Genomic DNA, 114,992 nt, shown 5'->3' with positions numbered 1-114,992 from the left:
ATTGGTCTTGAAAGTGTTGGATAGGATTCCCAAGCTCTCAACATAAAAAATTGTCCGGGATAAACTTTTACGTCTAAATCTGTCCTAAGTATAAAATAATCTTTACAAACTTCTATATTTTCTATAATCTTTGCCATATCATTCTCCATATTTGGTAACTGTATCGCAATACTCGCACTTGTATTCTTTTTTTGCCCTGTCATAGAGGTAAAATTTGTGACCAGGTATTTCTCTTTCGCTATTTGTTATGCATCTTGGATTTTTACAAATCAATACATCTTCCACAAGATCTGGCAATTCCATGCGTATTTTTTTTACTCTCTCGCCATCTTCAATAAAATTTACAGTTGTGTGAGGGGCAATGAGTCCCAAAACTGTAAAATCTAGATCATAGTCTGTTTCAATTTTTATTAAATCTTTTTTTCCCATTGAAGTTGAGTAAATATTTTGCATAAGCACAACGGCATCTGTGACTTTATCTAATTCTAGAGCCCTATAAAGCACATGAGCCTTTCCACTTTCTATGTGATCTAGTACAATTCCCTTTTTTATTTTTGAAACATTTATCATTTGTTAGCCTCCAAAAGTTTCATGATTAACGCCATTCTACCATACATGCCAAATTTTGTTTGCTCAAAGTAAACTGCCCTAGGGTCTTTATCCACTTCTGGTGCAATTTCATTTACTCTTGGTAGTGGGTGTAAAATTATCATATCTTCTTTTGCATTTTTTAATTTTTCTTCAGTTAAGATGTAGTAATCCTTTAATCTTTCGTATTCATCTGAAGACACAAATCTTTCTTTTTGAACTCTGGACATATAGAGGACATCCACTTTGTCAATTACACTTGCAAGGTCTCTTGTTTCAGAATAATTCTTTTCGTCAATAAAACTTTTAAAAGGATCTGGCATTTTTAATTCTTCTGGTGAAATAAATATAAATTTCACATTTTCATAACGATTTAAAGCTCTAACTAGTGAGTGAATTGTCCTTCCAAATTTTAAATCTCCACAAAGTCCCACAGTTAAGTTATCAAAGGATTTTTTATAATGTCTTATAGTTATTAAATCTGCAAGAGTTTGTGTTGGGTGAAAGTGTCCCCCATCTCCTGCATTTATAATTGGCATTGTCTTAACTACCTTTGATGCCATTAGTGCTGCTCCTTCTTTTGGATGACGCATGGCACAAATATCTGCATAATTTTCTATAACTCTTATGGTATCAAGTAAAGTTTCTCCCTTTGTAGATGAACTTACCCCTGCATCAGAAAAACCAATTACACGTCCTCCAAGTCTTAGCATTGCAGTTTCAAAAGATAGTCTTGTTCTCGTTGAAGGTTCAAAAAAAAGACTAGCTAATAACTTATTGTCGCAAACATGAGAATAACTAACGGGATTTGCAATAATGTCATCAACTAGTCTAAAAATTTCTTCGTATTCTTCAGTTGTAAAATCTAGTGGCTCTATTAAATGTTTCATCTTTACCTCCATCTAATATTTTATCTTTTCTATATTACTTCAAATTTTTATAATTGTAAAGTATAATAGAAAAAATATGTTATACTTTATCTAATAAAATTAAAGGAGTAGCTATGATTTATTTAATACTAGGACATTCAGGCTCTGGCAAGTCCACTATAAGAGATGCACTTACTAGCCACGGCCTCGAAAAAATAATCACTTATACAACTAGAAAGCCAAGGGCATCTGAAATTAATGGCATTGATTATAATTTTATTGATCAAGAAAATTTTAAAAAAATGGACGATGACAATCTTTTTATTGGAACAACTTGCTATGTTGGAAATTATTACTCAACTTTAAAAGAAGATCTAGAAAAAAATAATAATAAGGACAAGGACTGCATAATTGTCGTTGACAAGGAAGGCGTCCTTGCAATAAAAAAAGAATTTAAAAATACAATTTCCATCTATCTAAAGTGCTCCAAAGATACTTTAAGAGATAGGATGAAAAAAAGAAAAGACAATGAAAATGATATCGAAAAAAGGCTAAAAGTCTTAGAAGATTTGGACTCCTATTCTGACTACATCATTGATTCTGACAGGGATATAGACTCTGTCTTTGAAGATGTGATGAGTCTTATAAAAAATATTAAAGAAGGAAAATGATTTTCTTTTTCCTTGACAATTTAATTTCTAGTGTTATCATAAATTTATAAGTTAATAAAACTCTTCAGGGCGAGGTGCAATTCCTCACCGGCGGTAAAAGTCCGCGAGCGAAAGCTGAATTGGTGTAATTCCAATACCGACAGTATAGTCTGGATGAAAGAAGATAATTTTGAATTTTTTGAGCCCTGCATGGGCTCTTTTTTTATAGGTGATTTAATGTATATAGAAGATTTTAACGATGTCTTTTACATGGAACGTGCCCTTGAACTGGCAAAAGAAGGAATTGGAAAAACAAAAACCAATCCCCTAGTTGGCTGTGTAATTGTAAAAGATGAAAAAATAATTGGAGAGGGTGCTCACCTAAAATTTGGTGACAATCATGCTGAAGTAAATGCAATTTTAGATGCAAAAAATAAGGGAGAAGATATAAAAGGTGCTACACTTTATGTGAACTTGGAGCCTTGCTCTCATACTGGCAAAACTCCTCCCTGTGCCAATAGAATCGTTGAAGAAGGCATAAAAAGAGTTGTTATTGGAACTCTCGATCCCTTCCCTAAAGTTTCTGGCAGAGGTGTGAAGATCTTAGAAGACGCAGGAATTTCTGTAACAGAAGGTCTTTTAGAAGAAGAATGTTTAAATCTAAATGAAAGATTTTTTACTTACTTAAAAAATAATAGACCCTTTGTAGTTCTAAAAGCTGGCATGTCCCTTGATGGTAAAATTGCAACAGAAAGTGGCGAATCAAAATGGATTACATCAGAATTTTCAAGAGCTCAATCTCACGAACTAAGAGGACAACTTGATGCAATAATGGTGGGAATTGGAACAGTTTTATCTGATGATCCAAGTCTTAATGTTCGCCATGGAAAATATAGAAATAATCCCATTAGGATAATAACAGATTCAAAACTTAGAATCCCCCTTGATGCCAAAGTATTAAGAGACGATTTAGATTCTATTGCTATTCTTGCAACTACAAAAAATTGCGACAAAGAAAAATTAGAAAAGCTAAAAGAAATGAAAAATGTTGAAGTTTTAATATGTGAGGAAAAAGAAAATAAGGTTGATTTAATAGATCTTATGGAAAAGTTAAAAGACTACGACATATCTTCTATCCTTCTTGAAGGCGGAAGAACTTTAAATGCAGAAATGTTAAAAAATAATTTAGTTGATAAGTTTTATTTTTTCATTGCTCCAATCCTACTTGGATCCAAGGGACTTTCTGCCATAGGAGATCTTGAAATAAAGGATTTAAAAGATTCAATAAAAATAAAAGATATGACCTGCGAAAAACTATTTGATGACATAATAGTCACTGGAAGGTGTGATTAAAATTTTCACTGGAATAATAGAAGAAATTGGAAATTTAATAGACATAAAAAAAGATAGTGACCTCTATTGTCTAAAAGTTTCATGCAAAAAAGTTTTGGAAGAGACAAAAATTGGCGACTCAATTGCGACAAATGGAGTTTGCTTAACTGTTACAGAACTTGGAGAAGATTTTTATAAGGCAGATGTAATGGTGGAAACTATTAATTCTACCACTTTTAAAAATTTAAAAAGAGGAGAAAAATTAAATCTCGAAAGAGCTTTAAGCCCCCTAAAAAGACTTGATGGTCACATAGTTCAAGGCCATGTTGATGGACTTGGCGAAATTATGTCAATCCTAAATCACGGTAATGAGATTGTCTACAGGATAAAATTTGATTCTGATAATTTCAAATACATTGCTCCTAAGGGCTCCATTGCCCTTGATGGCATTAGTCTTACTGTTTCAAAACTTGGAAGAAATTATTTTGAAGTTTCAATAATTCCAACTACTATAAGAGATACAAATCTTATCAATAAAAAAGTTGGCGATGAGATAAATATTGAAACAGATATTATTGGTCGTTATGTCTACAATTTTATAAACACAAAAGAAGAAAGTAAAATAAGCAAAAGTTTTTTGTTAGAAAATGGTTTTTAAAATATAGGAGAAAAAAATGAAAGTAAATTCAATTGAAGAAGTTGTTGATGCTCTTAAAAAGGGCGAAATTGTCATAGTAACTGATGAGCCTGACAGAGAAAATGAAGGCGATATGATTCAAGCTGCAGAATTTGCCACAGGAGAAAGTTTAAATACTATGGCTTCTCTTGCAAAGGGACTTATTTGTATGCCAATGTCAAAGGAATATGCAGAGAAATTAAAATTAAACCAAATGGTAGCAGATAACACTGATAACCACGAAACTGCCTTCACAGTTTCTGTTGACCACATCGAAACTACAACTGGTATTTCAGCTTGGGAAAGAGCTTTAACAGCAAATAAGCTTACAGAAGATGATGCAAAGCCAGAAGATTTTAGAAGACCAGGTCACATGTTTCCCCTTGTGGCAAAAAAAGATGGAATATTTGTAAGACGTGGACACACTGAAGCAACTGTTGATCTTTTAAAAATTGCTGGTCTAAAAGAAGTTGGATTATGTTGTGAAATTATGCAAGATGATGGTCACATGATGCGTGGTGAAGATCTTTTTAAACTTGCAAAAAAATTGGACATGAAAATCACAACAACAGAAGAGCTTTTGCTTTACAGAAAAAGACACGAAAAGATTATAGAAAAAGTTGCAGAAGCAAAACTTCCTACAAAGTTCGGCGATTTTAGGGCTCATGCTTATATTGATAAGGTTACTGGTGAACATCACATTGCCCTTGTAAAAGGAGATATTGGGGATGGAATGGATGTATTAACAAGAGTTCACTCTGAATGTTTGACTGGTGATTGTTTTGGTTCATCAAGATGCGATTGTGGAAATCAACTTCACCTTGCCATGAGTCAAATTGACAAGGAAGGAAGAGGAATTTTATTATACATGCGTCAAGAAGGTCGTGGAATTGGTCTTGTGAATAAAATCAAAGCCTATGCTCTACAAGATCAAGGGATGGATACAGTGGAAGCAAATCTAGCTTTGGGTTTCCCTGAAGATGCTAGAGATTATTCAACTGGAGCACAAATCTTGCAAGACCTTGGAGTTAAAGAATTAAGACTTCTTACTAATAATCCTGACAAAGTTTATTCTCTTCAAGAATTTGGAATGATAATAAAAGAAAGAGTTCCAATAGAAATTCACTCAACTAAACATGACGAATTTTATTTGAGAACTAAAGCTGAAAAGATGAACCACATCTTATCTGAATTTACTAAGTAAAATAAAAAATAATATATATTTGGAGGAAATATGAAAATTTACAGTGCAAATTTACAATCTCAAGGAAAAAAATATGCAATAGTTTTAGCTAGATTTAATGAATTTATAGTTTCAAAACTATTAGATGGATGTCTAGATGGACTAAAAAGACACGGGGTAAAAGACGATGAAATCGAAGTAATTTGGGTTCCAGGATCTTTTGAAATTCCCCTAGCTGCAAAATCTCTTGCATTGACAAAAAAATATGACGCAGTAATTGCTCTTGGAGCAGTTATAAGAGGAGCAACAAGTCACTATGAACTTGTATCAGCAGAAGTTGCCAAGGGAATAGCTTCATCTTCACTTGAAACTGGAGTGCCAATTATTTTTGGTGTTATTACAACAGAAAACATAGAACAAGCTATTGAAAGAGCAGGAACAAAAGCTGGCAATAAGGGCTTTGATGCCGCAACAGCTGCTATTGAAATGGCAAATCTTCTAGGTGAAATTCGTGGATAAAAATCCTATAAGAGATGAATTTAAAAATGTCAAAAGCATAATTTTTGATTTTGACGGAACTCTCCACAACACCATAAAAATTTACTACCCAGCTTTTTCTGAGGGAGTAAAAATTTTAAGAGAAAATGGTTTTGCAAAAGACTTTGAATTATCTGAAGAAAATGTATCAAAATTTTTAGGTGAAAAACCAAACTTTGCCTACGACCTTTTGGCAAAAGACGCTGATGAAAAATTAAAAAAAGATGTAATGACTCATGTTGGAAAAAAGATGGATGAAAACATTGCAAGTGGCATTGGAAAACTTTATAAAGGCACAGTAAAAGTTTTAGAAGAACTTTATCAAAACTATGATTTGTATATACTCTCCAACTGCCGTGAATCCTATCTTGAAAATGCTCTTGATGTCTACAAGATAAAAAAATATTTTAAAAATTATTATGCAGCAGAAACTTTTGATTACATTCCTAAAGACGATATCATAAAAAGAGAAAGAAAAAATCTAAGAGAAGAAATCATATTTATTGGCGACAGACACCACGACATACTTGCTGCCAAAAATAATGACTTAAAAAGCATTTTCTGCTCCTATGGATTTGGAGATGAAAGTGAAGGAAAGGACGCAAATTACAAGATTTCTTCCATAGAAGAACTTTTAGAAATCTTATAAAATAATTTATTAAAAATAACTTAAAAATATTAGTAAAATTATATTTAATATCTACAAAAATAATTTATCAAAAACCCTAACAAAAAAGGAGGACTTCACCGTCCTCCAAATTTTTTTATCCTAATTTATATTTAAAACTTATTTTATATTTTATTTAAAAGATTTTGCCTTTTCCCTTGATGCCTTCCAAAGTTCATTTGCCTTTTTGTTCCAATTCATTGCATAAGGAGTTGTCTTTTCTTGCAAATCTTCTGCACTTTCTGCTTCGATCATGTCAGTGTTTTTTGCTCCAGAGTCATTTACTATCTTAGTAAGTCGTCCTGGATTTTCAAGCATTGGACATGGTTTTAAAAGATTCTTGTTAAAAGGTTGATTGTCATGGAAGCCCATAAATAGCGGACTCATTAGACATTCTTTAATAGTTTTTTCCCTAATATTTGAGTCAGAATAGTGGATAAATACACAAGGTTCCATATCTCCAAGAGAGTTTATGTGGAAATAATTCTTTCCACCAGCTATACAACCATTTATAAATTCTCCATCATTTTGAAAATCTATTGTGAAAATATTTTGAGGATATGCAGCTGATCTTATTTCTCTAACTTTATGATATACATATTCCCTTTGATCTGGGTCAAGAAGAAGACTTGTGTCTGCTCCCTTTCCAACTGGCATGTAGTGGAAATACCAAGCAAGTTTACATCCATGATCCACAAGCATCTTTATAAAATCATCATCAGTTACATATTTATAGTTCTTGCTTGTGTAGCAAATGGAAGCACCATAAAGAAGTTTATTTTCCTTCATAAGGTCCATTGCCTTCATAACCTTTTGGAAAACTCCCTCTCCTCTTCTAAAGTCCGTTGATTCTTCTGTACCTTCTATACTTAGGGCGAAGGAAATATTTCCAGCTTCTTTTACTTCTTTACAAAATTCTTCATCAATTAAAGTTCCATTTGTAAAAACGTGGAAAGCAGAATCATTAAATTCCTTTGCAAGTTTTATAACATCATCTTTTCTAACAAGAGGTTCCCCACCTGTTAAAATAAAGAAATAAGTTCCTAGTTCATCTCCTTGTCTTACTATGCTTGCCATTTCATCATAAGTTAAATTATTTTTGTGACCATATTCAGCAGCCCAGCATCCAGTGCATTTTAAGTTGCAGGCAGAAGTTGGGTCAAATAAAATAGTCCAAGGAATATTGCAGTTGTACTCTTTTTGCAATCTATTTCTCATTGCATTTCCAGTATAAGCAGCATTATAGCCAATATTTTTTACAGACGTCTTGACAATATTTTCGTCAATTTCATTTACTATATCACTCCCAAAGGAAACCCACTTGGAATTTTCATCCTTTAATTCATTTCTAACTCTTTCAAGAGCAACCTTAGCACTGTTTTCATCACTAGATTTAGGCATTAAGAATTGATCAAAAACATTAACTACCTCAAGCATTCCCTTTTGAGGGTCTTTTTTTATTCTCTTGTAGGCTAAGTTGAGAGCTCCAGAAAAAAGTTTTTCTTTATTCTTTTCTACAAATGTTTTTTCTTTAGAAGTATCATTTTCCTTACTTAAAACATCTTCTTTATATTTAGTATTCATCAATTAACCTCCCATATACATAAGTAAAATATTTTCTGAACAACGTTCAATTTAATTCTATTTTACTATAAATAATGAGATTTTTAAAGCTTTTACGACAAATTCTTTGAAGAAATTAATTATTTCTTTGAATTATTCATATTTTTTAATATTCTAAAGTGATTTTATTAAAAAATTATAATAAAATAGTTAACTTTTCCCTTTTCTACAAAATTTTTATCACATTTAGATTCAAAATAATGTGGATAATTTGCAAAAAGATATAAAGATGATTGTAAATAATTATTATAAATTTATTACATTTAAAAATCCCTAGCAAAACTACTAGGGAAATAATCTAAAATTTTTTATTAAATTATTTTAAAATAATGTTTATTCCCAAGATTAATTGAAGAAAATACATAAATATAACAACTTTATCAAACTTTCTTGGAATTGCAATAATCCAAATAGTCATGAAGAAATACTCATACTGTTTACATGACCTATCTAAAATAAAATATCTTATAAGAATCTAAAAAGAATCAATTATTCCAAGGTCGATAGATTTTTTCATAAGCTCTTGATAGTTATTAATATTAAGCTTTTGATAAATTCGATTTAACATGACTGCAAGGGACCTCTCAGAAATAAAAAGCTCCTTAGCAACATCCCCTCTTTTTAATCCTGAGCAATAAAGTTTTATAATTTCTATTTCTTTTTCTGTCAAGCTTTCCACAATTTTTCTTTCTTTAAAAAATTTTTTATCATGAAGATAAACTTCTTTTAATTTAGTTTTAAGTTTATCCATATCTTCTTCTTTTGAAATAAAGGCATAAGCACCAATGTTTTTTGCTCTTTCGGCATAAAAAAGTAGATCATAACCAGACAAAATTACTATTTTTATAAACTCATCTTCTTTTAAAATCCTTTCTGCTAAATCCAGTCCATTTAAATTAACTTCGAAACCATTTAAATTAATATCAATAATTAAAATGTCATAATTTCTCAAAAATTTAATATCCCCTATTTTTTGTAAATCTTTTAATAAATCAATTTGAAAAAAATCGTCTTTCTCTAAAAAATCCTTTAAGGATATTGCCATCATTTTATGATCTTCTATTAATAAAATTTTCATTCACAATCTCCTCTTGAATTGGCAAGTTAATAATAAATTCAACATAAGCCTCATCTTTTATTTCTTTTTCAAAATTGTTTTTAATTACAAGTTTTCCACCATAAATATTTAAGCTCTCTTCTATAAATTTAATTCCAGATCGATTTATCTTCTTAAAATCTCTATCCAGGTAGTCATCAAAATTTCTAATTGTCAATAGTATATTTTTATCTTTTATTTCTAAGCTCAACTCCGAAAAATAGCCCTTAGAATGCTTGTAAAAATTAGTAACTATTTCGTGAATAAACTTATAAATTATCTTGTCATAAGGATCTGGCATGAAAATATTTTGGTCGCAATAAAATTCAATATGTTTATCACTTGCATACATATTTTTTAAAGAGTTTATAAGTTCACTATAAATCTCATATTGATTAATCCCATCTATAAAAATTGGATCTATCAAACTTATTTTGAGTCTAATTTTTTTAATCAAGTTATGGTGAATTTCTAGTGATTTCTTAATATTTTTTGTGTCCTCTTCTAAAAATTTTTTTGATAAAATAATGTCTTGTAAAATATCATCGTGCAAAAATCTCAGGTTTCTTTTTTCAAAATTTTCCGAAAAATCTTTAGCCATTTTGTTATTATATAAAAACTTTTCATAAGAAGACTTATTATTTTCAATTTTTCTTATCTTTATTATCATTTCAATATTTATCATATTTAAGAAAAAAATTAGGGCAAAAAGTATTGCTAAGCTATAATTTTTTATAAAATTCTCAAAAATTATAGTAGAGCTTACAATGAATATAAAATATAAGGGATTAGAATAAAAATTCAAAATTACTTTTTTTAAATTACTTTCCATAGAAATTATAAAAATTAAAATTGAAAGTTCAGCCACAAACAAGATTATAAATTCTCTAAGATAAATGTAATCAAAAACTGGTATGAAATAAGTTATCACGAAAAACATCAAATAAATAAAACTTATAAGAAATACATTTAATAACAATTTACGGCTATATTTTTTTATTTGCCTTCTATATGTAAAAACAATAATAATAGGAAATAAAGCTATTGAAATTCTTAAAAATTTTAATATATTTATGTGAAGTAGATTATTAAAATAATTTAAAATAAAAGAAAATAGGAAGATACTACAAACAAGATAGTTTATATATCTCCATTTAATCTCTTTTACACAATCTAGAAATATATATAAATTAGAAAAAATCAAAAGATAAGTAAATCCTAGGCTAACTTCATAAGTATATTTAAAATTTATTTTGTATTTGTAAAAGAAGATATAATCAAGCAAAATCCATAATGAAAATAAAACTACTAAAGAGCTGTGGTCGAAGATAATTTTTTTGTTATCAGCTAATAAAAAAGTTAAAAGAGAAATATTATTTAAAAAGCTTAGGGAGAATAAAAAATACATTCCACTAAAATCTCTAAGCTTATAAATTTTTGCAGAATAAAATAATATGTAAAGCCCTATAAAAACATAGGCTATTAAAATACTTGCCCTCAAAAATTTTTTGTCCCTAGTCATATTCCCCTCCTTCAAATTTTTCTTTACAAGCTTATTATACATTAAAAATTAAAAGGTCCTAAATTAATAGAACCTTTTAAAAGTCAATTATTTTAAAAAAGTATATCCATCTTTTTCTATTACACCTGAATATTCACCATAATAAATATTTTTGTCCATTTTAACTGAGTCTGGATTGAATTTTAAATCTCCCCTGTATTTTACCAAACCCTTGTTAGTCTTATAAGTAATATATTCAGGAAAGCTGTAGGCATCATATCTTCTCTTTACACTTGTAATTTCCATTTCACTTTTAAAGCCGTTAAATAAAAACAATATACCCATCATAATAAATATTACAAAAATTATTGTTTTTTTATTTTTAGTAAACCAACGCATAGCTTGCATACCCAACATCATATAATGTTCCTTCATAAATTGCACGATATGTATTATCGCTTTCTTTTTGAATAGAATTCCTATCGATTTTTAAATTACCTCTAAATTTTTTTCCTGCTCTAAAATCTGTATATAAAATAAAAGAAGGGAAATTTCTATCATATCTATATTTAACTATCTGCACAAAAATTGTATCATCGTCGAACCCTAATTTTTCATCATTTGCAGATACTGTAGAAATAAAACTTAAAAATAATACAAAAAAACTTAAGAAAATAACAAATTATTTTTTCATAATTTACCCCTTTTAAAATAACTCATTAATCTTAATTTTTATACTTTCATCTATTGGCTATTTTTTGTTAATCTTATTTAAAAGTAAATCCTTCTGGTTTTATTGTGCCACTATATTCTGCATAATATTTTTCAGAATTCGGATCTTTTTTTATTTTATTTTCATTTAATTTTAACTCAATTTTAAATTCCATCAAACCTTTTTTTTCTTTATATATAATCTTTTTTGGAAAGTTCATTGAATAGCTTGCCTCAATTTTTACAAATTCTTTTTCTTCTTTAGAATCAAAAAATAAAAGTAAAAAAATACTTAAAAAAATCAAAATTGATAATAAAATATTTTTTATTTTTTTTCCATTATTAGTATGATACATATTATTAAGACCTATATACTAAGTATACTTTTAATAATTTCCGCAGTAATATCTTTTACATTACCATATTTATCAATATTTACTACAGTAGGAACAGTGGAAATGTTATATTTTTTAATTATTTTATTTTTGTTTTTTAAATCACTATTAGTATTATACATTAAAATTTTCTCTTCTCTTTTTTTATTATATACTTTTATTTTTTCTGTAAGATTTTTACAAGCAGGGCAATCATCTCTGTAAAAATATATTTTTCCTACATAGCTTTTGTTTAATCTTATAAGCTTAAGTGAATTTATCGTACCATATTCGTATTCTATAATCTCTTTTTTTGCTTGATTAAATATAGATAAGTTTAGAAAAAATAGAAATACAAATAATAAACAAAGTATCAATTTTAATTTTTTATAATTATACTTTAAAAATAAATATAAGAGAATAATAGAAGGAAATATTAATAAATTTAATCTATAAAATAATTTTAAATTATAAATTGAATAATCCCTCAAATAACCATTTAAATAGATATTATAAGCAATTAATATTATTAGTATTCCATAAGCATATGATAAAAATATTTTACTCTTATTAATTCTATTCATATTAACCTCGATATAATGTCAATGTTAAGGATTGCAACCTGCTAATATAGTTTGACTCATAGAAACATTTGGTCTCCATGGTTCTAAATTCCACGGTCTTTTGTCCGCAGCATACATATTATGACACTTAAATTGTTTATACATACCTCTTTCGTTACTCCAATTCGGACTAGAACGATGCATATATACAACTTCCGTCCAAGCATCTTCTAAAGTTGAATCTAAATAAAATGTTTTTCTTGGATATAGTGACAATGAAACTCCTTCAGTCCTATGTTGCCAATATCCATCGCTAAAATAGTTATAGTAATTTCCTGCAACAACTTGACTTATTCCCACTGTAATTTTTACTGGATATATAACTTCCCCTTCATTAATAAAACTATGTTGTATCCTTTTTCCAATTTTCCTAGTTACTATTTTTAATTTTTGTCCATTTGAATCTATGGCACTCAGATTAGTAATAAGCCCAACATTTCTATTATCTGATTTAATAATATAGGAACCATCATTATTTAATTTACCATCCTCCTTTACACTTTCAGGAAAAATAATTTTGCATTCTGACTTAAAATCCATATCATATTCTAGGGATTTTTCTTCATCACTATTTAAATTCTTTTCTATAGTTAATTCATTACTAAAAGAATCATCATTTGACAAGATTGTTGAATTATCTAATAAATGACCATCTATATTCTTTATAATAAAATCAGAAAATTCTACTTTATTTACATAGCTAAAATTTTTGTGATAACATTCCCTAAAAGTATCCTCACTTTTTTCTGTCTCAGCAAAAGTTGGTATAATAAACCCAGTTGAAATAGCAATTAAAGTTAAACATAAAATAATCTTTTTCACAATTTACCTCCTAATTCTCAAAAAAATAACTAAAACCTTCTCTATTTTGTATACAAAATAATTTATATTAAATCATAAATTTATCAGCCATTTATATTTAAATCTTTTGTTAAAAATTATGTGATTTTTTAAATCTAAAATAAATTATTAATGAAGCTATTTGAATGAAAATTTATAGTTTCTTTAATTATATTATAACTGCTTATAAATTATTGTCAGTTAACTTTTGTGCAAACTTTATTTAAAAGTAAAAGATTCTGGTCTTATTGTACCGCTGTATTCTGCGTAATACTTATCTGAATTTGGATCTTTTTTTATACTATTTTCCTTTAATTTTAAATCTATTTTATATTCTATTAAAGCTTTTTTCTCCTTATATGTAATTTTTTCTGGGAAAATTCTTCCATATCCACTTTTGATTTTTGTGATAGGCTCTTCTTTTGGAATTCCAAAAATTAAAAATAATATTAAAGTGGATAAAATTAAAATTGAAATAATGAAATATTTTATTTTTATATTTTTCATCTCATCACCTTATAAAAAAAGAGAAGGCTCTCGCCTTCCCCTAATTTTTCTCAAATAATTAATATTTGTAGAATCCTTCGCCAGTTTTTCTTCCAAGTAGACCTGCTCTAACCATTTTCTTTAGAAGTGGGTGTGGTCTGTACTTAGGATCTCCAAATTCTGTGTAAAGAACTTCCATAATTGCAAGTACAACATCAAGTCCTACTAAATCTCCTAGTGCTAGAGGTCCCATTGGGTGGTTTGCACCAAGTTGCATTGCTGTGTCAATATCTTCAACAGATGCAATGCCTTCTGCGTAAATTCCAATTGCTTCGTTAATCATAGGAATTAAAATTCTATTTACAACGAAACCAGGAGCTTCGTCAACTTCTACTGGAGTTTTTCCAATTTCTTTAGAAAGTTCGATTATCATATCCTTAACTTTTGGATCTGTTTTCTTTCCAGAAATTACTTCAACAAGTTTCATTGCTGGAACTGGGTTGAAGAAGTGCATACCAATTACTTTTTCAGGTCTTTTTGTAGCTGCACCAATGTCAGTTATTGAAAGAGATGAAGTGTTTGATGCGAGAACAGTTTTTGCATCGCATTTTTCACATAATTCTGTAAATATAGCTTTTTTAATTTTTGGATTTTCAGTTGCTGCTTCAATGATAAGGTCGCAATCAACTACATCTTCGATGTCGCTTGAGTATTTTAGGTTGCCAAGAGCCTTATCCATTTCTTCTTTTGTCATTCTTTCTTTAGAAACATTTTTTTCATAACCTTTTTCGATTTTTTTCTTAGCATTTTCTAATGCTTCTGGTGCAATGTCTCTAACAATTACTTCGTGATGAGTTGCAAGTACTTGAGCAATACCTGCTCCCATAGTACCTGATCCAATTACTGCTATTTTCATAATTATCTCCCTTTTATTCCCCTTTAAATTCAGTTTTTCTCTTATTTAAAAATGCACTCATACCTTCTTTTTGGTCATTAGTTGCAAAACATAGGCCAAAGTGAGTTTTTTCAATTTGCATAGCTGTATCAATATCAGTTTGTGATCCATTGATAATAGATTGCTTAGCATATTCAACAGCTTTAGGAGCGTGTGATGCAATTTTATTTGCCATTTCAACAGCCTTGTCTAGTAATTCTTCTGGTTCGTAAACATGATTTACTAGTCCAATTTGGTAAGCCTTGTCAGCACCAATCATTTCTGTTGTGTAAATAAGTTCTTTTGCATAACCTGGACCAACTAATCTTGATAGTCTTTGAGTTCCACCAAATCCTGGTGTGATTCCTAAACCAACTTCTGGTTGACCAAATTTTGCTTTATTTGATGCAAGTCTAATATCACAAGCGATAGAGATTTCACATCCACCACCTAGGGCAAATCCATTTACAGCTGCAATTACTGGAACTCTACATTTTTCAATTTCCATGAATGTATCCATTCCAAGTTTTGCAAAGTCATAGGCTTCACTTGCTGTGAAGTTTGCCATTTCTGCAATATCGGCACCTGCAACAAAGGATTTTCCTGCTCCTGTTATTATGATGCATCTTACTTCATCACACACATTTGAAAAGAAGTGGTGAAGTTCTTTTAACATAGCAGAGTTAAGAGCATTTAAGCTCTTTTCTCTACTAAGTGTTATAAGAATTACTCCATTAGCTTTTTCTTCTATTTTTAGAAATTTGTAATCCATTCTAGATTAGTCCCTTCCTACGATAAGAGCAGTTCCCATTCCTCCACCTATACAAAGTGTAGCAAGACCTTTCTTAGAATCTCTCTTTTGCATTTCAAATAATAAAGTAGTTAAGATTCTAGCTCCACTTGCTCCAATAGGGTGACCAATAGCAATTGCTCCACCATTTACGTTAACTTTTTCTATGTCAAATCCCATTTCTTTATTAACTGCACATGCTTGAGCTGCGAAAGCTTCGTTAGCTTCAATTAGGTCAAGATCTTCTGCTTTAAGTCCTGCAAGTTTAAGAGCCTTAGTAGAAGAAGGAATAGGTCCAGTACCCATAATCTTAGGATCAACACCAGCTGTTGCATAAGAAATAATATATGCAAGAGGTTCTACTCCAAGTTCTTTAGCTTTTGATTCTTTCATTAGTACAAGCATAGCTGCACCGTCGTTAATTCCAGATGCGTTACCTGCTGTTACTGTACCACCATCTTTTTTGAAAGCTGGTCTAAGTTTAGCAAGACTTTCTGGAGTTACGCCTTCTCTAATGTGTTCGTCAGTGTCAACTACAGTTACATTACCTTTTCTGTCTTTAACTTCTACAGGTACGATTTCGTCTTTAAATCTTCCTTCATCTCTAGCTTTTTGAGCGTTGTTTTGAGATCTAGCTGCAAGTTCATCTTGCATTTCTCTTGTAATTCCGTATTTTTCAGCTACGTTTTCAGCTGTGATACCCATGTGGTAGTCGTTGAAAGCATCCCAAAGACCGTCTTTAATCATTGTGTCAACAACTTTTTTGTCTCCCATTCTTGCTCCCCATCTTTCGTTAGTAAGAGCGTATGGTGCCATTGACATTGATTCAGTACCACCAGCAAGTACGATTTCAGCATCTCCTGCTTTAATAACTTGAGCTGCTAAACTTACTGCACGAAGACCTGATCCACATACAGCGTTAATAGTAACAGCTGGAGTTTTTATATCAATTCCTGCTCCAAGAACAACTTGTCTTGCAACGTTTTGTCCTTGAGCTGCTTGAAGAACATTACCAATATAAGCTTCATCAACCATATCTTCTTTTACATTTGCTCTTTTTAAAGCTTCTTTTACTGCTACTACTCCAAGTTCTACAGCTGGAACAGTTTTAAATTGACCACCAAAATCACCTACAGCTGTTCTGGCAGCTGATGCTATAACAATTCTATCTTCCATTTTTTCCTCCTTAATAGTAACTTGTGGAATAAACCACTAGTTTAAAACAATTTCTCCCTTTGATTTGTACAAGTTGTTTGAGTCAAAATATTATTTTTAAATATTTTCAACTTTTGCTTAAAAGACTTGCTAATTTACTTTTACCCAAGTTAACGAGATTTAATATCCTAAAATTAAATCATTTCTTCAAGTACATCCACAATTTTTTCGGCTGCATGACCATCCCCATAAGGATTTACAGCCTTTGCCATTTCATCATATAGGTCCTTATTATCTAATAAGCTAACTATACTTTCATAAACATCTTGTGAATCAGTACCCACAAGTTTTGCTGTATTGGCCTCCACTCCCTCCATTCTTTCTGTTTCATTTCTAAGAACAAGAACAGGTTTGCCAAGAGCAGGTGCTTCTTCCTGAACTCCTCCTGAGTCTGTAACGACAAATTTTACCCTTGCCATTAGATTTGAAAAAGGAAGGTAAGAAAGAGGCTCAATTAAATGAACTCTGTCTAAATCAGCGAAATACTTTTCAGCAGCTTCCCTTACTATAGGATTTAAATGTCTTGGAAAGACAACTTCGAGATTTTCCCTTTCCATAACTACTTGTCTTATGGCACTGAAAATATCTTCCATTGGCTTGCCCCAATTTTCTCTCCTATGTGCAGTAAGTAACACTACATCTCTATTATAATCTAAATTGTTCAAAATTTCATCGTCAAATACAAAATCTTCTTTAACTGAATACTTCAGTGCATCAATTACAGTATTTCCAGTAATGAAAATATTTTTTTCATCATAACCTTCTTCTAATAGATTTTTTTTATTTGACTTAGTTGGTGCGAAATGGTAGTTGGAAATTACACCAGTGAGCTTTCTATTTGCCTCTTCTGGATAAGGCGAATACAAATTACCTGATCTAAGTCCCGCTTCTACATGTCCAATTTTTATTTTTTTATAAAAAGCAGCTAAGGCTGCAGCAAATACTGTTGTTGTATCTCCTTGAACAAGTAGTATGTCTGGTTTTAATTCATCTAAAATTTCTTCAAGACCAAGAAGAGTCTTTGTAGTTACATCTGTAAGGGATTGTCCCTTTTTAAAAATATTTAAATCGTAGTCTGGTTTTATATCAAAAATTTCTAGCACTTGGTCCAACATTTCTCTATGTTGACCTGTGACACAAGTATAGCACTGAAATTTATCTCTTTTTTGAACTTCTTTTATAATAGGTGCCATTTTTATGCCTTCAGGTCTTGTACCAAATACAAATAATACCTTCAATTTATTCCTCCTTATTTTTTAACATACCTGCTGCCACTCCTGTTGCCAATATAAGAACTATTACTCCAATAGAGATTACTAGGGCAATAGATGAGTGGAATTTTGAAATTAAATTTGCAAGTAAGCCAAATATTGCAGATATAGAGTAAAGAATTACAACTGTCTGCCTTTGATTTAAGCCCATTTTTAATAATCTGTGATGAAGATGACCCTTGTCTGCTTCCACCATAGATTTTCCTGATAATTTTCTTCTTACCATAGCAAAGGCTGTGTCAAATACTGGGACTCCTAAAATTAAAACTGGCACAAATATCATAAGTATGGCAGCTTGTTTTAAGAAGCCAGATATACTTATATATGAAAGCATAAAACCTAAGTAAAGTGCTCCAGTATCTCCCATAAAGATTTTTGCTGGATTAAAGTTAAAGGGTAAAAATCCTAGACAAGCTCCAGCTACTAAAGCACACACAAGACTGACGTCATATCTTCCCATATTATAAGTTATAAAAAACATTGAAATTGCACATATCATAGAAACTCCTGATGCCAATCCATCAAGACCATCAATTAAATTTATTGTATTAGTTATACCGCACACCCAAAATATAGTTACTGGTATAGATAGCATGTTTAAAATAAGTAGGGCATCATTTGAGTCAAAAGGATTTGTTACAAATTCAATTTTCATTCCAGCAATTATTAAAATCACTGCTGCTAAAATTTGAAAAATAAATTTTAGTTTTGGACTTAAACCCTTTTTGTCATCATAAAGTCCAGATATGGCAATGATAAGAGAAGCAATAAGAGTCATTATAAGTCCCTTATTAATGGGTAAAAAGAAAAGCATAAGTATAGACACAGATATTACCATGGCAATACCACCACCCACTGGTATAGGCTTTTTGTGGACACGCCTGTTGTCCTTTGGCACATCTAAAAAACCCTTCTTTTTAGCAAACTTTATAGTAAAGGGCATTTGCAAAAATGTAATCACAAAAGCTGCCAAAAAGGGTACTAAATATTTATACATATTAACCTCTTACTTCGTTCCAAATAATCTGTCTCCTGCATCACCTAGTCCAGGTACAATATATTTGTCATCATTTAATTTTTCATCAAGAGCTGCAAGATAAATTTCTACATCTGGGTGAGCTTCCTCAACTGCCTTAACTCCTTCTGGTGCTGCTAAAAGATTTATTGATTTAATGTTAGTTGCACCGTTTCTCTTTAATTCATCTATAGCTTCAATAAGTGATCCACCAGTTGCAAGCATTGGATCTACTATTATCATTTGTCTTGATGCTACGTCTTTTGGTAATTTTGAATAATAAGTAACTGGCTTATGAGTTTCTGGATCACGATACATACCTATATGTCCAACTCTAGCTGCTGGAACAATCGTAAGTAAACCTTCTACCATGCCAAGACCTGCTCTTAAAATTGGTACAATTCCTATTTTCTTTCCAGAAATTACTCTTCCAGTAGTTTTTCCAATAGGTGTTTCTATTTCAATTTCTTCAGTTTCCAAATCTCTTGTAACTTCATAACCCATTAATGTTGCAATTTCAGTGACAATTTGTCTAAATTCCATGGAGCTAGTTTCTTTTCTTCTTAATATTGTCATCTTGTGATCAATTAGGGGATGTTTTATTATAGTTAGTCCCATATTAGTCCTCCTCGATTTTATTTACTCTATTAATATGTCTTCCACCTTCAAATTCTTCATCTAAGAAGGCTTCTACTATTTCTATTGCCATATCATGACCTATAAGTCTTGCACCCATTGCCAAAACATTTGCATCATTGTGGCGTCTTGCAAGTCTTGCAGAATAAGGTTCAGAGCAAAGAGCTGCTCTTATTCCTTTAACTTTATTAGCAGAAATAGAAATTCCTATTCCAGAACCGCAAATAACAATTCCAAAATCTAAATCATCATCTATTACTGCATGACCAACTGCGTGACCAAAGTCAGGATAATCTACTCTAGAATCATCAAAGGGTCCCATATCCTTTACTTCTATATTTTTTTCTTCTAAGTATTCTATTAAATCTTTTTTTAAATAAAAACCTGCGTGGTCAGATCCTATTGCTATTTTCATATTTCCTCCTAAATTCTCATGACGACTTTGCCACCGCAAGCCTTCAAGAGTCTGTTCATAATACTAAGACCCATTCCTCTTAGTTCAAAACCTTCTGCAAAGATTATGTCCACATCTTCTTCATCACATCTTCTAAGAGCGTCAAATAAATTTGTTGCAACTTCTTCAAGATGTTCTCTTGATCCAAGATTAATAAGTAATTTGATGTCTTTATCCTTATATTCATCAAAAGTTTCTTCAGTTGCAAGAACTGCAATTTTTTTGCCCTTATTTTCATCAATATTTTTCTTGATTTCATTTACAAGTTTATCAAGGCTTCCTCCAAAACAAATTGCATCTGCCTTGGGAGCATAGTGTCTATATTTTTGTCCCGGGGACTTAGGCACTTTTTCACTTTTTGAATCAATTGTTGCTGTATCAATAGTTATATTTTCATCAACTTCTTTAAGATCTTCAAGAGTTATCTTGCCTGGTCTTAAAATCATTGGTGGATCTACCGTAACATCTAAAACTGTGGATTCAATTCCAACTACAGAGTGACCACCATCTACTATTATATCAACTCTTCCATCAAGGTCTTCTATTACATGTTCAACCTTTGTTGGAGAAGGTCTGCCAGATAAATTTGCTGAAGGTGCTGCCACGGGAAAGTCTACAGCTTTTAAAATATCGTGGGCAATTTTATTGTTTGGCTCTCTTATAGCAACTGTGTCAAGTCCACCTGTAGCTTCATCTGGTATTATGTCTGATCTCTTGAAAATAATTGTAAGTGGTCCTGGCCAAAACTTTTCAATACATTTTTTTGCAACTTCAGGAATTTCTGCAACTAAATTATCAAGTTGAGAATTTTCTGCAATGTGAAGAATTAAGGGATTGTCACTAGGTCTTCCCTTGGCTTCATATATTTTTTTACAAGTCCTCTTATTTAATCCATTGCCACCAAGTCCATAAACTGTTTCTGTGGGTAGGACAACAAGACCTCCATCCTTTAAAGTTTCGCTTATTTTTTTAAGATAGATCTTATCTTTTACATTACCTTTAAATTTAATTATGTCTGTTTTCAAAAAAAACACCTCTATCCTTAATATTATACCAAGAAGAGAGGCGTTTTTTAATAGCTAATCCTTATTTAATTATTTGTGGGGTATAATTTTACCGCTTTTTACACTTTCTTTAAATTCTTTACATATTTTTTCATATGCTTCGTCATTTTCTAAAATTTCTATTCCAACTTCAACAATTGCCGCAATAGTCTTCTTCATTTGATTAAAGGCATAGTCCGTCATAGTCGCATCCCTAAATTCCACTGTATGAGATGGAGTTCCTTCTTCTGCTATTTTAAAGTAACCATGAAGAGTTGGCACTTCATGAGAAATATCCCCTGCATCAGTTGAACCAGAATTTAATTCTATATCCTTAATCTCTTCATCAAAATATTTTTCCATTTTTTCTTTTAAAACTTCGTTGAAGGCTATATTTCTAACAGTATTGTCATTTCCCTTTTCATATTCAGAAATTTTTACTTGGCATCCTGTTGCAAGAGCGGCTCCCTTTGCACAGTTTTCGATTTTTTCTAAAATTTCCAAAAGGTATTTCTTTTCAGGACTTCTTGCATAAAATCTTGAATCAGTGTAATCAGGAATTACATTTGCAGCTTTTCCGCCATCTTTTATTATCCCATGAATTCTTGATCCATCTTTTGTTTCTTGTCTTAGGGCATTTATGGCAGAAAATAAAATTATTTGAGCATCAAGTGCATTTATACCTTCATGAGGTGAATCTGATGCGTGAGCTGTTTTTCCAAAAAATTCAAATCTTCTAGTTGCAAGGGCAAGAGAATTTGGAGTTAAAGCATTTTTATCCCCTGGATGCATTTCAATAGCAACATCTACATCTTGGAGTTCCTTTGATCTTGCAAGTTCAATCTTTGTTCCACCAACTTCTTCTGCAGCAGTTCCAAAGACAATTACTTTTCCACCTATTTCATCAATCATTTTTGATAAAACAATCCCAGCACCACTTGCAGTGGCACCTAATACATTGTGTCCACAGCCGTGTCCAATTCCTGGAAGAGCATCATATTCTGCAAGATAAGAAATAGTCCTTCCTTCTTTTTTTGAATCATAAACTGCCTTAAAAGAAGTTTCACACCCAAGATAAGGACACTCTATTTCAAATCCATATTTTTTTAATAAGTCTATGTGAGCTTTTGAGGATTTATATTCTTCAAAGCCAATTTCTGGATTGTCATAAATAAATTTTCTAAGTTCATCCAAATCCTCTGAAATTTCTTCAACAATTTTTAAAATATTTTCCATAATTCACCTACTTATTTATCCTGTAGTATTCATATCTCCTATAATCATCATAATAAGCCTTAGTATCACCCTTGGCATCATTTCTTGGATAAGTGTTTACTCCATCAAAGATAAAATTTCTCGAAATAATTGGAATCCTTTTTCTCACTTCCGAATTGTATATAAAGAAATTATCCACTTTATTGTAGTTTAACATATCCAATACCATAGATGAAAGATAGTTAGCAGAAACAGCATTTCCATCTCTCACTTCAACATTGTCCCTATTCATAAGTGCCCTGCCCTTTTCATTTGCAAGAATCACATAAGGCGTTGAATAAAACTCTATTTCCTTTTCAAGATTTTCGTGAGAAAGCTTAATTCCAATTTCATCAAAGGCAGAAGGATCACTTCCTAGTCCTGGCAAATGGTCACCATAAAATACCATAATAGTTGGCTCGTCAATTTCATTCATCATCTTGTAGACTGCGCCCAACATATTGTCCATATCCTTAACTCCCAAGAAATAAGAACCAAAATTATTTGCAGCTTCTTCTGATAAATTTACGCTACATTCATAGGGAAGATTTTCTCCATATTTATCATAAAAATATGGTCCGTGATTTTGAATATCAACAGCATAAGAAAAAACTGGATCATCAGAATTTTTTATTGCTTCCAAAAATCTATTTATATAAATTTCTGTAAATTGTTCTTCTGACAAATAATCACCCTTGTTAATTGGATTTTCAATATCTTCTAAAAAGAAATTATCGTCAAGTCCAAGTTTTGGATAAACATTTTGTCTTCCATAAAACCAAGCATAACCAGGGTGAAAAGCCATAGTTTTATAGCCAATTGATTTTAGAAGATTTGGCATTGAACCAACATCTCTTTTTATGGCATTAAAGGCAAAACTTTCATCTGGAGCACAGTTAATTGTAAGAGTTCCTGTCAAGACATCAAATTCAGTATCTCCAGTTCCTCCACCAAAAGAAGGAGTCACAATTCTTCCATGCATAATAGAATTTTTTTGAAGCATTTTTAAATTTTTGTTGGGGTCATTTTCTGGCACAAATGTAAAGTGTGGATCTTGAGATAGATCTGTAAAAGCCTCTCCCATTATCCAAATTATATTTGGTCTTTCCATATTTTTTATAGCTTCAATATTTTCACTTTGATCCAAAACATCTCTTTCTTTTATTTCCTTTTCACTGTAGCCTTCTGGTGCCTTCACAAAAGACTTTTCTAAGTAAAATAAAAAAGTGTAATTAAATCCCTTAGAGTTAAATTGGTCAATTAAATTAAAAGAATTTCCCTTTAGGGGAAGTTTGTAGTAAAGAGAATCTTTTGTGTATACAAAATTAAATAAAAGAAGAGATGATAAAATAACTGTTACAATAGCTATTAACCTGTCCTTTATCCTTAATTTTTCACTTTTAAAAACTAGGGCAAGTAAAATTAAAAATATAAGCCCTATTATACAAACTACAAGGCCATACACATCTGGTGCAAAAGAATTTTTTGACATATTTACTGCCTCAAGAACAAGCCTTAAATCTGAAATCCTAAGAGGTGCATTCCTATAAATCACCTTTGTCCTATTAACTGTGAAAATCACAAGATAAAAAATCGAATTAATGATAAGACTGACACTTCTTCTTCCAAAAATACCTTGAAGCAAAATTCCCAATAAAAAAATTGGTATAAAATTTAAAAGTATAACTAAAGGACTCCTTATAATTTTATCTAGAATTGCAGCATCTCCTGGAGCAAGTAATAACATAGCAAAAGTTATTAAAAGACCATAAAGAGCGTGAATTACTATATCTGAAAAATCAAAAGATCTTACTTCCTTATATTCATCTTTATTAAACATAAAATCACCTTCTAATTTTCAATTATATAATATTCTGTAAATTTTAGGGAGTTTTTGTAAATTTTTGGTAAATATTTTTTTAAGTATTTGTTTTAATTTATCTAAGACTAATCATTTTTAAAATTTCATTTTTCAGCCAATTTATCTTTATATCATCTTATTTTTAATTTATTTTTTAAGATGCTTTTCAAAGATATTTATTTATTATATGTAAAAATTTTTTCAATTCAATTAGATTAAACATAAAACATTTTTTAATTAGATTTCTTAACAAGTTTTAAATTAAAAGTCCAACAAAAAAAGACTGCCTAAGCAGCCTTAATTTCTCTTTTCAGAGTGAAGATTGGTATAATTTTATTATTAATCTTAGGAGTTATGGGGTTCCCAAAATCAAAAGTATTTTTGTTAAATGACATTTACTATCATTAACTGTTTTTATTATAGTATATGATTTTATATTTGTAAAGGGTTTTTGATAAAAATTATCACTTTTATTTCAAAATTTTAAATTTCTCAACAAAAAAATAGTGTAAGATAAGAATTTTTTCTTTCTCACACTATTTTTTGAATTAAAAATGCACCCAAGGAGGTGGGTGCAAGGGGATTCCGGTAATTGTGATATTAAGGAAAAAGCTGGTAAACTATAAGGGATTCTTAATATTTATTTCACAATTAGCTTAGATATAGTATATAATAAAATAATGACAAAATAAATTAATAAAAATTTGTACGAATAACAAAATATTTTTGATTGGAGGAAATATGAATTTCGAAAGCATTTACTACTTTACAGAGCTTGCAAAGACACTAAATATGAATGAAACTGGAGAAAAATTATATATTTCACAACAAACTCTTTCAAACCATATAAAAAGATTGGAAGAATATTATGGAACAAAATTCTTCTTCAGAAAACCTAAACTAATGTTAACACCTATTGGAGAAGAGTATCTCGCTTATGCAGAAAGACTTCTTACCAATGAGTCTGACATGATAAATAAAATTCGTGATCTGGAAAGTGAAGAAACTGGAAAACTTGTCATTGGAGCTTCTTCCCCTCGTGCTGACATGTTTATTCCATCTATTATAGAGAAATTTACAGAGGAATTTCCCAAGGTGGGACTAGTCCTTCACGAAAAACAATCTCAAGAGCTTGAGGAAATGTGTCTAGAAAATAAATTAGATGTGGCAATAAGTATTGATGAAAATTACCAAAATGAAAATCTTAAATCTCGCCTGCTCTTAGATGAAAAATTATACCTATGTGTAAGTGACAGATTACTTGTAAAATATATTGAGGATTTAGAGACTTTAAAAGAAAAATCTCTAAATAAATTGGACCTTAAAGATTTTAAAGAAGTACCCTTCCTCCTTTATACTCAAGACAATAGAATTAGAAGTCTAATTAATCAAAGTTTTAAAGAAGCTGGTGTAAGGCCCAAGGATTATATTGAAACTGGATATTCTAGGATTGCCCTATCAATTTGTAACAAAGCTTTGGCTGCAGTTTTTATTTCTCAGATGAATATAAAAAGATGGGTAGAAGAATTTGATGATGATATAAATATTTTTCCTCTTTACTCAAAAAATAAGCCAGTCACTCTTGGAATCTACACCATAAAAAATAAAAACAAGTATATCACTAAGTACGCCAAGAGATTTGTCGAACTTTTAGAAGAATATTTTAACTCCTTTCACGCAGATAAACTTGAAAGAATTGCAAAAAAATAAAGCAAGAGTGGCACTTTTAGGTGTCACTTTTACTTTATAAAAATTCTTTTAATTTAAAATTTACTTAAAATTCAGATTCAAATTCTTGTCTAAATCTATTAAATAATTCTTCTTGTCTTCGTGCTCTTTCTTGTTCTTGTGCTGCTCTTTCTTGATTTTGTGATTTTAAATCTTTTTGAGCTTCTTTGTCATTTTCTATGGAGTAGTCTGTAAAGGAAACTTCTGTAGTCATTTCTTTTCCATTTCTAATGTATTTTACTTCAGCCTTATCCCCCACTTGATACTTGTATAAAATTGATTTAAGAGCATCGTTATCAGTTACTTCGTACTTTCCAATTTTTGTAACTATATCTCCAGCTTCAAGACCAGCAAGAGATGCAGGTGATCCATCATAAACCTTGTAAACAAAAATTCCCTTTTCAACACTTGTCTTTTGATTTAAAACTTGAGAAGCTACATTTAAATTCATAGTTAACATTCCCATGGACATTTCCTTATAATTTCCAGTTTCTATAACTTGTTTTATTATTGGCTTTATAAAGTTAATTGGAATTGAAAATCCAAGTCCTTCTGCTGATTGAACCTTAACTGTATTTATTCCAACAACTTCTCCCTCAGAATTTAGAAGAGCTCCACCGGAGTTTCCTCCGTTAATTGAGGCATCTGTTTGAATAAGTCCAGTCATGTAACCTCCACCACTTACTGCTCCTACATATCTATCAAGTCCAGATATAATACCTTGAGTTACAGTTTGAGAAAATTGTAGAGATATTGGGTTACCAATTGCAATTGCAGGATCTCCAATTGAAAGTGCATCAGAATCACCTAGGCTTGCAACATTTAATTTGTCGTCAGTATCTATTTTTACAATGGCAAGATCAATCATATCGTCAGCCCAAATTGTCTTTCCTTGCAAATCTTTTTCATTGTTTAATCTTACTGTTACATCTTTTACAACTTGATTGTTTAATTTTACAACGTGAGCATTTGTAAGAATGTAACCCTTTGAGTCAACTATTACACCAGAACCAACACCTTGAACTTCAACTTGACCAAAGAATGATTGTTGAACTCCCTTAGTTGTAATACCAACAACAGATGACATGGCTTTTTTTGCAACGGCAGATGCAACTGTAACATTGTCCTTGGCTGAAATTGTTATATTAGAATCATTATTGCTAACTTCTGTATTTCCAGCTTGTGGCAATATTTTATAAGTTGTAATTGCTGAACCAATTATCCCACCAATTAGTGAAAAAACAAGGGCAATAATTATTATAATCTTTCCCATGCCTTGGTTTTTACTGTATTTATCATTTTTATCCATTATTATTCCTCCTAACATATTTTATGACTTTATCTTAGTATTAATTTGTGAAATATTAATGAATTAATTATCAAAGCTTTTTGAAAAGAATGTAAATCTTTTTTCTTTTACTCTCATAAAAAAAGCACCTACAAATAGTAAGTGCTGTAAACATTATTCAATATTAGTTTAAAATCAATTTTTATTTAATCGTTTCTTTTTAAAAATAGATACAGAGTTAACAGATATAGACAATATAACTAGAACCCATAATGCTTTGCTCATTGTAGGTATAATGTCCATAAGACCACCCCAGTCTTCTTTAATTACACGGCTAGCTCCATCAAAATAGAATGCACATACTGTTAAAGCTGTTAAAGATAAACTCAAAAATCTATATCGTTCTGCATTTTTATTTTTTATCGTTGTCATCACATTTAATAGTGCAAATATTATGGCACCTATTCCAAAAATTAACCACATAACTTCCTCCTTAGCTTTCTATTTTTTTCTCATTGACGTATTTACTACCACACCCTATACCAAAAAGCATAGAACCAATTATCCATTCATACTCTGTTCTTCCTGTTTTATATGACATGTATATTGATACTATAAGTGTGATGAATGCAATTATTGCTAGTATCAACAATAATTTCTTTTTTACAATTTAATTCCAGCCCTATCTTTTTAAATTCATCGTTATTACTTAAATAATTCAGAGTGTGAGCCAGTCCTTACTAGAGATAATACTAAAACCTCTTCTATTTTTTCATATATTAATAAAAAATCTGGCTCTATATGACATTCTCGAGTCCCCTTGTAATTTCCCGTTAATGAATGGTCTCTATATCTTTCATCAAGAGTTTCATCTTCTGCTAATTTCTCAATAATATCAAAGAGCTTTTCAATATCTTTCCCTTGTTTTTTAGCTTGCTTTAGGTCTTTTTTAAATCTTTTAGTAAACTTTATTTTATACTTCAAGGGCTTTCCTCAAGTCATCCATATTATCGTAAGCTCTGACGCTCTTATCTTTTGCTATCATTCTTCCTTCTTCTATAGCTTGTATGGTTTCATCATTTGGAACATCCAGTTTTAACTCAAAGGGAATGCCTCTTTCTCTAATACTCGCTCTTAAAAACATGTTAATGGCAGTAGTCATATTTAATCCTAAACTGGAATAGATTTTTTCTGCTGCTTCTTTTATTTCTTTATCTGTTCTTATATTCAAATTTGTTGTAGCCATTTCATCATCTCCTTTGAGATTATTATATGACCAAATTCGTGCGTAGTCAATACATTGTCATTATATTATATAGTGAATGCCTTATTACTCTTCGTTATTCTTCTCTGTGAACATATCATTTACAAGTCCAATTGTCAGTAGGGATAAATCGGATGTTTTAACCCTAAAAGCGCCTCGTCACACTACTTATTCATTATACAAAAATAGTGCAAGATAGGAATTACTTCCTTTCTTATACTATTTATGGTACTAAAAAAGAGACCCCTAAGGATCTCTTAAATTCTTTTTTATTTTTCAAAAGCTGGTATTACAGCTCCTTCAAATTTTTCTTCTATTAATTTCTTTGCTGCATCAGAATTAATTACCTTTAAGAATTTTTGGAATTTTTCTTTTTCTGCATCTTCTTTTCTAATTGCAACTAAGTTTGCATAAGGTGAATCTGTTGATTCTAAGAAAATTGAATCTTTAGTTGGAGCGAGGCCTTGTCCAATTGCAAAGTTTGAATTTATAACTGCAGCTCCTGCATCTTTATAAACTTGTGCAATTGAAGGTGCATCCATTGCTGTGAATTTTAGATTCTTTGGATTTTCTGCAATATCTTTTTCTGTTGAATTAAGATTTGTCTTGTCTTTTAATTTAATTAAACCTGCATCTTCAAGAAGAATTAAGGCTCTGGCACCATTACTTGGGTCATTTGGAATGATAATTTCTGCACCATCTTCGATTTCTTCAACTGACTTATATTTTTCAGAATATAAAGCCATTGGTTCAATGTGTACATAAGCAAGAACATCAAGATTTTCAATATTTCTTTCTTCTACAAAACTGTCAAGATATGGTTTGTGTTGGAAGTAGTTTGCATCAAGATCTCCTGCTTCAAGTTGAAGATTTGGTTGGATGTAATCGTCAAAATTTACAACTTCTACATCAAGTCCTTCTTTTTCAAATTCTGGCTTTAGACCTTCAATGATTTCTCCGTGAGGTGTAGGTGAAACACCAATGACAATTTTATTGTCTGCATCTGCAGGAGCTTCTGCTTCTTCTTTCTTTGCACCGCCACATCCTGTTAGGGCAAGTGATAGGACCACTGATCCTAATAAAAATAATTTCTTAAAATTTTTCATATATATCCTCCTCAAAAAAATTATTAACTATTTATAAATAAAACTTTTAAATAAGTTTATTGCAAAATTTTCTTTTATCTATATTTTTACTTTCTCTTATCTATTTTCTTTGTCAATAAATTACCAACAAATTGTACTATTTGGACCAAAATTATAATTACAATAACTGCTGACCAAAGTATTAGTGGTTCATTTCTTTGATAACCATATCTATTTGCCACGTCTCCTAGTCCGCCTCCGCCCATGACACCAGCCATGGCAGAATAACCAATTACATTTATAATTGTCATAGTTATTCCTGTAACTATCATTGGCATTGCTTCAGGTATCAAGACTTTAAAAATTATTTCTCTTTTAGATGATCCCATAGACTTTGCTGCCTCAATTATTCCTGAATCAACTTGAATAAAATATCCTTCCATCAATCTTGCAACAAAGGGTGCTGCCGAAACTGAAAGAGGTATTATCATTGCCGCTGTTCCATAGGACTTTCCAACTATTAGTCTTGATAAAGGAAAAACAACAATCATCAAGATTACAAAGGGAAAGGACCTTAAAATATTTATTATTCCGTCTAAAATTGAATACACTTTTGTAGATTCAGTAAGTCCTCCTGGTCTTGTAGTTGTGAGTATTATTCCCAAAGGAAGACCTATTAAAAGAGAAATTATTGTTGATGCAATTACCATCACAAGAGTTTGTGGAATTGCTGGTAAAACTATATCAATTACTCTGTCCATCAAAGCACCTCCACATTTACATTATTTTCTTTTAAAAATTCAATGGCTCTTTTTCTCTCGTCATCTTTTCCAAGAATTTGAACTGTAAGATAACCAACACTAGCTGCATTTAATTTATTAATATTTCCTGACAAAATTGAAAAGTCAATTTCAAACTTTTTTACACATTGGGAAAGAATTGGTTTGTCATAATTTTCATCTGCATAAGATAATCTCAAGACATCTCCCTTATATTCAGCACCATTTACATAACCTTCTTCCACTTCATCTTCTAGATTTTTTATAAAAGATCTTGTCACTGCAGTCTTAGGATTTGTAAATAGTTCTTTAGTAGTATTTTCTTCTATTATTTTGCCAGCCTGCATTACTGCAATCCTATCACAAATTTCCTTTGCCACTTCCATTTGATGAGTGATCATTATTACTGTCATGTCAAATTCATCAACTATCTTCTTTAAAAGATTTAGAATTGATTTTGTGTTTGCCGGATCAAGAGCTGATGTCCCTTCATCTGAAAGTAAAATTGATGGATTTGTGGCAATGGATCTTGCAATTGCAACTCTTTGTTTTTGTCCACCAGATAATTCTGCTGGATAAGAATTTTTCTTATCTTCTAAGTCTATAAATTTTAAAAGTTCATCAACTCTTTTATTTATATTTTCTCTACTCACTCCTGAAATTTCGAGAGGATAAGCAATATTTTCTGCCACAGTTTTTTGCATAAATAAATTGAAATACTGAAAAATCATTCCAATATCTTTTCTTGCAGCTCTAAGTTCCTTTTCATCTAATCCAATAATGGATTTACCATCGACAAGAATTTCCCCTGAGCTTGGCTCTTCCAACCTGTTTATACATCTAACAAGAGTAGACTTTCCGGCACCAGATAAACCAATGACACCATAAATCTCTCCTCTATTTACTTTGAAAGAAACATTATCTAAAGCTCTAAAACTTTCTCCATCAGTTTTAAATTCTTTAACTAAGTTTTTTACTTCAATCATTTTTCCTCCACAAGAATAAAAAAAGAGCTTCCATCCATAAGGACGAAAGCTCGTGTTACCACCTTAATTTATCACTTTCTCGCGAAAGCAACCTCTTCAAGTACTATCATACTCTACTTCTGTAACGGGAAGTCCCGTAAATATTTAATATCGATATCTCCTAGAGAAGGCCATGTTCACAAAAAATCTATCTACTTCTTTCACCAAAACGAAGCTCTCTTTAATCAAAATTTTAAGTTACTCTTCTTCTCAAAAGTTTATTTATAAATTACTTATGATTATATTAGCTTATATTTTAAAAGTCAAGCATAATATTTATTTTATTTTTAAAATTTTCATGTCTTCTTCTACACTACTTATTCCAGCAATTCCAAAGTTTTCAACTAAAACATTGACCACATTTTCTGATAAAAATGCTGGAAGACTTGGACCAAGATGAATATTTTTTACTCCCAAAGATAAAAGTGCAAGTAAAACAATAACTGCCTTTTGTTCGTACCAAGCAATATTATAAGCAATTGGAAGATCATTTACACTATCAACTCCAAAAGCATCAACAAGTGCAAGTGCAATTTGAATAAGGGAATAAGAATCGTTACATTGACCTGCATCTAGAACTCTCGGTATGCCATTGATGTCCCCTAGATTTAATTTGTTGTACCTATATTTTGCACAACCTGCTGTCAAAATCACTGCTGAATCAGGAAGTTCTTTTGCAAATTCTTCATAATAATTTCTATCAGCCATTCTGCCGTCACAACCTGCCATGACAACAAATTTACTTATATCGCCATTTTTTACAGCTTCAATAACTTGGTCGGCAAGTTCCATGACTTGACTGTGAGCAAAACCACCAACAATTTCTCCCTTTTCAATTTCTTCTGGAGCCTTACAAGATTTTGCAAATTCAATTATTTTAGAAAAATCCTTCTTGCCATTTTCATCTTCAGAAATATAAGTACATCCAGGGTATCCTGCAGCACCAGTTGTAAATAATTTGTCTTTATAAGAATCCTTTGGAGGAACAATACAATTTGTTGTCATTAAAATTGGTCCATTAAAAGATTCAAATTCATCCCTTTGTTTCCACCATGCATTTCCATAATTTCCAACAAAGTTTTCATACTTTTTAAACTTTGGATAATAATTTGCAGGAAGCATTTCTGAGTGAGTGTAAATATCTACGCCAGAATCTTTTGCTTGTTCAAGTAGCATTTCAAAATCCTTTAAGTCATGACCAGATACCAAAATACCAGGATTATTTCTTGTTCCAATATTTACATTAGAAATTTCTGGATTGCCATAAGAACTTGTGTTGGCTTCATCAAGAGTTGCCATTGCCTTATATCCCATTTCACCAGTTTTTAAAGTTAGATCAATTAATTCATCAAGAGATTTTTCTTTTAAAAGTTCTGCCATAGTTTTTATTATAAAATCATTTACTTCTTTACTTTCATAACCCAAAACTTTTGCGTGTCTAGTATAAGCTGCCATTCCCTTTAATCCATAAGTGATTAGTTCTTTTAAACTTCTTATGTCTTCATTTTCTTCGCTTAAAACAGAAACTTGACCTGAATTTATTTTTTCCATTATTTCATCAAAATCAACTGAAGACCAACTAGCAGCTTGGCTGTAATCTTTGTCTTCTCTTAAAAGATTCATAAGTTCAACAGTTTTTACAATTCTATCTCTAATTTGTTCATCATCAAAATTTGCATTAGTTATTGTTGTAAATAAATTTAAAATAACTCTATCTATGACTTCTTTATTTTCCTTTTCAGTTTTTGTTGCAATTTCAGAAAGTCCTTTGGATATCCAAATTAAAAAATCTTGAAGATTTGCAACTTGGTGAGTCTTTCCACAAACTCCATTTTTTGTACATCCACTATTTTTAAAAGTTTCTTGGCATTGATAACAAAACATATTCATATCTTTCATCCTTTCTATTTTTATATATCTAAAAATTATTCCTTCATCTCAAAATCTAATTCTATTTTAATGGAAGTTTCTCAAAATTTCCGTTGCATATGCAACACTTATATTTTTATAAAAAAATGAGACCCATGCTTAGCACGAGTCTCAAATAGGTGTATATTAATGAGGAATCACTAAAAGTGATTAATAATCTAAATAAATTAGATTATTTTCCGTCATTAGCAATTATTTCGTCAATTTTTTTCATTAGTTCAGCTTTTTTATCCTTATCATCAACTGAACCAACACTTACATCTCCTACAACTTTTCCTTCTCTATTAATTAAAAGATTAGTTGGAAAAGCTGTTAGATTTTTTAGATAGGCATCAATTTCTTCAGAAGGTTTAACAGCTAGATTAGTGTAATTTACACCCTTAGCTTGGAGGATTTTTTCTGCCTCTTCTTTTATTTTTTTATCTTCGTAAGTGTCAAGGCAAATTGACATAACCTTTACATTTTTATCTTTTAACTCTTCACTAATTTGTTGAAGAGCGGGCATTTCATCGATACAACCCTGACAACCTGTAAACCAAATACTTAATAAAGTAACAGGATGGTCCTTAAAAACATCATTATTTACGGGATTTCCCTTAAAGTCAACAGCATCAAATTTTGGAAAAGCATCACCACTTGAAAGTTCAGTTCCTTGAGGAGCCTTGCTTGTGCAGGCGGTTAAAGATACTAATAAAACTAAAAGGACAAATAATTTAGATAATTTATTATATATTTTTTTCATAACTAACTCCTTCATCAATACTATTTTTATTAATAGAGGTAGAAATTGCAGAAGTAGGACAAGCTCTCATGCAGTCACCACATCTTATGCATTCAAGAGCATTTTGATTTTTCGACATATCAACATCCATCTTACAAACTCTCTTGCACTTTCCACATGAAATACATTTATCATCAACATGATATTTATAAAAAGAAAACTTGTTGCTTATTGCATAAAAGGCTCCTAGAGGGCACAAGTATTTGCAGAAAGGTCTGTAGAAAAATATTGAAAGTAAAATTACAAGTAAAAGAATAGTGAATTTTAACTTAAACAAATTTCCAAGAGCAGCCCTAATACTTTTATTGGCAAGCGATAGAGGTATTCCTCCCTCTAGTATCCCCTGTGGGCAAATATACTGACAAAAATATGGAGAAGCTCCTCCCAATTCGTCAGTTAAAAATATTCCAAAAAGCCATACCACGAAAATTAGAACTAAGTACTTAAAGTACTTTAAAAAAGCAAATTTCCTTGTTGAGAATTTTTTTGTGGGGATCTTATATAAAAGATCTTGAAAAAAACCAAAGGGGCACATAAAACCACAAATAAGTCTGCCAAATAAAGTTCCAAACAAAAGCATAAGTCCCGTCACATAATAGGCAAAATTAAATTTTGACGAGCCAACTATTGCTTGAAAGGATCCTATGGGACAAGAAAAGGCTGCACCAGGACAAGAATAACAATTTAAACCTGGCACACAAAGGCTTTTTGTCTTACCTGTGTAAATAGTTCCCTTTAAGAAATTTGGAATATGTAAATTTGTAAGAAAGGCAAAAGAAGCTTGAAAGATGTTTCGTCTTTTACCAATGTTTTTAAGAAGATTTATTAAATTAACCAATTCCAACGCACTCCAAGCAAATTCTTATTGCCTTTGAAAGGACAGTATCCACTTCCTGTCTGTAAGCTCCATAAATAATAGAGGCAACAGATAAAAATAGCATAAGATAAGATAATTTCTTTTCCGCAAAATCCTTCATGTTTTCACCTCACATGTAGTATAGCATTTAGGATGTAAAGATAATGTTAAGAAAACTTTATTTTCTTAATTTTTATAAAATTAATTTGGGAGCTTGTAAAATGAAGTTAGCTAAATAAAACTAAAGAAAAGTCATGTAAACTTTGTAACAAATTAGTAGTGACCAAAAAACCAAATTCAAAAAGGATATTTAAATGATTTATCTAATAAAAACACAAAGAAGAAACGTTAAAGGAAGCCATCTTTCAAAAGAAATTATTTTAATAGAGGCATAAAAATTGAAGGATATAGCAGTAGACATATTGTAAAAAAATAATTAAATAAATATTTCTCCCAAACTATCTTGGTATTGATTAAATACTATTTTTCGTCTATACTTTTGTGTAAATGAAATAATGTTCTGAATCACACACAGGGGTAGTTTTTTGCTCTATGTAACCGGCTGTCTGGAAGAAGCCGGTGTAATCTTCTCCGAAACAGCCTTTGATAAAGATGTGGCAGTAACGCTCGTCATCCTTATCCACAATATAAATTCTTTCTACAATAGTTTGGATCAAAGTGACCTGAATCTCCGGCTGCGCATCCTTTGCATATTCTGCAAAGGAGAGCAGCCTTTCTTTTGTCATTTCCAAATCACGGATAGCAATCATATTGTTCTTTCTGCCTTCATCCAGTTTTGAAATCTGCCGCTCCGCTTCCCTCAGTTCTTCAGCCAGATTTTGCAAATTCTCTTGAATAAATTGCTTGATACTGCCATCTGCTTCTCGCAGATTTCTTGTCTGTGCAGCAATATCTGCTTTCAGCTTGTCACGTTTCTTTTTAATGAGATTGTGTCCCTATACCGTCTGTGACTGCTCCAAGACTTCCTCAATCTTGATTTCCAGAATACTTCTGAAACGCTCGCTGTTTTCATCCGATAATTCAGATAACCGCTGAACCACATATTCGTCCAGAAGAACGCCATCTACCGCTTTGAAATTACATTCCTTTTTACGATAACCGAGACAAACATATTTAAATCGAGGCTTTCCATTCGTCCAACGGTCGGACTCGGAAATTACACTCAATCGTCTGCCACAGTGAGGACAATGCGTCAGCCCCGCCAACAATGCGTTGGTCTTTCTATGAGGTCGATTGTATTTCTCTGCAATAGCATCCAGAAGTTCCTACACTTCAATCCATTGTTCACTTGGAATAAAGCCTTCATGCCTTCCGACCGCAATAATCCACTCGCTAACAGGCTTGTTTTCAATGGTCTTAACATATTTCGTAGAGATAAATGTGCTGTCACTGCCCTCGTACTTTTCCTGGTCGGTTTTATTCTAAGCCGACAATCCGTGAGTTCCGTCAAACTCTGTCATATCTCCAAACACATTACCGTCATGGTCGATGAAATAATTCATAGCTGTGTTTATCAGCAGTACAATAGATGGGATTCCTCAAAACTAATCTTGTGGTTGATGCGTTAAATGCAGCACCGGAAGGAGTGTGGAATCCTTCCGCATTCATCTGTTTTGCAGTACTTTGGATGCTGCGAGTGGTTCTGAAGATTTCATACAAACGCTGAACCATGCGTTTTTCTTCCGGCAGGCTTTCTAAGTAGCTGTATGCTGATTTTCCCTTTCCGCTTTCGGTTGTTACACGACGGACAGTAAATCCCATTGACGTGTTGCCGCCAAGCCATCGTCCATCCTTTGCAAGTTCCATCATATTGTCCACAATTCTTTCTGTCAGAGTATCTCTTTCAAATTCCGCAATAACAGCGAATATCTGAATAAAGATTTTATATAGTCCGCTGGCAGTATTGATACCATTGGAGCAAATCAAGAGATTAACATGGTACATTTCCAAGAAATCCATCAGGCGGATTAGGTCGGCTGTTTTTCTGTCAGCACGATTCAGCTTGTAACATACGATTGCTTTGATTTTTCCGTCCTGCACATCATGCAGCATTCTCTGAAAATCCGGTCTATCTGAAAAATATCCGCTGAGTCCTTTGTCCTCGTATTGTAAAAATTCATACTCCTCATCCAACCCCAATTCCTTTTTAGCGTAATCCGCACATTGTTTGAATTGAAAACCGATACTGTCACCCTTATTGGTGATACGAAATTTACGAGCGTATATCGCAACGCCACGGTTATCCTTTTCAACTTTTCTCTGTTTCTTCATGGGTAGTCACCTCCGCTCATATCATACCGCCATCCAAGTTATTCTATCAAGTTTATGGCCGTTGCCACGAATCCATTCCAGAAACACATACAAGGTTTCTGCGTCAAAACTTCTGATTCACTGTGCGATAAACTCTGCTCGTTTCTGCTGAAAAGCTTCCATAGTTTCTTTGAATTTTTGTCCTCTGTGAATTACTGCAATCAAATAGTTCCCTCCGTTTCTGTCTGTGGTTCTGACCTCGGACCAACTTGGTTCAAAGTCAGATAATGAAAAAAGCTGCTACACAGATGCAACAATAACAGACACAAAAGATTCTGTATCTGACTTGATGCTTCCATGTAACAGCTCCGACAGTTCGGACTGACTAAAAATATGTTTGTATAAATATGGGGCTTGCCCATCAATAAAATCTTGTATGAAGCAGTATTTAATTTTCATCTATAACTATCATAGCATGAAATGTCGAAATAAGCAATCTTGTCAAGTTCAGCCAAAGAGCATATTCCAAAGTTGAGAACAGGCAGCTAATAGCAGATTTTCATTTTACCGTAAGCCGTAGTAAGGATATTTTTGATTTTCTAATTGAAGCATGATGATACCTCTGGACAAATTATCCAAAAGTCATTTTGACATTTACGAAATTCCAGACGCCTCATCAAGAATTTGCAACACAAAATCTCTACGCCTTACTTTGGTGCAAGTTACACAGTAGCACTTCATCCCAACTTGGGACGAAGTTGATTTTCAGAAAATAGTAGCACTGTCTTGTGTCCAATTCGTCCGCAAGCATAAAGCTCAGCCCTTCAACTTCTACACAAATTATGTCGAAGTGATTTTCTTTTTTCTGTTTCCTACATTTTTAACTTTGTTCCAAGTTGGCACGAAGTTTGTCACCAAACTTGGGATGAAGTTGTATCCGAGCATTGCCACTTTCGTTACTTGTGAGTGGGTTGCCTACAAGACTTCCCGACAATTTGTTGGGAAGTGGATTGCCATACATCACATAAATAATCAGGGGCAACTTCTCCCATGTTTTCATTTTTTCGTTTATGGAAAATTGAACTTCTATGCAAATTGTGCAGAAGTCAGTAAGTAAAAGTGTTCAGAATGAATGCACAGCCGAGACACCGCAGGTGGCGGTCAAAGGGGATTGAGGATGCTTCCCCAACAAGCAATTTGCGAAAATTTCTCCTCTGGGGGAATCTTCGTAAATAAGTGAACCTGTACAGGTTTACACTGCTTGCCAAGTAGTAATTTACTTTATATCAGCTTAAAAAATTCCCAACTTGGAAATTCTTACAGAACAACTTCGTACCAAATTGGCACAAAGTTCTAACATCTATTATTTACTTCAAACCAACTTGGTCCAAAGTTCAATTTTTAAAATTCCATACACCGAAAGATAACTTTATCCCAATTTGAGATGAAGTGAAAATACTCAGACTAATAACTTTCCGACAAGTTGTCGGGAAGTTTTTTTGCAAAAATCAATCCCCTGCAGATTACCGAGGATTGATGCAAAATTTAAATCTCAGCTTCGGTGCAACTTGCACTTAAGTTACCGATATGGAATCAGTCTAAATTACAATCACTATTTATCTAATTCAGACTCACACATTTTTTCAGCTTGCTCTATTATCAGATCTACCGCAGTTGCCTGTTTATCCGGTGGATAGTTATATTTTCTGAGCAGCCTTTTTACAGTAATTCTCATCTGCGCCCTAACACTTTCTCGCACATCCCAATCAACTTTAATATTATTTTTAATGCTTATTGTTAGTTCTTTAGCAATTTGTTTTAGAACTTCATTTTCATAGAAATCTCTGGCAGACTCATTGGACGAAATTGCATCATAAAATGCCAGTTCATCGTCTGATAATCCTAGCTTTTCTCCTCTTTTATGAAGCTCATTCATATCTTTTGCCATATCAACCAGAGCCTTTATAACCTCTACCGTCTCTAAAGAACGTTTCTCATATTGAATTACTGAGGCTTCAAGCATCTCAGAAAATTTCTTTGCTTGTACAACATTCTTTTTAGCTATTGACTTAATCTTACCGTCAAGCAAACGTCGTAAAAGTTCCAGAGCTAAATTTTTTTGTGGCAGTCCTTTTACTTCTTCAAGAAACTCATCAGATAAAATTGAAATATCCGGTTTATTCAATCCAACTGAAGCAAATATGTCAACGACTTCTTCAGAAATAACTGATTTGGAAACCAATTGACCAATTTCATATTCTATTTGATCTTTCGTTTTCTTCTGTTTGTCCTTTGGTAGTATTTTTATAATACCTGATTTGATGGCTTTAAAATAACTAATCTCTACATTGATTGCTTGAGCTTGTTCAGAGGTCGAGCATAATGCGTATGCCTTACCGATTTCTACAACCAAATTAAGAAATTCCTTTTTCTCATCTTCTGGTTTACCCAAAACAAAATCCACACCAGAAACAATACACGCCATTCGTTTACTTGCAGAGCCACTTATGTAAGAAGAGTAATCCAATCCATGCAATATTACTTGAATTTGCTCATACTTCTCAAGCATGAGATCTATTGCTACTTGTGGATCAATACCTGTTGTTTTTCGGTCAGACGGTGTATATTGTGCTAATGCACTTCTTAAATTATCCGCAATACCAATATAATCTACAATTAAACCGCCGGGCTTGTCTTTAAATACACGATTAACTCGTGCTATGGCTTGCATAAGATTATGACCACTCATCGGTTTATCGACATACATTGTGTGAAGACAAGGTACATCAAATCCTGTCAACCACATATCACAAACAATAACAATTTTTAATTCATCTTCAACGTCTTTCATCCTCTTTGCAAGTAACTTTTTCTGAGAAGCAGTAGTTGAATGCGGCTGAAATTCAGGTGGATCAGATGCTGCAGAGGTCATAATAACCTTAATTGTACCTTTAGCAATGTCATCACTATGCCATTCCGGACGGTATTCTATAATCTTTGAGTAAAGTTTTACTGAAATCTTTCTGGACATAGCTACAAACATAACTTTACCATTAATCGCCTGTTGTCTAAGTTCGTAATGAGCGATAAAATCTTTCACCACTACATCAATACGACTATCTGTTCCAACAATGGCTTCTAACCTTGCCCATTTACGCTTTTGGCTTTCAGCGTAAGTTTCTTCCTGTCCCTCAACAATGCTGTCATACTCATCATCAATCTTTGGTTTTAATTCCTGCGGAAGATCTAACTTTGCAATCCTGCTTTCATAATAAATCGGAACAGTAGTTTTATCTTTAACCGCTTGAGTCAAATCGTAAATATCAATATAGTTACCAAACAGGGCAGGGGTGTTCTTATCGCTTAACTCAACAGGAGTTCCCGTAAAACCGATAAAAGAAGCATTCGGTAGTGCGTCTCGCATATGTTTCGCAAAGCCAAAAGAAACTTTGCCATCTTTTTCTTTTGCTTCTAACCCATACTGACTGCGATGCGCTTCATCTGCTATAACGACCACATTTCGTCTGGTAGTCAGTGCTTCCATCGACTGGTCACTCTCATCTGGCGAAAACTTCTGGATAGTCGTAAATACAATGCCACCAGCTTGAACGCTTAATAGTTCTCGTAGTTTCTTTCTTGTGTCTGCCTGCTTGGGTGTTTGACGCAAATAATCGGCACTTTTTGAAAAAGTGGTAAACAGCTGATCATTCAAGTCATTTCTGTCAGTAATAACAACAATGGTCGGGTTATTCAATTCTAAAACCAATTGACGAGTATACATGAGCATAGAATAACTTTTCCCGCTACCCTGTGTATGCCAAATTACACCCGCTTTTCTGCTTCCATTTTCAGAAGTTGCCAAGTGAGTGGTATACAATGCTTTATTTACAGCAAAAAATTGATGATAACCAGGCAAAATTTTGAAAGATTTATCTTCCTCGTGAACAAAGAAGCTATACTTTGAAACAAGGTCCAAAAATCTCTTTTTATTCATCATTCCATGCAGCATAACTTGCAATTGTGGAAAAGAAAGTCCCGATTCTTTTTCTCCGTCAATTGTTCTCCAGAACATAAATCGATCCAAATCAGAAGTAATTGTACCAACTTTTGCATTGATACCATCACTTGTGATCATAAAGGCATTGTAATAAAACAAATAAGGAATATCTCTTTTATAAGTCTGAAGCTGATTAAACCCATCAACAATATCCACTTCTTCGTTTGTCGCATTTTTCAGTTCTATTACAACAACAGGAATACCGTTTAAGAACGCAACAATATCAGGTCTGCGTTCTTTTCCATTTTCAAATACAGTGTATTGATTGATTGCCAAGAACTCATTATTTTCAATATCTTTGGCATCAAAAATATAAGCTTTTTCGGTTTTTATGCTTCCGTCCTTCTGCTTAACCTCTACATCAATACCATCGGTTAATAATTTTTGAAACGCAACATTGTTTTGGATAATAGACAAGCTCTGCTGGCGTGTAATCTTTTTAACCAGTTCTGAAATCGTATCATTAGAATATTGTTTGTTAATACGTTTTAATGCACTATGTAACCTGGCGTACAGAACAACATCTCCAAAACTTTCTCTCTCTGAAAAGCTTCCTCCCGGTGAAATGTCTGGTCCATATTGAGTTTGATAGCCCAAATCTTGAAACCACCCCAATACAGCTTGTTCAAGATCATTTTCTATAAAATTGGACACTTCATTCACCTCTCTTTAACAAACTTTAATTCCGACAGTTTTTCTACTATTTGAGTAGCAGCTTTTTCTGCTTCACCCGCTGAAATACCATCATTAATAAAATACTTCTTAATAAATAATCTGTATGTAGCTTTTTGAGAGTCAAAAATATACCAGTCTGGTGCAGAAAAAAGTTCAGATGCATTAGCAAAATCTTTTTGTACTTGTTTAGATGTTGCCTTATTATATCCGATCGAAGCACAAACTTTTTCGATCACTGTATCATACTTAGTAACGCTAGCTCGTATTGTTTTATCAAGTTCTTTTTTCTGTTCAAGATTGTTAATTTGCTCTTCAACATGCTTTTCTTTATTTTCTTTTATTTCCTCGATCTCTGATTTTAATACATCATACTCTTTAGCAACAACGGATTTTTTATCTAAAGAATTAATTATATATTTTGCTTGATGATCAATCTCTGGGAACAAAGTTTTCTGGCTAATCCCAAGTTTATCAAGTTCTTCCAGAATGTACTTTTTTCTTTCTTTTGGAATGACATAAGAATGTATTTTATCTGTAAGTAATTTATTTTGTTTATTAATATATTCCTTCATTCCTTCATCAATATCTTCATCATTTTCCTCTGCTATTTGGAATTTAAGCTTTTCCAGCAAAGCATTCCTTGCATTTATTGTTAATTCAATATTCTTTTTCTTAATATGGAATGGAACATTCTTATTAGAATACAGGTCACTTTCAAAGTTATTGTATACCATACCAAAAAGAATAAATGCCCCTGATTGTCTCTTTATTCTGTTATTATCCAGACTGGACACCACAGTAACATAACTAAAATCTTGTAAAATAGATTTCACTTCTTCTTCAGTGAGATTTTCAATTGTAAAACGATTAATTTCATTTGTAAAAGAATCAAGCTGTGAGCCTTTCTTACAACTTCTGGCTAATTCTGATAATACATTTACTTTTGGATCATCAGGCGATAGTGGCGTATCGATCCATACAAATACTTCCCCGTCAGCATCTTCAAGCTTACTGCATCCTTTCAAACGATTTTTCAGCTCTTCCAGATCTGTATTTTCTCTATACCATTCTTCATCCTGCTCAATAATATCCTTCAATTTAACCTGTATGCTTCGAGTTTGGCATGCAAAATATAATGCCACTAATGGATTCGATGTAATATCCAACAAACGAGTTGGCAATTCATAATGTTGCATTTTTGTCAGCTTTTCAAAAGGAGTTTTATGCGAAATAAATTCCTCTGGACAATTCACAAGAATTTCAGAAAAAATCTTGCTTTCATAATCTAACCGTCCATCCCTAAAAATGCTCGGTGCTAAATCGAAAGATGCGTCATTTTGACCACGATAAAATAATTGATGTTCTGTATCTGTACCCATATTTAAAAGTTTAATTTCCCAAATAAAATCTTGTACAGAACCTATTACACCAATACAGTTTTCATACATTATTCCTCACCCACTTCCGCTGGCAGTTCTCCACTCATCAATTTTGGGAGTAGGGTATCTCTAATCTCTGCCAAGACTTCGTTTTCTTCTTTGAGTTTTGCGATTTTCTGTTCAATAGGTTTTGCGATTTCTTCAAATTTTAATTGAAGTTCCATCGGCGGTACAACCATAGGAAACATTTTAAATGCTTCAAAAGGGAAGTTCTGCCTTGTTGTGCCAATGGCATGGTGTTTGATCATTTCCTGAAATATAGGTTGCTTCATATAGTAATAAAAGAAAGTAGGAGTAATAGTATCCTTCATCTCAAAAACAGTATAGATCGGACTAACGAGTCCAATATCATACTCCTTGAGCATAGCAATAGAACCGATATTTGCCCTTGCCGGATTATATGCTACTTGATTGCGGCGAACAATTTTATAGTTTTTCGTACTCTTGCTATAAACTTGTTTTGTAAATACATCTTCGGATGCTTTAAATTCACCTTCTTTTACAACTGAAAGAACTGGATAATTCTCCTCGTTTTTATTCTTAATTTTTACTTCTAAAATATTATCTAATACATTTGATACTCCATAGTTGTGATTTAAAAACCAATGTTCAAAAAGAGCATTTAAAATTTCTTGCATAATAGCAAATTCATTTTCATTTTTTATAATTTTTTTATCATATATACCGATAAACTTTACTAGCTCTTTTTGCATTTCAATTGGAAAACAAGGTACCAGTACATTTTCAATGACATTTGTTTCAAGTTTACCAGCACCAATCCCTGTGACTCCTATACTTTTTAGCAAATGGTCATGTATGCTTGTTAGAAAATAATATAGAAATTCTCCATCTAAATTTTTGTGCGGTATTATACATTTTACATCTTGGTTAAAGGCAACATCTCTTTCAACAAAACATATCGGAACTCGATTAAATAGTTCACTACCTCTCGTCAATATTAAGATACTTCCTTTAGGTGCAATTTTACTTCCTTTTTCTAAACCCGCCTTGGAAATATGAAGGTTTGATGTCGAAACCCTTGATATTTTCATCGTTTTAGCACTTATCCAAGGAATATCTCCATCCCAATATTCTGGGATTTTTTTTGATGGCGTACCTCCTGATAATATCTCAGATAGTTGAGTTAATGGTTTTAAAATAGTATTCATTCACCCATCCTCCGTTCATCTATTCTTTCTAATTGAAATTTAATTTCTCGATCAAGACTTTCAATATCTTGATGGATTTGAAGAAGTTTTGATGTTAATCTATCTATTTTATCATAAAATGGTTCCGTATCTTTTTCCAAAGGAATAATTCCAACATAGCTTGAAGGGGTTAAATTATAGTCTTTTTCACGAATTTCTTCTAATGTTGCTATCTTCCAAAATCCTTGTTTATCAGTATATTCAATTTCTGTACCATCTGCCTTTGTTGCTTTCTTTTCATGATTACGGAAAGAATGGTATGCGGAGGTAATTTCATCAATAGCTTTTGAGGTCAACTGCCTCTGCGTACGACTGTCTTCATAAGGCTCTGTTTCCATATTTCTGGCATCAATAAACAAAATTTCTCCATGTCGATCACGGTGCCCGTTTTTCAGCTTATTGCGAGCCATAAACCACAGGCAAACAGGAATTGATGTTGTTGAGAACAGTCCACCCGGCAAAGTAACAATACAATCGATTTTGTCATCTTCAATCAAGTTTTTACGAATGTTGTATTCACTGATTGTAGAAGATGAAAGAGAACCATTCGCCAATACAAAACCTGCTGTTCCGCTTGGTGCTAAGTGATAAAGCATGTGCAAAATCCAAGCATAGTTGGCATTACCCGTAGGAGGAATACCGTATTTACTCCATCTTGGATCATCTATTAAACGCTCGCCGCCCCAGTCACTAATATTAAAAGGCGGGTTTGCCAAAATATAATCTGCCTTTAAACTCTTATGCTGATCGTTATGGAAAGAATCCGCATTTTGCTGACCAAGGTTTGCTTCTATTCCACGGATAGCAAGATTCATTTTACAAAGTTTCCAAGTATTATAATTAGATTCCTGCCCATAAATAGCTAATTGCCCGTCAATTCGTCCCTCTCTGTCTTCTACAAAACGTTCACTCTGGACAAACATACCGCCAGAACCGCAGCAAGGGTCATAAACTCGACCATCGTGAGGTTCGATCATAGCTACAATTAACTCAACTACACTGCGTGGAGTATAGAACTCTCCACCCAGTTTTCCCTCAGCACGTGCAAACTTTCCAAGAAAATATTCATATACAGAGCCTAAAGTGTCTTTGTTCTTATCGTTTCCAATCTCAAGTTCAGATAATAGATCAACCAACTCACCCAAAGAACGTTTATCTAAAGATGCTCTTGCAAAATCTTTAGGAAGTACGCCACGAAGAGAAGAGTTTTCCTTTTCAATCACATACATGGCATTATCGATAACCTGACCAATTGTTGGATCTTTAGCACTGTTTTTAATTGTTTCCCAACGTGCTTCCTGCGGCACCCAAAACACATTTTTTGCAAGATATTCATCTCTATCTTCTGGGTCGGCGTATTCATCTTGAGAAATTTCTTGATAAGCTCTTTCAAAACTATCAGAAATATATTTCAAGAATATAAGGCCAAGGCATACATGCTTATATTCTGCAGAATCCATATTATTACGGAGTTTATCTGCCATTATCCACAAATCATCTTTTCTTAATTCAGCCATTTTTATTCCTCCACCATTAAATAATCTGCGATACTTTTGCCCAGATTTGCTTTTCATTTGGGCTTTCTTTTGCCGTTCTAATAATTTTTAATATTGATTCATTTTCCATTAGGTATTCTTTAATATCTGCCGGAACATCTTTTCTTTCTTTTGCAGCTAAATCATATAGCCTATTCCTTATGTCTGGAAATTCTTCTAAATGCAATTCTTCAATTATTCTATCCAATAACTCTCTTTCGGGAGGTTTATTATTACCCTTTTCAATATCGCTGATATATGTAGGTGTTTTACTCACCGCTTTTGCAAGTTGACGAATTGATATTTTTTTTTCTTGTCTGACAGAACGCAAATATTGACCAAATTCAGCATTTTCCGTTTTTAATTTCAAATCATCCACCTTTATCACCCCCATTATTAGTTAGTTAGCTTACATACTTATTTTATACTGTTTGCTCAACTGTGTCAACCGATAGATTTACTTCTTTACCACCAGATAAGAAAGGATCAGTATTACTATACTCAGTATTATTAATATCAGTATTATTACCTTGTGCTTTTGACAACTCTTGAATTGTCAAAAAGACAATTCATCAAGTGTCTATTTCACAATTCAAGAACTGTCTTCCCACATAAAAAATGGGCTGCTAATTAAAGCAACCCATTTTTTCTCAACTATAAATTAACTCCGTCAAAACTATTTCTTGTGCCTGTGCTTTTAGGCTGTTCATGTGCTGTACCCATGCCATTTGATGTGTAGCTTTTGTTTGGCATTGAATTTTTCTTAAGTAATGGCTCTATGTCAAATATTGGGGAGACTCGTTAACTCGAGTCTCTTTCTTTATGTAAAAATGAACATTTAGACGTTAATAAAAATATCGAAACTAAAATAACTAAAAAACTTTAAAAATAAACAGAGCAAACAAAACCCTAGGGGTTTTGCAAAATTTTCCTGTTTTCCCATCACTACTTACAAGCAAACATAATTCTCTTTCTAAACAAATTAAAATTTTTCATACCAAAACAATTTCTTTTTAAAGTCTTTATATTAGTATGAGTACCTTCAAGAGGACCATTAGACCAAGGATAATCAAAAGAATTACATATCTCATCAAACCAGTTATTAAAAGCGGTGAGGCAAGATTTAAATTCTTTTAAATTAGATTCTTCAGCTCTTCTTATCCATTCCCTTAAAGATTTACCTGCTCTAACTCTATTGGGTTGAGTAAGAACATATTCGTACCCACAGGGCACACAGTAAAATAGTTCCTTTAGCCTATATGCTAACTTCAAACCATTGCTAAGATCAAGCATTAGAGAAAAACTTCTTTAGCTTGTTCAGAGCTTAGTTTAGAACCAGGTTTTGTAAGTAGATTCCTACTTCTCTTAAAATACTTTCTAAGCTTAGAAGAAATATTTTTTTGAATCCTCTTTCTAACATTTTCAAGAGCCCATGAAACTTGCCTAATGAAATGATACCTATCAACTATATGGATAGATGTTTTAAAGAACCTATTCTTAACAGACTTAAAGGTATTAGACATATCACTAAAAAAACTTAACCCCAAGTCGTTCTTTGTTAGGGATCTTTTTGAAATAGCCAAACAAAGAATTCAAATCTCTTGAAGTTAAAATATCAATGATAGAGTGTTTAGAACCATTAAGAAGAGAAGCCTGATACTTAAAGCCTCCACTATCTCCTTTAAATTCGCTTGTGCCCTATGGGTATCGATTCATAAAACTTTAGGCAGGTTATCTCTAGAAACACTTAAATAAGATAAAATTCTTAATACAGTATTAATAGAAACATTATACCTTTTGGCAATAGAAGTGCTAGAATGAAGTTCCTTAAATTCAGCCACAATAGCAAAAACAAATCTATTAGTCATAGTGTGACCCTTAGCAATAAAATCAAGATCCCTTTCAAAATGACAACCACAAGACTTACAATCATACCTTGTTTTCTTTAGATGAATAAAACAATTCTTACCATAAATGTGAGTATCCTTAATCTTTTGAATCCTATGATCATGAATCCAAATCCTTTTAGAACCACAGTGAAGACAAGTATCCATCTTTTTAACAGAAGCATGAATGTGAACAAAATTATTATCCTCATCAAAATTATCAAAAATTACATCTTTAAAACCCAACAAATTCATGTTATTATTATTTCGCACTTATATGCACCTCCTTGCTTTGTTTTTAGCTATTTTAAGTTTAGGACTAAATGCGTATAAGTGCAAATTTTTTATATAAAAATATCTGTTAGAGATTTACTCCCCAACAGATATTATAGAGCCTAAGTAATTCCGCCATCAGTTTCTCTACTCTGCAACGTGCCGTTTCATCAATCTCCCACAGATGCAGAAATAGTTGATCCCTGAGAATCAGATCGTTTAGTAGCATCGGATTCTGCTCTTGCAGATACACTCTCCTCATTCTGCCGTATTTGCCCAACACTTTGTGTTTATATGGATTCAACTGAATGTCAGGAATAAAATAATCTCCACACTGATAATATCTAAACTCTTGTCCCATAAGGATACCTCCAATCAATTTCTCTTTCTAATGTTATTGTAGTCTGTTTATATCCTTATGTGAAGTTTGTCGATTGTTTTGCATTTAGGGCATCCATGATTTGCTGATAAACTTTTCTGGAGGGTCTACGATTTCCTTTTTCCATATGATAGTAACGACTTGCTTTCAAGCCAACAAGCTCGGCAAACTCACACTGATTCAGTTTTATTTCTTCTCTGATTGCCTTCAAAGCCTCTGTATAAGGCGATGCAATGAACGCAGCAAAATGAATAATCATAGAGAAAGCGACGCATCAATTTTCAGCCGTTCTGAGAGCCTCACAGCGGTATCATATGGTATCGGCACAAAGCCCCTGCTCATATTTCAGCAGAGTTGCCGGAACAATGCCTACCTGCTCGGCAGGTTGTCTGGTCGTAAGATTATTTCGTAGCCGATAATAACGCAGATACTCTCCCGGTTGATTGCCCCTTGGTCTTTTCTCAAATGGCAATGTCAGATGAAGGAGCAGCTTTTCATGACGGTATTGATACAACGATGTGTGATTGAAAATACCATTGCAAAGACAATATGATATTTACACATTCATTTTGTGTGTGATAATGAATTTGCCTTTTAAACCATATTAATCACCTCTTATTATTTTAGGCCTGAACAACTCTATTATAATACTGTGGTGATTTTTTGGTATAAACTATTGTTAATTAACCGCATAGCAGGTAATTTTTTCACACCCATTGCGTGCTCAACTGATTAAAGTCAAAAAAAATAGACACAAAAAACCGCAAGATAACTTGCGGCTTTTTTAAGCATTTATTTACTTATAGGGATTAATACCATCCTCTAAGTTTCATTGCTTTGTCAATTGATTGAATAGCGTACATGTAAACTCCTTCTCTAGGAACTACATCATATTCGTCACAAACGCCGAATACGCCTTCGATAGCTTTCATCATGTCAGCTTCTTGTTTTTCTTCTACTTCAGCTTCTGTCCAGTACATTCCGTATTGGTTTTGAACCCATTCGTAGTAAGAAACTAGAACTCCACCAGAGTTAGTTAGGATATCTGGAGTTAGAGGAATTCCTCTTTCCATAAGAGCCTTATCTCCTTCTGGAGTAGTAGGACCATTAGCTGCTTCACAAACTAATTTAACATTAAGTTTTTTAGCAACTTCGCCAGTGATTACATTTTCAAGAGCTGCTGGAATTAAGATATCCCATTCGCCAGTCCAGAAATCTTCATCTGTAATTTGTTTTGCATCTGGGTAACCAATTAATGTGTGGTGTTCGTTCTTGTATTCAAGAAGTTTTTTGAAGTCTAGTCCATTTTCATTGTATAGAGCGTAGTTTCCTTCTTTTTTGTCCCATTCAGCTAGAGCGTAAACTTTTCCGCCTTGTCTTTCAATGTTTTTAACAGTGAAAGATCCAACATTACCGAAACCTTGAACTGCAATCTTAGCTTTTGAGAAGTCAATTCCTTCACGTTTTGCAGCTTCTCTAGTTACTACAGCAACACCAAATCCTGTTGCTTCGTTTCTTCCTTCAGATCCACCAAGTCCAACTGGTTTACCTGTGAAAGTTCCTATATCTTGTCTGTCTCCGTTTAGTTTGATGTATTCATCAATAAACCAAGACATAATTTGTCCGTTAGTATTAACGTCTGGAGCTGGAATATCAATTCTTTCTCCAAGATATTTATGAAGTCCTCTTACCCAACCTCTTGCAAGTTGTTCTAATTCTCTATCAGAAAGTTCAGAAGGATCTACACAAATTCCACCTTTTCCTCCACCATATGGAAGACCAAGTGCGCCACCTTTGAAAGTCATCCAAAGTGAAAGAGCCTTAACTTCGTCAAGGTTTACATTTGGATGGAATCTACATCCACCTTTAGCAGGACCAACTGCTGTTGAGTGAGCTGATCTCCAACCTTTGAAAACTTTAACTGAACCATCATCCATTTTAACTGGAATAGAAATTTCAATTACTCTTTCAGGTTCTTTTAGAATTTCATAAACTGCTGGGTCACAACCTAGCTTGTCACATGCAGCTTTAACTTTTTGTTGAGCTGCTACTAACGGATTTAAAGTATCTGTCATTATTAACACTCTCCTTTATGTATAATCATGATAACCATTTCTTACAGTCATAATTATAACAAATAGAAATATTAAGTTCAAGTTGACCCATCAATTTTAACTAATTGTTTGTATTTATAATTTAAGCTTTATCATTTTATTCTTTTTAGCTTATATTAATTCAATTCGTAAACAATAGTAAGCTACTTTTATAATTTATGTCATTAATTTTTTCTAATTTCTCACATAGCATTTTTATAAATAAATAAAAATTCAAATTCTGTAATCATTTTCATAAATCCTTGGCAAAAGCTTTAGTTTTAGCTTTTATCTCTTTCTAATTTTTCCTGTTTTAAAATTTTTATCTTATATATATCAAATTTATCACTTAATATTTTTTCTAATTTGGTGTATCATACAAATTGAGGTGATAAAGTGAATTCACATAAGACTAGTTTTAAAAACTGGGTTTTTTCGAAAACTTTCGGCAGGAAATTACTTTCTGTAATTATTTGCAACTTGATAACTGCCTTTTCAATTACATATATTATTAAACCAAATTTACTTATATCAGGAGGTTTGACAGGTCTTAGTATTTTGACATCCAATGTAACTGGAATTAGCCTTCCTTTACTTGTCTTCTTTTTAAATATTCCAACTTCCTTTTTGAGTTTATTTTTTCTTGATAGGGATTTTACATTTTTTTCTACACTTGCAATTTTTCTCCTATCACTTTTTATTTCTTTTTACGAAAAACTTATGCCAGGATTTTTCCTGACAAAAGAACCTATCCTTGCTTGTATCTTTGGTGGCCTCTTAAATGGAATTGGAGCTGGCATTGCTTTTAGAAGTGGAACTTCTACTGGTGGCCTTGATATTATAGCAGCTATTTTAAAAAAGAATTTTAATATTACTATAGGCAATGTCTTAATGGGAATTAATTTTATTATTGTATCTTGCCTCGGTTACTTGTATTCAATAGACAAGGTTCTTTTTACTTTAATTTTAATGTTTATAAATTATAGCGTAATTGATAGGATTCAACTTGGTGTTGGAAAGCAAAAACAAGTCCTAATAATTTCTGATTGCAATGAAGAAATTGCAAGAGAAATTCACGAAGAAACAAATAGAGGTGCAACTTACATAAAGGGAGTTACTTCTTATATGAAAAAAGATGTTCACATACTCTATGTTGTCTGCTCTTCAAGACAACTGGTTAAAGTTAGACAAATCATAAAAAGAAATGATCCAGGTGCCTTTGTAACTGTGTCTGAAACTTCAGAAATTTTGGGCAATGGATTTAAAGAACTTTCAATTTAAAAAACTTGCCACAAGAAAATAGTGCAAGATAGAATTTACTTTCTTTCTTACACTATTTATGCTACTAAAAGCCCCTCAATCCACTTTTAGGATTGTGAGGCTTTATTTTTTTAAGCTTTTAAATCATTTGTCCTACTGTCAAATATATTCCAATAAGGGTCCAATCATAAATTATGTGAATCAAATAAGTCACAGTCAGATTTTTTGAAATGACATAGGACATTGAAAGACCTGTCCTTATTATAGATATCACAAGAACTGCTTGCAAAATATTAAAATTATAAGTTGAAATGTGCATAGCACCAAAAATTACTGATGAAACAAGTATTGCCACAATAGTTTTTAAAATTTCATTTTTTGTCTTAAACTTATTTATCACAAATAAAAAGGGAATTATAAAAATTATTTCTTCTGCAATAAATTGAATCAAAGTTGAGGCAAAAAAACTCTTAATATTATCTTCTGTCAAGACATCAAAAATTGGATTTGCACTGCCTTCTATTCCCATTTTTTCTACAACAATAGATGACACTATAACTGCCACTAAAGAAAATCCAAGGCCTATTAAAATATAGAGAAGGTCCTTCATTTTTAGGGGCAAAAATATTTTAAAAATAAAATCCCTATCAACTACAAGAAGGGACAAGAGAGCACAAATACTTATTCCTGTCGCCAATAAAACTTCATTTTTCAAATTCAAAAGTCCAAATATAAGGCTAATTCCAAAGAAGGATGCAATTGATAGAAAAAGTGCCAAGACCCATTTCCAAGTTTTAGCTTCTATTTCTGGATAAGATCTTTTCATTTTTGATCAAACTCTACTAAACCTTCATCTGTCAAAAGATATTCTAAAGGCTTGTCATATTCTTCGTGAACTAAACTTTCCACAAATTGGTCTGAATATCCAATGCCCAATCTTATAGTGTCAACTTTGGCAAAAAATTTGTCATAAAATCCTCCACCATAACCAAGGCGATAACCATCTTTGTCAAAGGCAAGACCAGGAGTTATAGTTAAGTCCACATCTTTTACTTCTTCTCCATCTTTTGGTTCTAAGATTCCCATTTTATTTTCTTCAAGGTCATCAATTCCCTTTACTTCCACTGCTATCATTTCCCTGCCCTTAACAAGGGGAACTAAAAGTTTTTTTCCATCTTCAAGTATGTTTTCAATTATTTCCTTTGTATCCACCTCAGATCTATAAGATATAAAAACAAAAACTGATTTTGCATTTTTATAAATCTCAAGATCTCTTAATTTTTCTCGAATTAATTTGTCTTTTTCGTCCTTATTTTTTACTTCCGCTCTTATTTTTGTATATTTTTTCCTAAGTTCTTTTTTATCCATTAAATTTCTCCTTATTTTCGCAAATTTCTAAATAATCACAATTTTTGCAATCACTAGTAGATTCATAATTACCATTTTTTATGCTGTCAGTTATGGAAATTATCTCATCTTCAACTCTATTTAAAAGTTCTTGAATTTCCTCTTCTGTGAAATAATATCTCCCCCTGTCATCTTTTGGCAAGATATCAGAATTTTTTATAACTGTGGAAATTTCTCCCCTTTTAATAGAACCATAATTCGCCATCGATAACTTCTTACCCACTTTTCTTCTTGCTATAGCATAAAGTGGCATTTGGAAAGATTTTAAATCTACAATTTCTTTTTTTGTTTTTACAGATGACCTCTTGTAGTCCATTAAAATTTCTTCATCATGACGAGCATCAATTCTGTCGATTCTTCCCCTGATTTTTAGTCCCCTCACGTCAGTCATAAAACTTTCTTCAAAATATTTTGGCTTAAATCCATATTTTTCTTGAACTTCCAAATCTTTTTTTATATATTCTCCCAAAATTTTTTGAGAATTTAGGACAGAAATTTTATTGAGAAAAGATAAATTTTCAAAATCGCCAAGATTTTCTTCTTCCAAAATCAATTCCCTTAACTTATCTTCATTAAATCCACTTTCAGCTTTAAAATATTTTTCCAAAATATGATGGTACTTGTCCCCCATATTTATATAAAATTTTTCATCATAGTCCTTTTCCAGTTTACCTAGTCCATAAACTCTTTCAAAGAGAAATCTCCTTGGACAGTCCTTTAAAACATCAAAATCTGTCACAGAATAAGATCTTTCAGAAATTTTTTTATTAATCTCTGTCAAATTTAGAAAATCAAGAAGATAATTTTCTTCTTCAACTTTTTCTCTTTTATAGAGTTTAGAAGTTTCATAAATTTTTTCTTTTTCTTGAACTTCAAGACCCAAATCATAAATGAGAGAATTTAAAAGTTTTGAATAGCCCTTTTCCCTATCTCCACAAAGAATTAAAATGTTTTTTGCTGTGAAAAAATCATAAAGTAAATAAATATAATCTCTCTTGAAATTATCCTTTATTATTCCCAATTTCTCCATGGTCGCTTGACTTTCTCTCTTGTAGATAAAATTTGATTTTTTATTATTTTCATAATTTTCATCAAATCCAATTAAGATTAAATATTTAAAATTTCTATAATAATTGGAACTAAGCTTTAAAATTTCAAGGGCATCAAGATTTTGCACTTGAGAAATCTTCGCCATTTCCATATATTTTTTCAAAATCAAAATAAATTCATCTAGATCAATAATTTCGTAAAAATCTAAAAGATTATCCATCTTTAAAAATATTTCATCAAGCTTTTCCAAAAATCTAAGTTCTCGTCTTATTATGCTCTCTGGATTTTTTTCAAGTTCACTTTCTATTATTTCTCTAGCTTTTTCTAAGTATTCCCCAAAAAAATTCCTATAATAATCAAGACTTTCACTTTTATTTATTTTTTCATCCTGAAGAATTTTACTGCCAAGGAGAAAATCTTTTAAATCCCCATCATTTATCCTAAATTCCCTTATATTTGAAAAATCTATATCATATAAATCTTTAAAATCATAGGACATCAAAGCTGATTCCAGTTTTATTTCGTCAATATCTAGTGGAAAAAAAGATAATCTCACTCTTTTTAAAGTATTTTCCTTAGACCTGTCACTAAAATAATCTAAAAGAGATAAAAACTCACTTTCAAGAAGGGAATTTTCATATCTTGGCAAATTAAATTCTAGACCTTCAAATTTTTCCCTACTTCTAATTTTTTCTGAAAGACTAGATGAAGCACTTAAAATTGAAATACTATTTGGATCTTCATCTTTTAAAAACAATTTTAATTCTGAAAAAAACAAATTGTAAAAATTATTCTTTGAAGAAAAAACTTTTATATTATCTTTTTTTATTTCTTCTTTATAATCTAAAAATTCTCCTCTTTCCAATTCAAAAGAAAATTCCAACAATTTTTTTATAGTATCTTCAATTAAGTCAGAATTTATAAAATTAAAGGGCATGTCTATGTAGATATTTTTATCTTCTATTTCTGATAAAATTCTAATTATTTCTTCTTCAGTTTTTCCAAATTCTAAAAATCCAGAAATTATTATAGAATCAAATTTGCTTGATTTTATGGAAATTTTCTTTACTTTTCCATAAATATCATAAGACCTAGCCTTAAAATATCCCTCATAAATTTCAAAAACTTTTGACAAAATTTTAAAAATCTCACCAGGAATTTCTCTTATATCACAAGCACTTAAATTATTTTCACAGATTTCATCAAAAAAATCCAAAACAATATCTACAGTTTCTGGATAAACTGGAATATCCCCAAAATTTTTCTTCAAAATTTTTGACAAGACCAAATATTTTAAGATTTCATCAGGTTTTTTTTCCCTATTTTTCTTTCCAATGCCATCAAAAGTTTCAAACTCAGTTTTACTTATGTCCAAACCCTTTTTTAACATTTCTCTTATGTAAAAATTTATAGCAGATTGAGAGGGCAAGATTATTAAAGTTTCCTTGCCCTTCAACTTTTCAAAATCAAAATTTTCTCTAGGATTTCTAAAAATTACTTTCTTCATTTAATAATTCACCTAAATTTATTTTAAATATGTCCTCTGCAATATCAGTCATCTTTTTGCCTGGCAGATAAATAAATTTTTTGCCCTTCAATTTATCAAATCTATCTGACTCAAAAACCAGGGCATAGTTGTGGAGAAACTGACTGTCAAGACCCTTGTCCCTAAAAATTTTATTTACCCTATTATCTCCGTACTTCCTATCTCCAATTATACTCAAATTTTTTTCCTTTAGAGATGCTCTAATTTGATGTGTCCTTCCAGTTATTAAATTTACAGAAAGAAGAGAATAGTCCTCATTTGATTTTAAGACTTTAAATTCTGTCAAAGATCTTTTTCCTTCGTTATCTGATGCCTTTTTCATGACATTGTTGCCAGTTTTTTTAAGATTAATATCCACATCAAAATCAGCTTTTACAAAACCTGAAACAATAGTTACATAAAGTTTTTTTATCTCCCTATTTTTTATAGCTTCATTTAAATCTTGCAGGCTCTTTAAATTTTTTGCCCCAATTAAAATTCCAGAAGTATTTCTATCAAGCCTATTTACAGAGGCAGGTCTAAAAGATTTTTCCAATCTCGGATTATAATCGCCCTTACTAATTAAATAATCCACCATCCTATCAAGGGCATTGTCCTTGTATCCGTGACTGTCATTGTGAGTTAACATGTTCACAGGCTTTTTCACAAGTATTATGTCCTCATCTTCATATAAAATATCTGGCTTTTTTGAATTCTTTGACTTTTTTATATCTTTCTTAAATTTATTTATAGTATCTTCAGCCAAAAATAATTTTATCTCGTCGCCATCACTAATTATGTCTTCTGGCTTTGCTTTTTTCCCATTTAAGACTATATTTTTCTTTCTCAAATTTTTATATATAAAGGAAAGTGGTGCTTTTTCAAAATAGATTTTCAAAAATCTATCTAATCTTCTTCCCTCATCATTTTTATTAACAATAATTTTTCGCATAATATCTCCAAACTTTTCATTTTTTAACTTTGCTGATATAATTATATCAAAACAAGATGAAAAGAGGTTTATTTTGAATAACTTTAACAAAGGCAAACTCTTTTTTATTAAATTCGCACAAGTTTTATTATCAATTTTATTTTTCATATTTTTAGTTTTTGTAATTAAGTGGAGAATGGATTCTCTATATTTAAATTCTATATCAACTAAAGAAATAAATATTGGTCTAGTAGATGAACTAAAGAAAACTTATGGCGAAATTTTAGTTGCAACTGGCATAAAAGAAGAAAAAGCTGTTAAGCCTGTTGTCCTAATTGATGACAATAAAAAAGACGAAAATGAAAATGTAAATGAATTTACAGTTCCTGAAGGAACTGATGTAGATAGTCTTGGAGAACTTTTAATCTCTAAGGGACTAATAGCTGATATGGCAACTTACAAGACCTTGGCCGATGATTTGCAAATCAAGGACAAGATTAATCCTGGTGCTTACAAATTTGATAAGGACCTTACAGTAAAAGAAATACTTGCTGAAATAGCTGACATTGAATTTAAAACTTACACTGTAAACATAGAAGAAGGAGCAAGTCCACAAGATCTTGCAAAAACTTTAAAAGAAAAAGGCGTTATTGAATCTGAAAATGCCTTCGTAAGTGCCTGCAATAACCTTGGAGTTAATGCATTTGCTCCAGGTGAGCACAATATAGAAATGCCATCAAAGGTGGCAAATATAATTGAATCACTTGCACAAAAATAATCTGTAGGAAACTACAGATTTTTTCTTTTTATTCTCAATGGATATTGAAAGTAAATTGTGATATATTTTAAAAAAAGATTGGAGGACGCTATGCACAAAAATAGAATTAATAGACTAATAAAAAAAATGGAAGAAAATAATCTTTCCCACATGATAATAACTGATCCCTATGCAATTTTTTATCTTCTAGATAGGATGATTAGCCCAGGAGAAAGAGCTCTTGCCCTTTATGTCCACAAGGATGGAGATTTAAAACTTCTTATAAATGAATTATTCCCTCAAGAAGAAATAGCTGGAGTGGATTTTATTTGGTATAACGATGTTGAAGATGGCATTGAAAAACTCTCAAAATTTATAAAAGACGATGAGTTAATTGGAATTGATAAATTTTGGCCCGCAAAATTCTTGCTAAGACTTCAAGAAATTTTCCCAGATAAAAAATATATAAATGGATCTACAATTGTGGATGGAGTCAGAAGAGTTAAAGACGAAGAAGAAAAAAATTTAATGCGTGAATCTTCTGCAATAAACGATAAAGTTATGGAAGAATTAATTCCATGGGTTGTAAAAGGTTTGAGTGAAAAAGAACTTTCCCAAAAATTAAAAGAAATTTACAAAGCTCACGGAGTTGAAGAAGTTTCCTTTGAACCAATAACTGCCTATGGAAAATCTGCCGCTGATCCTCACCACTCAACAGATAACAGCAAGGGTAAACTTGGCGACTGTGTTGTCCTAGATATTGGTGGCATGTATAAAAATTACGCATCTGATATGACTCGTACAGTCTTTATTGGCGAAGTATCAGATAGAGCGAGAGAAATATATGAAATTGTAAAAGAAGCAAACCTTCGTGGAATTGCTGCCGCAAAAGCTGGCAACAAGATGTCTGATGTAGATAAGGCTGCTCGCTCTTATATCGAAGAAAAGGGCTATGGAAAATATTTTACACACAGAACTGGTCACTCCATTGGACTTGAAACTCACGAAGAAGGCGACGTTTCTTCAGTAAATGACAGCATAATAGAAGTGGGACAAATTTTTTCCATTGAACCTGGCATTTATTTATTAGACGAAGGAATTGGAGTTAGGATAGAAGATTTAGTTTTAATAACAGAAGATGGGTGTGAAATTTTAAATAGCGTTTCTAAAGATCTCAAAGTTGTTCCAGTAGAATAAAGAAGTTTTATTTAGTAAATTTTATAAAAATTTTATCCAATATAGGGGCGCAATACCATTCTGTCATACAGGTGGCGGATGTATGATGCCCCTACCCCTCTTCAAATCTCTTACCTAAGCATATCGTGCCGACAGAATTCTATCCAAAAAAATTTCAGAGAAAATATATCATCTCTGAAATCTTTTTATAAGTTTATATAATAAACAAATCTTTAATAATTTATTTTATCAAGTATTCCCTTAAAATGAGCAATTACTATTCCATAATTTGTTATTGGAATATTTTTTTCTTTTGCCTTTTTTATTCTGTTTCTTATATTTTTTGCATTTAACATGCAGCCACCACACTGAACTATTAAATCATAATCACAAATATTCTCTGGAAAAACTGAACCACTGCTCACATCAACTTGAATATTTTCTCCATATTTTTTTCTTATCATATTTGGTATTTTTATTCTGCCAATATCTTCTTCTGCTGGAGCATGAGTGCAAGCTTCTGCAATTAAAATTTTTGAATTTTCATTTAATTTTTCTAAAGCTTCCACTCCTCTTAGGTATTCGCCAATATCACCCTTTAATTTTGCAAATAAAACTGAAAAAGAAGTTAATCTTACATCTCTTGGTATTTTTTCATAAACTTCTAAAAATACAGAGGAGTCAGCTACAATTAAATCTGGCTTTTTATTTAAGATTTGTAAAATATCACTTAGTTCTTCGAGTTTTACCATAGATACAAGGGCATTTCTATCTAAAAGCTCACGAATTGCTTGGACTTGAGGAAGGATCAATCGATTTTTTGGGGCGGCAATATCTTGTGGAATTACAAGTAAAACAAGATTTTTCTCTTCAACCATTCCGTCAAAAAGTTTCTCTTCTTTATTTGGCTTAAATTTTAAAAGTTCTTCCAAGAGCTTGTCTAAACCAAATTTTTCAAGTGCTGAAAGCTCAATTACTTTGTAATCTGAAAAATCCTCTCTTATTTTTTTTATTTCATCTTTAGATAAGATATCAATTTTATTTATTACAATAAGAATTGGTGTTTCCTTAAATTCTTTTAAAAGTTCTCTTTCAGATTTTGTATCAGTATCTGATACAACTAAGATTCCTATATCAGTTTTTGAAATGACTTCCCCAGTCTTTTTCATTCTCTTTTCTCCGAGAATGGTTTTATCAGCAATACCTGGAGTGTCCATCAATAGACAAGCTCCCAAATCTTTTATCTCCATGGACTTATAAACAGGATCTGTTGTAGTTCCCTCTTCTTTTGAGACAATAGAAATTTCACGATTTGCAAAGGCATTTATTATTGAGCTCTTTCCTGAATTTACTTTTCCAAAAAAACCAATGTGAATCCTAGATCCTGAATTAGTTTTATTTAATTCCATTAAAATCTAAAATCTCTCTTTCCAACTTTTTCCATTTCATCAATATATTCTTTCGCCTTATTTTTTACAGTTTCATCAGGAATTTTTTCAAGTTCTTTTGCAATTAATTCATCACTTAATTCCTTTGTCTTTTCATTGCCATAATCTAACATGTATTCTTTTAAAGTCATTAATGCATTTGGTTGACAACAATTTAAAATTTGTCCTGACTTACAAAGCTGCATAAATCTGTCTCCAGTTCTTCCAGCCCTGTAACAAGCTGTGCAAAAACTTGGAATATAACCAAGTTCCATTAACCAGTCCACAACTTCTTCTAGAGTTCTGTTGTCAGCAACATCAAATTGAGCAGAATTATCTTCTCTTTTTTCTTCCTCAACATAACCGCCAACAGAAGTTTTTGATCCTCCAGAAATTTGGCTCACACCAAGTTCTAAAGCTTTTTCCCTAACTCTTTTAGATTCTCTTGTAGAAATAATCATTCCTGTATAAGGAACTGAAACTCTAATTAAGGCAATTAACTTTTCAAAAATATCGTCAGCTAGTTCATTTTTAAAATCACTTGGATCAATGTCATCTGCTGGTTGAATTCTTGGAACAGAAATTGTGTGTGGTCCAACCCAAAATCTTGCTTCCAAGTGTTCTGCGTGCATCAAAAGTCCAACAAGTTCATATTTATAAGTTTCAAGTCCAAATAAAACACCAATTCCAACATCATCAATGCCTGCTTCCATTGCCCTATCTATGGCTTCTGTGTGGTAGGCATAATTGTGTTTTGGTCCAGTAGGATGAAGTTCTTCGTAGGACTTTTTGTTATAAGTTTCTTGGAAAAGAATGTAAGTGCCAATTTCTGCATCTTTTAACTTTTTATAATTTTCAACACTTGTGGCAGCAATATTTATATTTACTCTTCTTATTTGACCATTTTCATGTTTTATAGAATAAATTGTCTTAATAGATTCCAAGATATATTCCATAGTGTTATTAACAGGATCTTCGCCAAGTTCGATGGCAAGTCTTTTGTGTCCCATATCTTGAAGGGCTATTACTTCATTTTTTATTTCTTCTTGAGATAATTTTTTCCTTCTAATATTCTTATTTTTTGCGTGATAAGGACAGTATACACAACCATTTATACAGTAATTCGAAAGATAAAGTGGTGCAAATAAAACAATTCTATTGCCATAGTGGTCTTCCTTAATTTTTTTCGCCAACTTAAAAATTTCTTCTTGATAATATTTGTCATCACTAAAAAGAAGTAAGGCAGCTTCTCTATGGCTCAAACCCTTTTCTTTTTTCGCTTTTTCTAATACTTTATCTAATAAATCTTTATTGTTCTTATTTTTTCCTGCATAATCAAGGGTATCTAAAATCTCTTGATGATTTATAAATTCTTCTGCAACATTTGAATCTACTTTGTACATTTTTATTCCTTCTTCCTTACTTATAATCTCCTCTAGATTTTGAAATTTTATATCCAATCTTATTTAGCTTTTCTTCAAGTCCTTTAAAATCATCAGAATTTTGTACTTCTGTTCCAATTTTATTGTCATAAAGTTTATAATTTTTTCTAAGTTTTTCTGCACCAACATTGGGCATTAGAACATTGGCACCTGCCAAAATTCCTTTTTCTCGTCCAAAATCATCTATACTTCCCAAGGCTGTCGTCGACGGAAGGAGAAGTTTCTCATCTGCAATTCTAACAATAGATAAAATTTTTAGAACATCATCTAACTTTCCACACTCGTAATCTCTAAAGGGAGTATCTTTCTGAGCTATAAAGGGTCCAATCCCCACCATTTGAGGTCTTAATTTTAAGATAAAATTTAAATCCTCATATAAATTTTGCCTTTCTTGGAAGGGAGAACCCACCATCATTCCACAACCAGTTTGATAACCCAATTCCTTTAATTTCAAAATAGAATTTATCCTATTCTCAAAACTCATAGAATTTGGATGTAGCCTTTCATAGTGGCACTTTGAATAAGTTTCGTGACGAAGAAGATATCTGTCAGCTCCAATATTTTTTAAGGCTTCAAAATCTTTAAAATCTCTCTCTCCCAAAGAAAGAGTTATTGCAATATCAGAAAATCGATTTTTAATTTCAGATAAAATTTCTCTTAAATATTCTAAAGTGTAAAAATCATCTTCCCCACCCTGCATCACAATAGTTTTTATTCCCAAGTCAACAGAATGACTGACAAGTTCTAAAATCTCCTCTTTTGAGAGTCTTAATCTTTTAGCAGATTTGTTGGCATTTCTAAGACCACAATAAAAACAATTATTTTTGCAATAAGTGCTAATTTCAATTAGTCCTCTTATGTAAATCTCATTGCCAAAATTTTTTAATGCCAAATTTCTAGCAAAAGAATAAAGATTTTTTGCATCTTCTCCATTTAAATTCATTAAATAAGAAAAATCTTCAAAGGAAATCTTTTTAGTTTTATAAAATTTTTCGCATATTTCTAATGTTTTATTCATAAAAATCCTATCTTAGTTAAAAAGTTCACAATCTATTATAATACTTACACTTAATTAATCAAGTATAAATAAGTCATGGATTGGATTTATTAATTATAAAAAGTTTCACTAAACAAGAGATTACTAGCAATAAAAATATTATAAAATTTAAGATTTTTGAAATATTTTATCTTTTAAAGTACAATATTATTTAATGTTTATAAAATTTACATATTAATGATAAAAAAACAATGAGATGATAAAAATTGAAAGCTAAATCAATATCAAATGTTGAAAAAAATTTAATGACGCAAGGTAGTATTTGGAAGACTATTGTCCTCTTTGCCCTTCCCCTCATTTTTGGAAATCTTCTCCAACAGACCTATAACACTATTGACTCCATGATTGTGGGAAATTATGTGGGAAGTCATGCCTTGGCAGCTGTAGGATCTAGCACTCCTCTTATTAATCTTCTTATATCTTTTAGTCAGGGTATAGCTGTTGGATGTGGAATCTTGGTTTCTCAGTCCATGGGAGGAGAAAATCAAAAGGAAATGAAACTTGCTGTTCACACTTCTATGGCAATCTCTATTATTCTTGGACTTTTAATTTCTATACTTGGATATGTCTTTGCTCCATGGCTTTTAGAACAAATGGACACTCCAAAAGAAGTAATGACACAATCTATAACTTATTTAAGAATTTTTTCTTTTGGACTTATCTTTAACATAATTTACAATATGGAAGCTGGAATTTTAAATGCAGTGGGCAATTCAAAAAGGTCCCTCCTATATCTTTTTATAGCTTCCTTTACAAATGTAATCCTTGATTTTTTATTCATAAAAAGATTTTCTTTGGGAGTTGAAGGTGCAGCTATTGCAACTAATATTAGTCAAGCACTTTCAGCTATACTTGCCCTCTTATTTTTAATAAGAGTCCCAGAAATTTATAAAGTTCATCTTTCAAGGATAAAAATTCACAAGGATATGGCTCTTAGAATAATAAAAGTTGGAATACCAACTGCAATACAAAACACTGTAATTTCCCTTTCAAATGTAATTATGCAATCTAGTGTAAATGTTTTTGGTCCTCTTGCTATGGCAGGTTTTGGAGCTTTCATAAAAATTGATGGTTTTAATATCTTGCCAGTAATGAGTCTTAGCATGGCTATAACAACCTTTGCTGGACAAAATTATGGTGCAGGAAAAATTAATCGAGTAAAAAAAGGAATGTGGACTACTTTAATTATGACTATTATTTACACCATAATAAGTGGAAGCTTACTTTATACTTTTGCACCAAATTTAATTGGTCTTTTCACAAAGGAGCCAAATGTAATTGAAGCTGGAGTTTTAGCAACAAAATTTTTCTGTCCTTTTTATTTTCTTCTTGCCATTATGCATTCTCTTGCAGGCACAGTAAGAGGTACAGGAAAAACTGTTCCACCTATGATAATTCTTTTGTTGTCACTTTGTTTATTTAGAATAATTGCTGCGAAATTTGTCATTCCACATTTCAACACCATCGAAAATGTTTATAGACTTTATCCTATTTCATGGGTAATTGGTGTAATTTTAATGGTCGGGTACACAATCAAGGCAGATTGGATAGAAACGAATTAAATTTTTATAATTTTATGTAAAATAAAAATTTATGTAAAATAAAAAACATTGGTTGATTTTAATTTTCAGCCAATGTTTTTTTATTTTTATTTATTTTCTTTGAAACCTTCGTATAGATTTCCTTCTTCTTCATCAATATATTTTTGAGCATTCATAGCTGCAACAGCACCGTCACCAGCTGCATTTACAACTTGGCGAACACTTTTCTTTCTAATATCTCCTGCTGCAAAAACTCCTGGCACATTAGTCCTCATTTCTTCATCAGTTTTAATGTAGCCATCTTCAGTAAGTTCCAACTTATCCTTAAACATTTCTGTCATAGGAATATAACCTATGAAAACAAAAATTCCAAAAGGATCATCTGATTTTATTGATCTGTCTTCACCTGTTTTAGTATCGTGTAAAATCATTTCATTTACAATTTTGTCGCCCTTGATTTCTTTTACAGTAGTGTTCCAGATAAAATCAATCTTGTCATTGTTAAAGGCTTGTTCTTGAAGAACTTTAGATGCTCTTAATTCATCTCTTCTGTGAATTATATAAACTTTTTTTGCAAAATTTGTTATAAAAATTGCCTCTTGAACAGCAGAATCGCCGCCACCAACTACATAAACAGTTTCGTCTTCATAAAAGGCTGCGTCACAAGTTGAACAATAACTTACGCCACGACCCTTATATTCTTTTTCTCCAGGTGCACCAATTTCTCTAGGAGAAGCTCCTGTTGCAACTATAACTGCCTTAGCTTCATAAGATTCAACATGTCCCTTTATTTTTTTTACTTTGCCATCAAGTTCCATATCTAGGACTTCGTCCATGACAATTTTGGCACCAAATTTTTTCGCTTGGTCTGCCATTTTTTTACCAAGTTCAACTCCATCTATTGTATCAATACCTGGATAGTTTTCTACTTGAGTAGTTTCAGAGATTTGTCCACCTTCGATTCCCTTTTCAATAATTAGGGTTTTCTTTTTACTTCTCGCTGCATATAGACCTGCAGTTAAACCAGCTGGACCTCCGCCAATTATAATAATATCGTACATTCTATCCCTCCATTTCTTATTATACCCAAAAATCTTTTTTTGTATATAATAGATATAGGTGATTAAATGGATTTTAAAATGAATTTTTCAACAACTTATTTTTTTATAATAAACTTACTATTATTTTCTCTTTCTTTTTATATGAACTATCTATTAAAAAAGAAGAAAAAGATTATTGGAGATAAGGACTCAAACTTAAACTATTATGAAAAAGCCTATTTATACAAAGGACCAAATTTTATTTACAACACAATTATAGCAATGATTTTAAAAGTCTATGGAGATGGACATCTTTTTATAGAAAAAAATATCTATAAGACAAAAAGAGGCGAAGAAAAAGTTGCATTTATCTTAAAAAACTTAGACGATTCAAATCTAGATGACGGAGAAAAAAGACTTTTTAAAACTCTTTTCTCTCTTGGAGATGATCAAATCTCAACAAGACAAATGGATAAGTTAAGAAGAACAGAAGCCGACAATTACAACAAAAAATTTAACGATTTTATATTTTATTTAGAAGATAAAATGATTGAAAAAAAATTGTTCACCAAAGAAAAAAATAGCTTAAAAATCTTTATATCTTTTGTAATTTTTTCACTTTTATTTTTTGTGGGAATAATTTCAGTTTACAATGAAAAATTTTTCGGTATTGTAAGTATTGTCTTTTCTCTTTATTTTTATGCTTCTCTAATATCATCTTTTTCTAAAATGACTGAAGCTGGAAATGAAAAATTTAGAGAACTTGAAAAGAAAGAAGAAGATTTGAAATCTTACAAGGGTAAAGATGAAGAAGATTTTCTTCTAGCTATAGGATTTGGACTAAAGGAAGAAATAACTTCAAATATTTATGAAAATTTAGATAATAAAAAATACGAAATATTTTTTGATTCTGACTTCTACCCTAGCTTTAAGACAGCTCTAGTTGGCGATCATCTTCTAGTAAGAAATTAATTTAAATATTACAAAATAAAAAAGCTGTGATAATAATGCCTAAAATTTTCTAGACATCATTATTCACAGCTTTTTTTATAATCTTATATTAAAACTCGCAAATTATAAGTTTGCCCTTACCTTCTATTTTTATTTCTTCATTTTCAAGATAAATAGCTGAGAATTTTTCAAAATCTTTGCCTTCAACTCTTAAATCAGAATCATAATTAAAAATTACTGCCTTTTTTTCTGCTTTAAATACAAAATTATTTATATTTAAGGCATACATTTTTGCATCAAGACCCTTTTTATAAATGAGATTAAAATCTCTAACATCTCCTGAAGATTTTGTAGAATCATCTCCATCAAAGAAAAGCACTTCAAAGGGATTTAATTTAAATTTATTTTCACCACTTTCGATATTCATAACATTGTCAATTGGTGTAATGTATCTAAAAAATCCCTTATAAGGTGTGTAAACTGATTCTTTGTCATTGCAAGTCGCAGTAGAAATTCTAAAGTCAAAATTTTTTTCAGCAACACTTGCATCTTCTGGATAGATGAAAACTTCCGTTGTAACTCCTGCAGACCAGTTTGAATCTTTAAATTCTTCTTTTTTAATAAATTTCATTTAGTCCTCCAATAATTCTCTTAACTTTCCAGTTACTTTATAATCAACTTTTTGAAGTTCAGAAATATTTTTTGCACCATTTAGCATCATGAGCATCTTAGTTTTTTCCATAAGACCATCAATATACTTTAGGGTGTATTCATATCCGCCACGAATTATATAAGATAAAATTTCGCCACTAATTGCAGTCATATCTGCTCCAAGGCTAATGCTTTTTACTATGTCCATAGAAGTTTTTATTCCTCCTGATGCTATTAAATAAAGATCATCATAATTGAGTTTTTTTGTTTCTATGATAGATAGGGCAGTGGGAATCCCCCATGAAAATAAATCTGATATATCTGCATTTGGATCTCTCAAATTTTCTATTTCAAAGAAGTTTGAACCACCGTAACCAGAAATATCTACATACTTAACTCCAACATCATAGAGTTTCTTCACAGTCTTTTGTGACATCCCAAAGCCAACTTCTTTTACTATAACTGGCACCTCAGACTTTTTAACTATATTTTCAATGTTTTTTAAAATTCCACAAAAATTTCTTTCCCCTTCAGCTTGCACAAGTTCTTGAGCTGGATTTAAATGTATTTGAATTGCATCGGCCCTTAATAGATCTACTGCAAGTTTTGCATCTTCAACACTAGAAAATCCACTTAGGTTTGAAATAACAATTCCATCCTTTATAATTTCTCTTACAATTTCAAAGGATTTTCTTGAGTCCTCATCTTCAAGAGCAATAGTTTGCGAACCAACAGCCATAGGAAGGTCGTATTCAACTGCCACGCTGGCAAGATTTCTATTTATTTCCTCTGATAAACTTGATCCACCTGTCATGGCATTTATCATTAGGGGAAATTTTATTTTTTTATCTAAAAAATTAAGACTTGTATCAATTTCATCATAATTTATCTCTGGAATAGAGTCATTATACAAAAAGATATCGGAAAAAAGTGGGTCGCCAACATAAGTCGAGCGAAGGAAATTTTCTATATGTTCAGTCTTTCTATATTTCCTCATTACATCCTCCTTTATAACAAGTAAATAATATCATCTTTAAAAATTTTTTACAAGAAAGGAGTGTTAAAAATGCTGGCTCCAATTTTGTCACCATCATGTCTTATGAGTCCATTCTTTATTTCAATAAATTCGCCTTCTGTAATTTTTACATTTTTTTCTCTAAAATATTTTCTATCATCATCAGTGGCAAATATTGGCATTGATTCATCTTTGTTGTAATAATATTTATAAATCTCTTCTGATGCCCTAAGATTATTCACTATAACTTCATCAATAAAGTCATACTCTGCATGTTTTAGAATTGCATCAAAATGATCTCTTAAAGAATATTCAAGAGTTTCTCCCCTTTGGGTCATGGCATTGGCAATGTAAATAACTTTCGCCTCTGTATCTCTTAGGGTTTCATTTATCCCAGCAACTAAAAAATTGGGTATAATGGAAGTGTATAAAGACCCTGGTCCAATTATAACTATATCAGATGAAAGTATTGCCTTTAGAGCCTCATCATTTGCCTTAGGATAATGAGGAATCATACTCATCTTCTCAATTTTTGTATTTAACCTATAACACATCTTTGGTATGTAGGACTCGCCTACTACCTTGTCCTTAGATTCAAATTCAGCAACAAGATGAGTTTCATCTAAAGTAACTGGAATAATTTTGCCTGTAACATTAAATACACTGGACATTTCCAAAAGAGCCTTGTCAAAAGATCCAAAAATATCTGTCAAGGCAGCAATCAAAATATTTCCGACATTTTGATTTTTTAAACTTCCAGAATTAAATCTATAATTCAAGAGTCTTTTCATAGTGTTATCTGTATTGGAAAGAGCAATAAGACATCTCCTCACATCTCCTGGTGGGAGCATATTTAATTCTTCTCTTAAAATTCCACTTCCACCACCATCATCAGACATGGAAACAACAGCAGAAATATTTTTGCTGTAATCTTTTAAACCACGCAAAATGGTGGAGATACCTGTCCCTCCTCCAAGGACTGCTATCTTTTTTTCCATAAATTTTTCTCCATATCCCTGTGTGTAACATAGGTGGATTTATATTCTTCTTTTAAAAGTCTGCCAATTTCTTCAGCTATAGTTACTGATCTGTGAAATCCACCAGTACAACCAATTCCAATTGTCAAAACCCTCTTTTGTTCTGACATATAATTTGGTATCAAAAACTTCAATAAATCAATGGTCTTTTCGATAAACTCACTAGTGACGTCCCACTTCAAGACATAAGACTTCACTTCTTCAGACTTTCCGTTTAAATCTTTGAGCTCTTTTATATAAAAAGGATTTGGCAAAAACCTAACATCAAAAACAAGATCGGCATCTCTTAAAATACCATTTTTAAAACCAAAACTTGAAACCTCAATGGCAAAGTTATCCTTTTCGTCGTATGAAACAAAAGCCATAAGTTGTTTTCTCAAATTTTTAGTAGAAAGACCAGTGGTATCTATTACAAAATCTGCACTTTCTTTTATTTTTGAAAGAGTTTCTGCTTCAAAATTATAACCCTCAACAATAGACCTATTCATTGGATGAGGCCTTCTAAGCTCCTTGTATCTTGCAATAATAGTTTCCATATCTGCATAAAGAAATAAGAGCCTTATTTTCACATTCATTCCCTTTAACTCTTCATAAGCAGAATAAAAATCATTAAATAGCTCGCCACTTCTCATGTCAACAACAGCAGCTACCTTCTCAAAACTTTTGCTCTTTGCATCTAGAGCTATACTACAAAATTTTGGCAAGAGAGCTGGAGCAAGATTATCCATTGCATAATAACCAAGATCTTCAAAAACATCTAGAGCATAGGATTTGCCAGATCCACTCATTCCCGTAATAATTATAAGTTCCATTTAATCACCAAACAAAAGAAAATCAGTCACCAATAATTTTAACTTCTCTCTCCATATTAACACCGAATTTATCGTGAACAACCTTTTGAACAATTTCAATAGTTTCAAGAATATCTTCAGCAGTGGCATTATTTTTATTTACAACAAAACCACAGTGTTTCTCACTAATTCCTGCTCCCTTATGAGTAAATCCCCTAAGACCAGAATCATCAATTAACTTTCCAGCAAAATATCCAGTAGGTCTTTTAAAAGTAGAACCAGCAGAAGGCATATCCAAAGGTTGTTTATCTGCCCTTCTCCTGTCAAATTCTTCATACTTTTCTCTAATCTCATCTTTATTTCCATCATCAAGTGCAAAAGTTGCTCCAAGGACAACTAAATCTCTTTCTTGCACAAGAGAATGTCTGTAAGAAAAATTCATTTCATCGCAAGGAATTTCTATAACATCTAAATTTTCATCAAGAAGTCTAACACTTTTCACAACATTTTTTATTTCACCATCGTAAGCACCAGCATTCATGACAATGGCACCACCTAAAGATCCAGGAATTCCATGAGCAAACTCAAGACCAGTTAAAGAATTTTCCATGGCAAATTCGCTTACCTTTTTCATACTGGCACCTGTTCCCGCATAAATTTCTCTATCAGATATTTTCTTAACATCATTCAATTTGTTTTTTAATTTAATTATGATGCCATCAAAACCTCTATCTTTTACAATAATATTTGTACAATTGCCAAGTATATAATAATTATAATTATTTTTTCTTATTTCTTTTAAAATTTCTATAAGAGCTTCTTCGTCCTTTGGCTTTATTAAAAGTTTTGCAGGCCCACCCACACAAAAGGAAGTGTGGCGAGTCATGGGCTCATCATAAAAAAAATCTCCCAAATTTTCATTTATATCAAAATTCATAATACACCTCAATTAATTACTAAAACAATTATATCATTAAAGAGAGTAAATATTAACTTTAGGATTTTTCTTAATTTTATAAAAATTATTTTTAAAATTTCACAAAATTCTTCTGGAAATTTTTTATCCAAAAAATTTTACAAATAAAAAAAAGATACCCCTAAGGGTATCTCATTTTCAATATTATTTATCTTATCTTCTTCCAAGTTCTGCGTCGTAGATATAAAGTCCAGCCCAAGCTTCATTGATTCTTTCAAGTTTTTCAATTATTGTTCTGAAGTTATCTTCTTCTTCAACTTGTTCATCAACATACCATTGAAGAAGTGATGTTACTCTGTGGTCATTTTCTTCTACAGAAAGATCAACTAACTTGTTAATTCTCTTTGTAACTTCTTTTTCGTGTTCAAGAGCAGTTTTAAATGTATCTGTAAAGTTTCCAAAATCTTCTTGTGGTTTTTTAATTCCTTCAAGAACTGGTTTTTCATCTATTTCAAATAAGAAGTTTCTTAATTTTTCTGCATGTTCAAATTCTTCATGTGCTTGTTTGTAAAAGAAGTGAGCAAAACCGTCCATTCCCTTTTCTTTTACATGGTGTGCCATTGATATATAAATGTATCCTGATTCAATTTCAAAATTATATTGTTCATTAAGTCCTTTTAATAATTTACTTTCCATTTTAAAAACCTCCAAGTTTTTTTATTTTCTTTATAAGCTCATCGCTCTTAATTTTAAATTACCCTCTTTATTTCTTTTTAAACAATTTATTTCACAATCCCTATATTATCTATAGAAATTTTAATATTATTTTTAAATTTAAATTCAAGCTTATTTATTTCTTCTAAATTTAGATTGCTGTTAGATTTTTTAAAATCCTCTATTGGAATTATGAGAGTTTGCGGCACAAACCTTTCATAATAATCGTCATTTAGATAATCAATTTTATAAAGATAAGTCTTTGTAACAGGTATTATCTTTTTATAATCACTTAAATTGATTCTAGCTACATTTCCCCAAGTATCTTGCATTTCTAAATCTATATTATCTGCAATATCTTCAAATCTCAGATTTTCTATATCAAACTGCAAAAATCTTCCACTTGGAATTTTTTCTGTAAATCTAAGACTATAATTTGAATTTTTATTTGATTCAATAAAAACTCCACTTGTCTTAGAAGATTTTTCTCCATACTCGTGACTGTTCTCATAAATTTTACTCAAATTAGAAAAATTAATTATTCCAGAAGGAAAAGATGTTGTAGTTATGTCATAATCTTCTTCAAAGTCAGCAAGCTTTACAAAATCTGAATCCATGTATCTAGTGTAATAATTTGTTTCTGGCAAATCACTGTATTTATATGGACCTTCTTTAAATATTTCTCTATTGTAGGTTTTCCCAAAGGAATTTTCTAAAAAGTTTAGAGTGTAAGCAGATAAAATTTCTCTTTGTTTGTCAGCATCGAGCAATTCTTTTCTATTTAGGAATAGTCCTTCTCCTGGGTCACAATCAAAATCCCCCCAAAGTTTGTTAAAGTTTCCATGGTTAGCATATCCAAGATAAAGAGCTGTTTTAAAGTTATCCTTTACTCCAGAAAAAATTACATTGTCATACATAAGCATTCCTTCAAAACCGTCTACATCAGCATCGTTAGTACCAGCAATAGTAAAATAATTTACATCCCTTAAAATTATATTTTTGTCTGAAGGCTTGTACTGATTATAAGTCGGAGCAACTGTAATTATCCCCTTTATATTAAAATCATATCTGTGAGATATTTTTCCATTGTCAGGATGAAATTTAAGTTCATTAAAATTATAAGCAATGGTTGCAGCTTCTCCTCCTCTAGAGTGTCCCATTATAGCAATATTATTTCTATCAAATCTATTGTAAAGTGGACTATTTTCTATCTTATTTCTTTTAAAAATATTTTCCATATTTTCAAGAAGAAGAATAGCTCTTGCATCATTCTCATTTCCAACTCCAAATTTCATAAAGCCATTTAACATATTCATGTCAACTGATACCATGGCAATTCCTCTTTTTGCAAGATAATGACCAAGATAATCATAACCTAGATAATTTTTTGTCGTGAATCTGTGGTTTCCATGGACTACAAATAAAACTGGCGCCTTTTCTAAACCCTTTGGAGCATAAATTCTTCCTCTCACATCTGTCTTATTAAGTCCTTTTCCAAAAAATTTGTCTCTAATTTTTTTTGTATTTCCTGAATAATTCACAAAATCTGTGAGATCTACTGGATTTGCTTGATAATCAATTACTTCTACCTTATATTTTTCAGTTTTTCCAGCAACTTTATCTTTTTCTAAATTCATTTCATAAATTTCTTTTGATTGAAAACCTGGAAATACCATAAAATAAACTGACCCTGCAAGAATTGCCGTAGTTGGAATTAAAAATAAAAGTGCTAATTTTTTCTTGTTTTTCACAAAGGAAACTAGAGACTTGGAAAAAGTTACAAGCACAAGAAAGGCTAAAGCAATAAAAATTATTTCAAAATAATCTATATTTACATAATATAAACATTCGTCATAAAAGTACTTTAATCCCCAGATAAGAATTGCGTAGATAGCAAGATTTCTTGCCCTAACTCTCTTTAAAAGTAAAAATCCTATTTTTAGTAGCTGCCAAAGTATGAAATATAAGGCATAAAATAGCAAAGCTATAAGTAAAAATGCCAGTGGCTTTGGCAAAGCAAAATCTGCTAGATAATAATAAAAAAAGGTGGCAGAAAATAAGGATATAATTGCCACCATTATAAGGGCAAAACCACTGGTTCTGCCAAAATGTTTCTTAAAAAAAATATTTATTTTGTTGGAAATTTTAACTAAAAAATTATTTATTTTCATAACAAGGGGATAAGACCTCTCTTATCCCTAATCCCTCTCCAATTCTACTAATTCACTTTCGTCATATTCTTCCATATTAAGTGATCTCGATTGATTTATAAAAGTTTTATTAAACTCTCTTGTCCTCTTGATCTCAGATAGTTCAAGATATACAGTTTCCTTTTCGTCATCAACTTCATACATAACTTTTACAAGCTCTTGTATTGTGTACGTGGAAACAACTGTACCCTTTCCCCTTTCAGTTTTTACAATCTCTCCTGGTCTTGGCATTTTTTTATTTATACATTCGTATCCATCTTGCTCATACTTTAAGCAACACATAAGTCTGCCACATATACCAGAAATTTTTGAAGGGTTTAGACTTAGGTTTTGATCCTTTGCCATCTTAATTGAAACTGGTGAAAACTCACTTAAAAAAGTTGAGCAACAAGTTGGTCTACCACAACATCCAAGTCCACCAACATACTTCGCCTCATCACGAACACCAATTTGTCTAAGTTCAATTCTCGTTTTAAAAATTGACGCCAAATCTCTTACGAGTTCTCTAAAGTCAACTCTTCCATCTGCTGTAAAGTAAAATAAAAGTTTTGAGCGATCAAAAGTGTATTCACAAGAAATCAACTTCATATCAAGTCCATGTTCTTCTACCTTTTGCTCACATATTATTATTGCTTCCTTGGCTTTATTTCTGTTTTCCACATTGATATTTTTATCTTCGTCAGTCGCCAAGCGTATAACAGGTTTTAATTCACCCTTAATACTTTCTTCGTCCACTTCTTTTAAAAGCTCAACTGCTCCAAACTCAAGGCCTCTTACAGTTTCAACGATTACATAATCTCCAATATTTAAATCTATATCAATGGGATCAAAATAATAGATTTTTCCAGTTCTTTTGAACCTTACTCCTGCAATTTCTATCATCTAATTCCCCCTAAATCCATTAACAATTTCTCTATATTTAAATCGAAATTTACATTTTTTTCTTTGCGACCCAAAGCATTTATAATGGCATCATAGGAATCTACTGCTCTATCAATAGAAACATCTTGCAACTTCAAAAGGTCAATTTTATCTATATTTACAATAAAATCTTCTCTAGCACTTTTTAAATACACTAGATCAAGATACCAAATTATCATAAAATTTAAAATTTCTTTGAAATCATCTTTGTTGTCCTTAAAAAATTTCATTTCATCAAATAAAAATCCAGTATTTCTTATGATTCTGTCAGTCATATTTATTACATCTTCTCTTTTTGACAAGAGTTCTGGATCTTCTGAATATCTAAGAGCTAGACTTACATCTCCATTTGAAAGTCTAGAAAAAAGCCTGGCATTTCTCTCTGAAACTTTTCTTGACAACAAAAATTCTTCAATTCTATCTTGAGTTAAATCAGCAAATTTTAAAATTCTGCACCTTGAAATAATAGTTGGAAGAATATTTCTCATATTGCTTGATATTAAAATCAAAATTAAATAATCCATGGGTTCTTCCAAAGTTTTTAAGAGTGCATTTTGTCCTTCGGGAGTAACCTTATCAAAATCGTCTATAATAACAATTTTGTGGCTAGCAGCAAAGGGTTTTGAAAAAGAATTTTCGATTATTTCTTCTATATCTTGTTTTTTTATAGTGTCCTTTTTTTTCACCACAAAGAGGTCTGCATCTTCATATTCATCTATTCCACTAAAAAATCTCACAGACTCAGCATCATCCCTTAGAATTGCCCTTGCAAAATTTTTGGCATGAGAAAATTTACCTATACCCTTGCTTCCAGAAAAAAGATAGGCATGACTGTATGACTTGTTTTTGATGTCCCCCTCAAGGCTATTTATTACGGACGTATTTTCTAAAAACATTAGATTCTCTTTGATTCTTCTAAATCAACTACGAAAATTGTAGCCCCAGAAACTTTGAAGTCTCCTTCATCTAAATGTATATCTTCCGGTTCAGTTTCTTCTTTAAAGATTTCATAAATTCTATCAAGCTCTTCTTCCTTACAACCCAATAGAAGAGTAGTGTTTCCTGATTTAAAAAATCCACCAGTAGAAGAAAGTCTAGTTACATATATATCTTCATCTAAAAATCTATCAATTAGTGCATCTGTGTACTTTTCTTGCACTATTGCAATCATCATTTTCGTATTCATATTATCACCTAAAACCTTTTAAAATCAAATACATCAGTTACAAAAATTGTGGCTCCCCCAACCTTTACTGTTATGGGAACAGGTATCATAGCTTGACCTGGAATATTTACAGGTTGAATAGTCCTTTTAACTTCTCTTGTCTTAGAATTTTCTTCTAGAATTTCCATAAACTTGTCAAGGTCTTCATTTTCTATACCTGAAAGGATTGTCACATTCCCTGATTTTAGAAATCCACCAGTAGAACTTATTGTAGTGACCTTAAAATTATTTTCATTTAAGGTTTTTATTAAAACTTCGCTGTCCTCATCTTGGACTATTGCGATTACAAGTTTCACAAAATCTTCCTTTCTTTAAGAACATTTATACAGTCATTAAAAACTTCTTCGATGCTCTTATTTACATCTATAAAATAATAATTTTCTTCTTTGTTTAAATTATTGTAATAATCTCTCACCAACTTGTGAAATTGGTCATCTTCACATTCAAGCCTGTCATAACACTTCTTGTCTTTTCTAATTAGAGTTGAGTTTTTAGTTCTAAATATAAAAACTATGTCTGGCTTAATTCCTCCAGTTGCAAAATCATTTATTGCTTTTATGTCTTCCAGATTTTGTCCTCTTGCATGTCCTTGATATGCAAGTGAAGATAATACATATCTCTCACATAAAACTGTCACACCTTCATCTAAACTTGGAAGGATTTTTTCGTAAGTATGTTGTGCCCTAGATGCAGAATAGAGAAGTGCTTCAGTCCTCATATCCATTTCCTTTAAGTCCTTATCTAGGATTAAATCTCTAATCTTTTCTGAAATTCTAGTTCCACCAGGTTCTCTAGTCTTAATTGTCTTTATATTATTTTTTAAAAGTTCATCATAAACTAAGTTGCAAATCGTTGACTTTCCAGAACCATCTGGACCCTCAAATGTTATAAAAGCACTCATTTAACTACCTCAATCTCGTCTTCTAAAAGTCCAATGACTTCTATTCCTTTATTTGTAAATTCATCTATTTTTTTTATTATATCCTCACTTATTACTTCGCCAAAACTCACCAAAGGAACTCCAGGTGGGTAGGCTGCAATAATTTCTTTTGATATTCTATCTGACGCATCTTTATAAGAAATTCTTTCGCCATCGCATAAAAAAGCTTCTCTTGGAAACATTTTTTTCTCTGGAATAGGTATTTCCTGGGGAAAAATCTTCTTATAATCTTTATTTTTGTAGGATAAAATTGCATCTTGTAATTTTTTAATTTCAAAACTTTCGTTAATTGGGGAGATCATCCCAAGAGCGTAATATAAGTCCCCCATTTCAAGTCTTATATCTTTATTTATGAGAAAATCTTCCACCACTTCTTCGCCAGTCATATCTCCAATTCTAAATAAAAATTTCATTGGGTCGTTACAAGCAATAGAATCATGGGTCAAATCCAAATCATAATTTATAGCTCTTTTAAGTTTTTCTATCTCAAAACTTCTTTTTTTTAGTTCTTCCCTTCCCTTTTCGTCCATATATTTTAAACCAGACTCAATGGAAAGCATAAAAAGATAGGATGGAGAAGTCGTGTTATAAATATTTACATACTTCAAAAGCTCTTCGTGAGAAAACCTATCTGTTCCCCTGTGAATTAAAGCTGACTGTGTTAATGATGGAATCATCTTGTGTGTAGAATTAATAACAAGGTCCGCTCCACATTCTATTGCAGAATATTTTTTTAAGTCAGAAAAATACAAGTGGGCTCCATGAGCTTCATCAACTATAACTGCTATATCCTTTTCATGTAAAATCTCGATTATTTCTTTTAGTTTTAAAATTCCACCAAAATAATTGGGTGAAACTAAGACACAAGCAGAAATCTTATTTTTTTCTATTTTTTCTCTCAGTTCATCTTCATCAATTCCAAAATACATCCCACGATTTTTATCATAAATTGTATTTAAATAAATTGGATTTAAATCATTTAATACTAGACCGTTATAGATGGATTTATGAGCATTTCTCTGTATCAAAACCTTATCAGTAGGTCTAGTTGCCATAGCTATGGCAATGTGAAGAGCCCCAGTTGAACCATTCGTAACTATAAAAGACTCCTTTGATCCAAAAAGATTTTTTATCTCCTTGTGAAGTTCATCTATTGCTCCCTTTGGATTTAACAAATTGTCAGTATCACAAATTTCTGTCAAATCTCTTTTTATGTCTAGGTCAAAAAAATCTTTGCCCTTGTGACCTGGCATCCCAAAAGATATTTTATTTTCTACTTTATCGATTTCACTTTTTAAAGGGGTCTTCATCTTTTCTCCTAACTTCTTCTCATTATACTATACTTTTTTGTCATTTAAAAGTTAGTGACTACTTATAAAAGTTTCCCTTAACTGAAACTTCCCCACTGGAAAGAGTGATTTTTTCATCTCCCGTATCCACAATTAAATTGCCCTTTTCGTTTATATCATAGCCTTTGCCAGAATATTTTTTTCCATTTAATTCAAAGGTCAAATCTTTTCCTATAACTAGAGAATGAGTCTTGTAATAGTCTATGATTTCCGAATCTGTTTTCTTATAATTATTTTCATAAAAAGCATTTAAGATGCTGGACAAAATTTCATTTCTTATTACATCTGTTCCAATATAACCTGCTATATTTTTTAAATCTTTGAAGCTGTCATCTTTTGGCTCATTTACATTTATTCCAATTCCAACTATTACTGATTTAACTTTCCTAGATTCAAAGTCTGCATCGAGTTCTGATAGAATTCCACAAACTTTTTTGCCATCCATAAATAAATCATTTACCCATTTGATTTGAGTATCCTTTCCTGTAGCTTCCTTTATACCTTCTGCTACAGAAACAGCTGCTTTAACTGTAATTAAATCAAAATATGAAAAATCAAAAAAGTCTTTTGGATGAAGAATTATACTAAAATAAACTCCACTTCCCTTTGGAGATTCAAAGCTCTTTCCAGTTCTTCCTCGTCCTGTCTTTTGCATATCAGACACAATGACAGTAAAGTCACTAACATCACTTGTATAGAGTCTTCTTTTTGCCTCAGTGTTTGTTGAATCAATTTCATCAAAAACAATTATATCAATGTCTTTTAATTCTTCTCTTAATCCTTTTCTTATGCCTTCATCAGAAAGTTTGTCATCACTTTCGATTAACTTATATCCCAACTTTGTTTGAGATTCAATTTGAAATCCAGCTTCCTTTAAATTGTTAATTGCTTTCCAAATGGCAGTCCTTGAAATATTTAATTTTTCTGCCAATTCTTGACCAGAAATATAGGAAGCCCTATTTTTTTCTAATTCTCTTAGTACTATATCCTTAGTTTTCAATTTATCACCTTATTCTTGACATTATATATAATCTACTGTAAAATATGTTTCTAGGCTATGGAGAGATGTCCGAGAGGCTGAAGGAGCCCGCCTGGAAAGCGAGTATACATGAAAATGTATCGGGGGTTCGAATCCCCCTCTCTCCGCCATCGCCATGCTAAGCGGGAAATTAGCGATGTCCTGTACCTGCGATTCGCTACAGCAGGGCTGAATTCCCATTAGAGGATTTTAATTTTGCAGTCTGCCCCTTATAAGTGGTGTTGAAGATTGGGTCCTGCGCAACAGAAACTTATGAACCGTGTCAGATCCTGATCGAAGCAGCACTAAGTAAGATCTTTTGTGTGCCGCAAGGGTCGCCTAATCTGAGCTAACTGTAAGGGTAACGTGTGAGATTAACTTACGACTTTGGGTGCATGGCTACATATGAGTCCCAGTGATGGGACTTTTTTTATTGTTATTTTTTAAATAGTCTAGAGACATTTAAAAGTTCTCTTTCTTTTAAAACATCTTTTTCTCTTAGATACTTTTCAGCCCTTGAATAAAATTCTCTCTTTGATCCTGTCACATAAAAATAATCCCTAATATAATTTTCTTTTTTATAAGAATAATCTTCTAAAATTCCGTCGACATTTGAAAAAACTTCTATTTCTTGATTTTTACTAGAAAAATATTTTATAAAAAAATCTTTTTTCAAGTGAAGACCACTTGAAGCTAGAAAAATCATTTCATACTTACTTAAATCTAGATCACAAAAATATTCATCGCAAATTAATTTAACAATTTCATCTGCCACTCCATCATTTGCTGCATTTATAAGAAGAGGAGCATTAAAATAATCGACAAAAGAATCTGTAAAATTATTTAAAGTTTTCTCATCACAAGTTAATTTTGATGCCAAACACAAAATTTTTTTATTCTTTAGATTTTTCATAAGAGAATCTTTTCCATAAAGTGCTTTTGGAGAATCCATAAAATAATTTATGGCATCAAAATCCATTACAATAATTTTTTTTGCTTTTTTAAAAGATTTTTCCAAAAAAGCTATTCTATCATTTACGGCTTCTCTCTTGTATAAACCATAATATTCAAATTTATTGTCTACATAATAATTTAAATAATCCCTTTTAAATTCATATAAAGCGACAATACCTGGACCAGTATCAAAAACTGCCAAATTCTTCACCTACTTTCAGCTTAAAGGTCTTTTCATAAAAATTTTTAAAATATTTATAGGCTTCTTCAAGTTCCTCTTTATTTTCAAAGATAGCAAAAATTGTGGCTCCACTTCCACTCATAAGAGAAGCCGAATTAAATTCTCTTAACTTGTTTTTAATTTCGAGTAAATCTGGATGATCTTTAAAAACCACATCTTCCATTTTATTTTCCAAAAATAAATTTAACTTTTCCACATTTAAATCATAAATATTGGAAATAACTTTATCAAAATCAATTCTATCTGAATCAATCTCTATTCTTTCATATACATCCTTTGTGGAAATCCCATATCCTGGATTAACTATTAGAACATTTTCAAGATAAATGGGCTTTACTTCTTCTAAGATATCTCCAATTCCTGAAGCAATTTTGGTCCCACCAGTCATCATATATGTAAAATCTGCCCCAAGTTTAGAGGCCAATTTTATTAATTCATCTCTTGGAATTTTTAAATCGTATAGTTCATTTAAGGCGTAAAAAGTCGCTGCTCCGTTTGAAGTTCCTCCAGCTAAGCCAGCTGCTATTGGTATATTTTTTTTAATCTTAACTCTAAAAGGCAAATCACATCCCACATAATCTTTTAAAACTTCATAAGATTTGTAAATAAAATTTTCTTTAAAATCAAAGGAGAACTCTCCATCAATTTCTACTTTGTCACTTTTAGAAAATTCCATTTCATCATATAGGTCTGTCATAACCATTAAAGTTTTTATATCGTGGTAGCCATTTTCTCTCTTGCCTATAATGTCAAGAGATAGGTTTAACTTTGCATAGGCTTTTTTCTTAATCATAAAACACCTCTAAATAATTATAATTCATTGTAGCTTTTTTTTCATCTATGGCCTTAATTTTATAATTTTAAAACTTCATTCTTAAATTAAATTATATTTTTATCGCAATATTTATAAAAAACCTTAAATTTCTTTGATAAAACATTTTCCTTGTATTACAATAAAGTAAGAGGTGATATTTATGGATCTTAATACGCTCGGTTTAGATACTGGTCTTTTAAATAGTTTAAAGGATTACATAGATACTTTTGACGATAAGGAAAACAATATTATAAGTATACTTCACTATGCTCAAGATATTTTCGGTTATCTTCCAAAGGAACTACAAGTTTATATTGCAAGATTAACTGATTTACCTGCAAGTAGAATCAATGGAATTGTAACTTTTTACTCCTTTTTCAGTGAAAAAAAAGTTGGTCAATTTAAAGTTGATGTCTGTCTTGGAACTGCCTGCTTTGTAGATGACAGCCAAGAACTTTTAACTGCTTTTAAAGAACAATTAAAAGTTGATCCCGATGGTCTTAGTGAAGATGGCAACTTCAACGTAAATTCTATAAGGTGCTTAGGTGCTTGTGGTATTGGACCCGTAGTAAGAGTCAACGATAAAATTTATGGTCATGTCGAAGTTGACGATGTAAAGGAAATTATAAAAACTCATAGACAAGAATTAGAAGAAGCAAAAATTTAATATTTTTAATAATATTAAGGAGGTTATTATGACAAAAATAGATTCCCTAGAAAAACTTCTTTCCATAAAAGAATCTAGACATCACAAGACTATTTTGCGAGATATTGGCAATATGGCAGATGAAGATGTTATAGAAATTTTTATAAGAGGAAATGAAAAAGCAAAATATGCAGAAATTGAAAATCTTTTTGACGAATTAAAAAGCTTTGTAAGAAATAAGGGAATGAGAAATTGTAAATTTTTATTCCAAGATGATCCAAATCAAGATGAAAATTTTAATATAGAAATTTCCTTTAATGTGAGATCAAAAATTAAGGAAGACTCCATTGATATAGAGAAAATTGAGGATTTCATAGACCACATAGCTTCAATTAAGAATGAGGCACAAGATTATGAAAAAGAGGTGGAAAATGAATAACTTGAGATTACAAATATTAATTTGCAAAGGAACTGGATGTGTATCTGCAAAAAGTGACCTTATAAAAGAAAATTTTGACAAGGCTTTGGAGGATTATAAAATCCACGACGTCGAAGCAATTATAACAGGTTGCTTTGGTTTTTGTGGACAAGGACCTATTGTCAAAGTAGAGCCAGACAATGTGTTCTACACTCATGTTAGTCCAGAAGATGTTAATGAAATTGTTGCTGAACATATTATTCATGGCCGTCCAGTGAAAAGACTTCTATACAGAAATCCTAAAAATAAAGAAGCCATTTACAATCAACGTGACATGAACTTTTATGGAAAGCAAACTCGTCTTGCCCTAAAAAATTGTGGCAAGATTGATCCAGAAAATATTTACGATTACATATCCTACGATGGTTACCAAGCTATTTTAAAGGTTTTAACAGAGATGAGCCCTCAAGATGTTATAGATGTCATAAAGGCATCTGGTCTTCGTGGACGTGGTGGTGGAGGCTTCCCTACTGGTATAAAATGGCAAAATACTGCAATGAGTCCTGGCGATGAAAAATATATTTTCTGTAATGCCGATGAAGGTGACCCAGGTGCATTTATGGATAGATCTATACTTGAAGGAGATCCAAATTCAATAGTTGAAGCTATGACTATTGGTGGCTATGCAACTGGTGCAAATCATGGTGTTATTTATATAAGAGCGGAATATCCTCTTGCAATTCATAGACTTAAAACAGCTATTGGTCAAGCAAGAGATTGCGGTTTTTTAGGAAAAAATATTTTTAATTCAGGTTTTGATTTTGATATTGAAATAAGATACGGTGCAGGTGCCTTTGTATGTGGCGAAGAAACAGCTCTAATTCACTCAGTTGAGGGAAAAAGAGGAGAGCCAACTAGAAAACCACCTTTCCCATCTGTCAAAGGCTATAAAGGAAAACCAACAACTGTTAATAATGTTGAAACTTATGCAAATATACCACAAATTATTTTAAAGGGTGCAGATTGGTTTGCATCTAGAGGAACAGAAAAATCCAAAGGTACAAAAGTTTTTGCCCTAGCTGGAAAAGTAAATAATGTTGGACTCGTGGAAGTTCCCATGGGAATTACTATGAGAGAGATAGTCTACGACATTGGCGGCGGAATTCCAAATGGCAAAAAATTTAAGGCTGTTCAAATTGGTGGACCATCTGGCGGTATGATTACCAAAGAAAATATAGATACACCAATTGACTACGAAAATTTAAAAGAAATCGGAGCCATGATGGGTTCTGGTGGTCTAATTGTAATGGATGAAGATAATGACATGGTAGATATAGCAAAATTCTACTTAGAGTTTACTCAAGACGAATCTTGCGGCAAGTGTACACCTTGTAGACTTGGAACTAAAAGACTTCTTGAAATGTTGGAAAAACTTTTGGACAACAGAGGATCCCTTGAAGATTTACAAAAAATTGAGGACCTTTGTCATAACATAATTAATTCGGCAGCTTGTGGTCTTGGTCAAACTGCTCCAAATCCAATTTTATCTACTATGAGGTATTTCCCAGATGAATACTTAAAATACGCAAAAAGAGAAATGAAAAAGTACTATAAAATTGACAAAGATAAGTGCGTCGGCTGTCACAAATGTGCTAAAGAATGTCCAGTTAAGTGCATAAGTGGCGAGCCTAAAGAAAAACACGAAATAGATAAGGATAAGTGCATAGCCTGTGGTACTTGTGCCAAGACTTGTCCAGTGGGCGCAATTGCAAAAGCAAAGTAGAGGTGAACTATGATAAATTGTGTAATAAATGACAAAAAATTACAAGTTAAAGAAGGAACCACAATCCTAGAAGCAGCAAAGGAAGTTGGAATTGAAATACCTACACTTTGTCATATGAAACTCCCCAACTTTAATTATGAAAATAAACCATCAAGTTGTAGGATTTGTATGGTAGAAGTTGTTGGCAGACCTAAACTCTGCACAGCTTGTTCTGAAGAAATAAGTGAAGGCATGGTAATAAAAACTGACACAGTAAAAGCAGTTGAAGCAAGAAAAATTAATTTAGAGCTTCTTCTCTCAAATCACCCAAAAGATTGTTTAGTTTGCCCTAAAAATTTAAATTGCGAACTCCAATATCTTGCTGAAAAAATGGGAATAAGAGAAATTGCTTACAAGGGTGAAAAAGCTCTTCACAAGGTAGATTCATCATCAGATTCTATTTTTAGAAATCCAAATAAATGTGTAATGTGTAGAAGATGCGAAACTATGTGTAACGAAGTTCAAACAGTGGGAACTCTAGGAGGACTTAATCGTGGTTTTGAAGCCATAGTTGCTCCTGGCTTTAATCTTCCATTAAATGAATCTTCTTGTACCTTCTGCGGTCAATGTGTGGCAGTCTGCCCAACTGGTGCAATAGTAGAAGTTGATGCAACTACAAAAGTTTTCAATGAAATCAAAAATCCAAAGAAACACGTTGTGGTACAAGTAGCTCCGTCAATTAGAGTTGCCATAGGAGAACTCTTTGGCATGGAAGCTGGAGAAGTTACAACAGGAAAACTAGTAACAGCACTTAGAAAGATTGGCTTTGATGTAGTTTTTGATACAGATTTTTCTGCAGATTTAACAATTATGGAAGAAGCTAGCGAATTAGTTGATAGGATCAAAAATGACAAGACAATGCCAATACTTACATCCTGCTGTCCTGCTTGGGTTAGATTTATAGAAATGAATTATCCAGATATGTTAGACATACCTTCATCATGTAAGTCACCACAAATGATGATGGGATCCATGGTCAAATCTTATTATGCTGAAAAAACTGGCATATCCCCAAAAGATATTGTTATGGTTTCTGTAATGCCTTGCACTGCTAAAAAAGCTGAAGCTAATAGAGAAGAGCTTGGGAATGACGGCATAGAAGATGTAGATTATGTTTTATCAACTAGAGAACTTGGAAGAATGATAAATCTTTATGGCATTGACTTTGAAGGTTTAGAAGAAGGTGAATTTGACCAAATAATGGGTGAATCATCAGGTGCAGGTACTATTTTTGGAACTACTGGTGGAGTTATAGAGGCAGCAATAAGATCAGCTTCTGAATGGTTAACTGGTGAAGAATTAGAAAAAATTGAATTTCAAGAATTAAGAGGTCTAAAGGGAATTAGATCAGCTGAAGTAGAAATTGGCGATATGACTTTAAGGATTGGAATTGCCCATGGCCTTGGCAATGCAAGAAAACTTTTAGATGGAATTAGAGATAAAACTTATGAATTTGATGCTATTGAAATCATGGCTTGTCCTGGTGGATGCATTGGCGGAGGAGGTCAACCTTATCACCATGGCAAAGAAGAAATCTTGCTAAAAAGACAAAAGGCACTTTATGATATTGATAAAAACAAAAAAATAAGAAAAGCTCACGATAATCCAATGATAAAGAAAATTTATGAAGAATACTTGGGAGAACCTTATGGAGAAAGAGCTCATAAGTTGCTTCACACAAGTTATACAGCAAGAGAAAAATTTTAATCTAAATCAAAAAGCTGGAACTTTTAAAACTAATAAAAGATCCGGCTTTTTTTTAATCTAAATTACAACAAAGTCCCTTATTCCTTAAATATTAATTATAATAAAATATTTAACTTATAAAATCATTATTTAAAATCTGAAAAATAATACATCAAAAAACAGCCCACTTGGAGCTGTTTTTATAATTCTTAATTTTCTTTTAAAACTTCTAAAGCTTTTTTAAGTTGTGAATCTGTCTTTAAATAATCTACGCCTATTCCCTTTGCATCTTCTGGTATGTCCACTTCAATATCAGGTTCTATGCCGAGCTTATTTATAGAATCTCCACTCGGTGTAAAGTATTCTGATGTTGTAAGTTTTAAACCATCGCCTTCTGGAAGTCCAATTACATTTTGGACTACTCCCTTGCCATAAGTTTTCTTACCAATAATTTTTGCCCTATCAAGATCATTTATAGCTCCCGCAAGTATTTCTGAGGCTGAAGCTGATCCTTCATTTACTAAGACAACCATTTTTATGTCATTGTACTTATCATCTGTCTTATAGTCTTCTATAACTTCTCCCTTGTTGTTTTTTAGGGTAACAAAGCTAGTTTTTGGAAGTATGGCATCTCCAATTTCATAAGCAGCATCTACGACACCACCAGGATTTCCTCTCATGTCAAGAACAATTCCCTTGACGCCTTCTTTTGTTAATTCATTTAAAACTTTTTTAAAGTCTTTTCCTGTTTCTTCATCAAACATTGTTATTCCAATGTAGCCAATGTCGCCAATTTTATTTTTTATAACAGAATCAATTTTTATTTCTTCTCTTTTTATATCAACTTCTTCTGTCTTTAGGTTTTCTTTTTTTAAAAGAAGAATTTTCACGCTAGTTCCAGATTCGCCTCTCATCTCCTTTGATGCCTCATCAATTTTTTCTGCACTAAAATCTTTTCCATTTATTTTTAAGATTTTATCTCCAGACTCAAGTCCTGCCCTGTCTGCAGGTGAACCCTTTATTGGCGAAACAACTGTCACTGTGCCATCTTCTGCAGGAGAAATTATAACTCCAATACCTTGAAACTTTCCTGTAGTTTGTTCAGATAATTTTTTCATTTCTTCTTTTGTAAGGTATTGTGAATAAGGATCTTCTAAACCTGATACAAGTCCCTTTAGAATTCCTGCTTGGAGATTTTCTTCTTTTATGTCTTTGTTGTAAAGATAATTTTCCTTCATATATTTTTCAAGTAAAATTACCTTTCCAAAATTTTCATTTGAGCCCAAGAGGCTTCTTACAGTGTATATTCTCGTAACAACAGCAGTTGTAAGTATTAATAATACAACTGCTGTTACTTTTAAAAATTTATTTTTTTTCATTATACATATCCCAATGGATTTACAGTAGATCCATTAACTCTAACTTCAAAGTGAAGGTGAGGTCCTGTTGATAAACCAGTTGAACCAACAAAAGCTACAACATCTCCTGCTGAAACTGAGTCACCAATAGACTTATTTAGGGCTGAACAGTGAGCATATACTGTTACAGTTTCTCCATGATCAACCATTATAACATTTCCATAACCACTCATAAGTTGTGACATTATTACTGTACCAGACTTTGCAGCAACTATTGGAGTTCCACTTGGTGCTGGAATATCTATACCGGAATGGAATTTTGCATATCCAAGAATTGGATGTTGTCTATATCCATAAGGTGAAGAAATAGAATAGTGTCCAGGAAGAGGCCAAGTGTATTTTTGTCCATCTCTTGGTCCAGATGCAACACTTATATCACTGTTTACTCTGTTAGTTCTATTCATTGAAGCTCTCTTAGCTCTTTCCTTAGCTGCTTCTTCCTTTTTCTTTTGAACAGCAATTTCTTGTTGAAGTTTTAAGATTTCAAGATCTAAATTTTCCCAGCTTGATTGTGCCTTATCAAATTCTAATTCATAAGCTTCAAGATTTTTTTCAAGAACTTTCATGTAGTCATTTTTAGCATTTACTGCTTCTTGATAGCCTTGTCTTTCATTTTCAACTGCTGCTTTGCTTGCGGAAAGCTTAGCCTTATCTATTTTTAATCTTTCTTCAGTATCTTTTATGGTATCAATTTGAGTTTTTATATACTCAATAAGCTCTCTGTCAGCTTTTGCTATGGAAGATATGATTTCATTATTTCTAAGTAATTCTTCTATGTCCTTAGAATTTAAAATTACTTCAATGTAATTCACATTTCCCCTTTTATACATTTCCCTTAGTCTTGATCTAAGAGATGCCGTATTAGCTTCAAGATTTGCTTGTGCTTCTTCCAATTTCTTTTGGTTTTCAGCAATATCATTGTTTAATTTATTTATTTCTCCTTCAAGAGATGCAATTTTAGCAGACTTCTCTTGAATTTTAGCATCTAAATTTTGAATTTCATCACTTACAGATTTCTTTTCAGATTCTGTATTTGAAATATTACTTTTTTGCTCTTTTATCTTCGAATTTAATTGTCTTTGTTCTGCTTGTTTTTTATTTTTCTCGATAGTTAGAGTCTTAGAACTCTTGGCAACTGTTCCACTAGGCACTGCCATAATAGCAGCTAGGCAAATTGCAAGAATTTTTTTCTTACTATACATTTTTTCACCTACACATCTAAAAATTTCTTAGTTGAGAATAAACTTCCAAAAAATCCTATTCCCACACCAATACATAAAAATATTATATACAAGTCACTCCTAATAGACAAGGCTGATATCATGTCAACACCAGTTATGTCATTTAACTGAGGATTTAACCTTTCGAAAATTACTCCATATAATTTTAGAGTTAAAAAACCTGATAAGAGTGAACCCAAAACTCCAAAAATAATTCCATTTATAAGAAAAGGTCCTCTAATATAAGTATTTGTAGCACCAATATACTTCATTATATTAATTTCTTTTTCCTTATTAGAAATTGCAATCTTAATTGTATTGTGAATAATTAAAATTGAAATTAAAACTAAAATAAGAACTATGGCTGCTCCAACATATTTTACACCATTTTGCAATCTCATCATTTGAGTTACAAAATCATAATAATAATTGTGATCCTCTACAATTGGAAGATCCTTATAATTATCTTCAATTTCCTTTCCATAGGAAAGTTCCTTCATTTCAACTGTAATAGAAGCTGGTAGAGGATTGCCACCAGGAATATTTTCAAGGATTGTAGAATTTTCTCCAAATCCTTCTTTAAATTCTTCTAATGCCTCTTCTCTTGAAACATAAACAACTTTTTTTACTTTTTTGTTAGCATCTAACTCATCTATAAAATCATTAACTGCAGCTGGAGCTGCATCATCCTTTAAGAAAAATACAACCTTATCAAGTTTTTCTCCTGTTTGATAGACAACTCCATTTAAATTTAGAACCATAAGCATTACAACACCAAAAAGTGTAAGCATGGCAGTGATGGAAATTACAGATGTAAAAGACATAGTCTTATTTCTCCACAAACTTGAGAAAGACTCCCTTAGGAGATTAAAGAACTGTCTTATTGCCTTCATAGTAACCTCCTTCACTAATATCCGATATAATGGATCCATGATCAAGAGTTACAACTCTTTTATTAAATTTATCTACTATGTTAACTGCGTGAGTTGCCATAATAACAGTTTTTCCATCATCGTTTATATTTTTTAGAGCCGACATAATATCCCAGGCAGTAGACTCGTCTAGGTTTCCCGTAGGCTCATCACAAACAAGATAATTTGCATCATTTACTATTGCCCTTGCTATTGCAACTCTTTGTGATTCTCCACCAGAAAGTTCTGATGGATAGTCCTTTACCTTATCAAACAAATTTACAAGATCAAGAGCATATTCCACTTTCTTGTTTATTTCTTTTTTGGATTCTCCAAGAATTTCTAAGGCAAATGCCACATTCTCGAATACAGTCTTTTTTTCTAGTAATCTAAAATCTTGGAAGACAACAGAAATATTTCTCCTTAATTTAGGAATCATATATTTTGAAATTTTAGTTATTTCATTGTCTCCTATAAATATTTTTCCACGATTAACCTTCTCCTCTCTTATTAGAAGTTTAATCATAGTAGACTTGCCGGCACCTGAAGGGCCAACCAAGAAAACAAAATCACCACGAGGCACTTCAATATTTATATTTGAAAGTGCAGCAACGCCGTTGTTGTATTCCTTGTATACATTTTCAAACTTTATCATAAAAACACCTTTCTATAATCTTTATTAATTATATTACAAAGTGGTTACAAATGTACAGTTATTTTATTAATTTTCTCAATGAATCCCTAAAAATAGTAATATTTTTAATGCTTAATTACAAAAATGTAAAATTTTTCAAAAATTTATTTTACATTTCAGATAAGTTCGTGTATAATTTTGAAGTAAAAAAGTAATTTATTTAAATGTAGGAGGAATTATGCAAAGATACATTGGTACAGTAGTACGTGGAATCCGTACACCTATTGTAAAAAGTGGAGACAATCTAGTAGACATTGTCGTTGATTCCCTAGGAAAGGCTCTTGAATCAGAAAATATTTCTGTTAGAGATAAAGATATTGTTGCAGTAACAGAATCTTTAGTTGCAAGAGCTCAAAATAATTATGCAACTATTGATGATATAGCAGAAGATATTAATAGAAAGTTCGACAAAGAAATCGGAATAGTATTCCCAATTCTTAGCCGTAACAGATTTTCAACAATCCTAAGAGGAATTGCAAAATCAGGTAAAAAAGTACATTTTCTCTTCTCCTACCCTTCTGATGAAGTTGGAAACTCTCTAATGGATCAAAGCCTTCTTTATGATGCTAAGATCAACCCTTTCACAGATGTTCTAGAAGAAAAAGATTACAGAAGAATTTTCGGCGAAGAAGTTAAACACGAATTTACTGGAATTGATTATGTAAGACTTTACAAAGAAATTTGTGGTGGAAATTGTGAAATCCACTTCTCAAATGATCCTAAGACTATACTAAACTATACAGATGAAGTTCTTATTGGATCAACTCACACAAGATTTTCTATAAAAAGACTTTTAAAAGATGAAGGAGCAAAAGTCGTTCTTGGTCTTGATGATATATTAAATGAATCCATAAATGGAAGTGGTTACAATGAAGAATTTGGTCTACTTGGATCTAACTTCGCATCTGATACAAGATTAAAACTATTCCCAAGAGATGGAGAAACTTTTGTAAATGAAGTTCAAAAGAAATTAATCGACAAATACAATAAAGAAGTTGAAGTAATGATTTACGGAGACGGTGCTTTCAAAGATCCAGTTGGTAAAATTTGGGAACTTGCTGACCCAGTAGTATCTCCTGCACACACTACGGGACTTGCTGGTACACCAAGTGAAATTAAAATTAAATACATTGCAGATACTGACTTAAAAGATATGGACGCAGAACACGCAACTGCTGCAATGAAAGAAAGAATTTCTCACAAAAATAAGGATTTAGTTGGTAAAGATGAAACTCTTGGCACTACTCCAAGAAGAATAACAGACTTAATTGGAAGTTTATGTGACCTTACAAGTGGTTCTGGAGACAAGGGTACTCCAGTAGTTTATATCCAAGGTTACTTTGATAACTTTGCAAATGAATAATAAAATCATAACCACCGGCTAAGCCGGTGGTTTGTTTTGCCCCTATAAGGGGCTGTTACCGGCAGCATTCCATGCTTTGAACTTTCTTTCTCGTGCACCAATTTTACAGCTGGTGCTAAAGCACCTTATTTTTTGCTTTTGTTCACTTGCTCACCCGTAAACGGGTCTACAAATTCTTTTATACTTATTTGATCTGCCATGTAATCTTCTTTTAATTGATTTCTTATATATTCTTGTATCTTCTTCGCATTTTTGCCCGCTGTATCTACATAATATCCTCTACACCAAAAATGTCTATTCCCGTATTTGTATTTTAAGTTTGCATGTCTATCAAATATTATCAGACTACTTTTGCCTTTCAAATAACCCATTGTTTGGGATATGCTATATTTTGGTGGAATCTCCAACAACATATGAATATGGTCTGGACAACATTCTGCCTCTATTATATTTATTCCTTTTCTATCACATAGATCCCTTAATATTTTTCCTATATCTTGTTTTAATCTTCCATATATTACTTGTCTCCTGTACTTTGGAGCAAACACTATATGATATTTACAATTCCAAGATGTATGTGATAGACTGTTCTTATCCATTCAGGATACCTCCCTTTTCTATTTATGCTACTGCCAGTAACATATATAGTTTATCACGGGGAGGTTTTTTGCTTGAAGCTAAAGCTAGTTTTCCTACCACCAGCATAGCTGGTGGTTTATTCATGCTAAAGCGTACAATTAAAGTCACCCATTGTGGTGACCCCATTAAGTTGGACTTTATACCAGAGAGAATTTATATTTTCTCTGGTATTTTTTATACTGCATTTTTTCTATGTAATCTATATAAAAATCTTACTTAAATAAATTTATTTTTAAAATAAAAAACAGGTGTCAACAAAACACCTGCCACAAATCTAACTTTATAAGATTTTAAGATATCATTTTTGCATCTTTATAAGTTACATCTTCATCTAAAACTGTAACTTGAACTGTTGATGTCAAAACGTCAGAATAAGTATAACTTGCCGTTACAATTTCTTCTCCGTTAAAAACCTCAAGTACAAAAAGACTTGGGTAAGTCGCTTTAAGAATTCCCTTTCTAGTCACAATCTTTTTTCTGCCTTTGTTGGCTCTTACAATAACTTTCTTTCCTATGTGGTTTTCAAGTTCTTTCTTTATGATTTGCATTTGATTCATTACGTACCCATTCCTTCCAGAGCTTTTAGTATTAATTCATTATACATTATAAAGTCTCTTGTGTCAAATAAATCTATAATTTTACTCCATAAAAAAAACTTTGTCAATAAATTTTCTCCATAAATTTTAATTTTTATTCTAAATTTTTTTATATTTTTATAAAAAGGCTACAATAAAATTTAAAGAATAAAATTTATATTTTTAAAATTTTTATTTTTCTATCAAAAGTCCTCTTAAACTTGTATTTTCTGAAATAAAGGTAGATTTTTTATAGCAAATATTGTATAATAATGAATTGTTATTGAGTGGATTGGAGGTATTGATGCAAAAAAAGAAAAAAGTCATTCTTGGAATGAGTGGCGGTGTGGATTCATCTGTCTCTGCAATTCTTTTAAAAGAAGCTGGTTATGATGTTACAGCAGTTTTTATGAGAAATTGGGCAGAAGATGATGGCATGTGCACAGCTAGAGAAGATTATATTGATGTAGTCTCTGTATGCTCTCAACTTGACATAAAATATTTTACAGTCAACTTTGAAAAAGAATATAGGGATAGAGTCTTTTCCTACTTCCTAAGTGAGTATAAAAAAGGCAGAACTCCAAATCCAGATGTCATGTGCAATACTGAAATAAAATTCAAGGCCTTCCTTGACTATGCAATGGATTTTGATGCTGATTATATTGCTATGGGTCACTATGCCAGGACTAAAAAAGTTGATGGCAAGACTTACCTCTTAAAAGGCTTAGACAATAACAAGGACCAATCCTACTTTTTATCAAGAGTTAAGTCAGAAGCACTTGAAAAAACCATTTTTCCTGTTGGTGATTTGACTAAGGATGAAGTAAGGCACATCGCAGAAAAGTATGAACTCTCTACTGCTTCTAAGAAGGATTCTACTGGAATTTGTTTCATTGGCGAAAGAGATTTCAACGAGTTTTTAGATCAATTCTTGTTTACAAAGCCCGGTAAAATTGTGGACGAAAAGGGCAATGTATTGGGAGAACATTCTGGTCTTATGCACTACACAATTGGTCAAAGACGTGGAATAGGAATTGGTGGCGTTGGAAGTGGAGAACCCTTCTTCGTTGCCGATAAGGATTTAAAAAATAATCTTTTAATTGTGGCACAAGGTATTAATAACCCCATTCTTTATAAAGATGAGTTTGAAGTTGAAGATATTTTTTGGATTACAGAAAATCCTTCTCTTCCCCTCGATTTATCTGTTAAAATAAGATATAGGGCAAGTGATATGGATGCCACACTAGAAAAACAAAATGATAAATATGTTGTTAAACTGAAAAAACCACTTAAAGGTGTTACACCTGGTCAAGTCTGTGTTTTTTATCAAGGCGATGTTTGTCTTGGTTCAGGTATTATAAAATAATTTTTGGAGGTATATATGAAATTAGTTTTAAACAAAAGAGATGCTAAGGGTAAAAACAAGGTAGATAAACTTAGAGCTAATGGTGAAATTCCTGGAGTTCTTTACTCAAAGGGCAAAGAAGCAAAAATGGTAAGCGGTCTTGAAAAAGATTTATTAAAAGCTTACAGCGAAGAAGGATATTCAAATATTTTTGAAATCGAAGTTGATGGCGAAACAGTATCAGTTCTTTTCAAAGAAGTTCAAATGCACCACATTAAAAATTCAATGGTTCACTTTGACCTTTATGAAATTGATATGAACACTGAAATCACTGTTGAAGTACCAGTTGTTCTTGAAGGTAGAGATGAAATTAGAGTTCAACCTTCTTCATTAATCCAAGTATTAAACGAAATAGAAGTAATCTGTCTTCCAAAATATCTTCCATCAGAAGCTGTTGTAAATGTTGTTGAAATGCAAATTGGCGACGCTAAGACTGTTGCTGACTTAGACATTTATGGCGATGAAAATATCAAGATTGAACTTGATGCTGATGAAACAGTTGCAACTCTTGTTGAACCAACTGAAGAAGAAGAACCAGAAGAAGATGCAGAAGAAGCTTCTGCAGAAGTTCCTACTGTTTCTGAAACTGAAGAAGAAAAAGAAGAAGAATAATTTTAAATATTTTAAAAGGGCTCCAGGAGCCCTTATTTTTTTGTCCAAGTTTATTCTTGAACTCTTTTTTATTTTTATTCAAAAAACTAATCTACAAATTGCAAAACTTCGCTGGGATTTTCTATGATTTTATCTGTGTAAACTTCAAGCATTTCTCTTGATCCAGTTCCACAAAGGACTCCAACTTTTAAAGTGTCCTTGCCAAATATCATATCTACTTTTGAATCCCCCACCACTATAATTTCCCCATCATCAAGAGAATATTTATTTTTAAATATTTCAAGACTTTCTGTATCAGGTTTCTTTTTATAAATATCAGCTGCGGCATAAAAATCTATATAAGAATCAAGTTTCAAATGCTCCATAGAAAATTTTGCCTGCCTATAATTATCAGATGTAAAAATCCCAATAATTATTCCTCTTTTCTTTAAATTTTCAAAAAGAAAATCGAGATCACAAGTTTCTACAATAAAATTTGGATTTTCTTTTAAATAATTTAAGAGATAATCATCTAATTCTCTATAAATATCCATAAGATTTTCATCTAAAAACTCTGAAAATATTATTGCCAAATCCATTGCCGTTTCCGATGAAAGAATAGAATTTTCCTCTACCCTACCGTCTTCTCTTATGCCAATTTCCTTAAATAGTTTTTTCTTCTTATCTTCTTCTATAGTTTTTTCTTCCAAAAATTCTATAATAGAATCTACCCAAGCCCTTGTAAATTTGAGAAGAGTTCCGTCCTTATCAAAGAGTATAGCCTTTATCATTTAATATTCTCCTTTTACTTTTATCTAATTAAATTATAACTTAGTTTTAAATAAAAGAAAAAGTCCTGACTTAACAGGACTTAGTGACTATTTATTTTCAAACCATTCTTTCATAGTTCTCATTACTTTTCTAAGATCTTCTTCACCAATGACATAAGGAACCATAGTGTAAATGTATTTTATAAAGGGTCTTGCGAAAACTCCTCTTTCATATGCAAATTCTTGGAAACCTTCTATGTCCTTTTCATCTTTTACTTCAATGCAGACGCATGCACCCATAATTCTCACTTCTTCAATCTTTTCGTGAGCGAATCCTTCCATCTCTTCTCTTTCGATTTCTTCGATTCTCTTAATTTTATCCATAAAATTTTCTTCTTCAAAAATTTCAAGACACTTTGATGCTACTGCACAAGCTAAGGGATTGCCCATAAAAGTTGGTCCATGCATAAAGGCATGTCTTGGGTCATCATCATAAAAGGCGTCAAAAACTTTTTTGTTGGCAACAGTTGCTGCGTGTCCAATATAACCTCCAGTAAGGGCCTTTCCAAGACATATTATATCTGGCAAAACCAAATCTGCGACAAATCTATTTCCTGTTCTTCCAAAACCAGTAGCAACTTCATCGAAGATCAAAAGAGCATTGTACTCATCACAGAGTTCTCTTGCTCTTTCAAGAAAAGATATATCATACATTCTCATTCCACCTGCACCTTGTAAAAGCGGTTCAACTATAAAGGAATTTAATTTATTTCCATATTTTTCAAAAGCTTTTTCAAGAGAGTCAATTTCAGTTGGTATATTAACAACATACTTGCTCTCTCCATAAGCTTCTAGGACAAAATGGTAATCTTCGTCATCTCCTACTTCCATAGTTTTAAATGTATCTCCATGGTAAGCATGAGTCAAAGCGAGAATCATAGTCCTATCTTCTTCGCCTTTATTCATATAATATTGAAGCGCCATCTTTAACGCAACTTCCACTGCAACTGAGCCTGAATCAGAAAAGAATGGATAGTCTAAATCTCCTGGCAAAAATTCTTTTAATTTATTTGACAATCTTTCCACTGGTTCATGAGTTAGACCACCAAGCATAACATGAGAAAATTTTTTAACTTGATCTATTATTGCATCATTTAATTTTTCATTTTTATAGCCATAAACATTTGACCACCAAGATGAAACTGAATCAATCATCTTATTGTCTTCAGTGTAAAGATAAACTCCCTTAGCATCTACAATTTTGTAGGGAGCTTTCATAGTTTTTAATTGTTCATAAGGATACCAAATCATTTTTATAAAATACTCCTATTCATAAATTTCTTCTAAAGTTTCAAGATCTATATCTAAGTCTTTATCTCCTTTTTTTACACAAGCTATGACTTTTAGACCTGACATGTACTCACACATTTTTATATTATCTTCTTGCATTTCATCTCCTGGAATAAAGTTATTAAAAATAATGCCCTTAACTTTCATTTTCTTTTCTTTCATATAAAAAGCAGTTAAGACGACATCATTAATAGTCCCAAGTCCTGCATCGGCAACAATTATTGATGAAAGATTACATTTTTTTATAAAGTCTTCTAAAAATATTTTTTCTTCATCAAATCTAAGTGGACATAAAATTCCACCAGAACCTTCAAGAGTTATGTAATTGTACTTGCTCTTTAGGTCTTCAAATTTTTCTACTACAAAGTCAAGGTCAATTGGATTTCCTTCGATTTGTGCAGCTAAATGTGGAGAATAGGCTCTCTCATAAATATAGTGACACATCTCTTCAAGATCCTCTTCTGTTCCAGATATATCTTTTACAAATTTTGCATCACCTGGAATTAATTTTCCGTCTTTATCCTTTTCATTTCCACTCATGGCAGCTTTGTAGTAAGCAGATTTTTTTCCTGCTTCTTGAAGTTTTTTTACAAGAAGTCCTGCCACATAGGTTTTTCCTATTTCCGTTCCTGTTCCTGTTACAAAAATATTTTTACTCATTTTAATCTCCTTAATTATAACTTTTATTGATAACTGGAATTAATCTTTTGCCTAGAAAGGCTCCCAATATGCACAAAAAGATATCTCCTGGCACTGCAAGCAGGAAGCAGTAAAGTATAATTGCCTTTGCTCCTATTGGCGATGCCAAATAAAAATTGCTGATAAGGTAATAGTAGACCATGCCAAATATGTAAACTATAGCTAGTCCCACGAAGTTTGCTGTAAGAAGTCTTTTCATGTCTGGTCTCTTTTCTTTATTTGCAATTTTTCCTGTAGCGTAGGCACCCACTGCAAAGCCAAGTATGTATCCAAAAGTAGGCTTAAAGATATATCCAAATCCTCCACCCTCAGTAAAAACTGGAAGACCAATTAGCCCCAAAATTATGTAAACAATAACTGCACTTGCTCCAAGTTCTGGACCCAACAATAAGCCTGCAAGCATTGTAAATAATAATTGCAAGGTAAAGGGCAAAACTGGTATAGGAATTCTTATAAAAGTGCCTACAATTATTAGAGCTACAAAAAGAGAACACATAACCAAATCTCTAGCTTTTAAATTTTTCACACTAACCTCCAAATTTATAGTAGTAAACATTTACTTTAAATAAGTTAACATTTTCATCTTTATTTGTCAACTATATTAGTTTATTAGTTAACTTATTTTTGAGAAAAAAAGCCCATGGAATTTTTTCCATGAGCTAATTTTTTCTTATTTATTTTTTAATTTACAGAAATTCTATTTTTATGAATGTAATATATTCCAAAAAGAAATAGAATTGTTTCAACTATCATTATAAAAATAAAAGCTACGCCCATACTGTTAATAAAGACGTCTCCATTTTTTAAATAAAGTTCCATATTTGTGAAGATATCAAATCGATCCAAAATATTGATTATAAAACTTTCAATAAATCCAAGAAGTATAAAACTAAGGACAGGACCTCCAAAACCAAATCGTCTTAACTTTTTCCCTCCGCCAAAACTTATGGCGAAAATAATTCTTGCAATATTATTAAATAAGAAAACTAAGATCCAAGATATTCCTATTAAAATATTTTTACTTCCAACTTGGTTAAGTATATCCATAATATTTTCCCATGTTATATTTACCACTCCTCCATCACCAACAGCTGGTATTGTAGCAAATAAGAAAAATATTATTCCCACATATAAGGAATATAATATAAACATTACAAAATAATATAAAAGTCTAGAAAAAGTTTTTGCTGAAGGACTAATTGGTATTGACTCATAAAATAAGGAGCTGTCCCCAAAAAACATATTATAATCGCCAACTATTACTGTTATTGCTGCAGCAATGTATCCAAAAACCAATGCCATCATGCCAATAGCAGTGGAATTCACACCTATAGAATAGTTAACATTTGAAAATAATAATCCAAATATAATTAAGGCGACAGGTAAAACTGGAATAAACCAATTATACTTAAAGTGATTTCTAATTTGATGTCCAAGTAATTTTCCCATTAAAATACCTCCGTAAAGTAATCTTCTATACTCATATTTTCTTCGCTTCTAATTTCATCAATTGTCTTATTAATTGAAATTTTTCCATCAGATAGAAACAAAACCCTATCAAGAAGAGGTTCGATTTGATTTATAAGGTGAGTTGATAAAATAATCAAACTGTCTTCATCAAAATTATTTAAAATAGTTTCTATTATAGCTTTTCTCGCTGAAGGATCAACTCCAGAAATTGGTTCATCTAGAAGAAATATTTCAGCTTTTCTAGAAAGACTTAGGGCAATTTGCATCTTTTCTCTCATACCCTTGCTCATTTCCCTTACTTTTGCTTTTTCTGGCAACTTAAATTCTTTATAAATTCTATAAAATTTTTCTTCATCAAAATCTTTAAAGAAAGCTTTATAAGTCCTTACAACTTCTTTTACAGAAAGTTTATTGCTTAGAGCAAATTTGTCTGGTTGATAAGAAATAATATCTGCAGTTTTGTATGAAATTTCTTCGCCGTCTATTATTACGCTTCCAGAATAAGTTTTTTCTAAACCTGCAAGTATTCTAAGTAGTGTTGATTTTCCTGCACCATTAGGTCCAACTAAGCCAACTATTTGTCCCTTCTCAAGTTCCAAATTCAAATTATCAAGGACTTTATTTTTGTAGCCCATATTTAAGTTCTTAATCTCTAATTTGCTCATGATTCCCTCCAATACTCATCTAAAAGTTTAATCGATTTAATTTTTGTCATATTTAGATCTTTAGCAACAGTAATTAAATCGTCACAAGATCTGTAAAAGGCGTCCTTTGCCATATCCTCAATTAATTTTTCATCATCAGTTATAAATCTTCCACTAGTTCTGTTGGATTTAGCTAGACCTTCACGTTCCAACTCTTGGAGTGCCCTTTGGACAGTATTTGGATTTACACCATAAATTTTTGCAAGATTTCTCACTGTGTCCATTTTTTCTCCACTTTTCCACTCTCCACTTGAAATTTTCAATTTGAAGTCTTCAAGGAGTTGTATATAGATAGGTCTGTTATTATCAAATTCCATATTAACCTCCCCTTCATATAAAAATTAATTCTATGTAAAAAGAATTATTTTGTATGTTTGTATCAGTTCCTTAATACAATAGTAATTATATACAAGTCATTCGAAATTTGCAAGAAGAATTTTTATTTTTTATAAAAAATTTAATAAGCTAGAATTTATTCTTATGTATGAAAAATTGAAATAATCATTTAAATTGATAAAGAACTTTCCTTTACTATGTGTAATTTTGTACTTTAATTATACCAAAACACTTTACATACTAGCTTCATAATGTTACTATTAATTACTCTAATGTTAATATTAGTTACTCTAAGGAGGTATTTATGAAGGAACTATTAATAATTTTTTTGATAATGGTCTTGGGATATGCCCTTGGTCACGTTAACTTTTTCGGACTAAAGTTTGGTGCATCGGCAATTTTAATTGTCGCCCTCTTCTTTGGTCATTTTGGATTTGAAGTTCCAAAATTTTTGGCAAAAATTGGTCTAGTGCTTTTCCTTGCGCCTATTGGTCTAATGGCAGGGCCTAGTTTTATAGCAAATATAAAGAAAAATGGAATTTCTTTTTTGGCAATTTCTTTTCTAACAACTGCAGTTGGTGGAGCCTTGATCGTCTTAATTTCCAAGATCTTTAACATTGAGCTATCTCTTTCTATGGGACTTGCAACTGGAGCCATGACTTCAACATCAATGCTAGGAACTGTTAAGAGTCTTACAAGTTCAAACTTGCCAGGAGTTGGCTATGGTATTGCCTATGCTTTTGGAGTTGTAGGTGTTGTTTTAATAGTTCAACTAGTTCCAAAAATTTTAAAGGTAGATGTTGATGAAGAAAATAATAAATTAATCCTACCAAAAAGTGAAAATGCTTTAGATAAAAAAGATGTAGGTCCACTTATTGATCTAGAAAAAAATGGTTTATTTGCAGTTGCTCTTGCATCCACTCTTGGGATTTTACTTGGTTCAATTAAAATTCCCATTGGAAATGTTAATCTTTCTCTTGGTGCCGGTGGAGGATCTCTTATTGCAGGTCTTGTATTAGGTCACTACGGAAGAATTGGAAGAATCAACCTTGAAGTTTCTAAGGAAAGACTTTCCCTTGTTCGTGACCTTGGACTTGCCTTCTTCTTATTGGAATCAGGAGTGAGTGCTGGAACAGGCTTTGTAGAAGTTGTAAGTCAATATGGAATAAAATTGTTTTTTGCGGGAGTTATTTTAACACTTGTTCCTGCTCTAATTTCCTTTTTCATTTCCTACAAAGTTTTCAAGCTTCCACTTTTTGCAGCCCTAGGAGCTACAACAGGTTCTATGACTTCAGCACCATCACTGGGAGCATTACTCCAAGTTACTAATGGAGATGATAAGGTTTCATCCTTCTATGCAGCTACACAACCAACTGCAACTGTGTTAATGGTATTCTTGCCACAAATAATTAATATTTTCTTCCCAGTAAGTTGATAAAATTTATTGTAAAATTAAATATAATAAAAAATCCCAAGCTGATTTATTTTCAACTTGGGATATTTTTTGTTCAAACAATTATTAAATTATTTAAAATTTATTTATTATTCTTATTATTCTTTTTATTCTTTTTGTTCTTAACTTTTTTAAGTCTAAAGAAGTCTTCTCTTTCCTTTTCAGCCAATATATCTTCAATTTCCCTAATAATGTGTTTATACTTAGGAATTTGAATTTTGTCGAGAGCGTTGGCTCTTTTTGCAGTCTTTTTTATTTCATTTGCAAGTCTAAATACAGAAGTTTCTATCTCTGCAAGTTCATAAATTACAGGAAGTATTTCTGAAATATTAATTTTCGCCCTATCAAAGGCTGCATTTGATTTGTGCAGAGAATAATCAGCTCTTACATCAGGCTTTTCGTATTTTACCTTTGGAAGCTCAAGACCCATTACAGAACGTGAAATAATTTCATATTCCTTTTCATCAGGAGCATCTTCACCCATGTCTTTAAGGGATAAAGCCCCCATAGAAATAGTTGCCATTACAAGTTCAGAATAAGATTTATCAAATTTTTCTTCGATTTCATCTTGTAAGACCTTGGCATTTTTATTTAAGTCCATCATTTCTTTTATAAGAACTGTTCTCTTTTTATCGAGAAGATCATAGCCCTTTTCAGCAAGAACTAGTGCATTTTTTGATGCAATTAAATTAGCCTTAGTAGGGGTAACTTTAATCGCCATTCTCATCACCTAAATATTTTTCTTTTAACTTAGGATCAATTCTATCTATCATTTCAGCTGGAAGAATCTTTAATAATTCCCAACCTAAATTTAGGGTTTCCTCTATATCTCTATTTTCATTTTGATCTTGTGTCAAAAATCTATTTTCAAATTCGTTACCAAATTTTAAAATTAATTTTTCATCATCAGAAATATCATCTTCACCAATAATTTGTGCAAGTGCTCTTGTTTCTTGAACCTTTGAATAAGATGCAAATAATTGTGAGGACAAATCTGGATGATCTTCTCTTGTATAACCTTCACCAATACCGTCCTTCATAAGTCTTGATAGAGATGGCAATACATCAATTGGAGGATAAACTCCCTTTGAGAAAAGATCACGACTTATTACAATTTGACCTTCAGTAATATAACCTGTAAGGTCAGGAATTGGATGAGTGATATCATCATTAGGCATTGTTAAAATTGGTATAAGTGTAACGGAACCGTCACTGTCTTTTATCATACCTGCTCTTTCATAAAGAGCTGCTAAATCTGAATACAAGTGTCCTGGATAGCCCTTTCTTGAAGGAACTTCTTCTCTTGATGATGAAACTTCTCTTAGAGCTTCTGCATAAGATGTAATATCAGTCATAATTACAAGAACTTGCATATTTTTTTCAAAGGCAAGATATTCTGCTGCAGTAAGAGCACATTTAGGTGCAATTAATCTTTCCATAATTGGATCATCTGCATAATTTATATACATTACTACCTTGTCAATTACTCCAGAGTTTTTGAAACTTTCTCTAAAAAAGTCAGCTTCATCGTGTTTTACACCAATTGCTGCAAAGACAATGGCAAAATTATTATCTCCGCCTTCTTCTGCAATCTTAGCTTGTCTAACAATTTGAGCAGCAACTTCGTTGTGAGGAAGACCTGACCCAGAAAAAATAGGAAGTTTTTGTCCTCTTATAAGGGTCATAAGTCCATCAATAGATGAGATTCCTGTTTGTATAAAGTTCCTTGGATATTCTCTTGCTGATGGGTTTATTGGCCTACCATTTATGTTATAAACATCCTTAGAATAAATTGCACCACCCTTATCTATTGGGACTGCTGTTCCATTAAAAACTCTTCCCAAAATATCTGAAGAAAGAGGTATTTCAAAAGGATGGGCAGAAAATTCTACCTTAGTGTTTTTTGTTGAAACACCTAAGTTGTTGCCAAATACTTGGACAATCGCCCTGTCTTCATCGATTTTTATTACTTGACCAATTTCTGATCTCTTGCCGTCCTTAGATATAATTTTTACAACTTCACCATAGCTAACTCTGTGAAGATTTGAAAGTTCTAGAAGAGATCCTTCAATTCTATCAAGTGTTAAATATTCTTTTTTCATTCTACATCACCATAAGTTGAGGCAAGCTCTACATAAAAATCATTAATTTCATTGTTCAAGCTTACAAATTTCTTTAAGTTTTCGTTTTCTATATCGTACTTCATGTTAATTACTTTTCCATAAAGTTTGTCATTTTTAATTACAGAAATAGGAATTTTTAATTTTAAAGCTTCCTTTCCCTTTTCATAAAGATTGTCGATTGTCTTTAACATTTCAAATTGTTTTTCAAGTGGCACAAAAGTGTCAATTGGATTGAAAGCATTTTGTTGTAAGAAACCAACCTTTACTACACGACAAATTTCAAGAACTAGTCTTTCATCATCTGGAAGAACATCTTCACCAACTAGCATTACAATTTCATTTAGCTTTGCTTCCTTGTGAAGTAAATCTAAATATTTAATTCTAAGATCTGGCAAATCTCCATCAAGTCTCATATCATAATAATTTTTAAGAAGTGGAATATAGCCAGAATATGAATTCATCCAATTAATTGCAGGATAGTGTCTTGAATAGGCAAGTTCCTTATCAAGTGCCAAAAATACATTTACAAATCTCTTTGTATTTTCAGTAACTGGTTCAGAGAAATCTCCACCTGCTGGTGAAACTGCACCAATAAGGGTTACAGAACCTTCTGAATCTGAAAGAGTGTTTACATAACCAGCTCTTTCATAAAAACCAGCAATTCTTGATGGAAGATAAGCAGGATATCCTTCTTCAGCTGGCATCTCTTCAAGACGACCAGAAATTTCACGAAGAGCTTCAGCCCAACGGGAAGTTGAATCACCCATTAGGGCAACGTGATATCCCATATCCCTAAAGTATTCTGCCATAGTTACACCAGTATAAATTGATGCTTCACGAGCAGCTACTGGCATATTAGATGTGTTGGCAATAAGAATTGTCCTATCCATAAGAGCTTTACCTGTGTTAGGGTCAATTAGTTTTGGAAAATCTTCCAAAACTTCAGTCATTTCATTACCACGTTCACCACAACCAATATAGATAATAATATCGGCATCACAATATTTTGCAATTTGGTGTTGTGTCATTGTTTTTCCTGTACCAAATCCACCTGGAACTGCAGTAGTACCACCCTTTGCTATTGGGAAAAATACATCAAAAACTCTTTGACCAGTTACAAGAAGTTTGTCAATAGGAAGTCTTTCTTTAACAGGTCTAGGAATTCTTACTGGCCAATTTTGATACATCTTTATTTCATTAATTTTTCCAAACTCATCTTTTACCTTTAAAAGTACAGTTTCAATATTGTATTTTCCATTATCTAAAATTTCTACAACTTCACCACTAATTTCTGGCGGTATCATAAGTCTATGTGTAATGATATCTGTTTCAGGAACTTCTGCAAAAATTTGTCCACCATGAACTTTATCATGAAGATTTACCTTAAAAGTTACATCCCAAAGTTTTTCTTCATCTAGAGAAATAAGTCCTATACCTTCTGGCATAAAGGATCCATGTTCTTTTTTTATTGATTCAAGAGGTCTTTCTATACCATCAAAAATTCCTCTAATCATTCCTGGACCAAGTTTTACAGAAAGAGGTGCTCCAGTAGAAATAATATCTTCATCTCGCCTTAGACCTTCAGTTTCTTCATAAACTTGGACTGTTCCAAGGTCTCCATCAATAGAAATAACTTCACCAATTAATTTTTGTTCACCAACTAGTACCATTTCTCTTATTTTGTAATCAGCCATGTTTTTGCCAATTACAACTGGTCCGTCAACTGATTTAATTGTTGCTCTTTCCAATGACTTCACCCCTTTCCTTTAATTTTTCATGTAGCATTGATCCAATTTCATATTTCATATCGTCAAGTTTATTCTTTAAAGAAAGGTTGATGTTATAAGTTTTATCAATATCTGAAACTATAAAGCCTCCAATATGATATTCAAATAATTCATCTATTTTAAGTTCTACGCCCTTTTCCTTTGCAATTTCCTTAAACTTGTCTATTAATTCTTTCTTTTCATCATTTTTCACATAAAGATAGATGCTCTTTTCTTCTATCTCATCTAATATATCCCTAAAGCTATCAACTTCTTTTTGTACATATTCCTCTGTCTTTGTAAACTTCAAGAGCTTTTCTGAAAGAGTTTCTAAAAGTTCATTTAAAAGTTTTTCATCTTCTTCTAAGAAGAGAACTCTCTTTTGTTCTTCAACAGAAGCAATAAGTTCATATCCTCTTCTTTTAGCTAGATTAACTCTTCTATCTACAAAGGCTTTCTCATCTTCTTCAAGTGACTTTATCTTGTCAGCTAGAATTTTTTCTGCCTTTTCTTTTTCTTCTGCTATTCTCTTTTCACACTCTTCTTTTTGCTTTAGAAAAACAATTTTGTTGAATATGGCAATTTTGTTTTCAAGTAAAATCATTTAATCACCTACAGCTTTCACACCAACAGATTCTCTTATATATTTTAAAATAAAATCATCTTCCATTTTTCCGTCAAGATCTGGAATAGTTACAACTAAAGGCAATTTGCCAGATAATTTAAAATCTAGTACTTCTTCTTTTATTTCCTTAAAAGAAGAGTAAGTTAGAATAATTATTCCAATATCCTCAGATTTTGTATATAATTTAAAATTTTTTAAAAGTTCAGATCTGTTATTACATTTAACAGACCTTACACCTGCAAGGCGAAGGCCGTTAATAATATCGTCATTTGATGTTAAAAGAATTGATCTCATTATAGTCTTCCAAGAATCATAATTGAAATGATAAGACCATAAATAGCAATACCTTCTGCAAGTCCTAGATAAATCATTGACTTACCAAGAATGTTAGGGTCTTCTGATACAGCTCCAATCGCTGCTGAACCTACATTAGAAACGGCAACACCAGCGCCAAGTGAAGCAAGACCTGTTGAAAGACCTGCTGCTAAAAATCCAAGACCATTTCCAGATGCTGGAGCAGCTGCTGCAGCTGATGCCATTTGAGGAACTAGTGAAATTAGACCAAACACAAAAACTGGTGCAAAAACAAATAGATTTACTTTCATAAAGGCACGGGCAAACTTTCTGTTTTTGTCTGTTCCCTTATAGATAAAATAAAAACCTGAAACTACCATAGAAAATACTGTCAAAACTGATAAAATAATAATCTTTTCCATTATTAAACTCCTTATTAATAAATTTTGTCGGCTTTAAAAATTACGCCGTCACCACTATAATACTTACTAAACATTTCATAATACTCAAGTCTAAGAGATTGAATAAATACAATAAGACCTTCAAGTGCAAGGATTAAAATATTGCCGAAAATTAAGACCGCAATATTTCCTCCTCTCGATCCTAACATTTCTCCTAAAGTTTTAAATGCCAAGAATAAACCAACGTGGTTTATAGCAAAGGCACCAACCCTTATAAAAGAAATAATGGAACTCATAGTAGATAATAGAGCTTCCAATAATCCAAAGGAGGACTCTATATAATAATCTGCTGCTGACTCTTCTGGCTCAACTTTAAATAAAAGTTTGAGGATAGGTCTTTTTAGTAGCATAATTATTAGACTTCCAACTAAAATTCCCACAGCAATATTCATAGGAATAGGAGAACTTCCTCCCATTACAGAAATACCAATATTTATCATTGCTACAAAAATTAAGACTCCCAAGACACCTTCTTTAGCAAAAAAGGCTTCATCAGGTCTACCACTTTTTAATCTATTATAAATACCAATGCCATAGGCTATGGTAAGTAAAATGATACCGAAGTATATAGCTGTTACTAGTGTGTCATTTATATTTTCAAAAGGTCTAAACCAAATAGCTGGTATAATCTCTTCTATTCCAAATACTGATCCATACATTAGGCCGAAAAACATTGAGGATGCTCCCATTCTTAGTAACAGTCCTCCAAAATCCTTATTTTTCTTATTTAGCATTAGTCCGGCAATTGCAAAAACAGCCCCTTGACCCAAATCGCCAAACATCGCACCAAAAAGAATCATGTAGGTAATTCCAAAAATTACAGTTGGATCAAACTCTCCATAATTAGGAGTACCATACATATTTATTAGTAGCTCAAAGGGCTTGAAAAAATTTGCATTTTTAAGTTTTGTCGGTGTTTTCTTGCTTCCACTCTCAGGGTCGGAATATTCAATATCTATATCTTTATATTTTGATAATTTTTCCTCTAATTTCTTAATATCGGAAACTCCTATCCAAGCTGATAGATAAAAATACTTATTTGACCTAAGCATGTATTTCTTTGCTTTTTCAATTTCTTCATAGCTAAGCATATGAGCAAGAGTTGTCTTTAACTCTTCACTTCTACTTTCGAGAAGATTTTTATTATATTCTTCAATTTCAAAAATCTTTCTCTTAACATTTTCTTCTTCTTCTTCAAGATTTCTGAAAATCAAGCTGGCAGTACCCTCTACATTTTCTCCAAGAAGATCAATTTCTGTAAAGTTAAGGCTGTTTAATAACCTATCAATATCCTTTTCTGTTTCTCTTGGATAAATTACAAGGAAAAGTTCTCTATTATCAACAGTACCTGTGTGATAAATCATAGCGAGAATATTGCCGTAGTTTTTCTTTAACCTAGCTCTTGCATCCTTATCCAAGAAACCAAATCTTGTATTAAAATATTTTAAGTCAGCGATATCCTTTAAATCAATATCAACATTTTTAAAAAGTTCATAGTTTTCCTTTAGAGTATCTAAAATTTTTATATTTTCCTTAGTTTTTTCATACTCATCTATTTTTTCACTGATATTCTTTACAAAGGAATCAACATTTTCATTTACATCAATTTGTTCAAAATATTTGTCTTCAATCTTATCAATTCCCAAGAATTTCATAATTTCTGTAGCTTTTTTAGCACTGACCTTATGAGACTCATCTTCTTCAATAGGCTCGATATAATTAAGTTCAAGATTTCTTTCTAGATTCTTTTCATCATCTAGACTAAAGACAAATTGATTTTCTGCAACATTTGCTTCAGCCGACATAAATTGCATACATTTCAAATTTAAAATATCCAAAATGATGGAATCCATATCCTGAATATCGCCCATTATATTAGCGACCTTCATTTTTTCAACGGCCAATTTCTTCACTTTCCTTTCTATCAACAATCATATATTTTAATTTTTCTTCTTTACTAAGACCAAATCTAGTAGCCTCTAAAATTCTATCAATATTTGCAAGCTCTGAATCAAGAAGAACTAAAAAGCTCATAAATTTACCAATTCCATCAGTTCTCCTAAAATTTTTATTTGCAATATAATACATTAACTTTTTAGATGTCCTACCAGTTCTTATGACTCTTCCGTCTGCAAAAAGAACAGAATATTTGGACTTCTTAATTTCTTCTTCAAACTCTTCTTCCTCTAAATAAGAAAGATGAAGAAGCTTTTCTGAAGTATAATTGCCGCCAAAAATAGTAAAATTAAAAATTTCTTCCGGCGAAATATTATAATACTTTTTAGCCCTATAAATCCATATAATATTTAATAAATCTATCCTTACACCAAATATTTTTTTAAACTCATCAATATCTCTTTTTGGAAGAGATTTAATAGAATCAACTAAATTCCTATAATAGAACTTATCAAGATTCATTTCAATAGAAAAGAGGGCATCTTCGTCTCTTGAGGATTTATAATTTTTTAAATACTCATAATAGTAAGTATCCTTTAAATTTTCTATAAAAGATTCAAAGCTTTCTTCCTTAAAAGAAATACTTTTACCAGCAATTACTAAATTCTCGACTCTTGGCTCTTTATTCATCCTTAGAGATCTCAAGATTTTGACTATTTTTTCAACATTTTCCCTTTCGAGATATGCCTTCAAAAAATCTGTATATTTCCCTGGCAAAAAACCCTGAAGCTTTTTAATTTGTCCTCTCCTATAATTTTCCAAGAAGGCTTCAATTTCATATATATCAGAAAAAGAATCTATCTCTTTGAATTTTTTCTCTTTTAAATAGGAAAGACAATACCTTACGCTGTCACCTTCTGCCATCTTTACAAAATCATCGTAGACCAAGAAGTCTGAGTACATTTTTAAAATCTTAGCATTTAAAGCCTTTAGACTTTCAAACATTAGATTCCCTTCCCATCAACATATCAAAGGCATTTTTTATAAGCTCATCAGAATTTTCATTATAATATTCTTCAATTTCACGAAGATTTTCCTGATTTTCTTTTCTCAAATCATCAGCCTTTTGTTGAAACTCTTCTAAAATCTCATCAGATTTTTCTTTTCCCAATAGCTTTGATTTTTCTATTGATTCATTTTCAAGATCTGTAAGCTTTTCTCGCAAATCTTTTTTTATTTTTTCAATTTCTTTATCAGTATCTTCGACAAGTTCTCTAGTTTTCTTATCTATTGCTAAAATACTATCTATGCTTTCTTTCAAAATTATCACCACTCTTTTCATTACCTTGCGCAATACTCATTATATTACTTTTTGTTTCTAATTCAAGGGATTTGTAACAGATTTAAAGATTTCACATTTTTTTCACATTCCATATTTTGAAAATTATTTTTGCAATGTGGCAGAAGACTTTTATTAGTTTTTAATAATAATTGACCTTTTAGTCTTTATTTTCTCATTTCTTACAATGTAAAATTGAATTTTAAAAATCCAAAACTTTTCTGTAGCAAATTAAATTTTCTACTTTAAAAGGCAAAAAAAGAATACCTCCGAGGAAGTATTCTTCATGTTTATTTTTGAAATTCTTTTGCGGAACATGAACTGTGACATGATTCGCATCCACATCCACACCCGTCTTTTTTACTAAAAACTCTTTTTCCTGCTAGGACAATTGCAATAATTATCACTAAAGCAACTATTAGATTAATTGGATTCATACTTTACCACCTCGTCTTTTCCATGACTTGAAATTTTTCTATCTTCAAGCTTTGACCTGTCCTTCCTAAAGAGTAAATATCCGTAGATAAATAATACTACTACTGCAAGTCCTGTCATTAGGTTAAAGGATCCACCTTCTATTACTCTTCCAAATTGGTAAATCATAAAGGCAACTGTGTAAGAGAAAAGCAATTGGTAACCAATTGCTAGTCCAAACCACTTATTTGAACCCATTTCTTCTTTTATTGCTCCCGTTGCTGCAAAGCAAGGAACTGTAAGTTGGTTGAAGAAGACAAAGGCAAAGGCTGATGCCACAGAGAATTTAGAAGCTACAAGAGCAACCATGCTGGAATCCTCTGCTCCAACTTCTCCTATACCTGCAAGAACTCCATAAGTTCCTACTACAACTTCTTTGGCAACTAGGCCAAGGATTGTAGCAACACTTGCCATCCAATCTCCAAATCCAAGTGGAGCAAAGATTGGTGCAATAATTTTACCAAATCCTGCTAAAATTGAATCTTCTGGATCTGCATTGAAATCAACGAAGTGTCCTGATACAGAAATACTCTTTAAGAACCAAATTACTACTGTTGCAAGAAGGATTACTGTACCTGCCTTAACAATAAAGGCCTTACATCTAAACCAAGTTGCCTTTAAAACATTGTGGGCACTTGGCATGTGATATTCAGGAAGTTCCATTACAAAAGGTGCAGGATCTCCTGAGAAGTACTTAGTCTTCTTTAAGATTATACCTGAAACAACTACTGCCATTATCCCTCCGAAGTACCAAATAGGTGCGTACCACCAGCTGCCACCTAAGAAGGCAGCAAACATGGCAATAACATCAAGCTTTGCACCACATGGCATGAAGGAGGCAGTCATTATTGTCATCCTTCTGTCGTTGTCTGACTCAATTGTCCTTGTTCCCATAATGGCAGGAACTGAACAACCTGTTCCCATAAGAATTGGAATGAAAGACTTACCTGATAGACCAAACTTTCTAAATACCCTGTCTAGGATAAAGGCAATTCTTGACATATAACCAATATCTTCAAGGATTGCAATAAATAGGAATAAAACTGCAATTACTGGTAAGAAACCAAGTACAGCCCCAACACCAGCAATAATACCATCAACTAATAGTGATGTTAAAAATTCTGATGTTCCAGCATTTTCCAAGAAACCTCTAAAGTTTTCGCCAATAACTTCTGTAAAGAATTTTTCATTTACCCAGTCCGTTACAGGTCCGCCAACATAATTTATTGCCAAAATGTAAACTAAAGTGATGACGCCAATAAAAATAGGTAGAGCCAAAAATCTATTAGTAACTACCCTGTCAATTTTGTCAGAAGTTGTCATTCCCTTTCTTCCCTTTTTCACGGTGTCCTTTGTAACATTTGAAACAAAGTTGTACCTTCCGTCTGTGATGATTCCCTCTCCATCGTCGTCATACTTTTCTTCAGCTTCTTCAACAATTTCATCTAGTCTTCTGCTTTCATTTCCATAGAGAGGAAATTCTTTTATTATTTTTTCATCTTCTTCAAAAAATTTAACAGCAAGCCATCTCTTAGCTGGATTGTCTTTTATGACGCTGAAGTTTTCAATTTCCTTGATGTATTTTTCAATATCAGTGTCAAATTCGTGATAATGAGTATTTTTTTTGTGGGCAGCTTCCTTTGCCGTCTCAATTAACTTATCAATGTTTTCATTTCTAAGAGCAGAAATCTCAACAACCTTGCAGCCAAGCTTTTCCTCTAGCATCTTAATATCTATGAAGTCATTATTTTTTCTTACAACATCCATCATATTAAGAGCAATGACAACAGGAATGCCAAGTTCCACAAGCTGAGTCGCCAAAAATAAATTTCTCTCAATATTAGTAGCGTCCACAACATCAATAATTGCATCTGGTCTCTCATTTACCAAATAATCTCTTGAAACAACTTCTTCCAAAGTGTAAGGCGAAAGAGAATAAATGCCAGGCAAATCTGTGAAGTGAACATTTTTATCCTTTTTATACTTGCCAGTCTTTTTTTCAACAGTTACACCAGGCCAGTTACCAACATATTGGTTTGAGCCTGTTAAATTGTTGAAAAGAGTGGACTTACCACTGTTGGGATTACCAGCAAGCGCAATAGTAATAGCCATCTTAGTCCTCCTTCTTTTCTATTTCTTCAATTGAAATAAGTTCAGCATCAGCCTTTCTTATGCTGAGCTCATAATTTCTAATATTAATTTGCACAGGGTCACCTAAAGGTGCAACCTTTCTTATGTAAATTTCAGCATTTTTTGTGATGCCCATGTCCATTATTCTTCTCTTTAAAGGACCTGAGCCATTTATTTTTTTTACTATGTAGTATTTACCAACAACTGCATCTTTTAAAGTTTGCACTCTTACATCTCCTCTACCATAATCTTTTTAGCTATGTCTTTTCCTATTGCCACTCTGGCATCCTTTATTGACACAATTAAATTTCCATCATTTTCATTTACTACTTTTATCACTGCACCTTTGACAAAACCAAGATTTGCAAGGTGAGATTCAGTGATATCGCTATTTTTCAAAGTTTTAACTCTCAAAATCCTAAAATTAACATTTAAGGGAGCCATTAACAAACTTATCATTCTATCACTCGTTTCTAAATTACTTAAATTATATGTAAATCAATATTTGAATTTGATTATCATTTCTAAAATTATTATAACATAGCTAATTGAAAAATAAAATCAATTTGAGAAATTTTTTGAAGCTATTTATATTTTTAAAAATTAAAATATATTTAAATTTAACTAATATTCTTGAAATTTTATAATTGCTTCATAATTGTAAAAATAAAATAAAAAATACAAAATGTTCTTCATTTTAATTTAAGTCTGCATTTAAATTAATTAATTAAAATCTTATAAATTTAAAAAGTTCTTGATCTTTGAATAAGAATAAAATACATTTATTATTACTATTTGGAACAAAAATTATTTATATAAATTAGTAAAAACTAGTCCTATTTTGTCTTTATATAAATAAAATTTATCCAATATTTATCCAAAATAGAAAGTTATTATCTGAATCTAAAAGTAATTCATCTAAATTTAGATAAAAAAAGCTGTGAAATAAATTCACAGCAGATTTGGTGACCCATGCGCGATTCGAACGCGCGACACCTTGATTAAAAGTCAAGTGCTCTACCGACTGAGCTAATGAGTCCTATGTAATTTTCAATAAAAAATCTGTGGTTAACACAGATTAAAAATGGCGGAGAGGAAGGGATTCGAACCCTTGTGGGCTTGCACCCTAACGGTTTTCAAGACCGCCCCGTTATGACCACTTCGGTACCTCTCCACAAGTATAAAATTTTAAATGGTGACCCATGCGCGATTCGAACGCGCGACACCTTGATTAAAAGTCAAGTGCTCTACCGACTGAGCTAATGGGTCTCACTTGGCTGGGGTGGCAGGACTCGAACCTACGCATGCCAGAGTCAAAGTCTGGTGCCTTACCGACTTGGCTACACCCCAATAATTTATTTGGCGCACCTAGGAGGATTCGAACCCCCGGCACACGGATTAGAAGTCCGTTGCTCTATCCTACTGAGCTATAGGTGCTAATATGGAGCGGGTGAAGGGAATCGAACCCTCGCAACCAGCTTGGAAGGCTGGGGCTCTACCACTGAGCTACACCCGCATAAGTAAAATTTTTATTGAGTTTTGGTGGAGGAGAGTGGATTTGAACCACTGAAAGCTAAGCTAACGGATTTACAGTCCGTCCCCTTTGGCCAACTCGGGAACTCCTCCATGTAAGTCCCTATAAGTTTTTTGGAGCTGGTGGGAGGACTTGAACCCCTAACCTACTGATTACAAGTCAGTTGCTCTACCAATTGAGCTACACCAGCATCTCACTTATTAAAAACATATAGCTATTAAATTTACTATATTTTAATTGGCGACCTGGATCGGGTTCGAACCGACGACCTCCAGCGTGACAGGCTGGCATTCTAACCAACTGAACTACCAGGCCCAATTTGGTGGACACAATAGGGCTCGAACCTATGACCCCCTGCTTGTAAGGCAGATGCTCTCCCAACTGAGCTATGCGTCCATTTTTTGGTGACCCTGCCGAGAATCGAACTCGGGATACCACCGTGAAAGGGTGGTGTCTTAACCGCTTGACCACAGGGCCTAATATGGTGGCGGTTTATATAATACAAACCGTTTCTTGTTTTATAATGGTAGCGGCGAAGAGATTTGAACTCCTGACACTACGGGTATGAACCGTATGCTCTAGCCAACTGAGCTACGCCGCCATATTTTTTATGGTAGCGGGAGAAGGATTTGAACCTCCGACCTTCGGGTTATGAGCCCGACGAGCTACCAAACTGCTCCATCCCGCGTCATTTTTACCCGGCTACTATTATTTTTGGTGCCGAGAATCGGAATCGAACCGATACGGTGTTTAACCACCGCAGGATTTTAAGTCCTGTGCGTCTGCCAGTTCCGCCACCCCGGCTTATCTTTTTTATGGCTCTCAGGGTGGGACTCGAACCCACAGCCTACCGGTTAACAGCCGGTTGCTCCACCATTGAGCTACCTAAGACTATTGGGGACTTTTGTCCCTTACTGGCGATAACTTACTCTCCCAGGTCGTTGCCAACCAAGTACCATCAGCGGACTAATGCTTAACTTCTGTGTTCGGTATGGTTACAGGTGTGTCCATTGTCCTATTCTCACCAGATTTCACTTAAA

119 protein-coding genes, 16 tRNA genes, 1 rRNA gene, 1 other RNA gene and 1 riboswitch (1 of these 138 running past the window's edge) are annotated in these 114,992 nt (G+C 32.0%); of the genes, 24 read left to right on the top strand and 113 right to left on the bottom strand.

Annotated features, from left to right (window positions below):
- The 3 genes in view from BN3657_RS04800 to pyrB are tightly spaced (at most 1 nt apart) and all read right to left on the bottom strand, a layout consistent with a single transcriptional unit that may run on beyond the window.
- Positions 1 to 137: the 5' portion of a dihydroorotate dehydrogenase electron transfer subunit gene (locus BN3657_RS04800; protein WP_082676829.1), read on the bottom strand. Its footprint begins 565 nt before the window's first position; only the first 137 of its 702 coding nucleotides appear in the window; the start codon lies at positions 135 to 137; its stop codon lies beyond the left edge, outside the window.
- 1 nt (position 138) lies between these two features.
- A complete protein-coding gene (locus BN3657_RS04795) occupies positions 139 to 570 on the bottom strand; it encodes an aspartate carbamoyltransferase regulatory subunit (RefSeq protein WP_062551983.1) in 432 nt (143 codons plus the stop codon).
- Positions 567 to 1,478, bottom strand: coding sequence for an aspartate carbamoyltransferase (gene pyrB / locus BN3657_RS04790; protein WP_062551982.1), 912 nt, complete (start codon positions 1,476 to 1,478; stop codon positions 567 to 569). Before pyrB ends, BN3657_RS04795 begins: the two co-directional genes overlap by 4 nt.
- A 113-nt stretch (positions 1,479 to 1,591) precedes the next feature.
- Here pyrB and BN3657_RS04785 point away from each other — a divergent pair, with 113 nt between their 5' ends.
- The 6 genes from BN3657_RS04785 to BN3657_RS04760 all read left to right on the top strand — a co-directional run bounded on the left by BN3657_RS04785 (position 1,592) and on the right by BN3657_RS04760 (position 6,484).
- Entirely contained in the window at positions 1,592 to 2,128 is a 537-nt protein-coding gene (locus tag BN3657_RS04785; protein WP_019137942.1) for a guanylate kinase, read from the top strand.
- Positions 2,129 to 2,184: 56 nt separating this feature from the next.
- Positions 2,185 to 2,297, top strand: a riboswitch (FMN riboswitch).
- Between the two features lie 47 nt (positions 2,298 to 2,344).
- Positions 2,345 to 3,460 (top strand): bifunctional diaminohydroxyphosphoribosylaminopyrimidine deaminase/5-amino-6-(5-phosphoribosylamino)uracil reductase RibD, encoded by a 1,116-nt coding sequence (gene ribD, locus BN3657_RS04780; RefSeq protein ID WP_062552550.1) that lies wholly within the window; start codon positions 2,345 to 2,347, stop codon positions 3,458 to 3,460.
- Positions 3,453 to 4,097: a riboflavin synthase gene (locus BN3657_RS04775; RefSeq protein WP_222859621.1), complete on the top strand. Its 645-nt coding sequence runs from the start codon at positions 3,453 to 3,455 to the stop codon at positions 4,095 to 4,097. The genes ribD and BN3657_RS04775 overlap by 8 nt, the downstream gene beginning before the upstream one ends.
- 16 nt (positions 4,098 to 4,113) lie before the next feature.
- Positions 4,114 to 5,319 (top strand): bifunctional 3,4-dihydroxy-2-butanone-4-phosphate synthase/GTP cyclohydrolase II, encoded by a 1,206-nt coding sequence (locus BN3657_RS04770; protein ID WP_062551981.1) that lies wholly within the window; start codon positions 4,114 to 4,116, stop codon positions 5,317 to 5,319.
- A 30-nt stretch (positions 5,320 to 5,349) separates the two neighbouring features.
- A complete protein-coding gene (ribH, locus tag BN3657_RS04765) occupies positions 5,350 to 5,817 on the top strand; it encodes a 6,7-dimethyl-8-ribityllumazine synthase (protein ID WP_062551980.1) in 468 nt (155 codons plus the stop codon).
- On the top strand, positions 5,810 to 6,484 hold the full coding sequence (locus tag BN3657_RS04760) for an HAD family hydrolase (RefSeq protein WP_062551979.1): 675 nt from the start codon (positions 5,810 to 5,812) through the stop codon (positions 6,482 to 6,484). Before ribH ends, BN3657_RS04760 begins: the two co-directional genes overlap by 8 nt.
- 150 nt (positions 6,485 to 6,634) lie before the next feature.
- On the opposite strand, the gene BN3657_RS04755 is transcribed toward BN3657_RS04760, so the two are convergent.
- From BN3657_RS04755 to BN3657_RS04670, 18 genes are all read right to left on the bottom strand, one after another.
- Positions 6,635 to 8,086: a radical SAM protein gene (locus tag BN3657_RS04755; protein ID WP_062551978.1), complete on the bottom strand. Its 1,452-nt coding sequence runs from the start codon at positions 8,084 to 8,086 to the stop codon at positions 6,635 to 6,637.
- Positions 8,087 to 8,600: 514 nt separating this feature from the next.
- The gene (locus tag BN3657_RS04750) at positions 8,601 to 9,203 is read right to left on the bottom strand and encodes a DNA-binding response regulator (RefSeq protein WP_062551977.1); all 603 of its coding nucleotides are present in this window, start codon (positions 9,201 to 9,203) and stop codon (positions 8,601 to 8,603) included.
- On the bottom strand, positions 9,175 to 9,906 hold the full coding sequence (locus BN3657_RS08435) for a hypothetical protein (protein ID WP_144020121.1): 732 nt from the start codon (positions 9,904 to 9,906) through the stop codon (positions 9,175 to 9,177). Before BN3657_RS08435 ends, BN3657_RS04750 begins: the two co-directional genes overlap by 29 nt.
- Before the next feature lie 924 nt (positions 9,907 to 10,830).
- Entirely contained in the window at positions 10,831 to 11,157 is a 327-nt protein-coding gene (locus BN3657_RS04740) for a hypothetical protein (protein WP_144020120.1), read from the bottom strand.
- 332 nt (positions 11,158 to 11,489) lie between these two features.
- A complete protein-coding gene (locus BN3657_RS04735; RefSeq protein WP_062551975.1) occupies positions 11,490 to 11,789 on the bottom strand; it encodes a hypothetical protein in 300 nt (99 codons plus the stop codon).
- A gap of 11 nt (positions 11,790 to 11,800) precedes the next feature.
- A complete protein-coding gene (locus BN3657_RS04730) occupies positions 11,801 to 12,391 on the bottom strand; it encodes a thioredoxin domain-containing protein (RefSeq protein ID WP_019137931.1) in 591 nt (196 codons plus the stop codon).
- A gap of 24 nt (positions 12,392 to 12,415) precedes the next feature.
- A complete protein-coding gene (locus BN3657_RS04725; protein ID WP_062551974.1) occupies positions 12,416 to 13,252 on the bottom strand; it encodes a DUF2599 domain-containing protein in 837 nt (278 codons plus the stop codon).
- Between the two features lie 237 nt (positions 13,253 to 13,489).
- Entirely contained in the window at positions 13,490 to 13,777 is a 288-nt protein-coding gene (locus BN3657_RS04720) for a hypothetical protein (protein WP_062551973.1), read from the bottom strand.
- 58 nt (positions 13,778 to 13,835) lie between these two features.
- Positions 13,836 to 14,672: a 3-hydroxyacyl-CoA dehydrogenase family protein gene (locus tag BN3657_RS04715; RefSeq protein ID WP_062551972.1), complete on the bottom strand. Its 837-nt coding sequence runs from the start codon at positions 14,670 to 14,672 to the stop codon at positions 13,836 to 13,838.
- Between the two features lie 13 nt (positions 14,673 to 14,685).
- Positions 14,686 to 15,462 carry an enoyl-CoA hydratase-related protein gene (locus tag BN3657_RS04710; protein WP_062551971.1) on the bottom strand — a complete coding sequence of 259 codons (777 nt, stop codon included), beginning with the start codon at positions 15,460 to 15,462 and terminating at the stop codon, positions 14,686 to 14,688.
- Between the two features lie 6 nt (positions 15,463 to 15,468).
- On the bottom strand, positions 15,469 to 16,656 hold the full coding sequence (locus tag BN3657_RS04705; RefSeq protein WP_062551970.1) for an acetyl-CoA C-acetyltransferase: 1,188 nt from the start codon (positions 16,654 to 16,656) through the stop codon (positions 15,469 to 15,471).
- Positions 16,657 to 16,829: 173 nt separating this feature from the next.
- Positions 16,830 to 17,933 (bottom strand): non-hydrolyzing UDP-N-acetylglucosamine 2-epimerase, encoded by a 1,104-nt coding sequence (gene wecB / locus BN3657_RS04700; protein ID WP_062551969.1) that lies wholly within the window; start codon positions 17,931 to 17,933, stop codon positions 16,830 to 16,832.
- A gap of 1 nt (position 17,934) precedes the next feature.
- Positions 17,935 to 18,963, bottom strand: coding sequence for a glycosyltransferase family 4 protein (locus tag BN3657_RS04695; RefSeq protein ID WP_062551968.1), 1,029 nt, complete (start codon positions 18,961 to 18,963; stop codon positions 17,935 to 17,937).
- A gap of 9 nt (positions 18,964 to 18,972) precedes the next feature.
- The gene (gene upp, locus BN3657_RS04690) at positions 18,973 to 19,599 is read right to left on the bottom strand and encodes a uracil phosphoribosyltransferase (protein ID WP_019137925.1); all 627 of its coding nucleotides are present in this window, start codon (positions 19,597 to 19,599) and stop codon (positions 18,973 to 18,975) included.
- Between the two features lies 1 nt (position 19,600).
- The gene (gene rpiB / locus BN3657_RS04685) at positions 19,601 to 20,032 is read right to left on the bottom strand and encodes a ribose 5-phosphate isomerase B (RefSeq protein WP_062551967.1); all 432 of its coding nucleotides are present in this window, start codon (positions 20,030 to 20,032) and stop codon (positions 19,601 to 19,603) included.
- A gap of 8 nt (positions 20,033 to 20,040) precedes the next feature.
- The gene (locus tag BN3657_RS04680) at positions 20,041 to 21,096 is read right to left on the bottom strand and encodes an L-threonylcarbamoyladenylate synthase (protein ID WP_062551966.1); all 1,056 of its coding nucleotides are present in this window, start codon (positions 21,094 to 21,096) and stop codon (positions 20,041 to 20,043) included.
- A 69-nt stretch (positions 21,097 to 21,165) separates the two neighbouring features.
- Positions 21,166 to 22,350, bottom strand: a complete 1,185-nt coding sequence (locus tag BN3657_RS04675) for a M20 family metallopeptidase (protein ID WP_062551965.1) — start codon at positions 22,348 to 22,350, stop codon at positions 21,166 to 21,168.
- Between the two features lie 7 nt (positions 22,351 to 22,357).
- Positions 22,358 to 24,208 (bottom strand): LTA synthase family protein, encoded by a 1,851-nt coding sequence (locus tag BN3657_RS04670; RefSeq protein WP_062551964.1) that lies wholly within the window; start codon positions 24,206 to 24,208, stop codon positions 22,358 to 22,360.
- 762 nt (positions 24,209 to 24,970) lie between these two features.
- Here BN3657_RS04670 and BN3657_RS04665 point away from each other — a divergent pair.
- Positions 24,971 to 25,939, top strand: coding sequence for a LysR family transcriptional regulator (locus tag BN3657_RS04665; RefSeq protein WP_062551963.1), 969 nt, complete (start codon positions 24,971 to 24,973; stop codon positions 25,937 to 25,939).
- A gap of 64 nt (positions 25,940 to 26,003) precedes the next feature.
- Here BN3657_RS04665 and BN3657_RS04660 read toward each other — a convergent pair whose 3' ends face one another.
- The 14 genes from BN3657_RS04660 to BN3657_RS08615 all read right to left on the bottom strand — a co-directional run bounded on the left by BN3657_RS04660 (position 26,004) and on the right by BN3657_RS08615 (position 37,256).
- Positions 26,004 to 27,266 carry a S1C family serine protease gene (locus BN3657_RS04660; RefSeq protein WP_082676828.1) on the bottom strand — a complete coding sequence of 421 codons (1,263 nt, stop codon included), beginning with the start codon at positions 27,264 to 27,266 and terminating at the stop codon, positions 26,004 to 26,006.
- Between the two features lie 174 nt (positions 27,267 to 27,440).
- A complete protein-coding gene (locus BN3657_RS04655) occupies positions 27,441 to 27,728 on the bottom strand; it encodes a hypothetical protein (RefSeq protein ID WP_062551962.1) in 288 nt (95 codons plus the stop codon).
- Positions 27,729 to 27,950: 222 nt separating this feature from the next.
- Entirely contained in the window at positions 27,951 to 28,229 is a 279-nt protein-coding gene (locus BN3657_RS04650) for a type II toxin-antitoxin system YafQ family toxin (protein WP_062551961.1), read from the bottom strand.
- Entirely contained in the window at positions 28,219 to 28,491 is a 273-nt protein-coding gene (locus BN3657_RS04645) for a type II toxin-antitoxin system RelB/DinJ family antitoxin (protein WP_062551960.1), read from the bottom strand. The genes BN3657_RS04650 and BN3657_RS04645 overlap by 11 nt, the downstream gene beginning before the upstream one ends.
- A gap of 287 nt (positions 28,492 to 28,778) precedes the next feature.
- Positions 28,779 to 29,615: a MetQ/NlpA family ABC transporter substrate-binding protein gene (locus tag BN3657_RS04640; protein WP_062551959.1), complete on the bottom strand. Its 837-nt coding sequence runs from the start codon at positions 29,613 to 29,615 to the stop codon at positions 28,779 to 28,781.
- Between the two features lie 86 nt (positions 29,616 to 29,701).
- Entirely contained in the window at positions 29,702 to 30,355 is a 654-nt protein-coding gene (locus BN3657_RS04635) for a methionine ABC transporter permease (protein ID WP_062551958.1), read from the bottom strand.
- On the bottom strand, positions 30,355 to 31,359 hold the full coding sequence (locus tag BN3657_RS04630; RefSeq protein ID WP_062551957.1) for a methionine ABC transporter ATP-binding protein: 1,005 nt from the start codon (positions 31,357 to 31,359) through the stop codon (positions 30,355 to 30,357). Before BN3657_RS04630 ends, BN3657_RS04635 begins: the two co-directional genes overlap by 1 nt.
- A gap of 315 nt (positions 31,360 to 31,674) precedes the next feature.
- Complete coding sequence (gene hcp / locus BN3657_RS04625) at positions 31,675 to 33,282, bottom strand: hydroxylamine reductase (RefSeq protein WP_222859624.1); 1,608 nt, start codon at positions 33,280 to 33,282, stop codon at positions 31,675 to 31,677.
- 217 nt (positions 33,283 to 33,499) lie between these two features.
- On the bottom strand, positions 33,500 to 34,069 hold the full coding sequence (locus BN3657_RS04620; RefSeq protein ID WP_062551955.1) for a TlpA family protein disulfide reductase: 570 nt from the start codon (positions 34,067 to 34,069) through the stop codon (positions 33,500 to 33,502).
- Positions 34,053 to 34,946 (bottom strand): 4Fe-4S binding protein, encoded by an 894-nt coding sequence (locus tag BN3657_RS04615; RefSeq protein WP_062552547.1) that lies wholly within the window; start codon positions 34,944 to 34,946, stop codon positions 34,053 to 34,055. The genes BN3657_RS04620 and BN3657_RS04615 overlap by 17 nt, the downstream gene beginning before the upstream one ends.
- Positions 34,939 to 35,085 carry a CD1871A family CXXC motif-containing protein gene (locus BN3657_RS08555; protein WP_098039833.1) on the bottom strand — a complete coding sequence of 49 codons (147 nt, stop codon included), beginning with the start codon at positions 35,083 to 35,085 and terminating at the stop codon, positions 34,939 to 34,941. Before BN3657_RS08555 ends, BN3657_RS04615 begins: the two co-directional genes overlap by 8 nt.
- A 370-nt stretch (positions 35,086 to 35,455) precedes the next feature.
- Entirely contained in the window at positions 35,456 to 35,809 is a 354-nt protein-coding gene (locus tag BN3657_RS08620; RefSeq protein WP_062551954.1) for a hypothetical protein, read from the bottom strand.
- Between the two features lie 111 nt (positions 35,810 to 35,920).
- Positions 35,921 to 36,190, bottom strand: a complete 270-nt coding sequence (locus BN3657_RS08720) for a zinc ribbon domain-containing protein (RefSeq protein WP_407675503.1) — start codon at positions 36,188 to 36,190, stop codon at positions 35,921 to 35,923.
- Positions 36,191 to 36,464: 274 nt separating this feature from the next.
- The gene (locus BN3657_RS08615) at positions 36,465 to 37,256 is read right to left on the bottom strand and encodes a recombinase family protein (protein ID WP_062551953.1); all 792 of its coding nucleotides are present in this window, start codon (positions 37,254 to 37,256) and stop codon (positions 36,465 to 36,467) included.
- A 226-nt stretch (positions 37,257 to 37,482) separates the two neighbouring features.
- Between BN3657_RS08615 and BN3657_RS08510 the strand changes: the two genes are divergently transcribed.
- Positions 37,483 to 37,620, top strand: a complete 138-nt coding sequence (locus tag BN3657_RS08510) for a hypothetical protein (protein ID WP_154664289.1) — start codon at positions 37,483 to 37,485, stop codon at positions 37,618 to 37,620.
- Positions 37,621 to 38,847: 1,227 nt separating this feature from the next.
- On the opposite strand, the gene BN3657_RS04600 is transcribed toward BN3657_RS08510, so the two are convergent.
- The 12 genes from BN3657_RS04600 to BN3657_RS04545 all read right to left on the bottom strand — a co-directional run bounded on the left by BN3657_RS04600 (position 38,848) and on the right by BN3657_RS04545 (position 50,762).
- Entirely contained in the window at positions 38,848 to 41,946 is a 3,099-nt protein-coding gene (locus BN3657_RS04600) for a type I restriction endonuclease subunit R (protein ID WP_062551952.1), read from the bottom strand.
- Positions 41,947 to 41,951: 5 nt separating this feature from the next.
- Positions 41,952 to 43,415, bottom strand: coding sequence for an FRG domain-containing protein (locus BN3657_RS04595; RefSeq protein ID WP_062551951.1), 1,464 nt, complete (start codon positions 43,413 to 43,415; stop codon positions 41,952 to 41,954).
- Entirely contained in the window at positions 43,415 to 44,575 is a 1,161-nt protein-coding gene (locus BN3657_RS04590; RefSeq protein ID WP_082676827.1) for a restriction endonuclease subunit S, read from the bottom strand. Before BN3657_RS04590 ends, BN3657_RS04595 begins: the two co-directional genes overlap by 1 nt.
- Complete coding sequence (locus BN3657_RS04585) at positions 44,572 to 46,131, bottom strand: type I restriction-modification system subunit M (RefSeq protein ID WP_062551950.1); 1,560 nt, start codon at positions 46,129 to 46,131, stop codon at positions 44,572 to 44,574. The genes BN3657_RS04590 and BN3657_RS04585 overlap by 4 nt, the downstream gene beginning before the upstream one ends.
- 16 nt (positions 46,132 to 46,147) lie before the next feature.
- Complete coding sequence (locus tag BN3657_RS04580; RefSeq protein ID WP_062551949.1) at positions 46,148 to 46,519, bottom strand: helix-turn-helix domain-containing protein; 372 nt, start codon at positions 46,517 to 46,519, stop codon at positions 46,148 to 46,150.
- A gap of 280 nt (positions 46,520 to 46,799) precedes the next feature.
- A complete protein-coding gene (locus BN3657_RS04575; RefSeq protein ID WP_082676840.1) occupies positions 46,800 to 46,877 on the bottom strand; it encodes a TnpV protein in 78 nt (25 codons plus the stop codon).
- Positions 46,878 to 47,094: 217 nt separating this feature from the next.
- On the bottom strand, positions 47,095 to 47,442 hold the full coding sequence (locus BN3657_RS08665) for a transposase (RefSeq protein ID WP_082676825.1): 348 nt from the start codon (positions 47,440 to 47,442) through the stop codon (positions 47,095 to 47,097).
- Positions 47,442 to 47,672 (bottom strand): transposase, encoded by a 231-nt coding sequence (locus tag BN3657_RS08660; protein WP_144020119.1) that lies wholly within the window; start codon positions 47,670 to 47,672, stop codon positions 47,442 to 47,444. Before BN3657_RS08660 ends, BN3657_RS08665 begins: the two co-directional genes overlap by 1 nt.
- A gap of 189 nt (positions 47,673 to 47,861) precedes the next feature.
- Positions 47,862 to 48,308, bottom strand: coding sequence for a transposase family protein (locus BN3657_RS04560; RefSeq protein WP_144020118.1), 447 nt, complete (start codon positions 48,306 to 48,308; stop codon positions 47,862 to 47,864).
- Between the two features lie 88 nt (positions 48,309 to 48,396).
- Positions 48,397 to 48,669: a TnpV protein gene (locus BN3657_RS04555; RefSeq protein ID WP_062551948.1), complete on the bottom strand. Its 273-nt coding sequence runs from the start codon at positions 48,667 to 48,669 to the stop codon at positions 48,397 to 48,399.
- Between the two features lie 55 nt (positions 48,670 to 48,724).
- Positions 48,725 to 48,946 (bottom strand): helix-turn-helix domain-containing protein, encoded by a 222-nt coding sequence (locus BN3657_RS08605; protein WP_074017839.1) that lies wholly within the window; start codon positions 48,944 to 48,946, stop codon positions 48,725 to 48,727.
- 550 nt (positions 48,947 to 49,496) lie between these two features.
- Positions 49,497 to 50,762 carry a Glu/Leu/Phe/Val family dehydrogenase gene (locus BN3657_RS04545; protein WP_062551947.1) on the bottom strand — a complete coding sequence of 422 codons (1,266 nt, stop codon included), beginning with the start codon at positions 50,760 to 50,762 and terminating at the stop codon, positions 49,497 to 49,499.
- A 414-nt stretch (positions 50,763 to 51,176) separates the two neighbouring features.
- Here BN3657_RS04545 and BN3657_RS04540 point away from each other — a divergent pair, with 414 nt between their 5' ends.
- Entirely contained in the window at positions 51,177 to 52,061 is an 885-nt protein-coding gene (locus BN3657_RS04540; RefSeq protein ID WP_062551946.1) for a YitT family protein, read from the top strand.
- Positions 52,062 to 52,179: 118 nt separating this feature from the next.
- On the opposite strand, the gene BN3657_RS04535 is transcribed toward BN3657_RS04540, so the two are convergent.
- Genes BN3657_RS04535 through BN3657_RS04520 form a run of 4 tightly spaced genes read right to left on the bottom strand, consistent with a single transcriptional unit; the run spans position 52,180 to position 56,974 of the window.
- The gene (locus tag BN3657_RS04535; RefSeq protein ID WP_062551945.1) at positions 52,180 to 52,866 is read right to left on the bottom strand and encodes a CPBP family intramembrane glutamic endopeptidase; all 687 of its coding nucleotides are present in this window, start codon (positions 52,864 to 52,866) and stop codon (positions 52,180 to 52,182) included.
- Entirely contained in the window at positions 52,863 to 53,408 is a 546-nt protein-coding gene (locus tag BN3657_RS04530; RefSeq protein ID WP_062551944.1) for a 5-formyltetrahydrofolate cyclo-ligase, read from the bottom strand. The genes BN3657_RS04535 and BN3657_RS04530 overlap by 4 nt, the downstream gene beginning before the upstream one ends.
- On the bottom strand, positions 53,401 to 56,004 hold the full coding sequence (locus tag BN3657_RS04525) for a PD-(D/E)XK nuclease family protein (protein WP_062551943.1): 2,604 nt from the start codon (positions 56,002 to 56,004) through the stop codon (positions 53,401 to 53,403). Before BN3657_RS04525 ends, BN3657_RS04530 begins: the two co-directional genes overlap by 8 nt.
- Positions 55,985 to 56,974 carry an RluA family pseudouridine synthase gene (locus BN3657_RS04520; protein ID WP_062552546.1) on the bottom strand — a complete coding sequence of 330 codons (990 nt, stop codon included), beginning with the start codon at positions 56,972 to 56,974 and terminating at the stop codon, positions 55,985 to 55,987. The genes BN3657_RS04525 and BN3657_RS04520 overlap by 20 nt, the downstream gene beginning before the upstream one ends.
- A 73-nt stretch (positions 56,975 to 57,047) precedes the next feature.
- Between BN3657_RS04520 and BN3657_RS04515 the strand changes: the two genes are divergently transcribed.
- Positions 57,048 to 57,731 (top strand): endolytic transglycosylase MltG, encoded by a 684-nt coding sequence (locus tag BN3657_RS04515; protein WP_062551942.1) that lies wholly within the window; start codon positions 57,048 to 57,050, stop codon positions 57,729 to 57,731.
- A 90-nt stretch (positions 57,732 to 57,821) separates the two neighbouring features.
- A complete protein-coding gene (locus BN3657_RS04510) occupies positions 57,822 to 58,907 on the top strand; it encodes a M24 family metallopeptidase (protein WP_062551941.1) in 1,086 nt (361 codons plus the stop codon).
- A 212-nt stretch (positions 58,908 to 59,119) separates the two neighbouring features.
- Here the strand turns inward: BN3657_RS04510 and hydF are convergent, their stop codons facing one another.
- Genes hydF through hydE form a run of 3 tightly spaced genes read right to left on the bottom strand, consistent with a single transcriptional unit; the run spans position 59,120 to position 62,773 of the window.
- Positions 59,120 to 60,295 (bottom strand): [FeFe] hydrogenase H-cluster maturation GTPase HydF, encoded by a 1,176-nt coding sequence (gene hydF / locus BN3657_RS04505; protein WP_062551940.1) that lies wholly within the window; start codon positions 60,293 to 60,295, stop codon positions 59,120 to 59,122.
- On the bottom strand, positions 60,295 to 61,716 hold the full coding sequence (gene hydG, locus BN3657_RS04500) for a [FeFe] hydrogenase H-cluster radical SAM maturase HydG (protein WP_062552545.1): 1,422 nt from the start codon (positions 61,714 to 61,716) through the stop codon (positions 60,295 to 60,297). Before hydG ends, hydF begins: the two co-directional genes overlap by 1 nt.
- A 16-nt stretch (positions 61,717 to 61,732) precedes the next feature.
- Positions 61,733 to 62,773, bottom strand: a complete 1,041-nt coding sequence (gene hydE / locus BN3657_RS04495; protein ID WP_062551939.1) for a [FeFe] hydrogenase H-cluster radical SAM maturase HydE — start codon at positions 62,771 to 62,773, stop codon at positions 61,733 to 61,735.
- A 245-nt stretch (positions 62,774 to 63,018) separates the two neighbouring features.
- Between hydE and BN3657_RS04490 the strand changes: the two genes are divergently transcribed.
- Positions 63,019 to 64,374, top strand: coding sequence for an MATE family efflux transporter (locus BN3657_RS04490; RefSeq protein ID WP_062551938.1), 1,356 nt, complete (start codon positions 63,019 to 63,021; stop codon positions 64,372 to 64,374).
- An 86-nt stretch (positions 64,375 to 64,460) separates the two neighbouring features.
- Here the strand turns inward: BN3657_RS04490 and trxB are convergent, their stop codons facing one another.
- Entirely contained in the window at positions 64,461 to 65,414 is a 954-nt protein-coding gene (gene trxB / locus BN3657_RS04485) for a thioredoxin-disulfide reductase (protein ID WP_062551937.1), read from the bottom strand.
- 66 nt (positions 65,415 to 65,480) lie between these two features.
- On the opposite strand from trxB, the gene BN3657_RS04480 reads away from it, so the two are divergent.
- Positions 65,481 to 66,365 (top strand): DUF2207 family protein, encoded by an 885-nt coding sequence (locus BN3657_RS04480; protein WP_062551936.1) that lies wholly within the window; start codon positions 65,481 to 65,483, stop codon positions 66,363 to 66,365.
- A gap of 88 nt (positions 66,366 to 66,453) precedes the next feature.
- Here the strand turns inward: BN3657_RS04480 and BN3657_RS04475 are convergent, their stop codons facing one another.
- The 14 genes from BN3657_RS04475 to BN3657_RS04410 all read right to left on the bottom strand — a co-directional run bounded on the left by BN3657_RS04475 (position 66,454) and on the right by BN3657_RS04410 (position 79,113).
- Positions 66,454 to 66,975: a HutD family protein gene (locus BN3657_RS04475; RefSeq protein ID WP_062551935.1), complete on the bottom strand. Its 522-nt coding sequence runs from the start codon at positions 66,973 to 66,975 to the stop codon at positions 66,454 to 66,456.
- On the bottom strand, positions 66,976 to 67,992 hold the full coding sequence (gene fni / locus BN3657_RS04470) for a type 2 isopentenyl-diphosphate Delta-isomerase (protein ID WP_062551934.1): 1,017 nt from the start codon (positions 67,990 to 67,992) through the stop codon (positions 66,976 to 66,978). It abuts the gene before it with no gap.
- Positions 67,993 to 68,039: 47 nt separating this feature from the next.
- Complete coding sequence (locus BN3657_RS04465) at positions 68,040 to 69,008, bottom strand: gluconeogenesis factor YvcK family protein (protein ID WP_062551933.1); 969 nt, start codon at positions 69,006 to 69,008, stop codon at positions 68,040 to 68,042.
- Positions 68,993 to 69,859: an RNase adapter RapZ gene (rapZ, locus tag BN3657_RS04460; protein WP_062551932.1), complete on the bottom strand. Its 867-nt coding sequence runs from the start codon at positions 69,857 to 69,859 to the stop codon at positions 68,993 to 68,995. Before rapZ ends, BN3657_RS04465 begins: the two co-directional genes overlap by 16 nt.
- A 22-nt stretch (positions 69,860 to 69,881) precedes the next feature.
- Positions 69,882 to 70,775 (bottom strand): UDP-N-acetylmuramate dehydrogenase, encoded by an 894-nt coding sequence (murB, locus tag BN3657_RS04455; protein ID WP_062551931.1) that lies wholly within the window; start codon positions 70,773 to 70,775, stop codon positions 69,882 to 69,884.
- 192 nt (positions 70,776 to 70,967) lie between these two features.
- Positions 70,968 to 71,450, bottom strand: a complete 483-nt coding sequence (locus BN3657_RS04450) for a ferritin (protein ID WP_062551930.1) — start codon at positions 71,448 to 71,450, stop codon at positions 70,968 to 70,970.
- Positions 71,451 to 71,536: 86 nt separating this feature from the next.
- Complete coding sequence (locus BN3657_RS04445; RefSeq protein ID WP_062551929.1) at positions 71,537 to 73,639, bottom strand: alpha/beta hydrolase family protein; 2,103 nt, start codon at positions 73,637 to 73,639, stop codon at positions 71,537 to 71,539.
- A 27-nt stretch (positions 73,640 to 73,666) separates the two neighbouring features.
- Positions 73,667 to 74,560 carry a PSP1 domain-containing protein gene (locus BN3657_RS04440; protein WP_019137889.1) on the bottom strand — a complete coding sequence of 298 codons (894 nt, stop codon included), beginning with the start codon at positions 74,558 to 74,560 and terminating at the stop codon, positions 73,667 to 73,669.
- Positions 74,557 to 75,495 (bottom strand): DNA polymerase III subunit, encoded by a 939-nt coding sequence (locus tag BN3657_RS04435; protein WP_062551928.1) that lies wholly within the window; start codon positions 75,493 to 75,495, stop codon positions 74,557 to 74,559. The genes BN3657_RS04440 and BN3657_RS04435 overlap by 4 nt, the downstream gene beginning before the upstream one ends.
- On the bottom strand, positions 75,495 to 75,785 hold the full coding sequence (locus BN3657_RS04430) for a cyclic-di-AMP receptor (RefSeq protein ID WP_019137887.1): 291 nt from the start codon (positions 75,783 to 75,785) through the stop codon (positions 75,495 to 75,497). Before BN3657_RS04430 ends, BN3657_RS04435 begins: the two co-directional genes overlap by 1 nt.
- An 8-nt stretch (positions 75,786 to 75,793) precedes the next feature.
- Positions 75,794 to 76,120: a cyclic-di-AMP receptor gene (locus BN3657_RS04425; protein WP_019137886.1), complete on the bottom strand. Its 327-nt coding sequence runs from the start codon at positions 76,118 to 76,120 to the stop codon at positions 75,794 to 75,796.
- Complete coding sequence (gene tmk, locus BN3657_RS04420; protein WP_062551927.1) at positions 76,117 to 76,725, bottom strand: dTMP kinase; 609 nt, start codon at positions 76,723 to 76,725, stop codon at positions 76,117 to 76,119. Before tmk ends, BN3657_RS04425 begins: the two co-directional genes overlap by 4 nt.
- On the bottom strand, positions 76,722 to 78,074 hold the full coding sequence (locus BN3657_RS04415) for an aminotransferase class I/II-fold pyridoxal phosphate-dependent enzyme (RefSeq protein WP_062551926.1): 1,353 nt from the start codon (positions 78,072 to 78,074) through the stop codon (positions 76,722 to 76,724). Before BN3657_RS04415 ends, tmk begins: the two co-directional genes overlap by 4 nt.
- A 58-nt stretch (positions 78,075 to 78,132) precedes the next feature.
- Positions 78,133 to 79,113 carry a biotin--[acetyl-CoA-carboxylase] ligase gene (locus BN3657_RS04410; protein WP_062551925.1) on the bottom strand — a complete coding sequence of 327 codons (981 nt, stop codon included), beginning with the start codon at positions 79,111 to 79,113 and terminating at the stop codon, positions 78,133 to 78,135.
- A gap of 59 nt (positions 79,114 to 79,172) precedes the next feature.
- Here BN3657_RS04410 and BN3657_RS04405 point away from each other — a divergent pair.
- Together BN3657_RS04405 and ffs are read left to right on the top strand one after the other, a co-directional pair.
- Positions 79,173 to 79,262, top strand: a tRNA-Ser gene (locus BN3657_RS04405).
- Between the two features lie 3 nt (positions 79,263 to 79,265).
- An RNA gene (ffs, locus tag BN3657_RS04400) (signal recognition particle sRNA large type) lies at positions 79,266 to 79,530 on the top strand.
- A gap of 37 nt (positions 79,531 to 79,567) precedes the next feature.
- On the opposite strand, the gene BN3657_RS04395 is transcribed toward ffs, so the two are convergent.
- On the bottom strand, positions 79,568 to 80,287 hold the full coding sequence (locus tag BN3657_RS04395) for a hypothetical protein (RefSeq protein WP_062551924.1): 720 nt from the start codon (positions 80,285 to 80,287) through the stop codon (positions 79,568 to 79,570).
- A complete protein-coding gene (ispE, locus tag BN3657_RS04390; protein ID WP_062551923.1) occupies positions 80,274 to 81,119 on the bottom strand; it encodes a 4-(cytidine 5'-diphospho)-2-C-methyl-D-erythritol kinase in 846 nt (281 codons plus the stop codon). The genes BN3657_RS04395 and ispE overlap by 14 nt, the downstream gene beginning before the upstream one ends.
- Before the next feature lie 181 nt (positions 81,120 to 81,300).
- Here ispE and BN3657_RS04385 point away from each other — a divergent pair, with 181 nt between their 5' ends.
- From BN3657_RS04385 to BN3657_RS04370, 4 genes are read left to right on the top strand one after another with little or no spacing between them, the layout of a single operon-like run.
- Positions 81,301 to 81,807, top strand: coding sequence for an NADH-quinone oxidoreductase subunit NuoE family protein (locus BN3657_RS04385; RefSeq protein WP_062551922.1), 507 nt, complete (start codon positions 81,301 to 81,303; stop codon positions 81,805 to 81,807).
- A gap of 28 nt (positions 81,808 to 81,835) precedes the next feature.
- Positions 81,836 to 82,225: a hypothetical protein gene (locus BN3657_RS04380; protein ID WP_062551921.1), complete on the top strand. Its 390-nt coding sequence runs from the start codon at positions 81,836 to 81,838 to the stop codon at positions 82,223 to 82,225.
- The gene (locus BN3657_RS04375) at positions 82,218 to 83,987 is read left to right on the top strand and encodes an NADH-quinone oxidoreductase subunit NuoF (RefSeq protein WP_062551920.1); all 1,770 of its coding nucleotides are present in this window, start codon (positions 82,218 to 82,220) and stop codon (positions 83,985 to 83,987) included. Before BN3657_RS04380 ends, BN3657_RS04375 begins: the two co-directional genes overlap by 8 nt.
- Positions 83,988 to 83,996: 9 nt before the next feature.
- The gene (locus BN3657_RS04370) at positions 83,997 to 85,733 is read left to right on the top strand and encodes an NADH-dependent [FeFe] hydrogenase, group A6 (RefSeq protein ID WP_062551919.1); all 1,737 of its coding nucleotides are present in this window, start codon (positions 83,997 to 83,999) and stop codon (positions 85,731 to 85,733) included.
- 188 nt (positions 85,734 to 85,921) lie between these two features.
- Here BN3657_RS04370 and BN3657_RS04365 read toward each other — a convergent pair whose 3' ends face one another.
- Genes BN3657_RS04365 through ftsE form a run of 4 tightly spaced genes read right to left on the bottom strand, consistent with a single transcriptional unit; the run spans position 85,922 to position 89,916 of the window.
- Positions 85,922 to 87,091 carry a S41 family peptidase gene (locus BN3657_RS04365; RefSeq protein ID WP_062551918.1) on the bottom strand — a complete coding sequence of 390 codons (1,170 nt, stop codon included), beginning with the start codon at positions 87,089 to 87,091 and terminating at the stop codon, positions 85,922 to 85,924.
- On the bottom strand, positions 87,091 to 88,332 hold the full coding sequence (locus BN3657_RS04360) for a murein hydrolase activator EnvC family protein (protein ID WP_062551917.1): 1,242 nt from the start codon (positions 88,330 to 88,332) through the stop codon (positions 87,091 to 87,093). Before BN3657_RS04360 ends, BN3657_RS04365 begins: the two co-directional genes overlap by 1 nt.
- Before the next feature lie 8 nt (positions 88,333 to 88,340).
- Positions 88,341 to 89,243: a permease-like cell division protein FtsX gene (gene ftsX / locus BN3657_RS04355; protein ID WP_062551916.1), complete on the bottom strand. Its 903-nt coding sequence runs from the start codon at positions 89,241 to 89,243 to the stop codon at positions 88,341 to 88,343.
- Entirely contained in the window at positions 89,218 to 89,916 is a 699-nt protein-coding gene (gene ftsE, locus BN3657_RS04350) for a cell division ATP-binding protein FtsE (protein WP_062551915.1), read from the bottom strand. The genes ftsX and ftsE overlap by 26 nt, the downstream gene beginning before the upstream one ends.
- 217 nt (positions 89,917 to 90,133) lie before the next feature.
- On the opposite strand from ftsE, the gene BN3657_RS04345 reads away from it, so the two are divergent.
- A complete protein-coding gene (locus BN3657_RS04345) occupies positions 90,134 to 91,318 on the top strand; it encodes a coenzyme F420-0:L-glutamate ligase (protein WP_062551914.1) in 1,185 nt (394 codons plus the stop codon).
- A 125-nt stretch (positions 91,319 to 91,443) separates the two neighbouring features.
- Here BN3657_RS04345 and tnpA read toward each other — a convergent pair whose 3' ends face one another.
- Positions 91,444 to 91,917 carry an IS200/IS605 family transposase gene (gene tnpA / locus BN3657_RS04340; RefSeq protein WP_062551656.1) on the bottom strand — a complete coding sequence of 158 codons (474 nt, stop codon included), beginning with the start codon at positions 91,915 to 91,917 and terminating at the stop codon, positions 91,444 to 91,446.
- A 68-nt stretch (positions 91,918 to 91,985) separates the two neighbouring features.
- On the opposite strand from tnpA, the gene BN3657_RS04335 reads away from it, so the two are divergent.
- Positions 91,986 to 92,177 carry a hypothetical protein gene (locus BN3657_RS04335; protein WP_062551913.1) on the top strand — a complete coding sequence of 64 codons (192 nt, stop codon included), beginning with the start codon at positions 91,986 to 91,988 and terminating at the stop codon, positions 92,175 to 92,177.
- A gap of 70 nt (positions 92,178 to 92,247) precedes the next feature.
- Here BN3657_RS04335 and BN3657_RS04330 read toward each other — a convergent pair whose 3' ends face one another.
- Positions 92,248 to 92,514: a Veg family protein gene (locus tag BN3657_RS04330; protein WP_019137875.1), complete on the bottom strand. Its 267-nt coding sequence runs from the start codon at positions 92,512 to 92,514 to the stop codon at positions 92,248 to 92,250.
- Between the two features lie 322 nt (positions 92,515 to 92,836).
- Between BN3657_RS04330 and mnmA the strand changes: the two genes are divergently transcribed.
- Both mnmA and BN3657_RS04320 read left to right on the top strand, forming a co-directional pair.
- Positions 92,837 to 93,898, top strand: a complete 1,062-nt coding sequence (gene mnmA, locus BN3657_RS04325) for a tRNA 2-thiouridine(34) synthase MnmA (protein WP_062551912.1) — start codon at positions 92,837 to 92,839, stop codon at positions 93,896 to 93,898.
- A 15-nt stretch (positions 93,899 to 93,913) separates the two neighbouring features.
- A complete protein-coding gene (locus BN3657_RS04320) occupies positions 93,914 to 94,549 on the top strand; it encodes a 50S ribosomal protein L25 (protein ID WP_062551911.1) in 636 nt (211 codons plus the stop codon).
- 86 nt (positions 94,550 to 94,635) lie between these two features.
- Here BN3657_RS04320 and BN3657_RS04315 read toward each other — a convergent pair whose 3' ends face one another.
- From BN3657_RS04315 to BN3657_RS04285, 7 genes are all read right to left on the bottom strand, one after another.
- A complete protein-coding gene (locus BN3657_RS04315) occupies positions 94,636 to 95,319 on the bottom strand; it encodes an HAD family hydrolase (protein ID WP_062551910.1) in 684 nt (227 codons plus the stop codon).
- Positions 95,320 to 95,406: 87 nt separating this feature from the next.
- Entirely contained in the window at positions 95,407 to 96,609 is a 1,203-nt protein-coding gene (bioA, locus tag BN3657_RS04310; protein WP_062551909.1) for an adenosylmethionine--8-amino-7-oxononanoate transaminase, read from the bottom strand.
- Positions 96,610 to 96,624: 15 nt separating this feature from the next.
- Positions 96,625 to 97,308: a dethiobiotin synthase gene (bioD, locus tag BN3657_RS04305; RefSeq protein WP_062551908.1), complete on the bottom strand. Its 684-nt coding sequence runs from the start codon at positions 97,306 to 97,308 to the stop codon at positions 96,625 to 96,627.
- A 10-nt stretch (positions 97,309 to 97,318) separates the two neighbouring features.
- On the bottom strand, positions 97,319 to 97,873 hold the full coding sequence (locus BN3657_RS04300) for a biotin transporter BioY (protein ID WP_082676822.1): 555 nt from the start codon (positions 97,871 to 97,873) through the stop codon (positions 97,319 to 97,321).
- A 155-nt stretch (positions 97,874 to 98,028) separates the two neighbouring features.
- Positions 98,029 to 98,796 carry a hypothetical protein gene (locus tag BN3657_RS04295; protein ID WP_062551906.1) on the bottom strand — a complete coding sequence of 256 codons (768 nt, stop codon included), beginning with the start codon at positions 98,794 to 98,796 and terminating at the stop codon, positions 98,029 to 98,031.
- Positions 98,796 to 99,482, bottom strand: coding sequence for an ABC transporter ATP-binding protein (locus BN3657_RS04290; protein ID WP_062551905.1), 687 nt, complete (start codon positions 99,480 to 99,482; stop codon positions 98,796 to 98,798). Before BN3657_RS04290 ends, BN3657_RS04295 begins: the two co-directional genes overlap by 1 nt.
- Entirely contained in the window at positions 99,479 to 99,838 is a 360-nt protein-coding gene (locus tag BN3657_RS04285; protein ID WP_062551904.1) for a GntR family transcriptional regulator, read from the bottom strand. The genes BN3657_RS04290 and BN3657_RS04285 overlap by 4 nt, the downstream gene beginning before the upstream one ends.
- Before the next feature lie 323 nt (positions 99,839 to 100,161).
- On the opposite strand from BN3657_RS04285, the gene BN3657_RS04280 reads away from it, so the two are divergent.
- Entirely contained in the window at positions 100,162 to 101,292 is a 1,131-nt protein-coding gene (locus BN3657_RS04280; protein WP_062551903.1) for an aspartate-alanine antiporter-like transporter, read from the top strand.
- A 100-nt stretch (positions 101,293 to 101,392) separates the two neighbouring features.
- On the opposite strand, the gene BN3657_RS04275 is transcribed toward BN3657_RS04280, so the two are convergent.
- The 29 genes from BN3657_RS04275 to rrf form a co-directional block, all read right to left on the bottom strand.
- A complete protein-coding gene (locus BN3657_RS04275) occupies positions 101,393 to 102,031 on the bottom strand; it encodes a V-type ATP synthase subunit D (protein WP_062551902.1) in 639 nt (212 codons plus the stop codon).
- On the bottom strand, positions 102,021 to 103,412 hold the full coding sequence (locus BN3657_RS04270; protein ID WP_062551901.1) for a V-type ATP synthase subunit B: 1,392 nt from the start codon (positions 103,410 to 103,412) through the stop codon (positions 102,021 to 102,023). Before BN3657_RS04270 ends, BN3657_RS04275 begins: the two co-directional genes overlap by 11 nt.
- Positions 103,409 to 105,181, bottom strand: coding sequence for a V-type ATP synthase subunit A (locus tag BN3657_RS04265; protein WP_062551900.1), 1,773 nt, complete (start codon positions 105,179 to 105,181; stop codon positions 103,409 to 103,411). Before BN3657_RS04265 ends, BN3657_RS04270 begins: the two co-directional genes overlap by 4 nt.
- Complete coding sequence (locus tag BN3657_RS04260) at positions 105,162 to 105,803, bottom strand: hypothetical protein (RefSeq protein WP_062551899.1); 642 nt, start codon at positions 105,801 to 105,803, stop codon at positions 105,162 to 105,164. The genes BN3657_RS04265 and BN3657_RS04260 overlap by 20 nt, the downstream gene beginning before the upstream one ends.
- A complete protein-coding gene (locus tag BN3657_RS04255; protein WP_019137862.1) occupies positions 105,804 to 106,118 on the bottom strand; it encodes a V-type ATP synthase subunit F in 315 nt (104 codons plus the stop codon).
- Positions 106,118 to 106,540, bottom strand: coding sequence for an ATP synthase subunit C (locus BN3657_RS04250; RefSeq protein ID WP_019137861.1), 423 nt, complete (start codon positions 106,538 to 106,540; stop codon positions 106,118 to 106,120). The genes BN3657_RS04255 and BN3657_RS04250 overlap by 1 nt, the downstream gene beginning before the upstream one ends.
- 14 nt (positions 106,541 to 106,554) lie before the next feature.
- Positions 106,555 to 108,468: a V-type ATP synthase subunit I gene (locus tag BN3657_RS04245; RefSeq protein ID WP_230204185.1), complete on the bottom strand. Its 1,914-nt coding sequence runs from the start codon at positions 108,466 to 108,468 to the stop codon at positions 106,555 to 106,557.
- 4 nt (positions 108,469 to 108,472) lie between these two features.
- Positions 108,473 to 109,480, bottom strand: a complete 1,008-nt coding sequence (locus BN3657_RS04240; protein WP_062551897.1) for a V-type ATPase subunit — start codon at positions 109,478 to 109,480, stop codon at positions 108,473 to 108,475.
- Complete coding sequence (locus tag BN3657_RS04235) at positions 109,473 to 109,817, bottom strand: hypothetical protein (protein WP_230204184.1); 345 nt, start codon at positions 109,815 to 109,817, stop codon at positions 109,473 to 109,475. The genes BN3657_RS04240 and BN3657_RS04235 overlap by 8 nt, the downstream gene beginning before the upstream one ends.
- A gap of 287 nt (positions 109,818 to 110,104) precedes the next feature.
- Positions 110,105 to 110,251, bottom strand: coding sequence for a FeoB-associated Cys-rich membrane protein (locus BN3657_RS04230; RefSeq protein WP_019137857.1), 147 nt, complete (start codon positions 110,249 to 110,251; stop codon positions 110,105 to 110,107).
- Positions 110,238 to 112,400 carry a ferrous iron transport protein B gene (gene feoB / locus BN3657_RS04225; protein WP_062551895.1) on the bottom strand — a complete coding sequence of 721 codons (2,163 nt, stop codon included), beginning with the start codon at positions 112,398 to 112,400 and terminating at the stop codon, positions 110,238 to 110,240. The genes BN3657_RS04230 and feoB overlap by 14 nt, the downstream gene beginning before the upstream one ends.
- A gap of 1 nt (position 112,401) precedes the next feature.
- Positions 112,402 to 112,644, bottom strand: coding sequence for a FeoA family protein (locus BN3657_RS04220; RefSeq protein ID WP_062551894.1), 243 nt, complete (start codon positions 112,642 to 112,644; stop codon positions 112,402 to 112,404).
- 2 nt (positions 112,645 to 112,646) lie between these two features.
- Positions 112,647 to 112,877, bottom strand: coding sequence for a FeoA family protein (locus BN3657_RS04215; protein ID WP_082676820.1), 231 nt, complete (start codon positions 112,875 to 112,877; stop codon positions 112,647 to 112,649).
- Positions 112,878 to 113,381: 504 nt separating this feature from the next.
- A tRNA-Lys gene (locus BN3657_RS04210) sits at positions 113,382 to 113,457 on the bottom strand.
- 46 nt (positions 113,458 to 113,503) lie between these two features.
- Positions 113,504 to 113,592 (bottom strand) — tRNA-Ser (locus BN3657_RS04205).
- A gap of 19 nt (positions 113,593 to 113,611) precedes the next feature.
- Positions 113,612 to 113,687: transfer RNA gene (locus BN3657_RS04200), tRNA-Lys, on the bottom strand.
- Between the two features lie 5 nt (positions 113,688 to 113,692).
- Positions 113,693 to 113,768, bottom strand: a tRNA-Gln gene (locus tag BN3657_RS04195).
- A gap of 10 nt (positions 113,769 to 113,778) precedes the next feature.
- Positions 113,779 to 113,855: transfer RNA gene (locus BN3657_RS04190), tRNA-Arg, on the bottom strand.
- Positions 113,856 to 113,860: 5 nt separating this feature from the next.
- Positions 113,861 to 113,934, bottom strand: a tRNA-Gly gene (locus BN3657_RS04185).
- 24 nt (positions 113,935 to 113,958) lie between these two features.
- Positions 113,959 to 114,044: transfer RNA gene (locus BN3657_RS04180), tRNA-Tyr, on the bottom strand.
- Positions 114,045 to 114,066: 22 nt separating this feature from the next.
- Positions 114,067 to 114,142, bottom strand: a tRNA-Thr gene (locus BN3657_RS04175).
- Positions 114,143 to 114,190: 48 nt separating this feature from the next.
- A tRNA-Asp gene (locus tag BN3657_RS04170) sits at positions 114,191 to 114,267 on the bottom strand.
- 5 nt (positions 114,268 to 114,272) lie between these two features.
- Positions 114,273 to 114,348, bottom strand: a tRNA-Val gene (locus BN3657_RS04165).
- Between the two features lie 6 nt (positions 114,349 to 114,354).
- Positions 114,355 to 114,429, bottom strand: a tRNA-Glu gene (locus BN3657_RS04160).
- Between the two features lie 47 nt (positions 114,430 to 114,476).
- A tRNA-Met gene (locus BN3657_RS04155) sits at positions 114,477 to 114,553 on the bottom strand.
- A gap of 10 nt (positions 114,554 to 114,563) precedes the next feature.
- Positions 114,564 to 114,640, bottom strand: a tRNA-Met gene (locus BN3657_RS04150).
- A 27-nt stretch (positions 114,641 to 114,667) separates the two neighbouring features.
- Positions 114,668 to 114,756: transfer RNA gene (locus BN3657_RS04145), tRNA-Leu, on the bottom strand.
- 12 nt (positions 114,757 to 114,768) lie between these two features.
- A tRNA-Asn gene (locus BN3657_RS04140) sits at positions 114,769 to 114,843 on the bottom strand.
- A 21-nt stretch (positions 114,844 to 114,864) separates the two neighbouring features.
- Positions 114,865 to 114,981: ribosomal RNA gene (rrf, locus tag BN3657_RS04135) — 5S ribosomal RNA — on the bottom strand.
- Positions 114,982 to 114,992: the final 11 nt, after the last annotated feature.

This window comes from Peptoniphilus phoceensis (assembly GCF_001517665.2).
GTDB lineage: Bacteria > Bacillota > Clostridia > Tissierellales > Peptoniphilaceae > Peptoniphilus_A > Peptoniphilus_A timonensis.
This window is presented reverse-complemented; position numbering and strand designations above follow the sequence as displayed.

Excerpts from the sequence above, each read along its gene's own strand:
- BN3657_RS04795 (WP_062551983.1), bottom strand. The coding sequence starts at position 570 with ATGATAAATGTTTCAAAAATAAAAAAGGGAATTGTACTAGATCACATA.
- pyrB (WP_062551982.1), bottom strand. The coding sequence starts at position 1,478 with ATGAAACATTTAATAGAGCCACTAGATTTTACAACTGAAGAATACGAA.
- BN3657_RS04785 (WP_019137942.1), top strand. The coding sequence starts at position 1,592 with ATGATTTATTTAATACTAGGACATTCAGGCTCTGGCAAGTCCACTATA.
- ribD (WP_062552550.1), top strand. The coding sequence starts at position 2,345 with ATGTATATAGAAGATTTTAACGATGTCTTTTACATGGAACGTGCCCTT.
- BN3657_RS04770 (WP_062551981.1), top strand. The coding sequence starts at position 4,114 with ATGAAAGTAAATTCAATTGAAGAAGTTGTTGATGCTCTTAAAAAGGGC.
- ribH (WP_062551980.1), top strand. The coding sequence starts at position 5,350 with ATGAAAATTTACAGTGCAAATTTACAATCTCAAGGAAAAAAATATGCA.
- BN3657_RS04755 (WP_062551978.1), bottom strand. The coding sequence starts at position 8,086 with ATGAATACTAAATATAAAGAAGATGTTTTAAGTAAGGAAAATGATACT.
- BN3657_RS04750 (WP_062551977.1), bottom strand. The coding sequence starts at position 9,203 with ATGAAAATTTTATTAATAGAAGATCATAAAATGATGGCAATATCCTTA.
- BN3657_RS08435 (WP_144020121.1), bottom strand. The coding sequence starts at position 9,906 with ATGATAAATATTGAAATGATAATAAAGATAAGAAAAATTGAAAATAAT.
- BN3657_RS04740 (WP_144020120.1), bottom strand. The coding sequence starts at position 11,157 with ATGAAGGAACATTATATGATGTTGGGTATGCAAGCTATGCGTTGGTTT.
- BN3657_RS04735 (WP_062551975.1), bottom strand. The coding sequence starts at position 11,789 with ATGTATCATACTAATAATGGAAAAAAAATAAAAAATATTTTATTATCA.
- BN3657_RS04730 (WP_019137931.1), bottom strand. The coding sequence starts at position 12,391 with ATGAATAGAATTAATAAGAGTAAAATATTTTTATCATATGCTTATGGA.
- BN3657_RS04720 (WP_062551973.1), bottom strand. The coding sequence starts at position 13,777 with ATGAAAAATATAAAAATAAAATATTTCATTATTTCAATTTTAATTTTA.
- BN3657_RS04715 (WP_062551972.1), bottom strand. The coding sequence starts at position 14,672 with ATGAAAATAGCAGTAATTGGATCAGGTACTATGGGAGCAGGTATTGCT.
- BN3657_RS04710 (WP_062551971.1), bottom strand. The coding sequence starts at position 15,462 with ATGGATTACAAATTTCTAAAAATAGAAGAAAAAGCTAATGGAGTAATT.
- BN3657_RS04705 (WP_062551970.1), bottom strand. The coding sequence starts at position 16,656 with ATGGAAGATAGAATTGTTATAGCATCAGCTGCCAGAACAGCTGTAGGT.
- BN3657_RS04695 (WP_062551968.1), bottom strand. The coding sequence starts at position 18,963 with ATGTATAAATATTTAGTACCCTTTTTGGCAGCTTTTGTGATTACATTT.
- upp (WP_019137925.1), bottom strand. The coding sequence starts at position 19,599 with ATGGGACTAACTATAATAAAACATCCCCTAATTGATCACAAGATGACA.
- rpiB (WP_062551967.1), bottom strand. The coding sequence starts at position 20,032 with ATGAAAATAGCAATAGGATCTGACCACGCAGGTTTTTATTTAAAAAAA.
- BN3657_RS04675 (WP_062551965.1), bottom strand. The coding sequence starts at position 22,350 with ATGGAAAATATTTTAAAAATTGTTGAAGAAATTTCAGAGGATTTGGAT.
- BN3657_RS04670 (WP_062551964.1), bottom strand. The coding sequence starts at position 24,208 with ATGTTTAATAAAGATGAATATAAGGAAGTAAGATCTTTTGATTTTTCA.
- BN3657_RS04665 (WP_062551963.1), top strand. The coding sequence starts at position 24,971 with ATGAATTTCGAAAGCATTTACTACTTTACAGAGCTTGCAAAGACACTA.
- BN3657_RS04660 (WP_082676828.1), bottom strand. The coding sequence starts at position 27,266 with ATGGATAAAAATGATAAATACAGTAAAAACCAAGGCATGGGAAAGATT.
- BN3657_RS04655 (WP_062551962.1), bottom strand. The coding sequence starts at position 27,728 with ATGTGGTTAATTTTTGGAATAGGTGCCATAATATTTGCACTATTAAAT.
- BN3657_RS04645 (WP_062551960.1), bottom strand. The coding sequence starts at position 28,491 with ATGGCTACAACAAATTTGAATATAAGAACAGATAAAGAAATAAAAGAA.
- BN3657_RS04640 (WP_062551959.1), bottom strand. The coding sequence starts at position 29,615 with ATGAAAAATTTTAAGAAATTATTTTTATTAGGATCAGTGGTCCTATCA.
- BN3657_RS04635 (WP_062551958.1), bottom strand. The coding sequence starts at position 30,355 with ATGGACAGAGTAATTGATATAGTTTTACCAGCAATTCCACAAACTCTT.
- BN3657_RS04630 (WP_062551957.1), bottom strand. The coding sequence starts at position 31,359 with ATGATTGAAGTAAAAAACTTAGTTAAAGAATTTAAAACTGATGGAGAA.
- hcp (WP_222859624.1), bottom strand. The coding sequence starts at position 33,282 with ATGTTTTGTTATCAATGCCAAGAAACTTTTAAAAATAGTGGATGTACA.
- BN3657_RS04620 (WP_062551955.1), bottom strand. The coding sequence starts at position 34,069 with ATGAAAAAAATATATAATAAATTATCTAAATTATTTGTCCTTTTAGTT.
- BN3657_RS08555 (WP_098039833.1), bottom strand. The coding sequence starts at position 35,085 with ATGAAGGATTTTGCGGAAAAGAAATTATCTTATCTTATGCTATTTTTA.
- BN3657_RS08615 (WP_062551953.1), bottom strand. The coding sequence starts at position 37,256 with ATGAAGAAACAGAGAAAAGTTGAAAAGGATAACCGTGGCGTTGCGATA.
- BN3657_RS04595 (WP_062551951.1), bottom strand. The coding sequence starts at position 43,415 with ATGTATGAAAACTGTATTGGTGTAATAGGTTCTGTACAAGATTTTATT.
- BN3657_RS04590 (WP_082676827.1), bottom strand. The coding sequence starts at position 44,575 with ATGAATACTATTTTAAAACCATTAACTCAACTATCTGAGATATTATCA.
- BN3657_RS04585 (WP_062551950.1), bottom strand. The coding sequence starts at position 46,131 with ATGGCTGAATTAAGAAAAGATGATTTGTGGATAATGGCAGATAAACTC.
- BN3657_RS04575 (WP_082676840.1), bottom strand. The coding sequence starts at position 46,877 with ATGGCATGGGTACAGCACATGAACAGCCTAAAAGCACAGGCACAAGAA.
- BN3657_RS08665 (WP_082676825.1), bottom strand. The coding sequence starts at position 47,442 with ATGCTTGATCTTAGCAATGGTTTGAAGTTAGCATATAGGCTAAAGGAA.
- BN3657_RS08660 (WP_144020119.1), bottom strand. The coding sequence starts at position 47,672 with ATGTCTAATACCTTTAAGTCTGTTAAGAATAGGTTCTTTAAAACATCT.
- BN3657_RS04555 (WP_062551948.1), bottom strand. The coding sequence starts at position 48,669 with ATGGGACAAGAGTTTAGATATTATCAGTGTGGAGATTATTTTATTCCT.
- BN3657_RS08605 (WP_074017839.1), bottom strand. The coding sequence starts at position 48,946 with ATGATTATTCATTTTGCTGCGTTCATTGCATCGCCTTATACAGAGGCT.
- BN3657_RS04545 (WP_062551947.1), bottom strand. The coding sequence starts at position 50,762 with ATGACAGATACTTTAAATCCGTTAGTAGCAGCTCAACAAAAAGTTAAA.
- BN3657_RS04535 (WP_062551945.1), bottom strand. The coding sequence starts at position 52,866 with ATGAAAAGATCTTATCCAGAAATAGAAGCTAAAACTTGGAAATGGGTC.
- BN3657_RS04530 (WP_062551944.1), bottom strand. The coding sequence starts at position 53,408 with ATGGATAAAAAAGAACTTAGGAAAAAATATACAAAAATAAGAGCGGAA.
- BN3657_RS04525 (WP_062551943.1), bottom strand. The coding sequence starts at position 56,004 with ATGAAGAAAGTAATTTTTAGAAATCCTAGAGAAAATTTTGATTTTGAA.
- BN3657_RS04520 (WP_062552546.1), bottom strand. The coding sequence starts at position 56,974 with ATGCGAAAAATTATTGTTAATAAAAATGATGAGGGAAGAAGATTAGAT.
- BN3657_RS04510 (WP_062551941.1), top strand. The coding sequence starts at position 57,822 with ATGCACAAAAATAGAATTAATAGACTAATAAAAAAAATGGAAGAAAAT.
- hydF (WP_062551940.1), bottom strand. The coding sequence starts at position 60,295 with ATGGAATTAAATAAAACTAATTCAGGATCTAGGATTCACATTGGTTTT.
- hydG (WP_062552545.1), bottom strand. The coding sequence starts at position 61,716 with ATGTACAAAGTAGATTCAAATGTTGCAGAAGAATTTATAAATCATCAA.
- hydE (WP_062551939.1), bottom strand. The coding sequence starts at position 62,773 with ATGAATAAAACATTAGAAATATGCGAAAAATTTTATAAAACTAAAAAG.
- trxB (WP_062551937.1), bottom strand. The coding sequence starts at position 65,414 with ATGTACGATATTATTATAATTGGCGGAGGTCCAGCTGGTTTAACTGCA.
- BN3657_RS04480 (WP_062551936.1), top strand. The coding sequence starts at position 65,481 with ATGGATTTTAAAATGAATTTTTCAACAACTTATTTTTTTATAATAAAC.
- BN3657_RS04475 (WP_062551935.1), bottom strand. The coding sequence starts at position 66,975 with ATGAAATTTATTAAAAAAGAAGAATTTAAAGATTCAAACTGGTCTGCA.
- fni (WP_062551934.1), bottom strand. The coding sequence starts at position 67,992 with ATGAGGAAATATAGAAAGACTGAACATATAGAAAATTTCCTTCGCTCG.
- BN3657_RS04465 (WP_062551933.1), bottom strand. The coding sequence starts at position 69,008 with ATGGAAAAAAAGATAGCAGTCCTTGGAGGAGGGACAGGTATCTCCACC.
- rapZ (WP_062551932.1), bottom strand. The coding sequence starts at position 69,859 with ATGGAACTTATAATTATTACGGGAATGAGTGGATCTGGCAAATCCTAT.
- murB (WP_062551931.1), bottom strand. The coding sequence starts at position 70,775 with ATGAATTTTGATATAAATGAAAATTTGGGAGATTTTTTTTATGATGAG.
- BN3657_RS04450 (WP_062551930.1), bottom strand. The coding sequence starts at position 71,450 with ATGGAAAGTAAATTATTAAAAGGACTTAATGAACAATATAATTTTGAA.
- BN3657_RS04445 (WP_062551929.1), bottom strand. The coding sequence starts at position 73,639 with ATGAAAATAAATAATTTTTTAGTTAAAATTTCCAACAAAATAAATATT.
- BN3657_RS04440 (WP_019137889.1), bottom strand. The coding sequence starts at position 74,560 with ATGATAGAAATTGCAGGAGTAAGGTTCAAAAGAACTGGAAAAATCTAT.
- BN3657_RS04435 (WP_062551928.1), bottom strand. The coding sequence starts at position 75,495 with ATGTTTTTAGAAAATACGTCCGTAATAAATAGCCTTGAGGGGGACATC.
- BN3657_RS04430 (WP_019137887.1), bottom strand. The coding sequence starts at position 75,785 with ATGAATACGAAAATGATGATTGCAATAGTGCAAGAAAAGTACACAGAT.
- tmk (WP_062551927.1), bottom strand. The coding sequence starts at position 76,725 with ATGAGTGCTTTTATAACATTTGAGGGTCCAGATGGTTCTGGAAAGTCA.
- BN3657_RS04415 (WP_062551926.1), bottom strand. The coding sequence starts at position 78,074 with ATGAAGACCCCTTTAAAAAGTGAAATCGATAAAGTAGAAAATAAAATA.
- ispE (WP_062551923.1), bottom strand. The coding sequence starts at position 81,119 with ATGATTAAGAAAAAAGCCTATGCAAAGTTAAACCTATCTCTTGACATT.
- BN3657_RS04385 (WP_062551922.1), top strand. The coding sequence starts at position 81,301 with ATGGATCTTAATACGCTCGGTTTAGATACTGGTCTTTTAAATAGTTTA.
- BN3657_RS04380 (WP_062551921.1), top strand. The coding sequence starts at position 81,836 with ATGACAAAAATAGATTCCCTAGAAAAACTTCTTTCCATAAAAGAATCT.
- BN3657_RS04375 (WP_062551920.1), top strand. The coding sequence starts at position 82,218 with ATGAATAACTTGAGATTACAAATATTAATTTGCAAAGGAACTGGATGT.
- BN3657_RS04370 (WP_062551919.1), top strand. The coding sequence starts at position 83,997 with ATGATAAATTGTGTAATAAATGACAAAAAATTACAAGTTAAAGAAGGA.
- BN3657_RS04365 (WP_062551918.1), bottom strand. The coding sequence starts at position 87,091 with ATGAAAAAAAATAAATTTTTAAAAGTAACAGCAGTTGTATTATTAATA.
- BN3657_RS04360 (WP_062551917.1), bottom strand. The coding sequence starts at position 88,332 with ATGTATAGTAAGAAAAAAATTCTTGCAATTTGCCTAGCTGCTATTATG.
- ftsX (WP_062551916.1), bottom strand. The coding sequence starts at position 89,243 with ATGAAGGCAATAAGACAGTTCTTTAATCTCCTAAGGGAGTCTTTCTCA.
- ftsE (WP_062551915.1), bottom strand. The coding sequence starts at position 89,916 with ATGATAAAGTTTGAAAATGTATACAAGGAATACAACAACGGCGTTGCT.
- BN3657_RS04345 (WP_062551914.1), top strand. The coding sequence starts at position 90,134 with ATGCAAAGATACATTGGTACAGTAGTACGTGGAATCCGTACACCTATT.
- tnpA (WP_062551656.1), bottom strand. The coding sequence starts at position 91,917 with ATGGATAAGAACAGTCTATCACATACATCTTGGAATTGTAAATATCAT.
- BN3657_RS04330 (WP_019137875.1), bottom strand. The coding sequence starts at position 92,514 with ATGAATCAAATGCAAATCATAAAGAAAGAACTTGAAAACCACATAGGA.
- mnmA (WP_062551912.1), top strand. The coding sequence starts at position 92,837 with ATGCAAAAAAAGAAAAAAGTCATTCTTGGAATGAGTGGCGGTGTGGAT.
- BN3657_RS04320 (WP_062551911.1), top strand. The coding sequence starts at position 93,914 with ATGAAATTAGTTTTAAACAAAAGAGATGCTAAGGGTAAAAACAAGGTA.
- BN3657_RS04315 (WP_062551910.1), bottom strand. The coding sequence starts at position 95,319 with ATGATAAAGGCTATACTCTTTGATAAGGACGGAACTCTTCTCAAATTT.
- bioA (WP_062551909.1), bottom strand. The coding sequence starts at position 96,609 with ATGATTTGGTATCCTTATGAACAATTAAAAACTATGAAAGCTCCCTAC.
- bioD (WP_062551908.1), bottom strand. The coding sequence starts at position 97,308 with ATGAGTAAAAATATTTTTGTAACAGGAACAGGAACGGAAATAGGAAAA.
- BN3657_RS04295 (WP_062551906.1), bottom strand. The coding sequence starts at position 98,796 with ATGGGAAAATTACTTGGACATCAAATTAGAAATCACTTTAAGTATAAT.
- BN3657_RS04290 (WP_062551905.1), bottom strand. The coding sequence starts at position 99,482 with ATGAGCAAATTAGAGATTAAGAACTTAAATATGGGCTACAAAAATAAA.
- BN3657_RS04285 (WP_062551904.1), bottom strand. The coding sequence starts at position 99,838 with ATGGAATTTGATAATAACAGACCTATCTATATACAACTCCTTGAAGAC.
- BN3657_RS04280 (WP_062551903.1), top strand. The coding sequence starts at position 100,162 with ATGAAGGAACTATTAATAATTTTTTTGATAATGGTCTTGGGATATGCC.
- BN3657_RS04275 (WP_062551902.1), bottom strand. The coding sequence starts at position 102,031 with ATGGCGATTAAAGTTACCCCTACTAAGGCTAATTTAATTGCATCAAAA.
- BN3657_RS04270 (WP_062551901.1), bottom strand. The coding sequence starts at position 103,412 with ATGAAAAAAGAATATTTAACACTTGATAGAATTGAAGGATCTCTTCTA.
- BN3657_RS04260 (WP_062551899.1), bottom strand. The coding sequence starts at position 105,803 with ATGATTTTACTTGAAAACAAAATTGCCATATTCAACAAAATTGTTTTT.
- BN3657_RS04255 (WP_019137862.1), bottom strand. The coding sequence starts at position 106,118 with ATGAGATCAATTCTTTTAACATCAAATGACGATATTATTAACGGCCTT.
- BN3657_RS04250 (WP_019137861.1), bottom strand. The coding sequence starts at position 106,540 with ATGGAAAAGATTATTATTTTATCAGTTTTGACAGTATTTTCTATGGTA.
- BN3657_RS04245 (WP_230204185.1), bottom strand. The coding sequence starts at position 108,468 with ATGAAGGTCGCTAATATAATGGGCGATATTCAGGATATGGATTCCATC.
- BN3657_RS04240 (WP_062551897.1), bottom strand. The coding sequence starts at position 109,480 with ATGTTTGAAAGTCTAAAGGCTTTAAATGCTAAGATTTTAAAAATGTAC.
- BN3657_RS04235 (WP_230204184.1), bottom strand. The coding sequence starts at position 109,817 with ATGAAAAGAGTGGTGATAATTTTGAAAGAAAGCATAGATAGTATTTTA.
- BN3657_RS04230 (WP_019137857.1), bottom strand. The coding sequence starts at position 110,251 with ATGAATCCAATTAATCTAATAGTTGCTTTAGTGATAATTATTGCAATT.
- feoB (WP_062551895.1), bottom strand. The coding sequence starts at position 112,400 with ATGGCTATTACTATTGCGCTTGCTGGTAATCCCAACAGTGGTAAGTCC.
- BN3657_RS04215 (WP_082676820.1), bottom strand. The coding sequence starts at position 112,877 with ATGATAAGTTTGTTAATGGCTCCCTTAAATGTTAATTTTAGGATTTTG.